The following is a 113,394-nucleotide window of genomic DNA, read 5'->3' on the forward strand; positions in this document are numbered from 1 at the left end:
CTCGAGTTCAAGGGCCGGATCGATGTGATGGCCAACATGTCCGGCTACGACGCCGAGCGCCTGCACCAGCTCGTCGCCGATCATCACCGCTACACGGGCTCGCAGCGGGCCAAGGACATTCTCGAGAACTGGACGGAATACCTGCCCAAATTCGTCAAGGTCATGCCGGTCGAATACCGGCGTGCCCTCCTCGAAATCGAGCGGGCGCAAGCCGGCATGTCGGTCGCGGCCGAGTAACTCAATCAGGCGGATGTGAGACGATGGGCAAGGTAACCGGCTTCCTCGAGATCGACCGTCGCGACCGGAAGTATCTTCCGGCTTCGGACCGGATCAGGAACTACAAGGAATTCGTCATTCCGCTCGGCGCGGAGGCAACCCGCGACCAAGCGGCGCGCTGCATGAATTGCGGCATTCCGTATTGTCACAACGGCTGTCCGGTCAACAACCAGATCCCGGACTGGAACGACCTCGTCTACAACGACAAGTGGCGCGAGGCGCTGGACAACCTGCACTCGACCAACAACTTCCCGGAGTTCACCGGCCGCGTCTGCCCTGCCCCCTGCGAGGCATCCTGCACGCTGAATCTCGAGGACACGCCGGTCACGATCAAATCGATCGAATGTGCGATCGTCGACAAGGGCTGGCAGGAAGGCTGGATCATCCCCCAGCTGCCGCGCGCCAGGACCGGCAGGAAGATCGCCATCATCGGCTCCGGTCCGGCTGGCCTCGCAGCAGCCCAGCAGCTCGCCCGTGTCGGCCACGAGGTGCATCTCTATGAGCGCCAGGCCCGCGCCGGTGGCCTGCTGCGCTACGGCATCCCGGACTTCAAGATGGAGAAGTCCCATGTGGAGCGCCGCGTCCGCCAGATGGAGGCCGAAGGCGTCGTCTTCCACTACAACACCAATGTCGGCGTCAATATCGACCCGGCCGAATTGCTCGCGACTTATGATGCGGTCGGCCTGACCGGTGGTGCCGAGAAGCCGCGCGATCTGCCGATCGAGGGTCGTGAGCTTTCCGGCATCCAGTTCGCCATGGATTTCCTGCCACAGCAGAACCGTCGCGTCGGCGGCGAGGCCGCCAACGGCAATGGTGCCGAGATCCTGGCGACGGGCAAGCATGTCGTGGTGATCGGCGGCGGCGATACCGGTTCCGACTGCATCGGCACTTCGGTGCGCCAGGGTGCGCTCTCGGTGACTCAGATCGAGATCATGCCGCAGCCGCCGGAGAAGGAAAACAAGGCGCTGACCTGGCCGAACTGGCCACTCAAGCTGCGCACCTCCTCCAGTCACGAGGAGGGCGCCGAGCGCGACTTCGCCATCACCACGCTGAAGTTCACTGGCGAGAATGGCCAGGTCCGCAGGCTGAACTGCGCCCGCGTCGACAATGCGCTGAAGCCGATCCCGGGCACCGAGTTCGACCTCAGGGCCGATCTCGTCCTGCTCGCCATGGGCTTCGTCTCGCCGGTCCGTGAAGGCTTGATCGAGAAACTCGGCGTCACGCTCGACAAGCGCGGCAATGTCGAGGCGAACACCCTCGCCTACAAGACTTCGGTCGAGAAGGTGTTTGTCGCCGGCGACATGCGCCGCGGCCAGTCGCTGGTGGTCTGGGCGATCCGCGAGGGCCGCCAGATGGCCCATTCCATCGACAAGCACCTGATGGGCGAGACCATCCTGCCGCGATAGGGAGATCCGTTCTCCCGCTCGGGGGAGGACATGCCGCAGCGGGCGGCGCATGAGGGGAGCAGGTGGCCCGAGTGGCCCCTTGCCCGTCTCGGCGCTGCGGGGCTCCCCTTCTCCCGAAGGGAAGCGGCATATTCGTATCGGTTCCGGTCAGTTCCGGCGCGGCCAGCGGTAGTCGTCGATGCGTCCCGGCTTCGGCTCGCTCGCGACGCCCTCGCCGAACACGCGATCAAGCTGGGTAGCGAGGTCGCCGCGCCCCCGCGCCTCCTGAATCGAGACGAGCAGCGACCGGTCGCCGCTGGGAGATACCCCTGTCAGCGGCATGATCGGCCCTGCCAGCGGCTTTGCCTGCAGCGCTGGGCCAAGCCCGCCGAGTTCGGGCAATCCCTGAACCATGCGATCGATCAGGCGTTCGACCCCGCCCGCCTGCAGTTCCGGATTGCTTGGAGCCCCAGTCTCGGGCGCGACCGGAAGCGCGATCACGCCTTGTTCCGGACGCCCCTCGATCAGGCGGCGGATCACCACATCGATGAAGTGAGCGGCCTTGCGTGCCCCCGCCTTGGTGAAATGGATGCCGTCGGCGGTGCGCAATCGCGTCGTCTGCCCGGAGACATCGGGCCCCATCGCCCTATAGCGGTTCTCTGCATCGACATAACCGCCCCAGAGATCGATGTACTGGCCGCCGGCCCGCTCGACACGCTGCCGATAGACGTCGTTGAGAATGACATAGTCGGCGGTCAGGCGTGAATTCTGGACGGGCGGGAGACCGACCCAGAGCAAGGGAATGCGCTTCGCCGCAAAAGCCCCGGCGATGCCGTCGACCCGATCCCGATAGAGTTCCAGCCAACGCTCGCTCAGCGGCTCATGAAGGGTCTCGCCTTCACGGATCGCTTGCCGATCATTGAGCCCGAGCAGCATCACGGCGACGGTGATCTTCTGGTCGCTGGCCAGCAGATCGGTGACCGCCTTGGGCCAATCGTAGAAATCGGTGCGGACAAGACCGGACTCGAGTTTCGTCTTGCGCATCACCGCGACGTCGGGACGATCATTCAAGGCCTCGACAAGCCCGCCGACCACGAGATCGCCAAGTGAATCCCCCAACACGACGATATGGTAGCTGACATCGACCTTGGGGATGACCGGATCGTCGCGTACGACCACTGGCGACGTCCTGCGTGCCTGGGCTGGCGCCAGGCGCTGGCGCTGTGGCGCGGGCTGGGGCTGCGGCTGAAGTCGGCTGAAGGGAAAAACGAACCCGCGGCCACGCTGCAGCGTGGGATCACGCGTCAGCATCGTGTCGTTCTCGGCAAAGGAGGACGGCCCGCCGGTCAGCAGCAGGAGCAGGGCAGCCCCCAGAACCATCAGAAGTGAACGCAAACGCATGGCGCTCTCGGTCCTACGCCGGCCGACGGAGTTCGCCGGCATCATACCGCGGTCGGAGGCTGGAGTCAGCGCGCCCCACGCATGCGCGCAAGAAGCGCCGGTGTCGGGTAGCCATCGGCGATCTGGCCAGCGCTCAGCTGGTATTGGCGCACCGCCTCGCGTGTGCCGGTGCCGATGCGCCCGTCGGCATCATGATCGTAGAAGCCAAGCACCTTCAGCCGCCGCTGCAGATCCTTGGTTCCTGCCATGTCCAGCCGCGGCGCCGAGATCGGCCAATCGGCCTGGATTGCGGGACGCCCTGCGATCCGGTCGCCGAGATGGCCGACCGCAAGCGCATAGGCGTCAGAGGAGTTGTATTTCTTGATGACGTCGAAATTCGCGGTCAGCAGCATGACGGGGCCGCGATAGCCGGCAGGAAAGAACAGCCGCGCCTCACCCGAGGATGGCAGCGCCCGCCCATCGGCCCGCCGCACCCCTGCCGCGTTGAAGGCAGAGAAACTTGCCTTGTTGATGCGGTGATCGAAATTCTCCGGGAGCCTCACTTCCATGCCCCAAGGCAGGCCCGGCACCCAGCCATAGCCCTTGAGGTAGTTGGCGGTCGAGGCCAGTGCGTCACTGGTCGAAGCCCAGATATCGGCATGCCCGTCTCCGGTGAAGTCGACGGCGTATTTCATGTAGCTCGACGGCATGAACTGGGTGTGCCCCATCGCTCCCGCCCAGGAGCCGCGCAGCTCGCTGCGCTCGACATAGCCCTTCTCGATCAGCTCGAGCGCCGTCAGCAATTCATCGCGGAAGAAGTCGCCGCGATAGCGGATATGGGCGAGCGTCGCGAGCGAGCGGATCGTGTCCTTGTCGCCCTTGAACGAACCGTAATTGGTTTCCATGCCCCAGACGCCGAGCACGACCTCCTTGGGCACGCCATAGCGGGCTTCGACCTGGGCAAGCGTATTTGCATTGTCGGCGGCAGCGTCACGCCCGCGTGCGACGCGCGTGCCACCGACAGCGTTGTTGAGATAGGTCCAGATCGGCGCCGAAAACTCCGATTGCTTCTTCGTCAGCGCGACGATCGAGGCATCCGGCGTCACCCCCCGAAAAGCGAGATCGAAGGTCTTGCGCGAGATGCCACGCGCTTGCGCCTGCGGCCAGAGCCGCTGAAGGAAGGCATCGAAGGACGCCTGGCCCTGCCCGGCGGTCGCTGCGTTCGTGCTGTGCGAGCGCGCCGAAGCGTTGATCGAGCCCGTCGTCTGTGCCAGCGCCGGGACGAGGCTGGCTGTGGCCACGGCGAGGACGAGGGACAGGCGGCGCATGGGCAAAAACCTTGCTAGGACAGGCTGGGCGTAAACGACTTCAGCAACAGCGCCCGAACAAGATTAACCATGGGTTAACGTAGCGCAATCACCGCGCGTTTCGGGTCCGCAGAACCTCTTCCCAGGCCAGGGCTTGCGTCACGATCTGCGTCAGATCGTCATGTTCAGGCTGCCACCCGAGTTCGGCGCGAATGCGGTCGGCCTTAGCAACCAGAGACGCCGGATCCCCGGCCCGGCGTGGCGAAAGCTTGACCGGGAAATCCATCCCGGACACCTGCTTCACCACCTCGACCACCTCCTTCACCGAATAGCCGCGGCCGTAGCCGCAGTTCAGTGTCAGGCTGCCGCCATTATCGCGCAAATGGTCGAGCGCCGCCAGATGCGCCCGTGCCAGATCCGTGACGTGGATATAGTCGCGCACGCAGGTGCCGTCCGGCGTCGGATAGTCCGTGCCGAAGATCTCGAGCCCGGCACGCTGGCCGAGCGCCGCCTGGCTCGCGACCTTGATCAGGTGAGTGGCGTTCGCAGAGGACTGCCCCGACCGGCCACGCGGATCGGCCCCGGCCACGTTGAAATAGCGCAGCGCCACATAGGTCAGGCCATGTGCTCGCGCGACATCGCCGAGCATCCACTCGCTCATCAACTTGGAGCGACCATAGGGGTTGATCGGCGCAAGCCCGATCTCTTCGGGCACCGGGCTGACAGCCGGCTCACCATAGACTGCTGCCGTCGAGGAGAAGATCACGTGCTTGACGCCACCGCGCACCGCGCTCTCGAGCAGGGCGCGCGTCTTCACGGTGTTATTGAGATAGTAACCAAGCGGATCGGAAACCGAATCGGGCACCACGATCTTGGCTGCGAAATGCGCAATCGCGGTGATGCCATGCTCGGCGATGACGCGCTCGACCAGAGCCTGATCGCCCATATCGCCTTGTACGAATGTCGCTTCGGGGGGCACGGCCCACCAGAAGCCGGTCGAGAGATCGTCGAGCACGACGACCTTTTCGCCGCGATCGAGCAGCTCCAGCACCATATGGCTGCCGATATAGCCGGCGCCGCCCGAGACCAGAATCGTCATGTATCGTCTCCGATTGTCATCGCTCTGGCATAGGCCTTAAGCAAAAAGGATTGACGACGCATCAAGCGCCGATTGGTATCAGGAACAGGCTGGCCCGCCTTTCGCCAGAATTGCGCGACAGCCTTGGCAACAGCTGGCATTGATCGGGGCACGCCGGCTTCCTACCCTTTGCCCTTCCGACGCAGGCGCACCACGCTCGGTGCGCGAAATGGGTTTTTCATGACGAAACGCATCCGCAAGGCCGTCCTTCCCGTCGCGGGCCTTGGTACCCGCTTCCTTCCCGCCACCAAGGCGGTCCCCAAGGAAATGCTGACCATCGTCGACCGTCCGGTCGTCCAGCATGTCGTCGACGAGGCCAGGGCGGCCGGCATCGAGCATTTCGTCTTCGTCACCGGCCGCAACAAGGGCGTGATCGAAGACCATTTTGATATCGCCTATGAGCTCGATGACACATTGGCCAAGCGCGGCAAGATGAAGGAACTGGAGGCGCTCAGGGCGGATCTGCCGCCGGCGGGCGCCGCGAGCTTCCTCCGTCAGCAGGCTCCGCTTGGCCTCGGCCACGCCGTCTGGTGCGCACGCGATGTCATCGGTGACGAGCCCTTCGCCTTGCTGCTGCCGGATATGCTCCATCACAGCCTCGGCAAGGGCTGCCTCGCCGAGATGATCGACGCCTTCGAAAAGCACGGCGGCAACCACATCGGGGTGGCGCCGGTGCCGGACGACCAGACCCATCAATACGGGATCGTCGGCGTCGAGGACGTGAAGGCCAAGGTCTCGAAGATCACGAAGATGGTCGAGAAGCCGGCAAAGGGTACAGCCCCCTCGAATCTGCACATCACCGGCCGCTACATCCTGCAGCCGACGATTTTCAATCTGCTGGCGAACCAGGAAACAGGCGCCGGCGGCGAAATCCAGCTCACTGATTCGATGATCGCGCTGTCCCGGCAGGAGCCCTTCTACGCCGTGCGCTTCGATGGGGACATCTACGACACCGGTTCGAAGCTCGGCTTCCTGACCGCCAACATCGCCTATGCGCTCCAGCGCGGCGACCTTGGCCCGCAATTGCGCGCGGAAATCGACCGGCTGCTGCAGGCGTAGTCGTCGCACCATCGTTCCCGGGCCAGCCGGATGCGGGCCCGGGAACCCGAGGTGATGAGAGGGCCGGCTCAGCGCCGGCCATCGTGCCAAACCTGTTTCAGAACTGCAGCCGCAGGCCGACCTGCGCGACGTTGGCCGTGTAATCCGAGTTCGGCGCAGTCGAGTTCAGGCGTTCGTGGGTGAAGCTCGCCCGCACGGCGAAGGTCCGTGTCAGCTTGTATTCGAGCCGGGCACCGATCGCCGTATAGTCTTCGCGCAGCCCCTGCCCCTCATAGGCGGTGCGACCGAAAGTGGTGAAGCCGGTCACAGTCAGATTGCGGCGCAACGCATGAGCCACCTCGAGGGTGGCTCGGCGCGCCCAAGTGCCGCTGCTGCCCGCGATCGTCGTATCACCAAGCTCGGACGTGCCGCGCAGCGTCACCGTCGTCAAAGGGGTCGGCGTCCACAGGATCGCGGCATCGCCAACCATGCCGCGCAGGTTCCTCAGCCGGGGATCCTCATAGGCCCGGTCCTGATAGCCCACGGACACTTCGCCCGTGACCAGCCGGCTGATTTCGAAAGTGGAGCCAACGCTGACGGTGTAGCCGTTCGAAGAACGCTCGAATCCGTTGGAGTCGAAGCGCTGGTCGTACTGGCGTGTGTCGATGTCGCCCTGGATGAAAGGCCTGAGGCCCGGCGTCAGCTCATAGCCGGCCCGTAGCCGCAAGCCATAGTCCGTCTGGTTGCGGTCGGCCTGACTCAGGGTTGCGCCGCTGATCAGCTTCGCGTTCTCGAAGTCCTGGCGGTCGACCGAACCTCGCAGCGTCAGCTGCAGACGGTTGAAATCATGCGTGACGCCGGCCGAGCCGCCATAGAAATAGGTCAGCGGCCGGCCGACGACCGGCGCATTGAGGTCCGGCGAACCGGGGCGCTGCGTATCGAGCCTGAGGCGGCTTTCCAGCAGGATGCGGGTATCGCGGGCCGCATCGAGCCGAAGAGCGAGCGCCCCCTCGCCATCCGGGCGCGAGGCTTCGCCATCGCGAAAATACTCGGAATAGGCGCCGCGCAGCCTGCCGCTCAACTGATGCACGTTCCAGTCCGACTGGATGCCGAGTTCGCCCTCGTAACGAGCAAAGCCTGAGCCCTTGTTGGGGCCGGAGACACGCTGCGGATTGCTGTCATAGCCAACGGAATTCGTCGTTGCCGGAGTCAGAATGACATTGCCAAGCCTGAGGCCCAGCGGCGCGTAGGGGTCTTCCTCGACAAGCGAGCGCCGCCGCAGCGGCGGCGGAGCCGCCGGGCCAGGTTGCGGCAATATCGAAACGGCCGGTTGGGGCGCGCGGAACTGACGCTGCGTGACGCCGCGAAGGCCGGGTGCCAGGACCGGGCGGCTGGCGCGCGGCGGCGCGCGGCTGGAAATCGTCGAAGGCTGGTTCTGGATCAAGGCAGCCGGATCGCGCACCGCTTCGGGAATCGGCGAGGTCGCGCTCTGCGGTGCCTGATCCGGCGTCGCCTGGGCCTGGGCGACATAGGCGGGTACGGTGCTGCGCAGGCTCGGGACCCGCGCCTGCTGCGCCCATGCCGTATCGACCGCAGGCCATGCCGCCGCAAGGCCTGCAGCTGCAGCGCCTGTCAAAAGCACGGTCGTGACGCGACGGGACACGAGGAGAGCGAACTCCGGAACAAGCCAAGCGCGCCCGGATGGCGCGCATGGTTAACGGAGTTAGAACGAAGAGGGTTAACGTGCCGTCAATGCAGCCCTGCTGCGAGGCTTGGCAGTCCCGCTGCAAGGCTTGACGGTGGAATTCCCCGCCCGGACTGTGCTAGACGCCCCAGCCATGACAGCCGATATCCGCGCCTCGGCGCTCCGCACCATCGCGACCGAGCGCACCGGGCTCGATACGCTTCACACCGCGCTCGCCAACGGCCTGGGCGAACCCTTTGCCGCCGCCGTGGAGTTGATCCGTGCTGCCGCCGGCCGTGTCGTCGTCACCGGCATGGGCAAATCGGGCCATGTCGGGCGCAAGCTCGCAGCGACCTTGGCCTCGACCGGGACCCCTGCCCTCTTCGTGCATCCAGCCGAAGCGAGCCATGGCGATCTCGGCATGGTCCAGCCGGAGGATGTCGTCATCGCCCTCTCCTGGTCCGGAGAGGCAGCAGAGCTGTCCGCCATCGTCGCCTATACCCGCCGTTTCCGTGTCGGCCTGATCGCGCTGACGGCCAATGCCGAGAGCGCGCTTGGCCGCGAGGCCGACATTGCCCTCGTGATCCCGAAGGCGGAGGAGGCCTGCCCGAACGGGCTCGCCCCCACCACCTCGACGACCATGCAGATCGCGCTCGGGGATGCGCTCGCGATTGCGCTGCTCGAGGCCCGTGGCTTTTCGCGCCAGGATTTCTTCGTCTACCACCCCGGCGGCAAGCTCGGCGCGCAGCTCAAGACGGTCGAGAGCATCATGCATCGTGGCGAGGGCCTGCCCCGCGTCGGCCTCGACACCGCGCTGCCGGATGTGATCGCGATGATATCGGCCAAGGGTTTTGGCTGCGCGATCGTGACCGATCTCGACGGGCGCCTCGCTGGCATCGTCACCGATGGCGATCTGCGCCGCAAGCTCGGCTCCGGCGGGCCGAGCGCTTTGCGCGCCCGCGATGTGATGACCCCATCCCCACGCCGCATCGCGCCCGACGCGCTGGCCGTCGAGGCACTCGAGATGGTCAACCGGCTGCGCATCACGGCATTGGTCGTCGCAGATGCGGAGGAACGTCCGGTCGGTCTCGTGCATGTGCATGACCTGCTGACGCTCGGGGTCGCCTGAACCGTCAGGCCAGCCGCTCGCGCAATTCCTTCGCTGCGTGCCGGATGAAGGCCCGGACCCGGGCGGCATGGCGCAGATCGGGATGGGTCAAAACCCAGATCTCGGATGCAAGCTCGGGAACCGGGTCGCTCAGGCGAGCCAGTCCGAGCGATGGCTCGTCGCCGAGATAGCTCGGCAGAAGCGCATAGACGCCTGATCGCGCAGCGACAGCCGCCGCGAAGAACGAATCCACGCTTGCACTGATACGATCCGTCGGAACGTGATCCCGCAGCCAGCGCGCTGCCGGCGCATGCGTCAAGGCGAGCGCAAGACCGATCCAGCGCCGTGTCGCCAGAAGCTCAGCGATGTCCCGCACGTCTCCATCACCATTCGCCGAATAGGCTGCGAAGCCGAAACGCCCGGCCCGCTGTCCGACCAGAGCTTCCGGCGGAGCATGCGTCGGCCTGATTGCAACATCGGCCTCGTTGCGCGCCATATCGGCCATCGCGTTGGAGAATTGCAGCTCAACCGACATCTGCGGATGCGCGTCCGCGAAGGAAAGCACGATCGGCGCCACGATGTAGGCAAGCGTATCGGCCGTCGTGACCTTCAGCGTGCCGCGGAGGCGGTTGTCCTGCCCGGCGACCGTGCGGTTCAACTCATCCAGCCGCTGCTCGATATCGCCCGCGCGCTGGATGATCTCCTCCGCGAGTGCCGTTGGGACATAGCCGTCCGGCCCGCGCTCAAAGAGCGGATTTCCAAGGCGACGTTCCAGCGCCTCGAGCCTGCGATAGGCCGTCGCCGGATGGGTCTGGAGCACCTCGGCCACCTGCTTCATCCGGCCCGTGCGGGCGATGGCGAGGATCAGGGCGAGATCATCATGAGTCAGCATCGTCGTCGCATCATTGCGAAATTAATTCGCATATTGAGCATTTAAAATCGCACCATTGCAATCCACCCTTCATGCATTCGCGCTCCCGGATGGGGCGCCTCCGCTACGAGGTTTGCGTCACATGACACGGCTGCTCTTCATCCAGGCTTCCCCGCGCAAGGCCGATTCAGCCTCGCTTTTTAGCGCACGGCACTTCCTTGCCGCCCTCCAGGCAAAGCTGCCCACACTCTCGGTCGAGACGCTCGACCTCTGGGCCGCGGAGCTGCCGGAATTCGAAGGTGCCATGCTGGCGGCGAAATATGCCCGACTCGCCAGGCGCGATCTCAACGCCCCGGAACAGGCGGCCTGGCGGATCATCGAGGGAATGATCGCTCGTCTCGCCGGAGCCGATCTCGTGCTGATCGCGACGCCGATGTGGAATTTCGGCATCCCCTACAAGCTCAAGCACTGGATCGACCTCGTCACCCAGCCGGGGCTGAGCTTCTCCTTCGATCCTGCGACGGGATACACGCCGCTGCTGAGATCGCGCCCGACGCTCGCCATTCTCGCAAGCGCTGGCAATTACAGCGAAGGGCCGAGCCGCGGCCGCCCGGATCTCGCGACGCCCTATCTCAAGGCAGCACTCGGCTTCATTGGCCTGGCCGACGCCATCGTGGTCGGCCAGGGGCCCACAATCGGTCCGGATCAGAAGGTCGCTGAAGGCCGCGCGCATGCGCATGCCCGTCTTGAAGAGATCGCCGCCAGCTTTGCAACTACCGTGGGCGTTGGCGCAGAACGGCTCAGGAGCGCGTCATGACAACCAGCTGGGCCTGGATCGCCCTCGTCGTCTCCGGCATCGTCGATGTCGCCTGGGCGCTCAGCATGAAGAAGGCCGACGGCTTTCGCGACCTGCCCTGGGCGCTCGTCTCGGTGGCGCTTCTGGTCGTATTCGTCGTGCTTCTGATCAAGGCGCTGGACGTGCTGCCGCTCGGCACGGCCTATGCGGTCTGGACGGGCATCGGCGCACTCGGCTCGGTACTCGTCGGCATCCTCGTCTTCGGCGAGCCGGCCACGATCGCCCGCCTGTTCTGGATCGCGCTGGTGCTCGCCGGCATCGTCGGCCTGAAGACGACGGCGTGAGCGGGTTACCCGCTCACTGCCTCTCGTAGAGCAGGCGCGCCCGGATCGTGCCGTCGAGCGCCCTGATCTCGGCCAGGATGGCGTCCGCATCGGCACCGATGCGGTCGGCCTCCATCACGACATAGCCGATCTCGCCATCGGTCTGGTAGTTCTGGGCGGAGATATTGACCTCGCGCCGGGCGAAGATGTCGTTCAGCCGCCGCAGCATGCCGGGCTCGTTGCGCTGGACATGGATGAAGCGCGTCCCGATCGGACGCGGCGCTAGTTGCACCTGCGGGAAGTTCACCGCGCCGACAGTCGAACCGATATCGGAATAATCGACCAGCTTGCGCGCCACCTCGGCACCGATGCGCTCCTGTGCCTCCTCCGTCGAGCCTCCGACATGCGGCGTCAGGATGACATTGGGCAGGCCCTGCAGCGGCGAGACGAAGCGCTCGCTGTTCGAGGCCGGCTCCTTCGGGAACACATCGACGGCGGCCCCCGCAAGATGGCCGCTACCCAGCGCCTCGGCAAGCGAATCGAGATCGACGACCGTGCCGCGCGAATTGTTGATGAGATAGCTGCCCTTGCGCATCGCGGCGATCTCGGCCTTGCCGATCATGCCATGGGTCGCGGGGGTCTCCGGCACATGCAGCGAGACCACGTCGCTGGAGGCGAGCAAGTGCTTCAGGCTGTCGACGGGTTCGGTATTGCCGTGACGCAGCCGGTCGGTGTGGTCGAAATAGAGCACCCGCATGCCCATCGCCTCGGCCAGTGTCGAGAGCTGGCTGCCGATATTGCCGTAGCCGATAATCCCGAGCGTCTTGCCGCGCACCTCGAAGCTGCCATTGGCCGACTTGTCCCAGCCGCCGTCATGCGCCGAACGCGACCGGTCGGGGATGCGCCGCAGCAGCATGACGATCTCGCCAATGGTGAGCTCGGCGACGCTGCGGGTATTCGAGAACGGCGCATTGAAAACGGGGACGCCACGCGCGCGGGCGGCCTGCAGGTCGACCTGATTGGTTCCAACCGAGAAGCAGCCGACGGCAAAGAGGCGGCTTGCGCGCTCGAAAACGTCGGCCGTGAGCTGCGATCGCGAGCGGATGCCGAGCACATGCACCTTCTCGACAGCCTTGAGCAGCTCATCGTGATCGAGTGCCTTGGGCAGGCGGATCATATTGGTATAGCCGGCCTGGACCATCAGATCGGCAGCGGAATCATTGATGCCTTCGAGCAGCAGGACGCGGATCCGGTCCTTTGGCAGCGACAGGCGTTCGGTCTGGTCTGGCATGGTGCGCTTCGCTTGCGGCGGGAGTTCCCTATAGACCCCGCGCATCGATATGGGCAGCCTGATTTCGCATCAGCGAGATGAGCTGGCGGCGCAGCGTTCAGGCTTTCTCGACCACCAGCGTCGCACCATCGACGCGCACCACCCGCACCTCGGAGCCAGCCAGCAGCTCGGGCCCGGTGATTCGCCAGGAGGAGTCGCCGACGCGGATGCGGCCCTCGCCACCGGTCATGGTGGCATCGAGCTTGAAGACCTTGCCGATAAGCTGGCGCCCGCGATCGTTCAGCCCCTGCGCCGCATCCGGTTCGTCCGACTTGCGCCGCGTCAGGGCCCGGCCCGCAAGGACACTGGCGACGGACAAACCCGCGAAGATCAGCGCCGCGCCTTGCCAGCCGACGCCAGTCGCCCCGACTACGAGCCCGGTCAGCAACGCGGCAAGACCGAGCCAGATCAGGAAGACACCAGGCGCCAGCAGCTCGCCACCAATCAGCACCAGGCCGATCACGACCCAGCCCCAGCCACCGATCGATGCAAACCAGTCCAGCATCGTCTTAATCCTCAGGCGCCCGTCCGGCCGGAGGCGGGAACCGAGCCGGTGCGGCGCGCCTCCACCGCATCCTCGCCGAAGACCGCGCGGGTGAGCTGCGCGATGCCGCCGACCGTACCGGCCAGCGCCGCGGCCTCGATCGGCACGATCACCACCTTGCTGTTTTGCGAGCTGGCGATCGCCTTGAGCGCATCGGTATAGCGCTCTGCGATCAGGAAGTTCGCGGCCTGGATATCGCCGCGGCTGATCGCCTCGCTGACCATGGTGGTCGCTGCCGCTTCGGCCTGGGCCAACCGCTCGCGCGCTTCGGCATCGCGCAACGCTGCTTCCTTGCGGCCCTCGGCTGCAAGGATCTGAGATTGCTTCTGGCCTTCCGCCTTGAGGATCTCGGCCTGCCGCAGGCCTTCCGCCTCCAGCACCGCCGCGCGCTTCTCGCGCTCGGCCTTCATCTGCCGGTTCATCGCGCCCGCGATATCCGCAGGCGGCAGGATGTCCCGGATCTCGATGCGGGTGACCTTGACGCCCCAGGGCGAAGCCGCCGCATCCATCACCCGCAGCAGCCGCTCGTTGATTTCGTCGCGATGCGACAGCAACTGGTCGAGATCCATCGAGCCGACGACGGTGCGGATATTGGTCATGGTCAGCACCATCAGCGCCTGATCGAGCGACGAAACCTCATAGCAGGCCTTGGCTGCGTCGAGCACCTGATAAAAGGCGGCAGCATCGATCCGGACACCGGCATTGTCCTTGGTGATCGCCTCCTGGCTCGGAATGTCGAGCACCTGCTCCATGACATTCACCTTGTGGCCGACCCGGTCGATATAGGGCACGATCAGGCCGAGGCCCGCCCCGAGCGTACGGGAATAGCGGCCGAAGCGTTCGATCGTATAATTATAGCCCTGCGGAACAGTGCGAACCCCCAACGCGATCGTCAGGATGACGAGCAGCACCAGAATCACGACAACGATGTCGAAACTGAAGATCTGATTCATATGGCTCCGCCAGTCCGCCGGTCACGCTCTGGAGTTTCATGCTCCAGCGTTCAAAAGGGCCCCGAGGCCCCCGATGCACGCAACCTGACGATTGCGACGACCATGTGCAAGCGAGAGCTGCATCGTTCAGCCTTCCAGTGCCTTTGAGACCCGCCGCATCAATTCGCCGACCATCGCGCATTCCTCGTCGCTGAGCACGAGCATCATCGCCTCGATGCGCTGGACATGGATCGCCATCGCCTGGCGCGTCAGCGCCTCGCCTTCGGGTGTCAGCCAGAGCCGGCGCACGCGGCGGTCGGCCTCGTCGCCACGGCGCTCGATCAGCTCGCGCCGCTCCAGCTCCGGCAGCAGCATGCTCATCGCACTACGGCCTACGAGCAGCTTCTCCGCCAGCGCCTGCTGGGTCAGGCCCGGCACATGGAAGACATTCGCAAGAACGTCATAATGCGCGAGCTGAATGCCGAGCGGCGCAAGTGCCTCGCTGAACACCTTCTTCCAGAGCGCATGCACGCGCGCGACCGCGATCCAATTATGGAAGCGCGGCAATTCCCAGGGCAGCACCTGCCTGTCCTCGGAATGAGCCCTGTCGGTGTCTGCGGAAATCGGCTCTTGCTTTTTGTTCATGGTTGAACATATTTGTTCAGCATTGAACGAACTAGAGGTCGCACCATGGCCGGTTCAGCACTCCGTATCATTCGACCGCTCATCCGCCTCTCCAGCTTCGTTGCACCGAAGACGGCCGGACATCTTGCCTTCAAGGCCTTTTGTACGCCGCCACGGCGGCAACAGGGAACCGCGAAACGAAAGGCGGCGACAAAAGCTGCATCCGAACGGCTGGCCGCCGCAACACGCCACGCCATTCCCTATCCCTGTGGCTCGGTCACCGCCTATCTCTTCGAACCGAAGGGGCAGGAGCCGTCCGGAACCCCAGCGCCGTCCGTGATCCTCCTGCATGGCTGGACCAGTGAGGCGGCCTTCATGACCGCCTTCGTCGCGCCACTGACCGCGGCCGGCTTCCGTGTCGTCGCCTATGATCTACCCGCCCATGGCGACTCGACGGGCAGCGAGCTCAACATCCCGCTCGGTGTCGCCAGCCTCGCCGCCGTCGCGCGCGCCTTCGCACCGGTCCATGCCATCGTGAGCCATTCCTTCGGCGGCGCGATCGCGATGGCCGCGCTCGCTCGCACCGTACCGGGTCAGCCCACCGTCACGGCGAACCGGCTGGCGCTGATCGCCGCCCCCTCCTCGATCACCGAGATCACCCGTCAGTTCGGCACGACGATCGGTCTCGGCCGGCGCGGCCAGGCGGCGCTGGAACGGCGCATCCATGTCGTGGCCGGGAGCCCGGTCGAGGCTTTCGAGGGCCGTGACCAGCTCGCAGCGATCGCCAGGCCGACGCTGGTGATCCATTGCCGCGACGACCGGGAACTGGGTTTTCACCATGCCGAGGCCCTTGGAGCGGCCGGGCCCAGTGTCACGCTGGAGCCCGTGAAGGGGCTCGGCCACCGCCGCATCCTGCAGGCGAAAGCAGTCGTCGAAAGCGTCAGCCGGTTCGTGGCCGGGTAGGCTTCTACGCCATCACTCCGGGCGAGCCGCCCTGGCTGCGGAAGGCACTGCGCGAAGCGCTACATCCAGCCCATCAGCTCGCGGCGCACGACGGCCTCGAGTACCCTGATCCCCTCGTCGGAATCGTTCAGGCACGGCAGATAGGCGAACTGCTTGCCGCCATTGTGCAGGAAGATCTCGCGGTTCTCGACATCGAGCTCTTCCAGGGTTTCCAGGCAGTCCGCCGAGAAGCCCGGCGCAACGATGGCGAGCGATTTCGTGCCTGCTTCGGCCAGCGCCTTCACCGTCTCGTCGGTATAGGGCTGCAGCCACTCGTCGGGCCCGAAGCGTGACTGGAAGGTCAGGCGGAAGCGCTCTTCCGGCAGGCCGAGTTCGTCGCGCAGCAGCCGCCAGGTCTTGACGCACTGGCAATAATAGGGATCGCCCTTGAGCAGATATTCCTTCGGCATGCCGTGGAACGAACAGAGGATCACCTCCGGGTCGAAATCGAGCTTGGCGAGCGAGGCGCGCATCGAGGTAGCGAGCGCTGCGATATAGACGGGATCGTCATGGTAGGGCGGCGCGACCCTGACCGCGGGCTGCCAGCGCATCTGCATCAGCGCCCGGAAAGCCTGATCGCAGGCGGTCGCCGAGGTCGGCGCCGCATATTGCGGATAGAGCGGCACCATCAGGATGCGGTCGCAGCCCTGGTCCTGCAGTGCCTTCAGCCGGCTCTTCACATCGGGAAAGCCGTAGCGCATCGCCCAGTCGAAGACGACGCGTTCGCCGGCATAGGATTTCAGCCGTTCCGCAAGTTGCTCGGTCTGCGAGCGCGTGATCGTCTTCAGCGGCCCCTCATCGCGCTCCTTGTTCCAGATCGAGGCATAGTCCTTGCCCTTCCGGCCCGGGCGCGTCGTCAGGATGATGAGGTTGAGCAGCGGCCACCAGACCCAGCGCGAGGTCTCGATCACCCTCCGGTCGGACAGGAACTCCTTGAGATAGGCCCGCATCGGCCAATAGCTCGTGCCTTCCGGGGTACCGAGATTCATCAGCAGCACGCCGATGCGCGAGCCACGCAACGGCCGATGGTCGGAGGGCAGCTTCACAGGGAGTGGGCCGGCGGCGGGCTTGGTCTGGAGTGTCATCGATCCCGGACTTTCGTTTCCTCGTGATTTAGACGAGTTAGAGCATTCGTCCAGCCACGAAGGCCCGGGGTGCGACATCGGCACCCCTGCATAATCGGCTAACCGTTTCCGCTGGTCAGCGGCACGCGGTTTGCTAATCTGGATTTCTTCTCAACAGGGCCTTGCTCCATGACCAAGCTGACCCGTCGCCGCGCTCTCGGCGTCCTTGCTGCCCCGGCCGCGCTTGCCGCCACCGCGCCGGTTGCCAGGGCGCAAGCTCCGGCCCCTGCCTTCACGCTGCTGCTGCTCAACGACATCTACAAGATGAGCGACGACAAGGGCCGCGGCGGCTTCGCCCGCGCCTCGGGCATAGCCAAGGCCGAACGGGCTCGCGGCGTACCCGTGCTCTTCTGCCACGCGGGCGACTGCTACTCCCCCTCCCTGATGTCGGGCTTCGACCAGGGCGCCCATATCGTCACGATGCAGAACAAGATGGGCATCGACGTCTTCGTGCCCGGCAATCACGAGTTCGACTTCGGCAAGGAGAACTACCTCAAACTCACCGCTGCCCAGACCTACCCGACCTTTGCCGCGAATCTGCGCGACGCTGCCGGCAACGCGCTGCCCGGCCACAAGGACTCGCAGATCTTCGAACTTGGCGGCATCAAGGTCGGCGTCATCGGCACCACCTATGATCCGACGCCGCAGCTCTCCAATCCCGGCGACCTGAAATTCTCCTCGACCACGGAGGCCTTGCGGCGCGAGGCCGGGGCGTTGAAGTCGCAGGGTGCCGATATCCTCGTCGCTGTCGTCCATGCCGACCGCGCCACGGATTTGACGATCGTGCGCTCGCGCGTCGTCGACATCCTGCTCACCGGCCACGACCACGACCTCGCCATCGCCTATGACGGCAAGGTCGTGATGGTGGAGTCGAACGAGGAGGGCAATTACGTCACCGCCATCGATATCGCCGCGAAGGTGACCGGCGAGGGCGCCAATCGCCGTGTCGAGTGGACGCCGACATTTCGCGTCAACGATTCCCGCGCTGCAACGCCCGATCCGGAGGTTGCCGCGATCGTCAAGGGCTACGAGAGCGAGCTGTCGAAGGAACTCGACATCGAAATCGCGACGCTCGCCGCCCCGCTCGATTCCCGCACCAGCGTGATCCGCACGCAGGAAACCGCGATCGGCAACCTGATTGCCGACGCGATCCGCACCGCAACCGGCGCCCAGCTCGCCATCACCAATGCCGGCGGCATCCGGGCCAACAAGCAATACGCCGCTGGCCACAAGGTCACCCGGCGCGATGTGTTGAGCGAGCTGCCCTTCGGCAACGCCACCGTGATGGTCGAGATCACCGGCAAGGACGTGAAGGACGCGATCGAGAACGGACTGAGGGATGCGCCGCAAGGCGCGGGGCGCTTCCCCGTCGTCTCGGGGCTCAGCTTCGAGGCCGATCTCAAGCAGCCGCAAGGCTCGCGCGTCACGGCCGTCACGGTCGACGGCAAGCCGATCGAGACCACCGGCAAGTACACGGTCGCCTCCAACAACTTCATGCTGGAAGGCGGCGATGGCTACACTGCGCTTGGCCGCGGCCGGACACTGCTCGGCCTGACCGACGGCAAGCTCATGGCGAACGAGGTCATGGTCTATCTGCGCCGGCTCGGCACGGTCGACGCAAAGGTCGAAGGGCGGGCCGTCCTGAAGTGAGTGGCTATGCAGCGGCGCTGACGCGCTTTTTGACCAGTCCGGCAAGCAAGGGCTGGCGCGATCTCGCTGTTTTCCGTCCCGGAGGAACGGCAGAGCGAGCGGCTGCTGCGGCCGATGCGGAGCGCGCGGCCGGGCATGTCGTGGCGCCCGCACCTGAGCGGCTATTCGCAGCCCTCGCGGAAACGCCGCTAGAGACGGTGCGCGCGCTCGTTCTCGGCCAGGACCCCTATCCGACACCCGGCCATGCCAACGGCCTTGCCTTTTCCTATGTCGGCCCGCCGCCCCTGCCACGGTCCCTGGTCAATATCTACAAGGAGCGAGCCGAGGATCTCGGCCAGGTCGCACCGGTGAGCGGCGACCTGTCATCCTGGGCCTCGCAGGGTGTGCTCCTGCTCAACACGGCCCTCACGGTCCGCGAAGGCGCGAGCAAGGCGGGCTCGCATCTCTCGCTCGGCTGGGGGGCGGTCACGGACGCGATCATCACCGCTGTCTCGACCTCGCGTCCGCATGTCGTTTTCCTGCTCTGGGGCGCTCCGGCGCAGGCCAAGCGCGGCCTGATCGATGAGCGCCGGCATCACGTGATCGCCAGCGCACATCCATCGCCGCTTTCGGCTCGGCGGGGCTTCTTCGGGTCGAAACCGTTCAGCCGGGCGAATGAATGGTTGGTGGCGAAGGGCGAGGCGCCGATCTCCTGGTAAAGGCCGCAACGCCGTAGGAGCGTTTCAAAGCGCGCCGGTATGCCGCCGGGCTGGCCCTCGAGAGGCGGAGAGCCTCCTACCCCACCGGCCGCTCGTCGGCGATGACCTTGCCGTCATTGGGCAATGCCCCGAGCGGCAGGATCTCCACCGCTCCCTTGAGCTTGGTCACTTGCTGCAAGGTCGAGGACATCGCATCGACGAGTCCGGCCGGCTCGGCATAGATCTCGGCCTTGAGCGTCATCGTGTCGAGTTCGTTGGCGCGGCCGATGACCAACCGGAGCTTGGCGATCTCCGCATGACGCCTGGCGATTTCGGCGACCTGCTCGGGGCGCACGAACATGCCCTTGATCTTGGCGGTCTGGTCGGCGCGCCCCATCCAGCCCTTGATGCGCGTATTGCTCCGGCCGCAGGCGCTCGCGCCCGGCAGCACGGCCGTGAGATCCCCGACGGCCAGCCTGATCTGCGGGTGGTGCGGATCGAGATTGGTGACGACGATCTCGCCAACCTCCCCTTCGGCGACAGGATCACCAGTGCCCGGCCGCACGATCTCGACGATCAGGTTCTCATTCAGCAGCATGCCTTCGCGCGCCGATGTCTCATAGGCGATGACGCCGATATCGGCGGTGGCATAGAGCTGATAGGCATCGATGCCGCGCTCCCTGACCCAGGCCTGCAGGGAGGGCGGGAAGGCAGCACCCGACACCACCGCACGCTTGATGCAGGCGATATCGACTCCCCGCGCCTCGGCGGCCTCGATCAGGATCTTCAGGAAATCCGGCGTGCCGGCATAGGCCTGCGGCCGATAGGCCGAGATCACCTCCATCTGCTGCTCGGTATTGCCCGGACCGGCTGGTATCACCGCGCATCCAAGTGCGCGTGCAGCGGAATCCATGATGAACCCACCCGGCGTCAGGTGGTAGCTGAAGGTATTGATGACGATATCGCCGTGACGGAAACCCGCCGCAAAGAGCCCGCGCGCCGCGCCCCAGGGGTCGGCTCCCGTGCCCTCGGGCTCGAAGATCGGGCCGGGCGAGGTGAACAACCGGCCAAAGGACCCTGGCGATGTCGGCACGAAACCGCCGAAGGGTGGGTTGCCCCTGTGCAGTGCCGGCAGGTCCGCCTTGCGGAGCACCGGCAACCGCGACAACGCGTTGCGGTCGGTGATCGCCGCCGGGTTGAGACCCTTCAGCCGCTCGGCATAGGCGGGCGCCGACAAGGCAGCTGCGAGCACCGGTCTCAACCTGGCGAAGAGATCGGCCTCGCGCGCGTCGGCGGTGCGGATTTCGAGATCGTCGAGATGATCGCTCATCGCTCTTGTCCTTGCGGAGCTTTGGCTCAGCGGATGATGCGCAGGATGCGCAGGAAATTGAGGAGGCCGACGAGAGCGCCGGCCACATAGGTAAAGGCGGCCGCCCTCAGAACGCCACGCGCGGCCGGCAGGTCGCGCCCGTCGAGATAGCCGTCTGCGGACAGGATCGGCAGCGCCTTGCCGAAGCTGGCGTCGAACTCCAGCGGCAGCGTCACGAGATGTACGACGAGGCCGACGCCGAGCATCGCGATCGCGATGCCGGCCTGCATCAACCCGATCGCAGGAACATGGGTGACGGCCATCACAAGGGGCGCGGTGATCAGGATCGCCATCGCGACCTTGTCGAAGACACCAAGGAAGCGTGCCAGCGCCGTACGCCAGGCAAAGAGCGAGCTGCCTTGCGCATGCTGGATGGCATGCCCGACCTCATGCGCCGCCACTGCGACGGCCGTGATCGAGCGCCCGTCATGATTGTCAGGCGAGAGTCTGACCGCGCGCGCATCGGGGTCATAGTGATCACCCGCCGCCGTGGTCTCGACCGCGACGGCCGCAAGCGAGAAGCGGTCGAGCAGGTGCCGGGCGAGTTCGCCTCCGGTTCCCGGCAGATCCGGCCGGGCAGCCGCATGCTTGCGCATCTGGCCGCGCACCCAGGCCTGTGGCCCGAAGATCAGCGCGATCAGCAGCATCGCGAGCACGAGATAGAGCATCCGACTGCGTCCGCCTTGTCCGGATCACGAGAGCCAGCGCTTGCGGCGCTTGTAGCTCTTGACGTCGCGGAACGATTTCTTGTCGCCCTCGGCCACGCCCAGGTAGAACTCTTTCACGTCCTCGTTCTCGCGCAGCATCTGCGCCTCGCCATCCATGACGACGCGGCCCGTCTCCATGATGTAGCCATAGGTTGCGTAGCGCAGCGCCATATTGGTGTTCTGCTCGGCGACAAGGAAGGAAACGCCGTCTTCCGCATTGAGGCGGCGGACGATCTCAAAAATCTCCTCGACGATCTGCGGCGCGAGCCCCATCGACGGCTCATCGAGCAGGATCATCTTGGGTTTCGACATCATGGCACGTCCGACCGCGCACATCTGCTGCTCGCCGCCCGAGGTATAGCCGGCCTGCGAATTGCGCCGCTGCTTCAGGCGCGGGAACAGCTCGTAGATCTTTTCGAGGTCGCGCTTGATCGCTGCATTGCCGTCGCGCCGGGTGAAGGCGCCGGTCAGCAGGTTCTCCTCGATCGAGAGATGGCCGAAGCAATGGCGGCCTTCCATGACCTGGATGCAGCCGCGCCGGACAAGTTCGTTCGGCGACATCCGGTCGACCCGCTCGCCATCGAACACGATCGAACCCTTGGTGACCTCGCCGCGCTCGGCCTTGAGCAGGTTCGAGATCGCCTTCAGCGTGGTCGTCTTGCCCGCGCCATTGGCGCCGAGGATTGCGACGATGCCCTTGCGCGGCACCTGCAGGGAGACGCCCTTGAGCACCAGGATGACGTGATCATAGATCACCTCGATATTGTTCAGCGACAGGATGGTGTCCGTCGCAGCAGCGGGGGCAGGCTTCTCGAGGGTGGCGGTCGACATTGCGTGCTCCTTCCCTCTCCCTGTGGGGAGAAGGTGATCCGGCACAGCCGGATCGGATGAGTGAAGGACGGGCGAGGTCAGGCGCTGCCGCCTCGTCCGTCTGCTTCGCAGGTGCCTCCTCCCCCGGAGGGGAGGAGGCTGATCTCACATCAGGACGACTTCTCGCAGGACTCGGTCCGCTTCGGCCAGCCGGCGTTCTTCTCGGCATAGTCCTTGGCGGCGGCCTCGATCAGCGGACGCACCTCGTCCTTCAGCGGCTCGATCCAGTCCGAACCCTTGGTCCACTTGGTGCCGTCCCATTCGGCGACATACATCTTGCTATGTCCGGAATGGTCGCTGCAGGAGATCGTCGATGGGGTGCCGAAACCCTCCATGCCGATTTCCTTCAGGCGGGCCTCGGTGATATTGAGGCCTTCGAGACCACGGCGCATGTCCTCGGCATTGACGACCTTCTTGCCGGTGAGCTTCTGCGCGTTGCGGATCGCCTCGACCACGAGCATCGAGTTGTAGACGCCGCGGTTATAGAGGTTTTCGCCGACCTTCTCCTTCGGCGCCAGGCTCTTCCCCTTGTCCACGACATGCTTGATGATGTCCTGGATGACCGGGAAATTGGTGCCCGCCGCATTGAAGTTGAGCGACTTGTAGCCCTTTGCCTCGGCCCCGCCGGCCCGCGCATCATCGTCGCCGCCGGCCCACCAGACGCCGACCAGCTTGTTGATCGGGAAGCCGTTCTTGATGGCCTCCTTCACGGCCGTCGGGTTCATCGCGCCCCAGCCCTGGTTGTAGAGGTAGTCCGGGCGGTCACGCCGGATCGAAAGCCAGAGCGAGCCCTGGTTCTGCATGTCGGCTGCAGCGACGGGGTACAGCTTGAGCTCGAAGCCGTATTTCTTGGCGAGGTTCTCGAGGACCGGGATCGGCTCCTTGCCGAAGGGCGCATCGAGATGGATCAGGCCGAGCTTCTTGCCCTTGAGCTTGTCCATGCCGCCTAACTCATTGGCCATGTGCTTGACCATGACCGAGGCGCCATCCCAGTAGGTGAAGGGCGGGATGAAAACCCAGGGGAAGGTCGAGCCCTCGGCCGAAGCAGACAGGCCATAGGCCATCGACAGGATCGGGATCTTGTCGATATGGGCACGCGGGATCGCGGCCAGGGTCGCGCCGGTCGACCATGGGCTGTAGACGATCGTGTTCTTCGACTTCGCCTGCTCGTAGCACTCGATCGACTTCTTGGTGTCGTAGCCAGTCTCGCACTCCTCATAGATGACCTTGACGCCGTTCACGCCGCCGTCGCGTTCGTTGATCATCGCGATATAGTCGCGCATGCCGTCGCCGATCGGGATGCCGGAGCCCGAGAACGGTCCGGTGCGATAGGCGTTGTTGGCGAAATAGACGCTGTCCTGCGCCGCCACCGGAGCGATCGCCGCTCCCGCCGCGAGCAGCGCGCCGAGCGCCGCGCCCTTCATCAAACCAGTCTGCTTCATCTGTTCCCTCCGTGGTTGCATCGGGCGGCCGTTTCACGGCCCGCCCGTTGTCTCCTGCCCTCCGCTTGACGATGGCGGCGGGTCGTATTCTTGGGCCCTCCCGGCCGAGGCACGCGCCTCAATAGGGGAAGGGCCACGTCCGCAACTTCTGCTTCGTGATCTGCCAGAGCCGCGCCAGGCCATGCGGCTCGACGATCAGGAAGATGATGATCAGGGCACCGACCAGCATGAAGGTGACATGCTCGGCAGCCGCGCCCGAGAGCGGCACGCCAAGCGCCGGCAGGCCGAATTTCAGGATGGTCGGCAGGCTGGCGATGAAGGCCGCGCCGAAGAAGGAGCCGATCAGCGAGCCCAGGCCGCCGATGATCACCATGAACAGGATGTTGAAGGAGAGGCGGATGTTGAAGACGTCCGCGGCTTCGCCGCCGCCATACCAAAGGAAGATCATCATCGCGCCGGCGACGCCGGCATAGAAGGACGACACTGCGAAGGCGAGCAGCTTGGCGTTCAGCAGCTTGATACCCATCAGTTCGGCCGCGATATCCATGTCGCGCACCGCCATCCAGGAGCGGCCGAGCCTGCCGTGCACCAGGTTCGAGGCGAACCAGGTCAGGACGACGACAAGACCGAGACAGACGAAATAGCGCGTTTCCGCCGAGGCCGACGCACCCGTGATCGGGATGCCGAACAGGCTGCGCAGCGGCACCTCGATAGCGCCCGACGCATTGTAGTTGAACAGCCAGGGCACGCGCACGAAGGCCCATTGCAGGAAGAACTGCGCGGCAAGAGTCGCGACCGCAAGATAGAAGCCCTTGATGCGCAGCGAGGGCAGCCCGAACAGCACGCCGATCGCGGCCGAGAACAGGCCCGAGATCAGGATCAGGACGATGATGTTCACGCCCGGAAAGAAGGTCGTCAGCTTGTAGCAGGCATAGGCGCCCACCCCCATGAAGGCGGCCGTGCCGAGCGAGATCAGTCCGGTATAGCCCGTGAGGATGTTGAGCCCGATCGCCGCCAGCGAGAAGACCAGGAACGGGATCATCACCGTCGCGATGAAGAAGTCGTTGCCGATCATCGGGATACCGATGAAGGCGATGGCGAGGATCACCGCAATGCCGATCCGGTCCTGCCGAAGCGGGAACACGGCCATATCAGCGGCGTAAGTGGACTTGTATTGGCCGGCTTCGCGATAAAACACGGTTTCCGCCCTTCAGATTCGTTCGATGATCTTGTCGCCGAACAGGCCCTGCGGCCGGAACAGCAGGAAGCCGAGCGCGATGAAATAGGCGAGCCAGCTCTCGATGCCGCCGCCGATCAGCGGGCCCCAGTAGAACTCGCCGAGCTTCTCGCCGATGCCGATGATCAGCCCGCCGACAATGGCGCCCGGGATCGAGGTGAAGCCGCCGAGGATCAGCACCGGCAGCGCCTTCAGTGCCACGATCTCGAGCGCGAAGGACACGTCCGAGCGCGCACCCCACATGATGCCGGTGATCAGCGCGACGATGCCGGCGGTGAACCAGACGATGACCCAGATCTGGTTCAACGAGATGCCGACCGAGAGCGCGGCCTTGTGGCTGTCGGCGACCGCGCGCAGCGCCCGGCCAATCCGGGTGTATTGAAAGAACACGGCCAGCGCCGCGATCATGATCGAGGCGATGATCGCGGCCGCGATGTCGATCTTCTGGAAGGAGACGAAACCGCCGAGGATTTTTGCGTCGATCGCCCCCTTCGGCAGATAGAGCTCGCTCGTGATCATCTGCTTCGGGTTGCCGCCGAAGACGGCCTCGCCGAAGCCGATCAGGAAATAGGTGATGCCGAAGGTCGCCATGAACAGGATGATGTCGGGCTGGTTGACCAGCGGACGCAGCACCACCCGTTCGATGGTCAAGGCGAGCAGGAACATCACCCCGAGCGTCAGGATGACGGCAAGGAACGCCGGTACGCCCTTCTCATGCAGGCCGACCAGCGTCAGCGCCGCAAAGACAACCATGATGCCCTGGGCAAAGTTGAAGACGCCCGACGCCTTGAAGATCAGCACGAAGCCAAGCGCGATCAGCGCATAGAGCACGCCGGAAACCAGCCCTTCCCAGACCGTCTGAACCAGCAGGTCCGGAGCCGAGACCATTTGCTGGAACGGGTCGATCAGGACCTTGTGCAGCGTGCCGGAGGAATCGAGCTGCGCGCCGACGATCGCGGCAAGAACAACGCCGATAAGAATGAGGCCGGTCTTGATCCAGCCGTTGCTGAGCAGGTTGGGCGCAGGCCGCGTAGCGACTTCGCTCATGGCTGGATGTCCTTGGTTGGCGATCGCATCACGGCCATCTCCGGACCCTGGCAAGGCTGGGACGCCCCGCACACATCGCGGCGACGATCGGGGTCGCAAATTGACGCTTCAACGATCCGAGGCTCGGTCCGTGCGGCAGGCATCGATGTCTCCCTCAATGCGCCACGCCGAGATAGGCATCGATCACCTTCTGGTCCTGCTTGACCTCGTCGGGCGTGCCGTCGGCGATCTTGCGGCCGTATTCGAGCACGACGACACGGTCGGACAAATCCATGACCACGCCCATGTCATGCTCGATCAGCGCGATCGTCGTGCCGAACTGATTGTTCACGTCGAGGATGAAGCGGCACATGTCCTCCTTTTCCTCGAGATTCATGCCGGCCATCGGCTCGTCGAGCAGCAGGAGTTCCGGTTCCATCGCCAGCGCGCGGCCCAGCTCGACACGCTTCTGCAGCCCATAGGGCAACTTGCCGACCGGCAGCTTGCGGATGTGCTCGATCTGCAGGAAGTCGATGATGTCCTCGACCACCTTGCGATGCTCGATCTCCTCGGCCATCGCCGGCCCCTGCCGCAGGGCCTGCCAGAAGAAGCCGCGCCGCATCTTCAGCGTGCGCCCGGTCATGATGTTGTCGAGCGTCGACATGCCCTTGAACAGCGCGACGTTCTGGAAGGTCCGCGCAATGCCGGCTGCAGCCGCCTGATGCGGCTTCATCCTGGCGCGACGCACGCCCTTGTAGGTGATCTGGCCTTCCTGCGGATGATAGAAGCCATTGATGCAGTTCAGCATCGAGGTCTTGCCGGCCCCGTTGGGGCCGATAATGGCGCGCACCTCGCCCTTGCGGATGTCGAAGGAGACGCCGGAGATCGCCTTCACGCCGCCGAAGCGCAGCGAGACATTCTCGACCGAGAGCAGGATCTCGCCCTTCTTGGCGGGGATCGGCGTGCCGGTGAGGTTCATGGGTTCCGCATTCATGCTGCCCTCGCCGCGTCAGGCCGCTCGGGTGCCGTTGCCGGGTAGGTCTTGGCGTCACGCACCTTGACCCGTGCGGAAATCACGCCCTTGCGGCCATCCTCGAAGGTGACTTCGGTAGAGATGTCGGCCTCTCTCGAGCCGTCATAGAGCGCGTTCACCAGGGGCGCGTAGCGTTCGGCAATGAAGCCGCGCCGGACCTTCTGGGTGCGTGTCAGCTCGCCGTCGTCCGCATCGAGTTCCTTGTGCAGGATCAGGAAGCGCTTGACCTGGGCCCCGCCCATCGCTGGCTCGGACGCCAGCGACTTGTTCACCTCGTCGATGTGTTTGGCGATCATGTCGTAGACGAGATCGTGGCCGGCCAGCTCCTGATAGGAGGCATAGACGACATTGTTGCGCTCGGCCCAGTTGCCGACGGCCGTCAGGTCGATATTGAGCGCGACGGTCGCATAGTCGCGGCCCTGGCCGAAGGCGACCGCCTCCTTGATGTTCGGATAGAACTTGAGCTTGTTCTCGATATATTTGGGCGGGAACAGCTCGCCGGAATTGAGTTTCCCGACATCCTTGGCCCGGTCGATGATCTTAAGATGGCCGGTCTCGTCGAAGAAGCCGGCATCGCCGGAGCGGACATAGCCATCCGCCGTCATCGTCTCGGCCGTCTTCTCCGGATCCTTGTAATAGCCGCCGAAGATCGAGGGCGAACGGTAGAGGACCTCGCCATTCTCATCGAGCTTGATCTCGACCAGCGGCGCCGGGCGGCCGACCGTGTCGGCCCGGATTTCGCCATTGGGCTGCATGGTGATGTAGACGCCGGCTTCGGTCTGGCCGTAGAGCTGCTTCAGATTGACGCCGATCGAGCGGTAGAACCGGAAGATCTCGGGGCCGATCGCCTCGCCGGCGGTGTAGCCGACCTTGATGCTGGTCAGGCCGAAGCGATTGCGCAACGGCGCGTAGATCAACGCGTCGCCGAGCTTGTAGAGCAACCGCGCTCCGAGCGGGACCGGTTCGCCGTTCAGGATCTTCTCGCCATGCTTCTTCGCCACGCCGAGGAAGAAATGGAACATCTTGCGCATCAGTGGCCCGGCATCCTCCATGCGCACCATGGTGATGGTCAGCATGTTCTCGAAGACCCGCGGTGGCGCGAAGGCATAGGTCGTGCCGACCTCGCGGCGGTCGTCGATCACCGTCTCCGGCCCTTCCGGGCAGTTGACGCAGAAGCCGGCGACGATGGCCTGCGCATAGGAGAAGACATGGTCGCCGACCCAGGCGATCGGCAGATAGGCGATGACCTCGTCTTCCTCATTCAGCCCGTCGAACTGGCAGCCGATCTCGGCCGCCGTGATGACGTTGTAATGGCTGAGCATCACGCCCTTGGGGCGGCCGGTGGTGCCCGAGGTGTAGAGGATGACAGCGAGATCCGAGCCGGTTCCCGCCTCCATCTCGCGGTCGAGTCCGGCCGACGCCGCTGAATTCGCCTTCAGGGCCTTGGCCCCGGCCTCGATCACGCGACCAATGTCGTGCAGCTTGGCATGGTCGTAATCACGCAAGCCGCGCGACTCGTCGTAGAGCATGGTCCTCAGGCGCGGCAGGCGATCGGCGATCGAGAGCACCTTGTCGACCTGCTCCTGGTCCTGGACGCAGGCAAACACCGCCTCGGCATGGTCGAGCACATAGGCCATCTCGTCAGCGACGGAATCGGCATAGACCGGCACCGGAATGGCGCCGAGCCACTGCGCCGCGCACATTGACCAGTAGAGGCGTGGCCGGTTGTAGCCGATGATCGCGACCTTTTCGCCGCGCTTGAGACCGAGTTCCTGCAATCCTCTGGCATAGGCACGAACCTGCTCGGCCATCTCGGCCCAGTTCCAGGACTGCCAGATGCCGAGATCCTTGTGCCGATAGGCCGTGCGGCTGCCGCGCTCACACGCATTGCGCATCAGCAATTTCGGAAAGGTATCCGCCTGGCCGGCGGTTGCGCTTGCCACGGTTGCGTTCTCCCTGTCCGGCTGCCGTACATTGCAGCAGCCTTCTTCCGGGCCGGTTCCGACCTCTTTGTTCATGCAAGCCTTGCAGGCCCGGCACATCTTCGCAAGGAGGCACTTGACAGACAACTTGTTATTTGGTCGCTATTGTCCCGCCGAAGTGTGCGAGAGCGCGATTCCATGCAATTTTGGAGACTTCGGCATGCTTGGGACCTGTCAGATCTAGCCGGCCATCCCTATCCGTGGGAGTTGCGCGAAGTGACTGAGCTGTCTTTTTCGATGTTCTGAGACATAACACTGCCAGGCAGCCAGCAACCAGGTCCCCGTCCATGGATCCTTACGTCATCGGCGGCATTGCGTTTCTGTGCGTGTTCGGCGCTGCCTTGATCGGGATGTTTCTGCGCGCACGCCTGCCGGACCATCACTTGAGTCCGGAGTCCCGGGACGCCATCAAGCTTGCCACGGCAGTCGTCGGAACGCTCTCGGCGCTCGCGCTGGGTCTCTTGATCGCCTCGGCAAAGAGATCGTTCGACGAGGCTGGGACCGGATTGAGAACAACGGCCGCGCGCGTGCTCCTGCTCGACCGTGTCATGGCTCATTACGGACCGGAGGCGACCGAGACCCGTGCAATGCTTCGCAAGCTCCTCGAAACGCGGTTGAGCGACGCGGGCAGCGAGAGGTCGCTCGACGACGGCCTGGATGTCGAGCCTGTCCAGGATGCGCTGCGAAACCTGTCGCCACAGACCGATGCGCAGCGCTGGCTCCAGACACGCGCCCTTCAACTCAGTGGACAGATCGCGGAGGCGCGATGGATGCGCGCCGAAACCGAAGTCGGAGGATTTCCCGGCGCATTCCTGGCCATCCTCGTGTTCTGGCTCGCCTTGCTCTTTGCCTCGTTCGGTCTGTTGGCCCCGGGCAATGGAACGGTCATGGCGACTTTATTCGTCTGCGCCTTGTCGGTGACGGGAGCGCTGGTGCTGATCATCGACATGGACCACCCCTATCTCGGCTTCATCCGCATTTCAGACGCTCCCTTGAAACAGGCCTTCGAGCGCCTCGGCCGAGAGTGATCAAGCACGCTGGATCGTTTGTGCTCCTAACCGTCGTAACGCGCGAGCCGATCCAGATCGAGGATGGTGACCGCGCCGTGGCCGACCTCGAGCAAGCCGAGATCCGCAAGCTTCGCAAGCCCCTGATTGGCCATCTGCCGCGACATGCCGGCGAGCAGGCCGAGCTCTTCCTGAGAAATCGCGAGCGTGAGGCTCTGGCCGGGATAGAGGATCGGATTGAACAGCCAGGCGAGGTTGCGCGCCAGACGGGCGGTCGAATCCAGCATCCGCTCGGTCTCAGCCAGCGCGATGAACTGGCCGAGCCGCTCGTTGAACTGATGGACGAGGAAGCGATTGAACGCCGCACTGTGCTCGAAGAGCCAGAGAAAGCTCGAGCGCCGCATCAGCGCGAGCTGGGTGTCGCGCAAGGCCACCAGATCATAGCGGCGCAGTTCAGCCTTGATCACCGTGCCTTCTCCGAACCAGGCCCCCGCACGCAGGCCGGCCAGCGTCGCGGATTTACCTTCCTTCGAGGTGGTGCTCATCTTCACCAGCCCCTCGGCGACACCGGTCCAGGATTCGAGCCGGTCGCCGACATGACAGATGTAGTTGCCCTTCCCGTAGGATTTCAGGCTGATTCCGCGTCGCGCTTCCTCAAACTCTTCCGGCTTCAGGTCGCGCGACCAGGCAGCGATGCGGCGCAGGTCTTCGGGAGAGATCAAGGCATGTTCACCGCGCGTTAGAGTGGGCATGAGCCCGCAATGCCGAACCAGTATGCGGCGTCATGGGCGGCCAACTCAAGCCCGGCGCGCCAAGCGAGGTTTGGTACCGGCTCTTCGGTTCATTCGGCCCGGATCTCTGCGGGCTGGTGCCGGCGGGTGGCCGCCCAGAACAGCAGCGCCAGCAGGCTGATCGTGGCTCCCAGCACGCAGACGCCGATCCAGCCCGCGCGGGCATAGACCATGGTCGAGGCGATCGAGCCCAGAGCGCTGCCCAGCGAGTAGAACACCATATAGCCGCCGACGAGCCGGCTGCGGGCATCGGGCCGCACCGCGAAGATCATGGTCTGGTTGGTGATATGCACGGCCTGGATCGCGAGATCGAGCAGGATAACGCCGATGATCAGGTTCCAGAGCGATGCACTCATCGAGGCAATCGGGATCCAGGACAGCACCAGCAGGCCCAGCGAAAGACCGGTGACACGCTGACCGAATCCTCGGTCCGCGAGCGATCCGGCGCGGGCGGCCGCAAGTGCCCCCGCCAGCCCGACGAGACCGAACATCCCGATCTCGGTATGGGACAGGGAGAGGGGCGCGGCGCTGAGCGGCAGGACCAGTGACGTCCAGAACACGCTAAAACTGGCAAAGATCAGCAAGGCGAGCATGGCGCGTACCCGCAGGATCGGCTCCCTGACGAACAGGCCAACCACGGACGCGAGTAGCTCCGGATAGGAGATCCTCGTCGCAGCGCGCTCATGCTTCGGCAGCACCCGGAACAGCAGGAAGGCCATCAGCACGGCAAGGACTGCCGATGCCAGATAGACCAGACGCCAGCCCCCGATATCGGCAAGCACTCCCGAAACGAACCGCGCCAGCAGAATGCCGATCACGATCCCGCTCGTGATCCTGCCAACGGTCCGCCCGCGCTCCTCGTCTGCCGCCATGCTGGCCGCAAAGGCAACGAGCACCTGCACGACGACTGCGAGCAGGCCAACCGCCACCATCCCCGCCAGCAGGACGGCTGCGCTCGGCGCCAAGCCGACGACAAGCAGTGCCAGGCTTGAGAGCAGCGCTTGTGTGCCGATCAACCGCCGCCGATCGAGCAGATCGCCAAGCGGTACGATGAAGATCAGTCCGAGCGCGTAGCCGATTTGCGTCATTGTCACCACGCCGCCGATCGCGGCCGGACTGATCGCGAGATCGCGGGCCATCACATCGAGCAGCGGCTGGGCAAAATAGATGTTCGCGACGCTGAGGCCGCAGGCGACGGCGAAGAGTAGCGTTACCGCGTGCGAGAGGCCTTGGTGCGCGTCGGCTCCGTCTTCCTGTCCCGGCGCACCGCGGCCGATGGGAGGCTCGACCCGGGAGATGGCGGGGGTGGCTGAGTTCAGAGGCTTCATCGAGTCATTCCTGCAATATGGTTCTATAATAGGACCGCGTTGCATGTAGCCGAATCCAGTCCTATTTTGGAACCAGACATCACGGGGAAGTGAGACGGAAATCGATGGTCAAGCGCACCAGCCTCAAGGATGCGGATTGCCCCGTCGCCCGCGCCCTGGACGCGATCGGCGATTGGTGGTCCCTGCTGATCATTCGCGATGCATTCAGCGACGTGCGGCGTTTCGGTGAATTCCAGAGGAGCCTCGGCGTCGCCAAGGGCATCCTCGCCACGCGGCTGCGCAATCTGGTCGAACGCGGCGTCCTTGAGATCGCGCCAGCCTCGGATGGCAGCGCCTATCAGGAATATGTGCTGACGCAGAAGGGCCGCGGCCTGTTCGTCGTCGTTGCGGGATTGCGGCAATGGGGGGAAGACCAGTGCTACGAGCCGGGCGAGCCCCATTCCGCACTCATCGACAACGAGACCGGACAACCTGTCGGGCGCCTCGAACTGCGTTCCGCCGACGGGCGGGTCCTTGGCCCGCTCAACACGACCGTGCGTTTGGCCGCACCACCGTCCGCAAGGCCCCATGGCAGGGCCTGAACCTGGAGCCGACCGGCAGCATCACCTACGGGCGGACCTCACCGCACCAGCGCAAATGCGACCGACGCAATCAGCAGGCCGGCGAAGACGATATTGATGGCCCGGTTCAGCCGCGGCCCACGAAAACAGTGGGTCAGCGCCGCTCCCGCGGCGAGCCAGAGCAGATTGACCGCGGCGATGATCGCCATCAGCAGCGCCGCCTTCGCCAGCGCATCGGCGGCTCGCGCAAAAGGACGAAACCGGAGAAGAGCGCCGCCATCGCCGCATAGCCCTTCGGGTTGACGAGCGACAGTAGGGCACCTGCAGCGAAGGACGGTTGCTCATCGCGTTCGCTCGCCTCGCTCAGGGGCGGCGCAGTAGCGATGCGATAGGCCAGATAGAGAAAATACCCAGCCGCAGCGACCGTCACCACCGGCGCGACGCCGGGCAGTGCCATCAGCACCCCGACCATGCCGCTGGCGGTGATCGCGATGACGAAGGCCATGCCGCTGGTAATGCCGGCAGCATAGACGAGTCCCCCGCGGGCCCCGAAGGCAGCACCGGTTGCAGCCAGGCTCAAGGTGGCAGGTCCAGGACTGCCCGCGAGTGCGAGCCCGGCGAGAACGAAACCGAACAACCCCTCCATGCCGCGCCTCCACTGGTGGTTGAGCAGCATAGTGTCAGGCCTGGGCGGCCGAATGTCTTGAACGATCGTGCGGACCAGACCAGACGGCGGGGGTCATCCTGCTGGGACGACCCCGGCCAGATCCGCCTACTCGGCCGCTCTCGGCATGGCCAATGCCGCAGCGGAGCCGTCACGCAGCCGGGCCAGGAGATCGGTCTCCTCGGCCTTGGCCTGCTTGAGGTGGCGTTCCTTGACATGGCCGAAACCCCGGATCTTTTCCGGGATCGCCGCCAGCGCCACGCAGAGCGCATGGTTCTCCGGCGTCAGCCGGTTCACCAGTTCGCCGATCAGCGCGTCGTATTCAGCGATCAGCCGGCGCTCCGTCCTGCGTTCCTCGGTGCGGCCGAAGATGTCGAAGGCCGTGCCACGCAGGCCCTTCAGTTTCGCCAGCAGGCCGAAGGCCTTCATCATCCAAGGGCCGAAGCTCATCTTGCGCGGCAGGCCGGTATGGGGATCGACCTTGGCGAGCAGCGGCGGCGCGAGATGGAACTCGTAGCGCAGCCTCTCACCCGAAGCGCTGTCCTTCTCGAAGGTCGCCGCCACCTGCTTCTGGAACGAGCCATCGGCATAAAGCCGCGCGACCTCGTACTCGTCCTTGTAGGCCATCAGCTTGAACAGATAGCGCGCCACGCTTTCGGCGAGCGCGCTCTGCCCCGGCATGACCTGCACTTCCTTGACCTGGATGCGCGCGACAAGATGGCGATAGCGCGCCGCATAGGCCGCATTCTGGTAGGCAGTGAGATAAGCGACGCGACGTGCGATGATCTCTTCCAGAGTCTCGGAGAGATGCCGCGCCTGTGTCGGCGCCTTGGCCTCCGCAAGGGCAGAGGTCAGGGCATCCGGATCATTCGCCGCACGCCGGCCGAGCTCGAAGGCCTGCTTGTTCATGGCGACCGCTTCGCCGTTGAGCTCGATCGCCCGGAGCAGCGAGGCGCGCGACAGTGGCACGCCGCCGAACTGCCACGCATAACCGAGCATGAACATGTTGGCGGCAATGGCGTTGCCGAGGAAAGCGTTCGCAGCCGCCGTCGCATCGACGAGATGCGTCCGCTCACGCCCTGATGCAGAGATGATCGCCCGTTTCAGCCGTTCGATCGGCAGTGAAAAATCGGCATTGCGGGTGAAATCTCCCGGCATGCTCTCGGCCGTATTGACCACGACGATGGCCCGGTCAGGCCGGATTGCGCCAAGGACCTTCTTCGAGCCAGTGACAGTGAGATCGCAACCTAGCACCAGATCCGCCTGACCGGCGGCGACGCGAATGGCGTGAATGTCTTCGGGCCGCGGCGCGAGTTTGACATGGCTGAAGACCGCCCCGCCCTTCTGGGCAAGGCCGGCCATGTCGATCATACCGCAGCCCTTGCCTTCGAGATGCGCCGCCATTCCAAGAATGGCGCCGATCGTCACCACGCCGGTGCCGCCGACACCGGTGACGACGACCGCGAAACTGCGATCGAGTGCCGGGACCTGCGGCTCTGGAAGCTCGCCTGCGCTGAGCGCTCCGGCATCGAGCCGGCGCGGCGCCGCCTTCTTCGGCCGGGCGCCATGCACGGTGACGAAGGAGGGGCAGAAGCCCTTCACGCAAGAAAAGTCCTTGTTGCAGTTCGACTGGTCGATCTGGCGCTTGCGGCCGAACTCGGTCTCCAGCGGCTGCACCGAGACGCAGTTCGACTGCACGCCGCAATCGCCGCAGCCTTCGCAGACGAGTTCGTTGACGATCACCCGCTTGTCGGGATCGGGATAGGCGCCACGCTTGCGCCGGCGGCGCTTCTCGGTGGCGCAGGTCTGGTCGTAAAGCAGCAACGACACGCCCGGAACCTGCGCAAGCTCGCGCTGCACGGCATCGAGATCGTCGCGATGATGGATCGTCGTGCCGGCGGGCCATTGCGTACCCGGCGGGTATTTGTCCGGTTCGTCGCTGACCACTGCGACGCGATGCACGCCTTCGGCTGCAATCTGGCGAGCCATCTGGTCGGGGGTCAGATGCCCTTCCGCCTGCTGGCCGCCGGTCATGGCGACCGCATCGTTATAGAGCAGCTTGTAGGTGACGTTGACGCCAGCAGCGACCGCCCAGCGGATCGCGAGCGAGCCGGAATGGGTATAGGTGCCGTCCCCGAGATTCTGGAAAACGTGCTGGCGCGTCGAGAACGGCGCTTCGCCGATCCAGTTCGCGCCTTCTCCGCCCATCTGGGTGAAGCCTGCAGTGCTCCGATCCATCCACTGCACCATGTAATGGCAGCCGATGCCGGCATAGGCGCGCGAGCCTTCGGGTACCACCGTGGAACTGTTATGCGGGCAGCCCGAGCAGTAATACGGCGTTCGCTTGGCGATATCCTGCGCCTCGGCGAGGCGCCCCTGCGCCTGGGCGATCTCCTCAAGCCGGCCCCGTAGCACCGGATCGTCCTTGTATTGCAGCAGCCGCGCGCCAAGCGCGATCGCGACGTCGTTGGGATCGAGCGCTCCATGGACCGGGAAGAGCCATTCGCCCTTCTCGTCCTTCTTGCCGATCACCATCGGCTGGTGCTTGGAGCCATAGAGCTCCTCGCGGACCTGCACCTCGATCAGCGAGCGCTTTTCCTCGACCACCATGACGAGATCGAGCTTTGAGGCAAAATCCTTCAACTCGCTCGGATCGATCGGCCAGGGGCAGGCGACCTTGAACAGGCGGATGCCGAGATCATTGGCGCGAACCTCGTCGATGCCGAGATCCTCCATCGCCTGGCGGACATCGAGATAGGATTTGCCGACCGTGATGATGCCGATACGCGGCTTCTTGCCCCCGGAGGTGATGGTCTGGTTGAGCTTGTTGGCGCGCAGATAGGCGAGCATCGCGGCGCGCTTGTGGATATGCAGCCGCTTCTCCTGATCGACGAAATCCAGCTCGCGGCGAATGCTCAACCCGCCCGGCGGCATAACGAAATCCTTCGGCGAGACGATCTTGACCCGGTCGACCGAGCCATCGACGGACGCCGTCGACTCGATATTGTCCTTCACGCATTTGATGCCGACCCAGACCGAGGCAAAACGCGAGAGCGCGATGCCGTGCAGGGCATAATCCATGATCTCCTGAACGCCGGCCGGGTTCAGGATCGGCATCATCCGGTCGACGAAGACAAACTCGGTCTGATGCGCATTCGTGGACGATTCAGCGGTGTGGTCGTCGCCCATCAGGCAGATGACGCCGCCATGGGGCGAGGTGCCCGCCATGTTGCCGTGGCGGAAGACGTCGCCGCTGCGGTCCACGCCCGGGCCCTTGCCGTACCAAAGCGCGAAGACGCCGTCATGCTTGCCCTCGCCTTGCAGCTCGGCCTGCTGAGTGCCCCAGACCGCGGTCGCGGCCAGATCCTCGTTCAGTCCCGGCTGGAAGACGACATCGGAGGCCTTGAGCTGTTTGCCTGCCCGAAGCAATTGCTGGTCGAGCCCGCCCAGCGGCGAGCCGCGATAGCCCGAAACGAAGCCCGCCGTGTTCAGGCCAGCGCGGCGGTCGCGCTCGCGCTGGACCATCAGCATGCGGGCGATCGCCTGCGTCCCGGTCAGGAATATCTGCTGTTTCGAGAGGTCGTATTTGTCGTCCAGCGCGACCTCGCGCAACGGGCCGGCCTCAGCCTGCTCTATGGCGCCGGACTTCTGTTCCATCTCGGCCATGGCCGACCTCCCCGATCGTCCCGTTACGGCAGAATGGGGCCAGTTGGTCCGGCCTCCAACTTGATATTATGTCAGCAATGCTGACATATCGTCTCGTTACGGTCAATCACCCTGGGATCGTTCCAGAATGCGCCGCGATTTGGCCCCCTTTGCGAGGGATGGGTGGACTTGGAACCGTCCTTGGCTGTTGGCCGTCGTTTACGGTTGGTTAACCATGTCGGGCCAGCTTCGCCGCTGAAATCGAGGGATTCCCTGTCGTGACCCGATGCCGCCGCGGCCTTCTCATTCTCGCCGGACTTATGGCCTGGTTCGGGTTCGCCGGTCTCGCCGTCGCGCATCCGCATGTCTTCGTCAGTGCGCGCACCGAGATCATCTATGCCCCCGACGGCAGCGTGAAGGCGCTGAAGCATATCTGGAGTTTCGACGAGGCCTATTCCGCCTTCATCACGCAGGGGCTCGACAAGAATGGCGACGGCAAGCTGACGCCTGACGAGCTGGCGGAGCTCGCCAAGGTCAACATGGAATCCCTGCCTGATGTCGGCTTCTTCACCATCGCCAAGGCGAACGGCAAGGTGCAGGCCTTCGGCGAGCCCAGCGAGGCTGCGCTCGCCTTCGAGAACAAGATCCTGACCTTGACCTATGTCCTACCCCTCAAGCAGCCAGCCGCCGCCAATCGATCCTTCGGCATCGAGATCGGCGATCCCACCTATTTCGTCGCCTTCGACATCGCCGAAGCCGCAGACGCCGTGATCGCGCGCGATGCACCCAAGGGCTGCGTCGTCCGGATTGCCCGCCCGCCCAAGCTCGACGCCGCCGTCCAGCAGAAGCTCGCGCAGGAGGACATCACGGCGCAGCCCGACATGAGCGGATATCAGGTCACGACGCGCGCACTGGTCGCATGTCCCTGAGCGCGCCCCATTCGTCGTCGCTACGCCTGCCGATCGTCTCGCGCAGACTCGCCCTGATGGCTCTCTCGCTTCTGGCAGTTGCCGGCGCCCTTGCCGTGCTGGCCTATGTGATTGCGAGCGTGAGCACGCCGCCGCCTCCGCCGCCGCGCAACCCCTTCGGGACCGCCCTGCCCCGCGAGGCCCTGCCTTCGACGACGGGCATCGGCGCCTTGCTCCTGTCCTGGCAATCAGCCTTCTACCGCGAACTCACCGCGACACTGAAGGCGATCCACGCCAGCAGCGCGGCCCTGCCCGGCCTGCTTGCCCTGGCCTTCGGCTACGGCGTCTTTCACGCAGCCGGCCCCGGCCACGGCAAGGCGGTGATCTCGGGCTACATCGTCGCCGATAATCGCAGCCTCAGGCGCGGCCTCGCCTTGAGCTTTGCCGCCGCGATCCTTCAGGCACTGGTCGCCATCGCGCTGGTCCTGACCCTGACGATTGCCCTGAGGACGACCGCTGCGACCATGAGCGCGACGACGACACTCATCGAGCAGGCGAGTTTCGCGCTCGTTGGCCTGGTCGGACTATGGGTGCTCTGGCGCAAGACTGGCACGCTGCTCGCCCTGTCGGGCGATGCCGCCGCCCATGATCCGGCCTGCGACCATATTCACATGCCCGGTCCCGACGAGATCGCCAGATTGCGCGGCTGGCGTGAAATGGCCGGCGTGGTTTTCGCGGCGGGCCTGCGTCCTTGCGCCGGCGCTCTCATTATTCTCGTCTTCGCGTTCTCGCAGGGGCTGCTCTGGGCCGGCATCGCCGCGACCTTTGCCATGGCGCTCGGCACAGCCCTGACCACGGGAGCGCTTGCTGCGCTCGCGGTCTTCTTCAAGTTCGCAGCCTTGAGACTGGCCGGAGGCGGCAGCTTGCGCGGCGCCAGAGTGATCGCAGGGCTCGAACTGCTCGCTGCCGCCTTCGTCGCCGTGCTCGGCGCGGCACTGTTCCTTGGCCTCTGGGCGGCACAGGGGAGCTGAACCACCCGCACCGCCGAGACCCACGTTCAATCTACTTGGCCACCGCCTCGTAGATGAAGAGCACCGACTTGTCGTCATCCGGGATGAAATGCGCGCGCACGCCGTCAGGCGTCGGTTCGGCCCAGAACGGGTTCTGCGTCATCGGCAGCCCGGACGGCGACCAGAGCTCGACCGGCACCTGATAGACTGGCCGGTTATCCCTGAGGTCGACGATCTCGAATCCGCCGAGGCGAAAGATCGGCCCGTCCTTCGTGGCGCGATAGGCGTTGAGGCCCGAGCAGAGCATCCGGCTCATGCCGATATAGTGGCAGTCCTGATAGTCGATATAGAGCGCGGGATTGATCACCCGCAGTTGTTCAGGAGCCGCGCCCGCATTGGTCACCCGGCCTTCGCCATCCAGGGTCCATTTGTAGAAGCGGCGCGAACCCCAGCTCACCCCGTGCAGTGATTTGTCGTCGGTATTGTGGACGATGCCGCCGATATGGTCCTTGAAGCGCAGCACCTCGGTCGCCTTCAGCGTCTCCGGATCGACCTTGTAGACGATCGACTGACTGTTGGGCCGATACTCGGCAACCGTCACCCAGATATGCTTGCCGTCGAAATCGATCCCGCCCGGATGGTACATCGAGCCTTCGCCGAGCGTGGCGCTGGCCAGCAGCTTCCCCTCGGCATCGACCTTGAAGAGATGGCCGATGCCCTCGCCGGTATCGCGATCATAGCCATCCCTGGGCTCGGAGAAGCGGGTCGTCGGCTTCGTGATCTCGACCGAGGAGACGAAGAAGGCGTCGCCGATCTTCAGCATTCCTTGCGGGTGATGAGTCGGGAATTGCAGCGGAACGGCAGCCTTCTGCGTCCATTGCGTGTTGCGGGTGAGCTTTTCGATACGCCCATTGAGTGCCGGGTCGGCCGCATGGGCAGGTGCGGTCAGCAACAAACCGGCAAAGCCGACCAGGCAAGTCATCGTCTTGATCATCAGGGCCTCCCCAACGGCATGTTTCTCCGAAAGTGGAGTCGATGCCGATCGCGATGTCGTCCCTTATCCAGCGCCCGACAAACTCATGTGACAAGTCCACGCCGCAGTGATGCCGGAGCGATGCGCTCGCCCTCAGCTCACGCGTTGCGGATCGTTCTCCAACAGGATCGGCCTGCCATGCGGCGTCGCCTCGGCCGCGCGCTCCCAGGACGCCGCCAGCGCGTCGACGCCCTCATGCGAGGCCAGCCCCTTGGCGATCAGGAGATGCTCCAGCGCCTCGCACCAACGTTCGTAATAGTCCGAGCCATCCCGGCAGCCACCGGCCGCGACCGCTTCCCGGATCTCGGCGCCGAGCGCCTCCGCCCATTCCTGCGCGGTAAGGACGCCTTTGTTCTGCAGCGCCACGACCAGCGCAAAGGCCTGCGCCTGCCAGGGCTCCGCAAAGACCGGCCCATCCGCGTCGCGCGGGATCGGCGTGCCTGCTGCGAGCGCATCGGCAAGGGCTGCGTCAGGCCGGCTCAAGATAGCTCTCCCACGCCTCGACGCTGACGCTGGACGTTGGGTCCGCATCGCGTCCCCAGAGCTCGGGGCCACTGAAGACCACGGTGTAGAGCCATTGCGCCGCCTCCGGCGCGCCATGCGCTCCAGTATCGGGGAAGACGTGATTGCCGCGCACAGCCTCGATCCGGCCGAGCCTGCCGCGGGCATAGCGCGGCAAGCGCGTATGGCCGGCCGGATGCATCACGATCGTGCGCACCGCATCCCCGACCGCAAACCGTGCCGGCGCCGAAGCTTCGCGCTCATAGGGAAAGCCACGCCGCAAGACGGCTGGGACATCCGCCCCCTTCAGCACCCGTTTGGGTGTCGTCCCCGACCCTGCCGACGCGCCGCTGTCCATTTCTGCAGGCGTCGCAAAGCCGTGCCGCTGCAGCACCGTCCGCAGCCCTTCGTACCAGATCTCATAATAGGAGAACGAGAGGTAATCCGCCGGCGGAATGCTCTCGCGTGCATGCCGGATCTCATCGATCGTCCAATGCCCCATGGCGCCAGCTGCAACGTTCAGCGCGAGCATGCGGCTCTCCCATCCGCCATGGAAGACCGGCTCGTTCGGCTCCGGCATAACGGGCCCGAAGCCCATCTGGCCGCCGAGATCCTGCCCGCCATTCATGTTGCCGCTCCCACCTCGGGCAACCCCACGCCGATCATCGAATCCCGCGTGACGATGCCGGCAAGCCGTTCCTCGTCCCAGCCCTCGGTACCGGCAGGGCGTTGCGGGATGACGAGGAAGCGCGTCTCGGCCGTCGAATCCCAGACCCGGATGCGCTGATCGGCGGGCAGCGTCACGCCGAAATCCGCCAGCACGCCGCGGGGATCGAAGACGGCGCGCGAGCGATAGGGCGGCGACTTGTACCAGACCGGCGGCAGGCCGAGCACGGGCCACGGATAGCAGGAACACAGCGTGCAAACGATCAGGTTATGCTCGTCCGGAGTGTTGAACACCGCGACGATATGCTCGCCGCCGCGGCCGCCATAGCCAAGCTCGGCAACGGCCGCGGTGCCGTCCTGCCTGAGCCGTTCTGCGAAGGCAGGGTCCGTCCAGGCTTTCGCCACGACCAGTGCGCCGTTGCGCGGGCCCACCTTCGTCTCGTAAGTCTCGACGATGGCGTCGAGCGCCGCCGGATCGACATAGCCCTTGGCGACGAGGAGCGTTTCCAGCGCCTTCACCCTCGCCTCGATCGGCGTGAAGTGATTATCATGGTCGTGATGATGGTGGTGGTGATCGTGCCCGCTCATGGCAGCCTCCTCACGCAATCCTGATCCGTGCCGCCCGCTCGAACTTGACGGCGAAATGCACGAGCGACCTGTCCGAGCCCTTCGGCCCGATCAGCGACAAGCCGAGCGGCGCCTCCTCACGCTGGGCCGCCGGAATCGTCACCTGCGGAAAGCCGGAAAGGCCGGACAGGCAGAGTAGCCGCAGTGCCCGGTTCCGGAAATCCTCCAGCTCGCCTTCGGTCGCGCTGACCAGCGGCGCGATATCCGGCACCGTCGGCAGGATCAATACGCCATCCGAGCCCAGCAGCCGCGCAAGCTTGGTCCGGAAGGCTTTGCGCAGGCTTTCGCCCTTGGCGTAGTCCTCGTCGCTCACTGATTTCGAGAAGGCGAAGCGTTCGGCGACGCCCGGTCCGAGCGGTGGCTGGAACCGCTCGATCATCTCACCGTCGGCGTTCCAGGCGTCGCGCCCCTGCACCCAGCGGAACGCCCAGTAGAGCGCATCGATATCACGCGCGACCTTGACGGTCTCGGGCTGCCCCAGCAGCGGCAGCGCGCGCTGCACGACATTGCGCAGCACATTCTCGGCATCCGGTGTTGCTTGCGCAAACATGTCCTGTGCCAGCAGCAGGCGCGGGATCTCCGGCAGGTCCGATCGATCCTTGCCGAGGACGACATCGGCAACGCGGGCAAAGGTCTTGCCGTCGCGCGCGAACCAGCCTGGTGTATCCAGGCTCTCGGCCAGCGGCCAGGTCCGCTTCAGTGAAAGGCGGCCATGCGTCGGCCTGATGCCGAAGAGCCCGCCATAGCTCGCCGGCGCGCGGACAGAGCCGCCGGTGTCGGAGCCAAGCGCGATATCGGCGAGCTTGCCGGCAACCGCCGCCATCGAGCCCGAGGACGAGCCGCCGGTGATGCGATCAGGCGCAGCCGGATTGATCGGCGCGCCGAAATGCGCGTTCTTGCCGTTCATCGAGAAGGCGAGTTCGTCGGTGATCGTCTTGCCGACGAAGCGGGCGCCGGCGTCCAGCAGCACCTTCACGATCGGTGCCGTCTTGGCTTTGATTCCCGACTGCGCCAGCACCGTCGGCGAGCCTGCGCCCGTAGGGTAGCCCTTGACGTCGAACAGATCCTTGACCGCGAGCGTCAGTCCGGCAAGCGGGCCATCCGGCGCGTGCTTAACCGGCGCGTCCGGATAGGGCATGAAACAGCGGAAGGGATCGTCCTTGACCATCAAGTTCAAACTCCCCTCGCGTCGCCGTCGGAGCGCGGATCATGCGTCGCTTCGACATGACCCTTCTGATGTTTCACCAGCATGCCGGCATGGCCGAAGCTGTCGGAATAGGCTTCGCTGTACTCCTCGACCGGGTGGCCAGCAGCCGTGAGCCTTGCCAGCAGCATCGGGTCGAACCGGCTTTCCAGCTTGAGCGAAAGCGAACCCGCCCCCCAGGTCTTGCCGAAGAGCCAGCGTGGCGCGTCGACGGCGGTCGCAGGATTCTGGCCGAACCGATAGCGCGTCAGGATCTGCGCCTGGAACTGCGGCTGACCGTCGCCGCCCATCGCTCCATAGGAGACCACGCGCCCGTCATCGAAGCGGGCGAGCGGCGGATTCAACGTGTGGAAGGGCTTGCGGCCCGGCGCCAGCGGATTCAGCGCGGTCTTGTCGAGCGAGAAGGAGACACCGCGATTCTGCCAATGGATACCGGTCTTGGGCAGAACGCATCCCGAGCCATATTCCCAGTAGATCGACTGGATATAGGAGACGGCGACCCCATTGCCGTCGATCGCGCCCATCCAGACCGTGTCGCCCTCGCGAGGCGCGAAGGGCCAGCTCGCAGCCCGCTTGCGATCGATCGCCGCCGCCTCACGGGCGAGGACCGCCTCCGTGAGGAAGCTCGCAGGATCCGCCTTCATATGGGCCGGGTCGGTGATCTGCCGATCGCGGATGGCAAAGGCTCGCTTGGTCGCTTCGACCAGCCCGTGATGATGGTCAAAACCCTCCGCCCGCGTTACGCCGAGCTTCTCGAAGATGCCAAGGATCAGCAGCGAGGCAAGCCCCTGGGTCGGAGGCGGGAAATTATAGACGGTCAGGCCCGGCAGCTTCAGCGACAGCGCCTGCACCATGCGCGCCTTGAATCCGGCGAGATCCGCCCGTGTGACCGGCGCGCCCATCGCATCGAGATCGGCGCCGATCTCCCGGCCGATATCGCCGCGGTAGAAATCATCGAGCCCGGCATCGGCCAGCTGTTTAAAGGTCCCGCCGAGCGCGTCCGGCTTCCGGCGCGCACCGGCCGTCGGCCGTTCGCCCCCCGGCCAGAAGAAGTCGCTGAAACCCGGGGCCAGCTTTGTCGCCTCTGCCTCTTGCGGCCAGGTGCGCAGCTCCGAATCCGAGATGTCATATCCGGCGTCGCAATGGCTGATCGCATCCGCGAGCAGATCGCGCACCGGCATCTTCCCGCCGAACGCCTTTGCCAGTTCCAGCGCGGCCTGCCAGCCGCCGATCGCACCGGCGACCGTCACCGCCGCATCGGGGCCGCGCGAGGGGATGCTGTCATGCCCCTTCTCGCGATAGCGCTCGATCGTCGCCAGTGCGCCCGCCGGGCCGCAGGCCTCGATCGCATGCACCTTGCCGCCAGGCGCGTGCACCATCCAGAACCCGTCGCCGCCGATGGCATTCATATGCGGATAGACCACGGCAATGGTCGCCGCCATCGCCACCATGGCCTCGATCGCATTGCCACCCTCGGCGAGAACCGCGCGCCCGGCTTCCGAGGCAAGGCGATGCGGCGCCGCCGCGGCACCGGTGGAGAAAACAGGCGTATCGATCATCAGAGGGTTTTCAATCCAGCCGGGAGCAACCATTTGCCGAGTGGCGCGATTTTGTTGCATGCCGGCAGCGCGTCGGCTAGGCCGTAGCGCGTATGAATTATCAAGGAACGAACATGGCTGAAGAGAGTGGCACCTGGCGTACCATGATCATGGTGATCTCGCTCGGCATCCTGATCGCCGTCGAGCTCTTCGGCGTCGCGCTGGCGTCGGGCTGGGCCCTCGCTGGCCTTTTCGAGCTCGGTCATATCGTCGGTTATATCCTGATGGCGCTGTTCTCGGGCTTCGCGGCCTACGGGATGCTCGTCTTCATGCGTCGCGTGTTCAAGTTCGAGCATATCGGCGAGCGCCACTGAACTCAGCCACACGGCCGGAGAACCACCGGATCGGCCGCCTCGGGCAGATAGCTGCCCATCGGCCGACACACGGCTCCGATGCAGACCGTCCAGTCCGCCGTTGCGCCCGAACGCCGCATCACGACCTCGGGAAGCGCCGGCAAGGCCGGCGTCCAGCGCCAGAACCCGTCGCGCAATGTCGCACCATCGGGCGGGTCCATGCCCGCCCCCGATCCTTCGACCCGCGCTTCGACCAGCCGCAAACCGCCCGGCGTCTCCCGCCAGACCTCTTCCCATAGCGTCTTCTGCACCGAGTGCCGCCAGCCGAGCGTGATCTCATCGGCGCCCAGCGCAATGACGAGGGCACTGGCCGCGAGGCACAGGCTCACGCTGTGCTGCTCGCCTGCAGGCGGCGCGTCTCCCACCAGTGACGCCCGACCAACGCGGCTGTGAGCAGATAGCCGAGCGCGTCGCTATAGGGGAACTCTCCGAACAGGAACACCGCTGCGACGAAGGCGAGGATGCGTTCCGTCACGTTGAGTCGATCGAACAGATAGCCGATGGCCACGATCCCGAAGAGACCGATGGCAACGCTCGCCTTGAAGACGGCATAGATCACCGAAGGCCAGAAGCCGATGAGGGCCGACATCGGGTCGCCCTGCTGCAGCATCAGTGCCGGCGAATAGACCGCGATGAATGGGATGACATAGCCCGCCAGCGCGACCCGCATCGCTTCCCAGCCGATCTTGTCCGGGTTCTCCTTCGCGATCGGCGCCGCCGCGAGTGCCGCGAGGGCCACGGGCGGCGAGAGGTCGGCCATGATTCCGTAGTAGAATGCGAACATGTGGCTTACGATCAGCGGTACTCCAAGCTGTTCCAGCGCCGGAGCCGCCAAGGCCGCCACGATGATGTAGGTCGGGATCGTCGGGATCCCGGTGCCGAGCAGGATCGACAGGATCATCGTCAGGACCAATGCCAGGAACAGGCTGGTCTTGCCGAGGCCGATGACCCAGGCGCCGAAGGTCGTACCGATGCCCGTCTGCGTCATCAGGCCGATGATGGTTCCGACGATCGCGCACGCAATGCCGACCGGCAGCGCGGTCTTGGCGGCATCGGCCAGCGCATTGCGGCAGATCACCAGCGTCGCGCGACCGCCGATGGTGAGCGCGTTCAGGCCGATCAAACCGGCGATCAGCCCAGCGACAACCCTGACATCCATCCCGTTGCGCAGAAGCGCACCCGCGATCAAGCCGAGGCCCACCCAGAAGATCACACGCAGCGTCATCGTCTTGAACCCGAGCGCGACACCGGTGCCCAGCAGCAGGCCGACGGTCAGCGCCAGCCCGATTGTGCCGGCGAAGAGCGGGGTGAAGCCGTGGAACAGCATGAACACCAGCACGGCGAGCGGCAGCGCCAGGAACCAGCGTTCGCGCAGAGCCTTGAGCGGGCTGGGCAGCAAACGCCGCTCGATACCCTTGAGACCGTGTTTGCCCGCCTCGAGATGCACCATCCAGAAAGCCGAGGCGAAATAGAGGACCGCCGGGATCGCTGCGGCCTTGACGATCTCCGAGTAATCCACGCCCAGCGTCTCGGCCATGATGAAGGCGGCCGCGCCCATCACCGGCGGCATGATCTGCCCACCCATCGAGGCCGTGGCTTCGACACCGGCGGCGAAGGCGCGCCGATAGCCGAACTTGATCATGAGCGGGATCGTGAACTGCCCGACCGTGACGACATTCGCGACGCCCGAGCCCGAGATCATGCCCATCAGGCCGGAGGAGAACACCGCGACTTTGGCGGGCCCCCCACGCGCGCTGCCGAAGAGGCCAAGCGAAACGTCATTGAAGAGATGGATCATCCCGGCCTTCTCCAGGAAGGAGCCGAAGACGATGAAGAGGAAGATATAGGTCGCCGACACATAGGTCGGCACGCCGTAAAAGCCCTCCGTGCCGAAGGACAGATGGCCGATGATCTGATCGAAACCGTAGCCGCGATGGTTGAATGGCGACGGCAGATACTGGCCGAAGAACCAGTAAAGCAGGCACACACCGCACATGATCGGCAAGGCATTGCCCATCAGCCGCCGCGCGGCCTCGAAGATGAGAACGATCAGCAGGGTCCCGACCACGAGATCGGCCGTCGAGGGATCGCCGTCGCGCAGGATCAGATCGGCGTAGAAGACGAGCTGATAGAGGCCAACACCGAAGCCGATGACGCCCAGCGCCCAGCCGGCCCAGCGCCCTGCAGTGGTCTTCGCCTTGAAATTGGCGACGAGGCCGAAGCTGAGCAGCAGAAGGAAGCCGACATGGACGCCGCGCACCGCCTGGCTCGGCAGCACGTGCCAGGCCGAGATCGCGATCTGGAAACAGGCGAATGCGAGCGCGACGGCATACGCCACAAGGCCCCAGTGGCCGGGTCCGAAGCCCGGCGGAAAGCCGTGCTCGAAATTGTCGAGCGCCGCATTCTCGACTGGCGTCTCGCTCGCTCCCGAAAGCGCGTGCAGTTGGTCCGTCTGACTCGTCATCGCGTCGCATATCCCCAATGGCGTGCGCATGCGCCGGCGCCGCCCCCGAAGGCCAGCGCCGGGAGAGTTAAATGCGAGAGGTGATCAGGACCCGACCTTGAGGCCCTTCTCCCTGAGATAGCGCGCCGCCCCCGGATGCAGCGGTACCGGCATGCCCTCGAGCGCGCTCTCGAGCTTGATCGCCTTGCCGGCCGAATGCGCTGCGCCAAGTTCCCCGAGATTATCGAAGATGTTCTTCGTCATCTGGTAGACGAGCTCCTCCTTCACCCCCTCATGGGTGACAAGGTAGTTCACCACTGCCGCCGTGTTCACCGCTGCCGCCTGGCCACCATAGGTGTTGGCGGGAATGGTCGCGCTGACGAAGGGCGCTCCGGCCTTGTCGATGACCGCCTTCGGCACCTCGACGACGACGATCTCGACCGAGGATGCGAGATCGCGGATGGAGGCCACGCCGAGGCCCGCCGACTGAAGCGTCGCATCAAGCTGGCGGTTCTTCATCAGCTCGACCGATTCGGCGAAGGGCAGATACTCGATCTTGCCAAGGTCCTTGTAGGCTAGGCCTGCCGCCGCGAGGATCGCGCGCGCATTCAGCTCGGTGCCGGATTTCGGGGCGCCCACCGAAAGCCGCTTGCCCTTGAGATCGGCGAGCGTCTTGATGCCGCTTTCCTTTGAGGCGACGATCTGCACGAAATTCGGATAGATCGCAGTGATACCGCGCAATTTCTTCAGCGGGCTCTTGAACCCGGCATCCTCATCGCCCTTCCAGGCCGCATCGAGCGAATCGCCGAGCGTGAAGGCGAGTTCGCCACGTCCCTGCTGCAGGAGCACGAGATTCTCGACCGATGCCTTGGTCGCCTGCACCGTCGGGCGGGTGCCGGGAATCTTCTCGCCATAGATCTTCGAGAGGGCAACGCCCATCGGATAATAGACGCCGGAGGTGCCTCCGGTCAGCACATTGACGAACTCTTGCGCGCGAGCACCCGCAGGAGCAGCAGCGATCAGCAAGGCGGTAGCGATACCGGCCAGAGACCGGCCGCGAAACAGCGTCTTCATGGATCCTCCCAGAACCTTATTTCCCAGCACGAGCGGCCGGGCTTTGACCCTTGTAGAACGGCCCGTTGAGACAAGGAAAGCCCAGGAAATGCATTGCCGGGGCAGCTCCGCCGCGCGTCCGTGACGCTTTCGCCATTTTTTCGGTGCATCGGGCAGGCTCCCGCGTCTGGTTGCCCTTGCCCATTGGACAGGTTAGCCCGGACAATACTCCCCCAGAAGCCTCCGAGATCCGTCTGACAATGCACGCCCGCACGAAATCGCCCTCCCTGGATCGCCGCACGCTGCTCGCCGGCGCAAGCGCCACGGCGGCGCTCGCCGCGCTCGGCTTTGCCCCGGCGGCCCTCGCGCAACAGGGCCTGAAGCTCGGAGAGGCAGAGGCGTTCAGCTTCGAAGGGCTGAAGGCGCGTGCCCGCGACCTGGCGAGCAAGCCCTATGCGCCGCCGCCACCGCCGCGCGCCGATATTCTGGAGCGGATCGACTACGACGCCCATGGCAAGATCAAGTTCAAGCCGGAGATGGCCTTGTGGGCGAACGGCCCCTCCCCCTGGCCGGTGACCTTTTTCCATCTCGGCCGGTATTTCCAGAAGCCGGTGCGCATGCATGTCCTCGACGGCGGCAAGGCGCGCGAGATCGTTTATGAGGAGAGCTATTTCGAGATGCCGGCGGATTCACCGGCGCGCCAGTTGCCGGCGGGCGCGGGTTTTGCGGGTTTCCGCTTCCAAGAGAGCCGCTCCGGACATCCCGGCCGCAAGGGCGAGAAGCTCGACTGGCAGAAGAATGACTGGGTCGCCTTCCTCGGCGCCTCCTATTTCCGCGCCATCGGCGAACTCTATCAATACGGCCTGTCCGCCCGCGGCCTCGCCATCGATCCGGCTGTCGGCGGAAAGGCCGAGGAATTTCCGGATTTCACTCATATCTGGCTGGAGACGCCGCAGGCCTCGGCCGAGTATGTCGTTGTCTATGCCCTGCTCTCCGGCCCCAGCGTTGCTGGCGCCTATCGTTTCCGCATGCATCGCGGCAAGGGCGTCGACATGGAGATCGAAAAGGCGATCTTCCTGCGCAATGACGTCACCCGGCTCGGCATCGCGCCCCTGACCTCGATGTACTGGTACTCGGAGACGGCGAAATCGACCGCCGTCGACTGGCGCCCCGAGGTGCATGATTCCGATGGCCTCGCACTCTGGACCGGCTCCGGAGAGCGCGCCTGGCGGCCCCTCAACAACCCCAGCCGCACCACTGCCTCGTCCTTCGTCGACAACAATCCGCGCGGTTTCGGCCTGATGCAGCGCGACCGCGAGATCGGTCATTATCTTGATGGCGTCTTTTACGAGCGCCGCCCCAGCCTCTGGATCGAGATGATCGGCCAATGGGGCAAAGGCGCCGTTCAGCTCATCGAGATCCCGACCGACGACGAGATCCACGACAATATCGTCGCGATGTGGGTGCCCGAGGGCCCGGCCAAGGCCGGAGCCGCCTACGAATTCCACTACAAGCTGCATTGGCTCGCTGACGAGCCCTTCCCCTCGCCGCTCGGCCGCGTCGTCGCGACACGGCTCGGCAATGGCGGCCAGCCCGGCACCACCCGGCCAAGGGGCGTGCGCAAATTCGTGGTCGAATTCAAGGGCCCGGTGCTCGAGAACATTCCCTTCGGCGTGAAGCCCGAGGTCGTGCTCTCGGCCTCGCGCGGCTCGTTTTCCTATGTCTTCGCCGAAGCCGTGCCGAACGACGTGCCCGGCCATTGGCGCGCGCAATTCGACCTGACCGTCGAGGGCACGGATCCGGTCGAGATGCGCTGCTTCCTGCGTGGCGGAGACACGGTACTGACCGAGACCTGGCTGTACCAGTATCTGCCGTTCTGAGCGGGGACCGTTTCAGCCTTCCATCTGGCGTTTCCGGACCCGATCCACCGACACGAACAGTGTATTGGCTGCGCCGGGCTCGACGCTGAACACGTCGAAGCTCGGCGCCTCCGGATGGTCGGCCGGCATGTGAAGCGCCGCGGCGCCCTTGCGGCCGGCAAAGGCCATGATGCGGAAACTCAGCCCGCCAGGCAGACCGATCTCGATCGCATCGGCCGGAATCTCCGTGACGACGCCGTCCCGGACGGCTCTGAAGGTCACTCGGTCACCACTCACGCGCGCGCTCCGGTTCTGCTGGCATTGACCATGGTGGATAACGCCACGGCCGGAAGCCAACAACAATCGCGATCTCGCTTGCCCCGGAGATCGCGTAACATTATATCATTCACCCATGAGCCATTCGCACCACCACCCTGCGGCCACTGCCCTCTCGGAAGATCCGGGCTGGTCTCTGCTGCGGCTTTCGGCGGCGGGGCGGCTCGGGCTCGCGCTCGGCATCATCGCCGTGCTCTGGCTAGCCACATTTGCAGTCATCTCCTGACGAAAGCAGCCTTCGTGCCCGCCATTCGCCTCGATGATCTCACGCTCGGGTATGACCGCCACCCGGCGGTTCATCACCTCTCGGGCGAAATCGCCGCCGGAAGCCTGACCGCGATCGTCGGACCGAACGGCGCCGGAAAATCGACGCTGCTGAAGGCTATTGCCGGCGCCTTGACCCCGCTCGACGGTCGCCTGACCCTCGCCCGCGGCAAGCGCCTCGCCTATCTCCCGCAATCGGCGGAACTCGATCGTTCCTTCCCGATCCATGTCTACGATCTCGTCGCCATGGGGCTGTGGGGCAAGGCCGGCATCTTCGGCCGCATTGGCATGGGAGTTCGGACCAGGATCGAGGACGCCATCACGGCCGTCGGCCTGACCGGCTTCGAGCGCCGCCCCATCGGCAATCTCTCCGGCGGCCAGATGCAGCGCGCGCTCTTCGCGCGCCTTCTGCTGCAGGACGCCGACATCATCCTGCTCGACGAACCCTTCACCGCCATCGATGCCCGCACCACGGCTGATCTGCTCGCCTTGGTTCAGCGCTGGCATGGTGAGGCGCGCACCGTGGTTGCCGTCCTTCATGATATCGAGACGGTGAAACGGGCCTTTCCCGAGACACTGCTTATGGCACGCGAGGCTGTCGCCTGGGGCGCGACCAATGACGTCCTGACGCCTGAAAACCAGCTCAAGGCCCGGCGCATGGTCGAGGCCTTCGACAGCCATGCCCCCGCCTGCGACCGCGACGCGGCCTGAATCCTCCCCAAATCTGGCACGCCGATGCTCCACGATATTTTCATCGGCCCCTTCGCCGAATTCGACTTCATGCGCCGGGCTCTCGTCGGCGTCTTCGCGCTCGCTGTCTCCGGCGCGCCGATCGGCGTCTTCCTGATGCTGCGACGGATGAGCCTGACCGGCGACGCCATGGCGCATGCGATCCTGCCCGGCGCGGCCATCGGCTATCTCGTTGCCGGGTTCTCGCTGCCGGCCATGACGATTGGCGGTCTTGTTGCCGGCTTTGCCGTGGCGCTCGCGGCCGGCGCGGTCGCTCGGCTGACCGTGATGAAGGAAGACGCCTCGCTCGCCGCCTTCTACCTGATCTCACTGGCGCTCGGTGTCACCATCGTCTCGCTGCGCGGCTCGGCGGTCGACCTTTTCCATGTCCTGTTCGGCAATGTGCTGGCGCTCGACAACGATGTCCTGCTGCTGCTCTCGAGTGTCGCGACACTGACCCTGGTCATGCTGGCGCTGGTCTATCGTCCTCTCGTGCTCGAATGCGTCGATCCGGGCTTCCTGCGCTCTGTCAGCCGCTCCGGCGGTGTCGTGCATCTCACCTTCCTTGGCCTCGTCGTGCTCAATCTGGTTGCCGGCTTCCACGCGCTCGGCACCCTGCTTGCGGTCGGGTTGATGATGTTGCCTGCCGCCGCAGCGCGCTTCTGGACAGCCGACATCACGCGGCTGATCCTGCTCGCCTCCGGCTTCGGCATCCTGTCCGGCTATGCCGGGCTGGTTCTGTCCTACTCGGCCGGCAGCAATCTTCCCGCCGGGCCAGCCGTCATTCTCTCCGCCGGTGCGCTCTATCTCGGCTCGCTCCTGTTCGGTACGCAAGGCGGGCTCGCACGACGGCTCTTGCCTCGTTCCCATCTCCAGCGCTAGTAATGTTATAGTGTTTCATTATCTGCTGGAGAGCCGCATGTTGAATCGTCGTCATCTCATCGCCGGGCTCACCGCGGGATTGGCCCTTTCGGCCGTGCCGCCGATCGCGCGCGCGCAGGAAAAACTGCCGGTCGTTGCGAGCTTCTCGATCCTTGGCGACTTCGCCAGGGAGATCGGCGGCGAACGCGTCGCAGTGACGATTCTGGTCGGGCCCGATGGCGATGCCCATGTCTATTCGCCGACGCCGGCCGATGCGAAGAGCATGACCACAGCAAAGCTGGTGCTGGTCAACGGGCTCAAATTCGAAGGTTGGTTGTCCCGGCTGATCAAGTCCTCCGGAACGAGCGCAACCGTCGCGACGGCGACGCAGGGGATCTCTCCCCTGAAGCTGAAGGACGACGATCATGACCACGGCAAGTCGGGTGGCCATGATCATGCGGGCGGGGACGATCCTCACGCCTGGCAGAGCGTCGTCTACGCCAGGCTCTATGTCGCGAATATCCGCGATGCGCTGAGTGCAGCCGACCCTGCGGGAAAAGCGACCTACGAGGCCAATGCAGCGGCCTATCTCGGCAAGCTCGATGCACTTGAAGGCGAGATCCAGGCAGCGGTGGCTCGCATCCCGGTCGACCGGCGCAAGGCCATCACGTCGCACGATGCCTTCGGCTATTTCGTCAAGGCCTATGGCATTGAATTCGTTGCGCCACAGGGGGTTTCGACCGAGGCCGAAGCCTCTGCCAAGGACGTGGCGCGCATCATTCGCCAGGTGAAGGCACAGAAAATCCCGGCGGTTTTCCTCGAGAATATCACCAATCCGCGGTTGATCGAGCAGATCGCGCGCGAGACCGGAGCCAAGATCGGCGGCCGGCTCTACTCTGACGCACTCTCGACCGCATCCGGCCCTGCCGGGACTTACATCGAGATGATGCGACACAATATAAGGCAAATCGAAAAGGCGCTCGGCACAGGCGCAGCGTAAGCTGCGCTCGCGAGCGGCACTCGGCAGCAATCAGGTCGTCCCATGTCTGAAAAGATCCCCGTTACCGTGCTCACCGGCTATCTCGGCGCCGGCAAGACCACGCTCCTCAACCGCATCCTCACCGAAGACCACGGCAAGAAATTCGCCGTGATCGTCAACGAGTTCGGCGAGGCCGGCATCGATGGCGACCTGGTTGTCGGCGCCGACGAGGAAATCTTCGAGATGAACAACGGTTGCATCTGCTGCACCGTTCGCGGCGATCTGATCCGCATCCTCGACGGGCTGATGAAGCGCAAGGGCAAGTTCGACGCGATCATCGTCGAGACCACCGGCCTCGCCGACCCGGCGCCCGTCGCCCAGACCTTTTTCGTCGACCAGGATGTCGGCGATGCGACTAAACTCGACGCCGTCGTCACCGTGACCGACGCCAAATGGCTGAAGGACCGCCTGAAGGATGCTCCCGAGGCGAAGAACCAGATCGCCTTTGCCGACGTCATCATTCTCAACAAGACCGATCTGGTCACGGCCGAGGAACTGGCCGGGGTCGAGGCCGCGATCCGCGCCATCAACCCCTATGCCAAGCTGCACAAGACGACACGCTGTGACGTCGCGATCGACAAGCTGCTCGATCGCAATGCCTTCGATCTCGACCGGATTCTCGACATCGAGCCCGACTTCCTCGAGTCCGGCCATCACCATCACCATTCCGATGACGTCCGCTCGATGTCGTTCACGATCCCCGGCGATGTCGACCCCGACAAGTTCATGCCCTGGATCAACGACATCTCGCAGGCACAGGGCCCGAACATCCTGCGCTCCAAGGGCATCCTGTCCTTCAAGGACGAGCCGCGCCGCTTCGTTTTCCAGGGCGTTCACATGATTCTCGACGGCGATCTGCAGCGCGACTGGAAGGCGGACGAGAAGCGTGAATCGCGTCTCGTCTTCATTGGCCGCGATCTCGACGAGAACGAGTTGCGCAAGGGGTTTATGGCCTGCGCGGCGTGAGCTAAAGCCACGCCATGGACACGCAGACAAAACCCGTTTCGCTCCGCGAGCATGTCGTCCCGGTCACGGCCGGCGAGCATGTTGTCTCCGCCTCATGGCTCAAGCAGACGCTGGCGTTCGCACTCGCCGATGGGCGCGTACTGCGCTGGCGCGACGGTGAGACCGAGAGCATTGACGCCCATGCGGGCGGTATCCTCTCAGCCTGCTCCGATGGTGAGCGCCTGATCAGCGGCGGCGATGACGGACGTGTCGTCGCCACGGCGGCCGAGGGGGAGCCGATCGAGATCTATCGCGACGCAAAGCGCCGCTGGATCGATGCCGTGACGTTCTCAGGCTCGGGCGCCATCGCCTGGAACACCGGAAAGACCGTCCATGCCCGCGACGACAAGGGCAAGCTCCGGTCCTTCGACTTCGCCTCGACGCCGCAGGGCCTGGTCTTTGCGCCGAAGGGGTACAGGCTCGCGGTCGCGCAGATGAACGGCGTCTCGCTCTGGTATCCGAACACCGAAGCGAAACCCGAGTTCCTGGAATGGAAGGGGTCGCATCTCGACGTGACCTGGTCGGCCGATGGCCGCTTCGTCGTCTCCTCGATGCAAGAAAACGCCCTGCATGGCTGGCGTCTCGGGGACAAGCCGACGCATATGCGCATGACGGGCTATCCGGCAAAGCCGCGCTCGCTGTCCTGGTCGCATGACGGGCTCTGGCTCGCCTCCAGCGGCGCGGATGCGGCGATCATCTGGCCCTTCCAGGGCGAAGGCCCGACCGGCAAGGCGCCGCGCGAGTGCGGCGCGCGCCATGCCAAGGTTACCCGCGTCGCCTTCCATCCCAAGGCACTGGTCCTGGCCGTCGGCTATGACGATGGCTGCATCCTGCTGGTCCGGCTGACTGACGCCTCCGAGCTGCTGGTGCGCCCGCCGCTCAAGGCCAGCGGCATCACCGCCTTCGCCTGGGACAAGCTCGGCAAGCGCCTCGCTTTCGGCGCCGAGGATGGCGCTGCCGGCATCCTGACCTTGCCGACCTGAGCAATGCGCTTCGGCCTCTTCGGCAAGGACAATGCGGGCAAGGGCAAGGCCGACAAGGCCGTCGCGTCGGAAGCCGCCACCCGTATCAAGGCCGAAACGCGGGACCTTCTCGGCCTGCCGGAGCAGGCCGCGATCGCCGTCAACGAGATCCTCTGTGCGGACCCCGCCTGCCCCGGTACCGAAACGGTGATCCTGGTGATGAACCCCGGTGAGAAGACCAGGGCCTACAAGGCGCAGACACCAATGGCGGAGCTGACGCGGGAGGCCTTGATCGTGACGTTGGAATTGGCCGCGGATCGCTAGCTGCGGCGACGCGGCCGCGAACCGCCCGTCACGCCCCCAAGAGATCGATCAGGTGCGGGATCAACGGCTCGTCGGCCGGCGGCATGGCGAGGTCCCGCAGCTTGCCCGGCCGGACCCATTTCAACGCTTGACCCTCTGCGGAGACGACCGCTCCTTCCCAGCGCCGGCAGATATAGAGCGGCATCAGCAGGTGGAATTCCGGATAGGCGTAGCTCGCGAAGGTCAGGGGCGCCAGGCAGTCCTCTTTCACGCTGATGCCGAGTTCCTCGGACAGCTCGCGGATCAGCGCCGGCTCCGGTCGCTCGTTCGCTTCGAGCTTGCCGCCGGGGAATTCCCACAGCCCGGCTAGCGACTTGCCCTCCGGACGCTGGGTGACGAGGACGCGATTGTCGGAATCGATCAGTGCACAGGCGACGACGAGAAGCAGTTTCACGAAGGCTCAGGTCCCGGAAAGGTGGCGAGGATGGGCTCACGCTCCTTACCGATAACCGCGGCCATGTCATAGGCCGAACCGTCTGCACGGGAGAGCGCATCCGCCTCGCGCCGGATCGTCGGGCCATGACACTCAGGCCCCGAGTATCAGGGCAAGAGCCGGCACTGGATGCGCCTCACGCCGTCTTTCCCCGTCGTGCTGTCGAGACCAGAAACACCCCGGCAAGGATGATGCAGCCCCCGACGAGCTGTCGCAATTCCAGCGTTTCCCCAAGGACGATCACGCCCATGACGGTGGCGACGGTGGGAACGAGATAGCCGGTCATGGCCGCCCGCGTCGGCCCTGCGGCACGGATCAGTTTCATGAAGATCGCCATCGGGACGGCCGTCGAGGCGACACCGAGCGCGAGCATGACAGGCAGGTGATTCTGGATCGGAAGCAATCCAGCGGGCCCGATGAAGACGAGTGTCAGCCCAAGCGCGACGAGCCCGGAGACGACCTGCTGTCCGAGCGCGAGGCGCGCAGGATTTCCGGCGGGAGCGGGCACGGCACGGACGTAGAGATTGCCGGCAGCATAGGCCAGCATCACACCGACCATGGCGGAGACGCCATAGGCTGTCGCGCCACCTGCGACCAGGCGCGGGCCGATCAGGATCGCGACGCCGACCATCCCAAGCAGCACGCCAAGCACCCGACGGCCGGAGAGCCGTTCCTCCGCGAAGAGAAAATGCGCGAAGATCGCAGTCACCAGCGGGCCGGCGGCCTGGATCATCGCGGCAGGCCCGCTGGCAAGCTGCGTCAGGGCATAGGCGACGAGCACGTTCGGCACCCAGCCATTGGTGGTGCCGAGCACGAGCCAGTGCCGCAGTTCATGTCGCCGTGGCAACGGGCTCTGTCCGAGGAAGCTCACCCAGAGGGCGAGCGCCGTCGCCCCGAGCAGACCGCGCCCCGCCGCGACGGCGAGCGGAGGCACCTCGCCGCTCATCAGCTTGATGAACAGGAAGCTGCAGCCCCAGAAGAAGGAGCAGAGGAAGAGATTGCCGACGATGAAGCTCCGGCTGGGTTCAACCGGAGCGGTCGCCTCAGGAGCGATAATCGCCATTGATTTCGACATAGGCCTTGGTGAGATCGCAGGTCCAGACGGTGGACTTGCCCCGGCCCAGCCCGAGATCGGCCGTAATGACGATGTCGTCGCCCTTCATGTAATCGGAGACGGCTGTCTCGTCATAGGACGGCGCGCGAGCACCCTGCTTCGCGACAGTGATGTCGCCGAAGGAGATGTCGAGCCTGTCGCGATCGGCCGGCTCGCCGGCCTTGCCGACGGCCATGACGATGCGGCCCCAATTGGCGTCCTCGCCGGCGATCGCGGTCTTGACCAGCGGCGAATTCGCAATCGAGAGCGCGACGCGCTTGGCAGAGCGTGCCGAGGTCGCGCCGGTGACCCGCACCTCGACGAATTTCCGCGCACCTTCGCCGTCCTTGCAGACGAGATGGGACAGCTCGAGCAGCAAGGCATTGAGTGCACGCTTGAAGCCGGAGAGGCGCGCATCATTGATTTCGGTGATCGCCGGCACGCCGCGCGCCGCCGCCTTGCCCGTCGCGAACAGCATCAGCGTGTCGGAGGTCGAGGTGTCGCTGTCGACTGTGACGGCATTGAACGAGCCCTTGACGCCCTTGGAGAGCAGCGCCTGCAAGACCGGCGCAGAAATCGGCGCATCGGTGAAGACGAAGGAAAGCATCGTCGCCATGTCGGGCGCGATCATGCCGGCACCCTTGGCAATACCGGCGATGACCACCTCATGCCCGTCGATCTTCGCCTTGCGCGAGAGCGCCTTCGGGAAGGTGTCGGTGGTCATGATCGCCTTGGCCGCATCAATCCACGGGCCGTCAGCCGCACGGGACGCGCAGTCCTTCAGTACGCCCTCGAATTTGGTCGCGTCCAACGGCTCGCCGATCACGCCCGTCGAGGCGATGAAAACCTCCTGCGGCTTGCAGCCCGCCGCCTTGGCGGCGATCTCGGCTGTCAGCTTGACGGAATCGCGGCCTTTGAGCCCGGTAAAGGCATTGGCATTGCCGGAATTGACGACGATCGCACGCGCCTTGCCTTGAGCAAGGTTCTCGCGGCACCAGTCGACCGGCGCGGAGGGGCATTTCGAGCGGGTGAAGACTCCGGCAGCCTGCGTGCCCTCGTCGAGCAGCATGAAGACCACATCGGTCCGCCCCTTGTAGCGAATGCCCGCTTCGGCGGTGGCAAAGCGCACGCCCGGCACGGCCGGAACCTTTGGCTGGCGCTTCGGCGCGAGCGGGGAAACGGGAACATCCTTGCCAGCCATCGAAGCGTCTCCTGAAACGAGGCGTCCGATGTGCCGCAGCCGCGGGCGGAAGACAAGGGTTGGAAATGCAGACCCCAAACGCGTGATGCCCGGGCGCGGCCCGGGCATCACGTAACAATTCTGTCTGAATCTCCCGGACCAGACCGGGAACGCAGCAGATCAGCCGCTCAGGGCTTCTTCGGCTCGGCGGGCTTGTCCGCTGGCTTCTCGGCCGGCTTGTCCAGCCGCTCGACCTTGGCCTTCTCCCGCAGCGCCAGCACGACGTCCTGCTGGGCCTTGCGCTCGAGATACTGGTCGATCTGCGGCTTGACCTCCTCGAACTTGGGCAGCGGCTTGGAGCGCTTGTCCTCGACCTTGATGACGTGCCAGCCGAACTGGCTCTGCACCGGATCCGAGATCTGCCCCTTCTCGAGCTTGAAGGCGGCTTCAGAGAACTGCGGCACCATGCGTTCCTTGGTGAACCAGCCGAGGTCGCCGCCTTCCTTGCCCGAACCCGGATCCTTGGAGAGCTCGGCCGCGACCTTGGCGAAATCCTCGCCCTTCTTCACCCGGGCCGCGGCGTCCTTGGCCTTGGCTTCATCCTCGACCAGGATGTGGCGCGCATGCACCTCTTCCTCGGGCGCCATGGCCTTGACGGTGTCTTCGAAGAGCTTCTTTGCCGCTTCCGGCGTCGCAGCCTTCTTGGCCTCCCGCGTCAGATATTCGTCGAGCAGCACCTTCTCGCGGTAATAGGCGAGGCGCGACGCGAAATCCGGCCCCTCGGCGATCTTGGCAGCAACGGCAGCCTTGGCGCCCAGCTTGAGGTCGACGAGGTAGTTGATCACCTCGTCGCGCTTGCGGTCCTCGGGAAGCTGCGCGAGGCGCTCAGCCAGATCCTCGCTGGCGAGCGTCATGTCGCGTTCGGTGATCGCGATTCCGTCGACCTTGGCCACGACCTTGTCCGCCTGAGCGAAGGCCGGCAGGGCAAGCATCGGTGCGCCGGCCAATGCGAGCCCAAGCGGCAGCATGGCGAAACGGGACAATTTCATCGGGACGGCCTTTCGCTGATGTCCAGAATAATGCTGGCGCTCCACTGCCAGTTGAACACGGCGAAGGCAAGGCGATTGAGCCACTTAGAGGTTGCCTGAACGTTGCTTTTCGGTAATCCGCACGAGCTTTTTACATCCCTGCCACCGATGCCCTTGGCACCTGCGGTGCAAAACCCCACATCCCGGCGAGCGATGCCTCACGATCAGCGCGCCGGCTCCGGCAAAAGCGACGCTGGACCCCGCACCCGCACGCGTCTAAACACGCGGTCGAATTGAGATAATCCGGCTTCCGTCGGCGCAGGATGATGACCATGCGCCGCCGCGAGCCAGGCACCGAAAGAAGGCCAGACATGCTTGGCGCGCTCGCAAAGAAACTCTTCGGCTCGTCGAACGACCGGCGCGTCAAGGGCTATGCCCCTCGCGTCGCCGCGATCAATGCGCTCGAAAAGGAAGTCGCCGCCCTCAGCGATGAGGCGCTGCAGGCCCGCACACAGGAGTTCCGCCAGCAATTGGCGAACGGCGCCAAGCTCGACGATCTCCTCGTCCCCGCCTTCGCAACCGTGCGCGAGGCTGCCAAGCGCGTGCTCGGCCAGCGACCTTACGATGTCCAGCTGATCGGTGGTATCGTGCTGCACGAAGGCGCGATCTCGGAAATGAAGACCGGCGAAGGCAAGACGCTGGTCGCGACGCTGCCGACCTATCTCAATGCGCTCGAAGGCAAGGGTGTCCATGTCGTCACGGTCAACGACTACCTCGCCCGCCGCGACGCGGAATGGATGGGCAAGCTCTATAACTTCCTCGGCCTGACCACCGGCATCATCGTCCACGGCATCGACGACGACGAGCGGCAACGCGCCTATGCCAGCGACATCACCTACGGCACCAACAACGAATTCGGCTTCGACTATCTGCGCGACAACATGAAGTACGACGTCGCGCAGATGTCACAGCGCGGCCACCATTTCGCGATCGTCGACGAAGTCGATTCGATCCTGGTCGACGAAGCGCGTACGCCGTTGATCATTTCCGGCCCGCTCGACGACAAGTCCGATCTCTATGTCATGATCGACAAGCTCATCCCCTCGCTGGTCAAGACCGATTTCGAGGTCGATGAGAAGCAGCGCGCCGTCTCACTGACCGAGGCCGGCAACGAGCATATCGAGGAGCTGCTGCGCCAGGCCGACCTGCTCAAGGAAGGCGATCTCTACGACGCTGCCAACGTCACGCTGGTCCACCACGTCAACCAGGCCCTGCGCGCCCACTCGCTGTTCACCCGCGACAAGGACTATATCGTCCGCAACGACGAGGTCGTGATCATCGATGAGTTCACCGGCCGCATGATGCCCGGCCGGCGCTACTCCGAGGGGCTACACCAGGCCCTGGAGGCCAAGGAGCACGTCACCGTCCAGCCCGAGAACGCGACGCTCGCATCGATCACCTTCCAGAATTATTTCCGGCTCTATTCCAAGCTCGCCGGCATGACCGGCACGGCCTCGACCGAGGCCGACGAGTTCTTCCAGATCTACAAGCTGGAAGTGATCGAGATCCCGACCAATGTCCCGGTCGCGCGTCTCGACGAGGACGACGAGGTCTATCGCACCTTCGAGGAAAAGGTCCGCGGCGTTATCCGCGAGATCAAGGCCTCGCAGGACAACGGCCAGCCCATGCTGGTCGGCACGACCTCGATCGAGCGCTCCGAACTGGTCGCCGAAATGCTGAGCAAGGAAGGCTTCAAGCAGATCGACTTCAGCGCGCCCAACGCATTGGAGCCGATTTATGCGGCAGCCCGCCTGGGCAAGCCATCCAAGTATTTCGCCGTGCTGAACGCCCGCTTCCACGAGCAGGAAGCCTATATCGTCGCTCAGGCTGGCGCCCCGGGGGCGATCACCATCGCCACCAACATGGCCGGCCGCGGCACCGACATCCAGCTCGGCGGCAATGCCGAGATGCGGATCCAGCACGATCTGCGCGACATTCCCGAAGGGCCCGAGCGTGACGAGAAGGCCAAGGCGATCCGCGCCGAGGTCGCTGACTTCAAGCAGCGCGTGCTCAAGGCCGGCGGCCTCTATATCGTCGGGACCGAGCGCCATGAGAGCCGGCGCATCGACAACCAGCTCCGCGGCCGTGCCGGCCGCCAGGGCGACCCCGGCCGCTCAAAATTCTTCCTGTCACTGCAGGACGATCTGATGCGCATCTTCGGCTCCGACCGCATGGACGGAATGCTGCAGAAGCTCGGCCTCAAGGAGGACGAGGCCATCGTCCATCCCTGGATCAACAAGGCCGTCGAGAAGGCGCAGGGCAAGGTCGAGGCCCGCAACTTCGACATCCGCAAGAACATCCTGAAATACGACGACGTCATGAACGACCAGCGCAAGGTCGTCTTCGAGCAGCGTCGCGATTTCATGCGCCAGGCGAGCGTGCGTGAGACCATCGACGATATGCGCCACGGCGTCGTCGAGGACGTCGTGACTCGCCGCATCCCCGAAGAGGCCTATGCCGAGCAGTGGGATGCTGCCGGCCTGCGGGAGGATGTCCATAACTTTCTCAATCTCGATTTGCCGATCGAGGACTGGGCCAAGGAGGAAGGCATCGCCGACGCGGAACTCCGCGAACGCATCCGTACCCAGGCCGATCAGGCCTATGCCGAACGTATCGCTCGCAACACCGAAGAGGTCATGACCTATGTCGAGAAGCAGGTGCTGCTGCAGACTCTCGACCATCTCTGGCGCGAGCATCTCGTCACGCTCGACCATCTCCGCCAGGTCGTCGGCTGGCGCGGCTATGCCCAGCGCGACCCGCTGAACGAGTACAAGCAGGAAGCCTTCGAGCTCTTCGACGGGTTGATCGGCCATCTGCGCGAGCAGGTCACCGGCAACCTGATGCGCATCGAGGTGCGCTTCGATCAGCCCGAGGATGGCATCCTGCCCCCCCAGGATACCCTGCCTGCTCCGGCCTTCGGCGATTACGGCGACGGCGGCCTGCAATATGCCGCCATCGAAGAAGGCGATGTCGCGGTAGCCGACCGCGACCCGACCGACCCATCGAGCTGGGGCAAGGTCGGCCGCAACGAACCCTGCCCGTGTGGCTCCGGCAAGAAGTTCAAGCATTGCCACGGGCAGTTCGCCTGACCCCGCCGGCCGCTTCAGGCATCGGAATAGGAAAGAGGGCCGCTCTCCCGAGCGGCCCTCTTCGTTTGTCGAGCAGGAGCGCAGTGTCACTTCGGCGCGAAGATCCCGACGCTGCTCGCAGTGATATCGAAGGAGAGCGTCCCCACCACGGTCGGGTTGCACCAGTTTGAGCTGTAGCCGCCTCCCGCGTTGCCGCGGGTGATCCCACGCGGATCGGACGTCAGCAGGAAGCAGTTGGCTTTGGACAGGTTGGTGTCGTGATAGCGCAGATCGGCGGTCAGGTTCTTGTAGGTGTAGGACAGGCCGGCATTCCAGTAATTGTAGTCGGGCAGCCGGATCGGCGTCGGGAACGCGATGTTGGTGCTGGTGGTGCCGAGCCAGTAGCGGCCGAACTCGCCAGAGACCGAGAGACCTTCGAGGAAAGGCAGATTGTACTTGGCTGTCAGCGAAGCGTAGGTGCCTGTTGCGCCCGTGCCGAGCCAGTCCCAGGCATAGAAGACATTGGCGCCGAGCGTGGCCTTGTCCTCCCAGTTATAGGAAACCTTGCCAGCGAGTTCAGTGAAGTCGGTATTGCGCGGCGTCCAGATCACACCGAGCCCGTCGATGAAGCGCTTCTCATTCGGATAGTAATATTGGATCACGCCCAGGTCGAAGGTGACCGGGCCGAATTTCGGACGGATACCGCCATAGAAGTCGATCTCGGCCGGCGGGCTGGTCGCGAGATCGACATTGGCACCGAAGACGCCGAGATAGAACAGGTTGTCATAGAACTGCAGCTCCACCGAGCCTTGAGCGCCGGGCTTGCGGTCCGTCTGCGAGATGCCGCGGAAAACGTAGTCGGTCACGCCCTTGATGCTGACCGCAGCATCGATCCAGGTGATGCTCGGCGGGACCGGCGCCGGCGGCGGACCCTTCTTGCTTGGCAGGTCGGATGCCTGGGCCGCACCAGCAAACATGGCGAGCGACAGCGCCGCGCCAGTCGCCGGAAGACGTATCAGATCGAGAACCATCAGTCGCTCCGTCAAAGGACAGAAACCGCGCGCGAATTGCCGCGTTTCTGCCCCAATCAGGCCGATGGAACCGGATTTTCAGCAAGACGAGCTTTTTGGCATCCTGCATAAGAAAATCGCAGACGCCGCCTGCTGGGCAGCATCTGCGCTGTGAAAATGAGCTTCTGCGAGGAAGCCAGGATCTGGTGATATTTTTGCCACGCCGAACACGCGTGGCAAAGGGGACTCAGCGGGTCGCGGACTGACTGGAATAGGCCGCGTTTGACTGGTCGAGCTGCGTCGTGCGCAGCGTGTCTGCGCGACGCGGCGGCAGCGGCGTGCGCATGTTGGTCGGCTTTGCCGGGACCACGGAAGCGACCGGCGCAGCCACTGGCGCTTCCACGGGCTGGGCTGAGCCACCGATCAAGGGCACGAAGCTCAGCGCACGCTGATAGAAGGGCCGATTGTCAGCGACAGCGCTCGCGGCGGGAGCGGCCGGCACCGCGCTGGCGACGACGGGCGCCTGCTGGGCGGCACCCGGCAGGACCTTGGCCATCTGAGTCGTGGCAGAGACAGCGGCCGGCGCAGCGGCGGGCTTGGCTGCCACCGCGGGAGCAGCAACCGGCGTCGCCACTTCGGCCGGCGCGGAGGCAACTGCCGCAAGGACGGCCTCATTATCGGCCGAAACCGCACGCACGGTCGCCTTGGTCCGTCCCTTGTCGTCCAGCACGACGACGCGCGGGCCAATCGTCAGCGCGTCGGGGCGGCTGATGCCGACATCGCGTGAAGCCCAGGACGCCGACCTGTTCAGCGAATCGGAACCACCCGCGACGAGCGTCTGCTTGAAGGAGCTGTGCTGGTCGCCGTCATCATAGATCAGCTTCACCGCCGGCGTGCCCTTGGCCACCAGCGCCGCAACCTGGACTTCGTCCTGCTGGCGCTTCTGCGCCACGGCCTCGCCGAGATTGCCGCCGTTGAAGACGTAGCGGCCGCCGCTGACACCGACGCTCGGCTCATCCTTGGCGACGTCGAAATAGTCCGAGCCTTCCTTCAGATTCTTCCAGAAGGCGATATTGGGGTCGAGCCGGTGCTTGGCGAGATTTTCCGGCGTCATCCGGAAGGGGAAAGCCTGCATCTGCACGGCCTTCTGGCCGGCGCCCTGTGCCTCGCGCACCAGCGCATAGATCTCGCCGATTTGATCGTCGGTCATCGAATAGCAGCCGGCCGAGGAGCAGGCGCCATGGACCATCAAATGCGCGCCCGTGCGCCCGTGCGACCGGTCATAGGCATTGGGGTAGCCCATGTTGAACGAGACATAATAGGACGAATTCGGGTTCATCTGCCCCGGGGAAATGGCATAGAAGCCCTCCGGCGCCATGCGATCGCCCTCGCGGACCTTCGGACCGAGCTGGCCGGACCAGCGGCACATCGGGAAGGTCTTCAGCAACGCGTAGCGGCCATCGCCCTTACGCTTCCAGACCTCGAGCTCCGACTCCTTCTTATAGGAGCGGATCAGGATCGGCTGATCCTTGCTCATGCCCTTCTCGGACATCAGCGCATAGGTCGCCGATGGGATCGGAATGTTATGGCGCGCAGAGCCGCGATACCGCTCCTCTTCGCAGGCGCCCAAGGTCAAAGCAACGAGCGCCACGAGGGCGAAGTGTCTTGCTGCCACGTCGTCGATCCCATTGATCAAGCGGTCGTCGCCGACCTTGTATGCTCAAGACGGCAAAATCGTGCCGCTCATCATGGTTGTGAAGCGTTAGGCTTGACCGTTCCTTACCACAAGGGGGTCACATCTGGCCATACGGTAAAGGAAGCGTAAACAGCGGGATAGCGAAGCTCAAAGGCTGCGGCCGATCGCGAGGAATTTCTCCTCGCGCTGCGTGACGATCTGCTCGGCCGTGAGTCCCGCGAGATCGGACAGAGCGGCTGCGATCGCATCGCCAGCGCGCGAAATCGCCATCTCGGGATCGCGATGCGCCCCTCCGGTCGGCTCGCTGACGATCCGGTCGATGATGCCGAACCTCAGCAGATCCTGCGCCGTGATCTTCATGCCGGTCGCTGCATCCTGGGCGCGAGCCGTATCGCGCCAGAGAATCGAGGCCGCTCCCTCCGGCGAGATCACCGAATAGATCGCATGTTCCATCATCATCACGCGGCTTGCGGCCGCGATCGCGATGGCGCCGCCTGATCCACCCTCGCCGATCACCAGCGCGACGCTCGGGCTGCGCAGACCGAGCCAGGCTTCAGTCGAGCGCGCAATCGCTTCCGCCTGCCCCCGCTCCTCGGCCTCGATCCCCGGATAGGCACCGGCGGTGTCGACGAAGCTCAGAACCGGCAGGCCGAAACGGTCGGCAAGTTCGGCCAGGCGGACGGCCTTGCGATAGCCTTCAGGCTTCGGCATGCCGAAATTGTGCCGGATGCGGGTCTCGGTGCTGTTGCCCTTCTCCTGCCCCATTACGCAGACCGGCTGGCCGCGGAAGCGCCCGAAACCGCCGACGATCGCCTCGTCCTCACCGAAGGCGCGGTCGCCCGCGAGCGGCGTGAATTCGGTGATCAGCGCCGCGCAGTAATCGATGAAGTGCGGTCGCTGCGGATGCCGGGCGACCAATGTCTTCTGCCAGGGCGTCAGGGCGCCATAGAGCTCCTTGAGCGCCTGGCTCGCCTTGGCATCGAGCTTCCCGATCTCCTCGGACAGAGAATAACCGTCCCCCTTTGCATCCAGGGCACGCAACTCATCCGCCTTCGCCTCAAGCTCGGCGACCGGTTTCTCGAAATCAAGATAGCTACGCATTGTGATCCAGTTCTGGGGCGGGGCCGTCGATCCGCAGGGGGAGACGGAAGACCGGGGCCCGAAAAGCGGCGGACCTTGGCCGTGCCACGCTGCGATTGTCAACCCGCCGGGCGCTTGTCCGGCGCTTCGCCCAATCGCGGCGTGGGGGTGGGCTGAGGCAGCAGGACAGGACGAAAGGCAAAACTACGCCGCGTCGCACGCAGCGGCGCCCGGCGATAGAACTGCTTGGTCGCATCGATGACATGGACGCCGGCGAAGGGCAGCGACAGCCCCGAGCCAACCCGCTCCCAGGCCGGGGCAGAGCGCATGAACAACTTGCGTTTGAGCGGAGGCACATAGAGCGCCTCGGCCCAGTTCTCAGGAGCGAAGGTCGCGCCGCGCATCAGCGATTCGAGCTGCGAACGGCTGAACGGGCGGCCGTGACCGAAGGGGGTCCCGTCCATCCGGGCCCAAAGACCACGACGATTGGGCGCGACGACGAGCATGCGGCCACCGGGGCTGAGCACGCGCGCCACCTCATCGAGCAGGTCATCGGGGCTCTCGGTCTCCTCAAGAGCATGAACCAGCACGACCCTGTCGACCGAGGCTGTCGGCAAGGGCAGCAGAGTCGGCTCGACCAGTGCCGAGGCAGAGAGACCTTCCGATGGCCAGTTCACCACGCCTTGTGCCGCCGGCATGAAGGCGAGCACGCGCTCGGCATTGGCGCCAAGCACCGTCAGGTAGGGCGTGCAGAAACCCAGGCCGAGCAGGCGCTGGCGCCCGCAATCCGGCCAGAAACGCAGCATCGCCCGGCCGATGAAGCGCCGGGCGACATGTCCGAGGGGACTGGCATAGAATGCGCGAAGGTCGACGACGTCGAGAGCCATGAGCATGAGATGGACCGGCGGTGACGCCGACGCAAGGGCACAGGGTTCTGCTTGAGCAGCACGCGGCCATGCTTGATCGCGAGCCGGTCATGCCCCAATTCATGATGCGCTGATCGCCTCCCGGCGGTTATCCTTCGCTTCCCGCGCCAGGAGCCTTCCATGTCCCTCGACATCCATGTCTTCCGCACGCTGAGCGACAATGCCGGCGCCTTGATTCGCGATCCTGCGACCCATGCCTGCGCAGCGGTCGACGTCCCCGACGCAAAGGAGGTGCTGGCCGCAGCCGAGGAGAAGGGCTGGGTCATCTCCGACATCTTCATCACCCATTCCCATTTCGACCATGTCCAGGGCGTCGCCGAACTCAAGCAAGCGACGGGCGCGACAGTCTACGGCCCTGCGGACGCCCGGGATGCGGCCCCCGTCGACACCGTCGTCGGCGAAGGCGACCGCGTTCCGCTCGGAGGCTTCGTCTTCGACGTCTGGCACACACCGGGCCACGCCGATGGGCATCTGACCTTTGTCGGCGAACAGACCCGGCTCGCACTCGTCGGCGATGTCGTCTTCGTCATGGGCTGCGGACGCGTTCAGCCGGGGCAACTGCCCGCCATGTGGACGTCGCTGTCGCGGATCATGACCCTGCCCGACGACACCCAGCTGATCACGGGGCACGACTATACCCTCGCCAATGCCCGTTTTGCGATGTCGGTGGATCCCGCCAATGCCGTGCTGAAAACCAGATTCGCCGAGGCCGAGACCGCCAAGGCGGCTGGGCGGTTCTGGGCACTGACCACGATCGGCGAGGAGAAGGCTACCAATCCGTTCTTCCGCGCTGGGCAAGCCGCGCTTGCAACCTCTGCCGGCCTTGCCGGGGGTGAGCCCGGCACGGTCTTCGCGGCACTTCGTGAAGCCAAGAACAGGTTCTGAGTGATGTCGATGAACCGGCTCGACGGATTGAGCGCGGCAGAAATCATTCGCCTGCTCGAGCTCAAGCCGCATCCGGAAGGCGGCCATTATCGCGAGACCTTTCGCGACGAGGTCGGGCCGGAGGGGCGCGGCTTTTCGACGGCGATCTATTATCTGCTCGACACCGGCGAGACGTCGGAATGGCACCGCGTCGATGCCGCCGAGATCTGGCACCATTATGCCGGTGCACCGCTGGTGATCAGCGTGTCGCCAAACGGCCATGACGCCTCGGCGCATCATCTCGGCCGCGACCTCGTCGCCGGACAGCGCCCGCAATTCGTGGTGCCGACCGGCTGGTGGCAAAGCGCGACCTCGCTCGGCGCCTGGACGCTGGTTGGCTGCACGGTCGCGCCCGGTTTCGACTTCTCCGGCTTCGAGATGGCGCCACCAGGCTGGCGGCCCCAACCCCGCGCGGCACGAGGCGCCTGATGATCGATGATGTTCCGCACGACCCGGCAAGCATCGTCGAATGCGAAAGGCGCATCGTCAACGCCTGGCCGGCTCCCTCGACCCTGCTGATCGGCGACTGGGTGGTGCGCTTCGCCAACGGCTATTCCGGCCGGGCGAATTCGGCCTCGCCCTTGAAGCTGGAGGCCGAGCTCGATGATGCCACCCTCGAACTGATCGAGGATTTCTACAGGGCGGACGGTCTCCCGCCCTGTGTCAGGCTGACCCCGCTGATCTCCGCAGCGACGCGCGCGCGCATCCTCGCCCGCGGCTACCGGCTGAAGGATGCATCCTTTGGGCTGATCGCCGATCTCGACGGCAAGCCGCTGGAGGTCGAGCCCGCGCTTCAGATCGAGGCGCGCCCGAGCCGAGACTGGATCGCGGGCGTGACGTCGCATCAGACCGGATCGAGACGCAGCGAAACCAAGCTGGCGGCGATCGTCGAGAAGGTGCGCCTGCCAGCGGCTTTCGCCACGCTGGTCCATGGCGGCGAGCCGGTGGCCTACGGCATGGCCGTCGCCGAGCGCGGCATGGCCGAGATCGGCTCGATCGTCGTCGATGCCGGTCATCGCGGACAGGGCCTCGGTCGGCGCATGGTCTCCGGCCTGATGAGCTGGTCGCGACGGCTTGATTGCGATCGCGCCTATCTCCAGGTCGACCAGACGAATGCGGTCGCGATCGGCCTTTATGCCAGCCTCGGCTTTCGCCGGCTCTACGCCTACGAGACGCGCATCCGGGAATGATGCCGTGCCTTGGCCGCCTTCACCGGCGACCGAAGAGTGGCCCCTGATCCAGGCCTGGATATCGACAGTCTAAAGCATCGGCCCGAAAAGTGGATTGCGGTTTTCGGAAAAGCAGATGCACACACATAAGCCTAGATCGTCGGACCGGATACGATATCCGGTCCGACGATCCAGTATCCAAGGGCGACGCAGTCTCGGCGCGTCCCTGTTATGCCGCGTTACACCGTCACTTGTGTCCCGACCTCGACCACGCGACCAGTCGGGATCTGGAAGAAGCTGGTCGCGTCCGTCGCGCTCTTGGTCAGGGTGATATAGAGCTTGTCCTGCCAGATCGGCATGCCCGATTGCGGCGAGGCCTTGATCGAACGCCGCGACAGGAAGAATGAGGTCGACATGATGTCGAACTTGAAGCCCTGCTTGCGCAGCATGGCCAGCCCCTTTGGCACGTTCGGGCTCTCCATGTAGCCATAGACCAGTTCGACGCGCCAGAAATCGTCGGTGATGCGCGAGAGGCGAACGCGCTCTTCGTCGGCGACGCGTGGCGTATCGGCCGATCGCACGGTCAGGATGACGTTGCGATCATGCAACACCTTGTTGTGCTTCAGGTTGTGCAGCAGCGACGCCGGCGCGGTCTGCGGGTCGCTGGTCAGGAACACCGCCATGCCCTTGACCCGGACGGGCGGGCTCTTGGAGAGCATCGCGACCAACTCGAGCAGCGGGACATCGGTCTTGCGGGTCTTGTCGAACAGGATCCGGGTGCCCCGCACCCAGGTCGCCATCAGGACAACCAGCGCGATGGCCAGCAGCACCGGCATGTAGCCGCCACTGAAGAGCTTCAGCAGGTTCGCGGTAAAGAACGCGACGTCGATCACCAGAAACGGCAGGATCAAGGCGGCTGCAGCCGGGCGGCTCCAGCCCCAGCTTTTCTCGATGACGATGAAGGCGAGCAGCGAGCTGACGACCATCGTGCCGAAAACCGCGATGCCGTAGGCATGCGATAGGCTCGACGACGTCTTGAAGCTCCAGACCAGCAGCAGCACCACGAGCAGCAGCAGCATGTTAATGCGCGGAATATAGATCTGTCCGGAAGTGTGCTCGGAAGTATGACGGATTTCCAGGCGCGGCATCAGGCCGAGCTGGATCGCCTGACGTGTCAGCGAGAACGCCCCGGTGATCACGGCCTGGCTGGCAATGATCGTCGCAACCGTCGCCATGATCACGAGCGGCAGGATGAAGCCGTCCGGCGCCAGCTTGTAGAACGGGTTGTCGATCGCGGTTGGGTCGGACAGGATCAACGCGCCCTGGCCGAGATAGTTCAGCACCAGAGCGGGGAAGACGAGGTAGATCCAGGCGCTGCGGATCGGTCCTCGGCCGAAATGGCCCATATCGGCATAGAGGGCTTCGGCGCCGGTCACCGCCAGGCAGACCGAACCGAGCACGGCCAGCGACACGTTCGGATGGTCGACGAAGAAGCGCAGGCCATAATAGGGATTGATCGCTGCGAGCACACCGACATCGTCCGCGATGTGGAGGATGCCGAGCCCAGCCAGCGTCGCGAACCAGAGCAGCATGATCGGCCCGAAGAAGGTCGCCACCTTGGCGGTGCCGTGGCTTTGCACCATGAACAGGCCGACGAGGATCACGGACGCGATTGTGACGACGTAGTCGTCGAGCGCCGGCGTCACCAGCTTGATGCCCTCCACCGCCGAGAGCACGGAGATCGCAGGCGTGATCACCGCATCGCCATAGAACAGCGCAGCGCCTGCCATGCCGAGGAAGAGCACCACGCCTCCCCGCATGCGCCCAAGCGCACGCTGCGCCAGCGCCACCAATGTCAGGATGCCGCCCTCGCCATTATTGTCCGCCCTCATCAGCAGCACGACATATTTCAGCGTGACGACAATGACGAGAGACCACAGAATTAGCGAAAGCACGCCAATGACGATGTCACGTGGCACGGCCACGACTTCAGTTCCGCCACCGCCATGCACGGCCGCCGCCGTAACGATGGTCTCGCGCAACGCGTAGAGCGGACTGGTCCCGATATCGCCATAGACGACGCCAAGCGCCCCGAGTGCCAGAGCCGTATAGCTTGCCGTCGAATGCCCGCTGCTCGCAGAAGAGCCGTGCCCGTCTTCAAGGCCGAAACGTGTCTCGCCAACCTGTCCGGTCGGCGGAGTCGGCTGCTCATGCCCCATCAGGGTTCTCCGCGGGTGCTGCAATGCAGCGAAAGGCCGGGGCCTCTAACATAACGCCGCCACCACGCAAAGGCGCGCGGCCGAACCGCGCACAAGGAGAGCCGGCTCACTCCGCCGCATCGGCGCGCATTCCATAGCGGCGCTCGATATAGGCGTTGACCATGTCCTTGAATTCGGTGGCGATTCCGGCGCCACGCAATGTCGCGACCTTCTTGCCGTCGACGAAGACCGGAGCGGTCGGCACCTCGCCCGTTCCCGGCAGGGAGATGCCGATATCAGCATGTTTGGATTCGCCCGGGCCGTTCACGATGCAGCCCATCACAGCGACGTTCAGCATCTCGACGCCGGGATAGCGCGTCTTCCAGTCCGGCATCGAGGAGGAAATCCAGTTCTGGATATCCCGCGCCAGTTCCTGGAATACCGTCGATGTCGTGCGGCCGCAGCCGGGGCAGGCCGCGACCAGCGGCACGAAGGCGCGGAACCCCATGGTCTGCAGCAATTCCTGCGACGCCTTGACCTCGAGCGTCCGATCGCCGCCGGGCTCCGGGGTCAGCGAGAAGCGGATCGTGTCGCCGATGCCTTCCTGCAGAAGGATACCCAGCGCAGCCGAGGACGCGACCAGGCCCTTTGAGCCCATGCCCGCTTCGGTCAGGCCAAGATGGATGGCATAGTCGCCGCGCTCCGCAAGCGTCCGGTAGACCGCGATCAGATCCTGCACGCCCGAGACCTTGGCCGAAAGGATGATGCGGTCCTTGGCCAGACCGATCTCTTCGGCCCGTTGGGCCGAGAGCAGGGCCGACTGCACCATGGCCTCGCGCATCACTGCCCGCGCATCGAGCGGCTGCGGAGAGGAGGCATTCTCGTCCATCAGCGCGGTCAGCAACTCCTGATCCAACGAGCCCCAGTTGGCGCCGATGCGGACTGCCTTGCCATGCTTGATCGCAAGCTCGACGATCTGGCCGAACTGCCGGTCCTTCTTGTCCTTGAAGCCGACATTGCCGGGATTGATCCGGTATTTTGCCAGCGCCTCCGCGCAGGCCGGGTGATCCGTCAGGAGCTTGTGGCCGATATAGTGGAAATCGCCGACCAGCGGCACGTCGATGCCGAGGATATCGAGGCGCTCGCGGATATGCGGCACGGCGGCCGCTGCCTCGTCACGATCGACGGTGATGCGAACGAGCTCGGACCCCGCACGCGCCAGCGCGGCGACTTGCCCGACCGTCGCCGCGATATCGGCGGTGTCGGTATTCGTCATCGACTGCACGACGATCGGCGCGCCGCCACCAACTTCGACGGTTCCGACCTTCACCGGAACGGTGTAGCGGCGCGGCCGCGGCCCGGCGACATCGGCAAGCGCAGCCGTAAGAACCGTTTCATTCATGGGGATGTGCGCTCCGGCAATGGTCGCAGCGACCGACGATCTCGACGACCTGATGCGAGGGCACGAATTGCCGCCCTTGTACGATCGCTGCCACCGCCTGACGCATGGCCGGCGAGGAATCCTCGTCGACTCCGCCACAGGTCTCACAGATCAGGAAGGCGACAACGTCACTGGCGCCGTGACCGTGCAGGCAGGCGACATAGGCATTGCGTGAACTCAGGCGGTGCACGAACCCCTGCTCGACCAGGAAATCCAGGGCGCGATAGACCGAGATCGGCGCGAGACGCCGGCCACCGGGCGGCGAGATGCGATCGGCCAGATCATAGGCGCCGACCGGGCGGTGGTCGGCATGCAGGGCCTCGAGGGCCTTGCGGCGGATCGGCGTCAATCTCAGGCCGCGCTCGCGGCAAAGCTTCTCGGCTCGCGCCAGCGCTTCCGCGGCATGACGCTGGTGATCCTGGGCATGGCGACAGGCCGCATGGTCATGGCCGTCATGCGCGTGGGCGTGTGGCTGCATTTTCATCATGTTGCGTTGCAATACTACATCGGGCAACGTGCCGCGACCGCCTTTGCGGGGACGGAAAGACTGCCCGTTCAAATATGCAACGTAAGCATTTTCTCAGCCCGTGTCAGGAGCCTAGACGCTCATGTTCCTCAAAGATCGCACCGCCCTCGTCACCGGATCGACCTCCGGCATCGGCCTCGCCTATGCGCGCGCACTCGCAAGGGAAGGCGCCCATCTCGTCATCAACGGCATTATGCCCGCAGCCGATGCGGAGGCCCTGCGCAGCGGACTCGAGAAGGAGTTCGGCATCAAGGCTCAGTTCTCGCCGGCCGACATGACCAAGCCGGCCGAGATCGCCGCCATGGTTGCAGACGCGGAGAAGGCATTCAGCGCCATCGACATCCTGGTGAACAATGCAGGGATCCAGCATGTCGCGCCGGTCGACGAGTTCCCGATCGAGAAATGGGACCAGATCATCGCGATCAACCTGTCCTCGGCCTTCCACACCACCCGCGCCGCCTTGCCCAAGATGAAGGGCAAGGGCTGGGGCCGCATCATCAACACGGCGTCGGCCCATGCCTTTGTCGCCTCGCCATTCAAATCGGCCTATGTCTCGGCCAAGCATGGCATTGCCGGCTTCACCAAGACGGTCGCGCTTGAAGTCGCGACCAAGGGCATCACCGTCAACGCCATTGCTCCCGGCTACGTCTGGACGCCGCTGGTCGAGAAGCAGATCCCCGACACGATGAAGGCGCGCGGGCTGACCAAGGAGCAGGTCATCAATGACGTGCTGCTCGAGGCCCAGCCCACCAAGGAATTCGTGACGGTCGAGCAGGTCGCAGCGCTTGCGGTCTTCCTTTGCACCGATGCGGCGAAATCCATCACCGGTGCCACCTTGCCGATGGATGGCGGCTGGACCGCAGCGTGACCGGCCGGCGCAGGACCGGCGCGCGCCAGGTCGAGGGCCTCGCCGGCCCCAAGGCCGAGAAGAGCGTTTCGCTCGCTCTCCAGGGTGGTGGCGCCCATGGCGCCTTCACCTGGGGCGTGCTCGATGCGATCCTCGAGGACGGACGCCTCGCCATCGAAGCGCTGTCGGGCACCAGCGCTGGTGCAATGAACGCCGTCGTGCTCAGCGAGGGCTGGATCGACGGCGGCATCGATGGCGCCCGCACACAGCTCGAGAATTTCTGGCGGCGCATCAGCGTCGACGGCAAATATGGCGGCTCCGAGCGTTCGCTGATCGACACCATGCTCGGCGCCTGGGGCAAGAACGGCGCCCAGCCTAGCCTGCTCTGGTTCGAGCTCTTTTCCAAGGTCGCGAGCCCCTATGACGTCAACCCGCTGAACATCAACCCGCTGCGCGGCGTGATCGCCGACCTGATCGACTTCGACAAGGTTCAGGCATGCCGGGCGGTCAAGCTTTTCATTGCCGCAACCAATGTCCGCACCGGCAAGATCAAGGTCTTCAATGGCGACGAACTGACGGCCGACCACCTGATGGCCTCGGCCTGTCTGCCGATGCTGTTCCAGGCGGTCGAGATCAAGGGCGAGGCCTATTGGGACGGCGGCTATATGGGTAACCCGGCCCTGTTTCCGCTGTTCTATGAGGCGGCCGGCGACGACATCCTGCTGGTGCAGATCAACCCGCTGCAGCGCAAGGAACTGCCGACCAATGCCCGCGCCATCCAGGACCGGCTGAACGAGATCACCTTCAACGCCTCGCTGCTGCGCGAGCTGCGCGCTATCGATTTCGTCAATCGCCTGGTCGATGCCGGCAAGCTGCCCAAGGACGAGTACAAGCGCGTACTGATGCACCGCATCGATGGCGGGCCGCCTCTGGCCGAGCTGACCAGTTCCACGCGCATGAACGCGGAATGGGATTTTCTGCTGCGCCTGCGCGACATGGGCCGGACCGCCGCGAAGCGCTGGCTGAAACGCAATTACGACGCCATCGGCGTCCAGGGCACGCTCGACCTCAAGGAGGCGATCTCCTAGGCATCGGCCCGAAAGGGGACTTGTGACTTTCGAGAAAGCCGAGGCAACAGCAGAAGTCGATCATGGGGCCGGATATCCCGCCCCATGATCGAGGCCATCGGGTCAGGCGATCCGCAGCCGCCAGACCGTGCTCTTCTTGATCTCGGCATCTTCCAGCGAGCGCGTCACGGGGACTTCATAGGTTGCCAGTGCCTGCAGGCGCTGCCTCGGCAGATAGCTGCGGCCGGGATCGCCGATCAGCACCTCGGCGCCGCGGGCAACCAGCCCGGAGAGCCAGCCGACCACGCTCTCGGCCATCGCCCGCTCGTAGCAGACATCGCCGGCGCAGATCAGCTCCCAGCCGTCGTCGCGCCCGATCAAGTCTTCAAGCGTCGCAGAAACCGAAACGCCGTTCGCTTCCGCGTTCAGTACGATCGCCTCGGCAGCGAACGCATCGATGTCGCAAGCCTGAACCTGTGCCGCCCCTGCCCTTGCCGCCGCGATCGCGACGAGACCCGAGCCGCTGGCAAAATCGAGTACGCGCTTGCCTCGCACCATCTCGGGATGATCGAGCAAATGCCGCGCCAGCGCCTGTCCTCCAGCCCAGGCGAAGGCCCAGAACGGCGGCGGCAGCCCGATGATCGCAAGCTCGTCCTCGGTCTTCTGCCAGAGTTCGGTCGCCTCTTCCGCGACATGGAGGCTGATCTCGGACGCATGGGGCACCGGCATCAGCCGCGTATGCGCGAGGATGAAACCGCGCCGGTCAAGCGTGGCGAGAGGCGCGCTCACGCTGCGACATCCGTCTGGGGCCGGGCCAGCAGACCACGATAGAGCGCCTTCACCGCATCCATGACATCGCGTTCGGTGTGGCCATCGAGCAGGCGGTTGCGCGCGCTCGCGCCCATCCGCTCGACCAGCCCCGGCGCACCTGCGAGCACGATCAGCACCTTGGCGAGCGCAGCCGCATCATCCGGCGGCACCACCATGCCGTCCTGTCCATCGCGCACAAAGCTGCGGCAGCCCGGCACATCGGTGGTCAGGATGGCACGCCCGCAGGCCGCCGCCTCGAGGATCGTTCGCGGCAGTCCTTCGCCGCCGCGTGATGGCAGGCAGCAGAGATGATGCGTCCGCCAGACCCCCTCGATATCGCGCGTCGGACCGGCCCAGTGGATGCCGGGACGCGCAGCCCATTCCTTGAGGGTCATCTCCGGGATCGCCTTCGGATTGGACGAGTCAGGCGCACCATGGATGGTGAGTTCGACGCGCGCGCCCTGCGCCCTGGCGAGCTTCACCGCCTCGACGGCGATGTCGACGCCCTTCGACCAGAGCATGCGCGCGACCAGCGCGACCTTGAGCGGCGGCGCCGGCGGCATCGGTTCCGGCATCAGCATGAGCGGATCGACCCCCGCGCCGCCGACGATCGCGACCTTGCCCTTGTCCTGCGGATCGAACCCCAGCACCACCGGATCATCGGGATTCTCGAACAGGAAGCGGACGCCCGGTCCGTCGATCGCTTCGCGCAACCAGGTCCGGGCGGCCAACCGCGCCAGGGCGGCGAGTTGCCCCTGTCTTGCCCCGAGGAAACCGAGCCCGGTCAGCGCATAGACGCGCCGCTCGATCCCGGCGAGCCTGCCGGCGAGCCCGGCCAACGCGATCGGCTTCAGCGCGATGCAGTGCAGGATATCCGGCCGCTCGGCTGTGATCAGACGCTTCAGCGTCTGGACCTGACGCAGCAGCGCCAGCGGCGAGAGACTGCCCCGTTCCGCTTCGAGCGCAATCAGCCGGGCACCCGTCGCCTCGATGACGCGGCGATGCTGGCGCTCACGCGCAATCACGACGACATCCAGATCCAACTCGCGCGCAGCCCGCGCCATCGGCAGGAAATGCGAGGCGAAGAACCAGTCTTCCGTGACGACGAAGAGGAGTTTGGGGCGGCGCATGGTGGCCGGACATGAGGCTGAAGCGAGCGAGAAGGTCAAGCGGTCAGCCTGTCAGGCGCCGTACCACAGACCTGTCCGGCCACGAGCCATACAGGGCCGCCCCCTCCATCGCTCAGCTATGCCGCGTTTCCTTCAAAGTTGGCAGGAACCAGGCCAGCAGGCCTATCGCCGGCAGGAACGAGCAGATCCGATAGATCGTCTCGATGCCGAGTTGGTCGGCAAACTCCCCGAGCAGAGCCGCCGCAATGCCGCCGAGTCCGAAGGAGAGCCCGTAGAAGAAGCCCCCGACCAACCCGATGCGGCCCGGCAGCAATTCCATCGCATAGATCAGGATGGCGGCGAAGGCGCTCGACATGATCAGGTTGATGATGACGGTCAGGACGCCCGTCCAGAAGAGGTCGGCATAAGGCAGGACGAGCGTGAAGGGCAACGCCCCCAGGATCGAGAACCAGATGATCTTGTTCCGCCCGATCCTGTCGCCGAGCATGCCGCCGAACAGAGCGCCGGCCGCCGAGGATCCCAGGAACAGGAACAACATAACCTGGGAGGTCTGGACGGAAACGCCGAATTTCCCGATCAGGTAGAAGGTGTAGAACGAGCTGAAGCTCGCGCTGTATGCGTTCTTCGAGAACAGCAGGATAATCAGGATCGCGACGGCCGGAGCAACGCTCCCCAGGCGCGGTGCTGCGCTCGCTACCGGCTCGGCTGCGGCCGCGACCTTACCGCGCACCTGCCGCGTACCGACCAGTGCGGACTGTCCTGCGGTCCAGATCATCAGCGCCATGGCGATCAGTGCCGCCGCCGAGAACCATGCCAGGCTGCCCTGGCCGTTCGGCACGATAATGAAGGCTGCCAGCAAGGGCCCGAGGGCGCCGCCGGTCTGACCGCCGACCTGGAAGATCCCCTGTGCCAAGCCATGCTGCCCGCCGGACGCATTGCGCGCCATTCGCGTCGCCTCGGGATGAAAGATCGAAGAACCAATGCCGACGCAGGCTGCCGCCAGCAAGAGCAGCGGATAGCTGCCGGCAAGGGCCAGGCCGACGAGGCCGAACAGAGAAAACCCCATGCCGACGACCATCGAATACGGCATCGGCTTCTTGTCCGTGTAGAGACCGACCAGCGGCTGCAGCAGGGAGGCCGAGACCTGAAATGTCAGGGTGATCAGCCCGATCTGTCCGAAGTCGAGCGCATAGGCGGTTTTGATGATCGGATAGATCGCCGGAATCAGCGACTGAATCATGTCGTTGAGCAGGTGCGTGACGCTGAGCGCGATCAGCACGGGCATTGTTGCGCGACGGGCGATCCCGACCGGCGTAGTCACGTTCATGAGCTATGACTTATGTTTCGGCTAATCAGTTATTCGCTCACTAAAGCAAGCCGAGAGGCCGGACAATTTCATTGCCATGCTCTGCAAGCGATACTGCGCGTCGCCCAGCGCGGATACTTCACCGCTGGACCAGTTGGGGGCGGCATATCAGATTGGATCGCATCGGCGGCGCCACAAGCGTGCCTAAGCTCTCCAAGCGCACCGCATGGCCGCTCGTTGGCGCTGCAGGTTGGCCCGGGCCAGTTTCCCTGCACGGCATCGACAGCATGGGAATTGGCTGTGTGCGCCAGCGCCAAAGGACGTATGGTCGGCCCGCGTGCAAGCCTTCCGTGGCGACGCCTTCGCAATCCCTTGCCTGCTTGAAGTCGAACGATGACGAGCCGCCGATACGATCGGCGGCGCCAATGTTCATATGACGCGAACGCTGGCACCCATGGCTACCGATGGAGACGAGCTATGAAGCATCTGCTCATTGCCGTTGGCCTCTTTGGCGGACTGACTGTTTTCACCGCGACCGAAGCAAGCGCTGTCGTTTGCGCCCGCGGCGTGGTTCGCGCCGGTTGTGTCTCCGCTGGTGGTGCGGCTGTGGTCCGGCGCCCTGTCGCGGCTCCGAGGGCTGTTGTTGCGCCGCATCGAACCGTCGTGCGGCGAACAACTGTAATCCGATAAGCCTGGACTTCGAACATCCCAGGCCATGCGCCCGGTCCGGCCATTCCTTGCTGTCCGCAACCTGGCACTGGGTGAGTGGCCCGCATCCTCCGACGACTACTCTGCTCTCCAACCGGCATCCGGCCCTCCGGACACCCCGGAGAGCCGGATTGTGGGGAGCGGCGCGCAGGCTTAGTAGAGGCTGCAGACCCGGCGATGACCGACGACGTCACCGAAGCGGTTGATGCGCTCGACCAGCTCGCAGCGGCGCACGGGAGCGTCCTCCTCATAGACCGGCTCGGCATAGGCACGATCAGCTGAGGCGGCGAGCAGTCCGCCGACGGCCAGCGCTCCGACGATGCCGGCACCGACACCCCAATACGGGCCGCGGTAGCGCGGGCGGGCTTCGGCGCCACCTGCGCTGGCGAGGAGCGCGGTGCCAAGCGTGAAGGCGGCGAGAGTGGCGGCCATGCTCTTCCGGAAGGTGGTCATCGTCCTGTCTCCTGCGGCTTGATCGGGAGCGAACCATTCGCCCTCCATGACCATTGGTCGCGGCGGACGCGCAGAAGGTTCAAAGCCGCGCTGGATTTTTTCAGGGGCGAGCCGTCGACACCGGCAGGGCGCGCGCCAGAGCTGCCGGTCCATCGACCCGGCCCGCTCCGAAGACAGGGTCCTTGCCCCTGCCGCCGAGATCGACGGCGCTTTCGATCAGCAGCCTGCGCATATCATCGAGGCCGAGCTCCGGACGCTTCTCGAGCAGCAGTGCCACGAGTCCCGAGACATGGGCCGCGGCGATCGAGGTGCCTGACGAGAAGGCGTAGCGCCCCTGTGGTTCGGCCGCCAGCACATCGACCCCCGGCGCCGCGACAGCGATGTAATCACCGCGATTGGCGCCGGAGAAGGGCTTGTCGTCCGCGTCGGTGGCGGTGACTGCAATGACATTGGGATCGGCGCCGGGATAGAGCGGCGCTGCCTTGGCCCCGCCATTGCCCGCGGCCGCGACCGCGATCATGCCCTTGGTCTTGGCCCCTGCGAGCGAGCGTGACAGCAGCCGGTCCTGCGGGCCGGCAAAGCTCAGATTGAGAACGCGTGCGCCCTCGCCTGCCGCCCAGTCGAGCGCCGCCAGGATGTGGAAGGTCGTGCCATTGGCGGGGCCCGCTGTCGCCGATCCCGAGAAGGCGCGCGCCGCCAGAAGCCTCGCGCCCGGAGCGACCCCCTGCAATTGCGCCTGCGCCAGGATCGCCCCCGCCATCGCGGTACCATGCGCATCGGGTTGAACGTCACCGCCGAGCGCATCGAATGAACCGGCAAGGACACCCTGCAACTCCGGATGGGTCGTATCGGTGCCGGAATCGATCACGGCCACACGGATCGCCGCACCGCGCGCGATCTTGTGCAGATCGTCGAGATGCAGCTTCTCGACCACATATTGCGGCTGCAGCCCGCGCTTCGGCGCAATCGAGACAAGTGGCGGGATTGGAGGAAGATCCGGGATGATGATCGGTTTCTCGGCATCGTCAGCCGTGTTGGCTGTCGGTGCCGGCACAACATCCGCGCTCGCCGGTTGGGTCGCGCCCTTCGGCTCATCCTGCTGCAACGCATAGAGATAGTTCGGCTGGGCACTGGCGACGCGTGGATCGCCCGCCATCTGGGCCAGCACGCTCCTGGCGCTGCGGCCGCCCTCGAGACGCGCACGGATGATGGAGACGCCGGCAAGCTCGAAGCGCCGGCTGGCAATCTGCGTCGCGCGATAGCGGCGAAGCACCACCTCGGCCTGCGCATTCGGTGCAAGCTCGAACAGAATCTCCTCATTGACCAAGCGCCGCTCGGTGGCCGGCGGTACGATGACATTCGGCTGGCGCGGGGCCGGCCGAGCGGTTCGGATCGGCGGCGGTGCGACGGGAGGAGCGACACGCCGCGTCCGGGGCGGCACGACCTCTCGAACCGGCGGCTGGCGCCGCGGCCTGCGCAACTCCGGCTCCTCATCATAATCCTCGATGATGACAGGCCGGCGGCTCGCCTGATCCAGGATCAGCCCGCTGATGATGCCGGCGCCGACGCCGACGGCCGCAGGCCCCCAGCCACCCCCGCCCGGATAGCGTCCGGGATAGCGGGAGGGCCGACCGGGGACGCCACCGGGACGCTGGTCGGGATAGGGCCGGGTCGTCGGGACGCGATCGATTTCCGGCTGCGGCCTCTGGCTCAGGCCCTGGCCGAAGCGCTGACCGCCGGTCCTGAAATCCTGAGCGGAAGCTGGGAAGATCAGCCCGATGAGCAGGACCAAAGCAGCGCAACCGGCCATCGGCGCCCGATGTCGATGCGACCCGCTGGTTTGACGGGGCACGGCGCACACTCCCCATTTCGCCCCCAAGGTTAGCATGGCGAGCCCCTTGTCGCGACCGCTACGGGGCCGGCGCCACGAAACTGATGATCGCAGCTTCGGCCTTCATCCGCGCCGCGATGGAGTCGACCTGCGCCGGCGTCAGCTTCGCGTCGCCGACGCGCACCTTGAAGAAGCCGTTGGCGCGCGGACCGTCGACCACCGACGCCTCGTAGCGCTTGAAGAAAGCGGCGATGTCGGCAGCCCTTGCATCCGGTACGAAGCTGAGCAGGACATAGCGCTCCGAGGACGAGGTCCCCGGTGCCGACGCGGTACGGAACCCAGCCCCGCCACCGTGCAGGGCAAGGCCTGTCAACGCTACGCCCTGAATTGCGATCAGGGCCAGAGCCGCGGCGCTGGCATAGGCGAGCTTTCGCGGTGGCAGCGCCGCCAGCCATTGGCCGAGCCAGCTCAGGAAGCCGCCGCGGGCCCGTGCCAGAAGCGGCGCCTGCTGCGGCTCGGCCTCGATGCCGGCCATCAGGCGGTCGAGGGCGCGTGGCGAAGGGGCGCCCAGGCTCTCATTGAGCAGGATCGTCTCCGCCATGTCCTCGCGGATGATCTCGAGCCGCGCGGCGAGTTCCGGATCGGTCGCCAGCGCCGTCTCGACGCGCGCCTTGTCTTCTGCCGAGATGCGGTCGTTGGCGTAGAAGGGCAGCAGCTCTTCGAGTTCGCCGCGCCTCGGATCGGTCGCGATGCTGTCAGTCATGGCGCACCTCCCGATTGGGCGGACCGAGCAGGCATATGAGAACGGTCATGGCCAGCCCCGATCGATGCCTGCGGCCTTGAGCAGGTCGCCCAGCTTCTTGCGAGCATGGAAGAGCCGCGTCTTGACGGTGTTCTCGGGGATGCCGACGATCCGTGCCACTTCCTCCACCGAAGTCTCATGATAATAGACGAGATCGATGACCTCGCGGTGTTCGAGACTGAGTTTCCCGAGGCAGGCCCTGATGGCGAGACCCTTGTCCTGCTTCTGCAGCACGATCTCAGGATCGTCGGCCTCGTCCTCGATGGTTTCGGCGAAATCGTCGTCGAGGCCGGCCTCGCGCCGCTTGCGCAGCAGCGAATAGGCCTTGTTGCGGGTGATGGCGAGGAGCCAGGTCGTGACGCTGGCCCGCGCCTCGAACCGGTCCGCCTGCCGCCAGAGATCCATGAAGACGTCACTGATCACATCCTCCGCAACCGTCTCATCGCGCACGAGCCGCAGCGCGAAACGATAGACATGCACCTGATGCCGCGAGAACAGCACCTTCATGGCGAGCCGGTCGCCGGAGGCGATCCGCTTGACGAGGTCTTCGTCGGACTCGGTATGCATCGCGCAGGGCCCTGCATGCCGGCTCGCAGGTTTGTCGCTGCGAATGCGGCGGAGGTTCAATCCGTTCCGAGATTAATGCCTCGCACGCATTGCGCCAGCCATTTGCTGCGACATCCTCAACCTGAGGTCGCGACCCCGACCGCCGCAGCCGGGCCGCCCCCGAGCCGACCGCAGGGCGGGCCTGCTTTGCCAGCCTTCCGCCACATCACGGAATCGTGGAAGCATGGCTGAACCGAACAAGGGGGAGTTGGATACATGGCCGTGGCCAAGAGCGCGCGTGAAAAAGTCTACCGGACGCAGAACTGGAACCTGACCAAGCCCTCGGCGCGCGGAAAGAACGGCATCGTCGTCTCGCAGAACCGCGAGGCCGCCGAAGCCGGCGCGGCCATCCTGGACGCCGGCGGCAATGCCGCAGACGCTGCCGTCGCGGCCTGCTTCGCGCTCGCCGCGGTCGAACCCTGGAACAGCGGTCTCGGCGGTATCGGCTTCGCGGTCGTGCTGAAGGCCGGTGAATCGCGAGCCCAGGTCGTCGATTTCGGCCCCGTCGCGCCGCGCCGTGCCGATCCGAAGGACTACCCGCTGACCGGCGCGATGAAGAAGGACCTCTTCACCTGGCCGGAGGTGGTCGACGACCGCAATATCCACGGACCGCTCTCCTTCTGCATCCCTTCGTCGGTTGCCGGCTACGCCGCGCTGAAACAGCATTTCGGCACCGGGCTGCCGGTCTCCGAACTCCTTGCGCCTGCGATCGCGCTCGCCAGGCGCGGGCTGGCGCAGGACTGGTACACGACGCTGAAGATCGCCTCCTCGGCCTCGGTCTTGCGGCTCTATGAGGAAAGCGCCCGCATCTATCTGCCCGGTGGCCTGCCGCCGGTACCGCCCTATCAAGGTGTTCCGGGCTTCATGAGGCTCGGCAATCTTGCAGCGACGCTGGAGCGCCTGGCCCAGGCGGGCTTGCGCGATTTCTACGAAGGCGAAACTGCACGACGACTCGCAGCCGACATCGCGGCCGTGGGCGGTGTCATCGATGCGACTGATCTTGCAGGCTGCGAGGCGACCATCCGGCAGGCTCCGGTGATCGACTGGCGCGGCACGCATGTGCTGCACACCGCCGGCGGGCTGACCGCCGCCCCGACGCTCGCTGCGGTGGTCGAAGGCATGGCCGCAGTGGCTCCGTCGACGGGTGGCCCGAACGCCGCCTGGTTCGCAAAGCTCTCGACGGTGATGCGCGAGGCCTATGCCGAGCGCCTCTCCGGTCTCGGCGCCGCGCAAGCTGCACCGGAGCCGGCCGACACCTGCACCACGCATCTGACCGTTGTCGATGGCGAGGGCAACCTCGTCGCCGTCACCACCACCCTGCTCTCCTCGATGGGCAGCCGCGTCGTTCTGCCCGAGACCGGCGTGCTGATGAACAACGGCATGATGTGGTTCGATCCGCGCCCCGGCAGCGCCAATGCGATCACGCCCGGCGCACGGCCCCTCTGCAACATGTGCCCGGTCGTGGTGACGCCGAAGGACGGCAGCTGGCCCCGGTTTGCCATGGGCGCCTCGGGCGGCCGGCGCATTCTCGCCAGCGTCTACCAGAGCCTGGCCTGGACGCTCGATTTCGACATGGACGTCGACCAGGCCGCCCATGCACCACGCATCGATGTCTCCGGGCCGGATTCGACCAGTGCCGATTGCCGCCTGCCCGACGATGTCCTCGATGCGCTGGAAGCGGCCGGGCCGGTCTCGGTCGTCGAGCACGGCGTGTTGCCGATCAACTTCGCCTGCCCGAACCTGATCCGCGTCGACAGAGACGGCGCGGAAGGTTGCAGCGATCTCGTATCACCCTGGTCGGCGGCGGTCGCAGCAGGCCCTGCCGCCTGATGCGACCCCGTGCTGCGCCGGTCAGGCCCGGCGCAGGCCCCAGGGGTAGGGTGCAGAGCCCGGCAGCATGCCGGTCAGGCTCTTGCGATAGGCCGTGCGGATGACGAACTGGCCGAGCGGAATGGTCGCGACCTCTTCCAGCGACAGCCGCGCGAGGGCGACGGCAGCCTTCTTCTGGCCCGCCGCATCGGCGGCGTAGAGCCACTCCTCGGCCAGTTTCTCGGCGGTCTCGTTCTCCCACCAGCCGAACCAGCCCTTGGCGCCCTGACCACGGACGAGCAGCGACAGGGCCGGGTTGCTCCAGCCCACCGCCGGGCCGGTGGTGTGAAAGATGCTCCAGCCGCCCTTCTCGACGCTTTCGCGATTGCCTCGACGCTGCACAACCGTGCCCCAGTCGCTGTCCGCCATCTGCACATTCATGCCGAGGCGTTGCAGCAGCTCGCCGGTGACCTGCCCGAGCGGGCCGATATCGGGGAAGTCGGTCGGGCTGATGATGACGACCTTCTCGCCGGCGTAACCGGACGTCGCCAGGGCTGCCTTCGCCTTGTCCAGGCTTTGCGGCATCAGGTCTTCTTGCTCCCCGGTATAATAGGGCGTGCCGCGCGGCCAGAGGCTGCGGCAGGTTTGCCAGAGCGTGGTGTCGTCGCCCTGCGTCGCCTGCATGTAGTCTTCCTGGTTCACAGCCATGCGAACCGCCTGGCGCACCTTGGGATTGTTGAAGGGCGGATGCAGGTGGTTCAGCCGCATGATCGCCATCCGGCCGGAGGTATCCGTTGCCTCCCGCCTGATCTCGGGATTGCTCGCAAGCAGCGGCTGGAGATCGGTCAGCGGACGTTCCCACCAGTCGACCTCGCCCTTCATCAGGGCCGAAGCCGCCGTCGCGGGATCGGGCAGGACCTGCCATTCGATGCGCTCGAAATGGCCTGTCTTGCCACCGGCATTGCGGCTCGCCGGCTCGGAGCGCGGTTTGTAGCCGGCGAATTTCTCGTAGACCACCCGGCTGCCGGAGACATACTCGCCCGGGACGAAACGGTAGGGGCCCGACCCCACCATTTCCGTCACCTGCTTGCTGGCATCGGTCACGGCCAGCCGTTCGGGCATGATGAAGGGTGGCGTGTCGACCTTGGCCAGCGCCTCGAGCATGGTTGGGAAGGCACGCGTCAGCTTGATCTCGAAGATCCGGTCGTCGACGACCTGCCAGCTTTCGACCACCTTGGCCAGCAACTGCCCGTACGGGTCGCGCTGGCACCAACGCTTCAGGCTGGCGACGCAATCGGCAGCCTTGACCGGCGCGCCGTCATGGAAGACCAGACCGTCACGAAGCGCGATGCGCCAGGTCTTGCCATCGTTCAGCACCTCGTGCCCTTCGGCCATTTGTGGCTGCGGCTTGAAGTCCATATCGGCGCCGAAGAGCGTGTCGAAGACATAGTAGCCGTGATTATTGGTCACGGTTGCCGTGGTCCAGATCGGGTCGAGCGCGCTCAGATTGGCCTGCGGCACGAATTTCATCAGGGTGGAGCGCCCGGCCTGGGCCCGGGCGAGAGACGTCAACGAGGGACTGCCGAGGCCGGCTGCGACGGCCCCCTTCAAGAATGTACGGCGCTTCAACGGAAATCCCCTCTTGTTGTTGTGTGTCGGCTATGGCGCGTCAGTCGAACCCCAGGAACCCAGGGCTGTCGCTCAGGCGCTGAGCCTTCGCCAGCGCGGCGATGTCCGGCACCGGTCGCGCCGTTCGTGGATCGCCGGCCAGCACCCGCTCCAGGGCCGCCGCAACGGCAAGCACCTTGGCGTCGCCGCCGCGCGGACCGACGATCTGCAAACCAAACGGCATGCCGTTGCGATCGAGCCCCACCGGCAGCGAGATCGCGGGGTGACCGACCACGGTGACGGCATAGGCCAATGCCAGCCAGTGGAAATAGGTTCGCGTCGCCTTGCCGTCGATTTCGGCCGGATAGAGCTCGCTCCAGGGCCGCGGGCTCAACGTCACCGCCGGCGACAGGATGACGTCGAAGCGCGAGAAGAAGCTCTGCCAGTTCTTGTAGAGCACGGTCTGCTGTTTCAGCGCCTGGGTGACGTCGAGCGCGTTGTAGCGCAGCCCCTCCTCGACATTCGCGCGAACGTTGGGGCCGACAAGCTCGGGCGTATCCCGCACCCGCTCATGCATCGAGGCCAGGAAGGAGAGCGAGCGCAAGACCTCGAAGGTTTCGTCCGTGCCGCTGCAGTTGGGCGTCGCCTCGTCCGCCACGGCAAAAAGGTGATTGAACAGACCGGTCTTCTCGGCAAAGACCTCTCGGATATGCCGTTCGGTCGGCGCGAAGCCGAAATCGGGCGTCAGCGCGACCTTGAACGATGCGAGGTCGATCTCGGCCGGCCGCGCGAAATCCTCCGGTTTGCGCACGGTCTGGCCAAAGATCGTCGTCGCCAGCGGATCGCAGGCGTCGTCCGAAACCATGGTCGAGAGCAAGAGGCAGAGGTCGGGCACGGTCCTGGCCATCGGGCCCAGCACACTCAGCGGGTTCCAGCCGAAGGGTCGCTTGTCGCTCGGGACCAGCCCCGGCGTCGGCCGGAAGCCGACGACGCCATTGAAGGCGGCAGGATTGCGCAGCGAGCCGCCCGTATCCGAGCCGGTCGCGATCGGCACCATATTGGTTGCCAGCACGACGCCGGATCCGCCGGAGGAACCGGCCGCCGATTTCGAGGGATCGAAGGGATTGCCGGTCACGCCATAGACGGCATTGCGCGTGTTGGCGCCGGCGCCCCATTCCGGCGTGTTTGTCTTTCCTGCGATGATGGCGCCGGCCTTGCGGACCGAGGCGACGATCAGCTGGTCCTCGGGCGGCACGAAGTCGCGAAACAGCGGGCTGCCATAGGTCGTCCGCAGGCCCGCGACATTCTCGAGATCCTTGATGCCGACCGGCAGGCCATGCAAGGCGCCGAGCGCATCACCGCGCATCGTCGCCTCATCGGCCCTTAGCGCCGCCGCCCGCGCCCGCTCGTCATCGCGCGCAACCATCGCATTGACGGCGGGGTCGACGGCATCGATGCGGCGGATGCAGCTTTCCAGCAACTCGCCGGCGGAGAGGGACTTCGCCCCGATCAGGGCGCGCGCCTCGACGGCACTGAGATCGCAAGGTTCGCTCAAGGCAGGCCCCTCCATTGGCATGACGCGGCGCAAGGGCCGCGTCTCGTCAGCCAGATTGACAGGAGGCCAAGCTGGCACCGCGGGGACAGGCCTCGCAATGCACAGGATTGCATCGGCCGGATGCGCCGGCCGGCGGTCGGTCCGCTGGGCTGGCTAGGCTGCGCGCTTCAGCGCTTCGCCGAGCAGCGACACCATGTCGTCGATCTGCCCGGGCTCGACGATCAGCGGTGGCGACAGAGCGATAATGTCGCCGGTGACACGGATCAGCAGCCCCTTCTCGAAGCAGTCGACGAAGATGTCATAGGCCCGCGCCCCGATCGCTCCAGCGCGCGATTCGAGCTCGATGCCGACGACGAGACCGATGGTGCGGATATCGATGACATGGGGAGCGCCCCTGAGGCTGTGCATCGCCTCCTGCCATTTCGCCGCGAGCTCCGCGGCACGCGTCAGGAGCCCCTCTTCGGCATAGATGTCGAGCGTCGCGAGACCAGCGGCGCAGGCGATCGGGTGGCCGGAATAAGTATAGCCATGGAACAGCTCGATTGCTGCCTCCGGACCGGTCATCAGCGCATCATGCACCTTGCGGCTGGCGAAGACGGCCCCCATCGGCACCGCACCATTGGTCAGGCCCTTGGCCGTCGTCATGATATCCGGCACCACGCCGAAATAGTCGGCCGCAAAGGGCATACCGAGACGGCCGAACCCCGTGATGACCTCGTCGAAGATCAGCAGGATGCCGTGACGCGTTGCAATCTCGCGCAGGCGCTGCAGATAGCCCTTCGGCGGCAACAGAACGCCGGTCGAGCCTGCGACGGGCTCCACGATCACCGCCGCGATCGTTTCCGCGCCATGCAGCGCGACCAGGCGCTCCAGATCATCGGCAAGTTCGGCGCCGTGCTCCGGGAGCCCCTTCGTATAGGCATTGCGGGCAAGATCATGCGTATGGCGCAAATGATCGCTGCCCGGAAGCTGCGGGAAGACGCGCCGGTTATTGACCAGCCCGCCGACGGAAATGCCGCCGAAGCCGACGCCGTGATAGCCACGCTCGCGGCCGATCAGGCGGGTGCGCGTCCCCTGCCCGATCGCGCGCTGATAGGCGATGGCGATCTTAAGAGCCGTGTCGACCGATTCCGAACCCGAGCCGGTGAAGAAGACGCGGTCGAGCTTGGCGTCTCCCGCCCCGGGCGCCAGGGCTGCGAGTCGCTCGGCGAAGTCGAAGGCGATCGTGTGCCCCATCTGGAAGGACGGCGCATAATCGAGCGTCGAAAGCTGGCGCTCGACCGCTTCCGTGATCTGGCGACGGCCATGTCCGGCATTGACGCACCAGAGCCCGGCCGTGCCGTCGACCACCTTGCGACCATCATCGGTGGTGTAGTGCATGCCCTGAGCCGAGGCCAGCAGCCGCGGCGCGGCCTTGAACTGCCGGTTGGCGGTAAAGGGCATCCAGTAGCTGTCGAGCGAACGGGCGTTCTGCAATGAGGCTGGCGGAGTGTTTGCGGTCATGGCGTGCTCCCTTGTCTATCGACCACAAGCCACGTTCCGTGATTGCCAACAAGTCTGTTTCAGGCGAACCATAAGGAGCTGATTTATAATGGTGCATTGATATTGTGATGCGGATATTGAACAGGAGGAACAGCGATTGGCGGACGCCAAGAGTGGAGCGCAACTGCGCCATGTCCGTGCGCTCTGAGATGAAGATCGGCTTTTTCAGGCCGGTTGGCGCCCCCGTTGACTGAAAACTTGTGCCCTTCGCCTCGGACTGAGGGGACGTATTCCTCTGGGCAAACACGCGCGATGAAGACCTATCGAGGATCGCCTTGGACGAAGCGGAGCTTAGCGACATCGAGGAGGAAAGCGCAGTGACCGTGGACGTAGGCGCTCGCCTTCGTTTTATCCGACAGAAATACAATTTATCGCAGCGCACGCTCGCAAGACGTGTCGGCATAGCCAATTCTTCAATATCACTGATCGAATCGAACTCCATTAGCCCATCCGTTGGAGTTCTGAAGCGAATTCTCGATGGAATCCCCATTGGTCTCAGCGAATTCTTCTCAATGGAGCCTGATAGGCCGCAACAAATCTTCTATCAAGCCAGTGAACTGGTCGAGATCGGCAAGGGCGGGATTTCGTTCCGGCAAGTCGGCGAGAGCCTGTTCGGTCGAGCGCTTCAAATCCTGAAAGAACGCTACGAACCAGGGACCGATACAGGCCGTGTACTGCTCGCCCATGATGGGGAAGAGGGCGGAATTGTCCTCGTTGGCCGGCTGGAGGTCACCGTCGAAGACGAGCGCCGAATACTGGGGCCGGGCGATGCGTATTATTTCGACAGCAGAAGGCCGCATCGGTTCAGATGCGTGGGACCGGTTGCTTGCGAAGTTGTGAGCGCCTGCACACCGCCATCGTTTTAACCGAGCGACGCGATGCTCGCGTTTGACTGCGCCGTCACAAGCGCGGGCACAGCATCTGGCTTGCGCTCCAATCGTCGCATCAGGGCCTTGCGCTCGCTCCCCAGATGCGATCGAGGAATCGGTCGGCATAGGGCTGCCAGAGTGCACGGCCCTCCGGCGTCGGGAACAGCCTGTGCCCGTCTTCTCCGAACGCATCCAGGAGATGATACTCGGCATCGCCGCCGGCGGAGCGATAGGCGCCTGCCATGTGGGCGGTCAGGGCGCTGTCGAAGAAGCGATCGTTCCGGGTGTAGATCCACAGGGTCGGGATCTTCGATGAACGGCCGAAGGTTGCCGCTGCGTCGACAAGGCTGTCCGGCGCGCAATTCTGGTTCGGCCGGCCGCCGGCATAGCCACCGCGACCACCGGCGAAATTGATGACGGCGCGCACGCTCGCCGGGCTGCGGCTCGCCGCGGCCAGCGAGCCCCAGCCCCCGGCCGATTGGCCCACGAGCAGGATGCGGTCGGCCCGGATCGTGGGGAGGGTCGCGAAATAGCGGGCGACATTCTCGATATCATCCGCAGTCGCCAGCCCGCCGCGAACGTAGTCCGGCTGGCTGCACGGACCGTAGGCCTCGGCCCATTCGCCTCCGCGCGGGCCATATCCGCGGCGCAGCGGCAGCACGACCATGAAGCCACGCGAGACCAGCCAGTCCGCACCTGCCCGGTATTCGGGCGGCGCCATCGTCTTGCGCGCAGCCGCATTCGCCGGTGAGCCATGGCTCACAACCGCGAGCGGGAACGGGCCTGGCCCGGCCGGACTGAACACACGCGCCGGCAGCAGGATCTCGGCACCCTGCGCATCCCGGCCCACCGGGACGAACCAGGACTGCTCGCCGGGGTGCTCTCGATCGACGGGCAATCGGCCCGGCCGGGGATGCTCGACCGCCTGCCAGGGGTTTGACGGTTGCGCCTGAGCCGGAGGGGCGAGGCCCAGCGCCAGGGTCGACGCGGCAACGGCGTATTTCAACGGCAGCATCCAATCCCCAGCAGAGGCGACGCTCGATGCAAGCAGAGACATATTCGCGGTCCATCCCTAGATAATTTTCCAAATTGAAGTATATTGCAGTATGATAGTCAAGTGAGCTCGTCTATATTCGGATTCATCGAGTACTTATCGCAATGTATTCGAAAATGTATTGAGTTTATGCAATTAACTCATAACTGTTATCTTGATACCATCCGTCTTTTCAAACATCCTGCTCTCAAGAATATCGTGATCGAGGCGGCCCTTCCGCTGATGTCGATCCGCATGGGGAGCGTTCGCTATGTTACGCAGATTGACCCGAGCCGCTCTCGCGGGCTCGTTCCTGCTCGGCCTTGCCGTGGCACCGGGACAGGCCGCGACGCCCAAGGACGTATTCGTCATGGCGAGCGACCTCACCACCTTCATCACGTTCGATCCGGCTGCAGCCAACGAGTCGTTTCCCAACGAATTGTTGCGGCAGATGTGCACGCCGCTGCTCTCGCTGGATCACAAGGATCCTTCGAAAGTCGTCGCCGGCATCGCCGAGACATGGTCGAGCTCCCCGGACGGGAAGACCTGGACGTTCTCGCTGCGGCGCGGCATGGTTTTCCCGTCTGGCAATCCCGTCACCTCGTCGAGCATCGCCTGGGCCATGCGCCGGTCGATCAAGCTCAACCTGGTCAGCGCGAGCCTGATGCGCGACTGGGGGCTCACCTCGCAGGACCAGATCGCAACGCCGGACGACCATACGCTCGTCATCACCCTGGCCAAGGATCTGGCGCCCTCGGTGACGCCCTTTGCCTTCACCAACCACCGCATGGGGTCGGCCCTCGACCGCGACACGATCATGGCGCGCGAGAAGGACGGCGATCTCGGCGCCGGCTGGCTGAACACGAATGTCGCCTGCTATGGCCCCTACCGCCTGAACACGCTGCGAGCCCAGGAGGTCGCGATCCTGGAAGCCAACCCGACCTATTGGAAGGGCGCGCCAGCGATGAAGCGGATCATCGTGCGGCATGTGCCGGAACCCGGCGCGCAGAGGCTCCTGCTCGAGAAGAACGACATCGACTACGCCAAGTCGGTCGAAGCCTCGTCGCTGGCGGCCATGGTGGCCAATCCGGAACTGCGCTTTCAGTTTCAGCCGCGCCTCGACAGCGTCTATCTCGCGCTGAACCAGAAGGACCCGATCCTCAGCAACCCGAAGGTCATCGAGGCCTTTCGCCACCTGATCGACTATCAGGGACTGAGGGAGACCGTGCAGAAGGGGCGCGCCGAAATCCGCCAGAGCTTCGTGCCGGCCGGCGTGTTCGGGGCTCTGCCGAAGGGCGAGGACCCCTATCGGCTGGATATCGCCAAGGCAAAGGCCCTCCTCACCGAGGCAGGCTATGGCGACGGCTTCAAGAAGACCGTCCTGACGATGACGAACTACCCGTTTCCGGATCTTGCGCAGAACTTCCAGCAGAATGCCGCGAAGGTCGGCGTCACGCTGGATATTCGCACCATGGCGACGGCGCAGCTCTACACGCTGATGCGCAGCCGCGACTTCCAGATGCTGATGGCGGTCTATGATTACGATTATCCCGATGCCAACGATATGGCGCTGCGGATGGCGTATAACCCCGACAACAGCGATGCCGCCAAGGCGACCAATTTCCTCGCCTGGCGCGCCGCATGGGCGCCCGACGCCTGGTTCAAGCAGCAGGTCGAAGCCGCGCAGCTCGAGCGCGACCCCGCCAAGCGCACGGCGCTCTATGCCGAACTGCAGCGCCGCCACATGCGCGAGTCGCCGATCATCGGCATCTTCCAGCGGCTCGGCGCGATGGCCCTGCACAAGCGGGTCAAGCGCTTCGAATATAACGGCGCGGAGCTGTTCTACGACACGATCGAGAAGGAGTGAGGCGTGAGCTCCCTCACCGATCTCGCGCCCCGGCGAAACACCCGCCTGCGCCTGCCCCGCTGGGCAGCGCCGGCCCTGCGCGGCGGGCTCTCCGTCGCGCTCACCCTGCTGGGCCTGCTGGCCCTGACCTTCTTCATCGGGCGCGTGCTGCCGTTCGACCCGATCGCCGCCGTCGTCGGCGAGAAGGCCGATGCCAGCGTCTACGAGAACGTTCGCACAAAGCTCGGGCTCGACCAGCCGCTCTACATCCAGTTCGTCATGTTCCTGCGCGACATGCTGAGCGGCAATTTCGGGCGGGCGATCTTCACCGGCAATCCTGTCGCCGACGATCTCAGGCATGTCATTCCCGCGACGGTCGAGCTTGCTACCGTCGCCATCGTGATCGGCAGCGGGCTCGGCATCCCCTTCGGCGTCGCCGCTGCAGTCTATCGGGGAAAACCGATCGACCACGCCGTGCGGCTGCTGTCGCTGATCGGCCATTCCGTCCCGATCTTCTGGCTCGGCCTGATGGGGCTGATCGTCTTCTATGCCTGGCTCGGCTGGGTCGGCGGCTCCGGTCGGGTCGACATCTTCTATCTCGACGCCGTGCCGAAGCGGACGGGGCTGCTGCTCGTCGATTCGGCGCTGGCGGGCGACTGGGACGTGTTCGTCAGCGCCGCGCGGCACATCATCCTGCCGGCTCTCCTGCTCGGCTATTCCTCGATGGCCTATATCAGCCGCATGACCCGGAGCTTCATGCTCGATCAGCTGAGCCAGGAATACGTCACCACGGCGCGGGTCAAAGGGCTCTCGCGGCGGCGCGTGGTCTGGGGTCATGCTTTCCGCAACGTGCTGGTCCAGCTCGCCACGGTCATTGCGATTTCCTATGGCGGGCTGCTCGAAGGGGCAGTGCTCACCGAAACGGTCTTCGCCTGGCCCGGCTTCGGTCAGTACCTGACGACCGCCCTGATGATCGGCGACATGAACGCCGTTCTCGCCTGCACATTGATCGTGGGGCTGGTCTTCATCTGCCTGAACCTGATCACCGATCTCCTTTACCGCTTCCTGGATCCGCGCACCCGATGACGGCTCATTCCTTCGAGCGCAACGCTTCGTTGCGATCCTGGCTTCTCGTCGAGGCGCCGCAATCGGGCTTCCAGGCCTGGATGCAGAGCTTCTACCTCGCCTGGCTGCGCCTGGCCGCGAATCCCCTCGCCGTCATCGGCGTGGTCGTCCTGCTGGGGATCGGGCTGGTCGCGCTGATGGCGCCGTGGATCGCCACCCATTCGCCCTTCGACCAGGTCCTGGCCGACCGGCTTCAGCGCCCGAGCGCCGCGCATTGGCTCGGAACGGACGAGCTCGGCCGGGACGTCTTCAGCCGCATCGTCTATGGCGCCCGCACCACGCTCTACATCGTCGGCCTCGTTGCCGTGATCGTCGGGCCGATCGGCCTGTGCATCGGGGCGACGGCCGGTTATCTCGGAGGCTGGGTCGAGGCGGTGCTGATGCGGATCACCGACATCTTCCTGTCCTTCCCGAGCCTGATCCTGGCGCTGGCCTTCGTCTCCGCTCTGGGCCCGAGCCTGGACAATGCGATCATCGCCATCGCGCTCTCTTCCTGGCCGGGGATCGCCCGTCTCGCCAGGGCGGAAACCCTGACGATCCGCTCCAGCGACTATGTCGATGCCGTCCGCGTCATGGGAGCGTCGACACCGCGGATCATCTTCAAGCACGTCATGCCGATGTGCCTGCCCTCGGTCGTCGTGCGGGTGACGCTGAGCATGGCCAGCGTCGCGTTGACCGCGGCCGGCCTCGGCTTCCTCGGCCTGGGCGCCCAGCCCCCCACGCCGGAATGGGGCGCCATGCTCTCGACGGCGAGACAATACCTGCTCGAGCACTGGTATCTCGCCGCCATGCCCGGCCTGGCCATCCTGACCGTCAGCCTCGCCTTCAACCTGTTCGGAGACGGGTTGCGCGACATGCTGAACCCGCGCTCGTGAGGGAGAGGACGATGTCCGGGACCACAAAGAGCCCCATCCTCACGGTCGAGGACCTGCGCGTCGGCTTTCCCGGCCCGCGCGGCCTGGTGGAGGCCGTGCGCGGCATCAGCTTCGAGGTCGGCCGGAACAAGGTCGGCATCGTCGGCGAGTCCGGTTCCGGCAAGTCGATGACCGGGCGGGCGATCCTCAACCTGTTGCCGTCGGGAGCGACCTCCACCGTCAAGTCCATGAGACTGGGCGAGACCGAGCTCGCAGGCCTGAACGAAAACGAGATGCTCGGCATCCGCGGCAAGCGCGTCTCGATGATCCTGCAGGATCCGAAATACTCGCTCAATCCGGTCATGCGGGTGGGGCATCAGATCGCCGAAGCCTTTCGCGTGCATCATCGCGCCTCCCGCGCCGAGGCGAACGAGCGGGCGCTCGAGATGCTGGCGGCGGTCCGCATCCGCGATCCCAAGCGCGTCTTCGCGCTCTACCCGCACGAGGTCTCGGGCGGGATGGGCCAGCGCATCATGATCGCGATGATGCTCATTCCCGAGCCCGAGCTGATCATCGCGGATGAGCCGACCTCGGCGCTCGACGTCACCGTCCGGCTCCAGGTCCTGGCCATTCTCGACGAGCTCGTCACCACCCGCGGCATCGGCCTGATGTTCATCAGCCATGACCTCAACCTGGTCTCGACCTTCTGCGACGAGGTCCTGATCATGTATGCCGGGCGCATCGTGGAGCGATGCCCCGCCGCGGACCTTCACCAGGCGAAACATCCCTATACGCGGGGGCTGCTGGCCTCACTGCCCCGGCTCGAGGACGGCCATAAGCGCCTGCGGGTGCTGGAGCGCGACCCGTCCTGGCGCAACGAACCCATTCCGGCGGAAGCATGATCGAAGTCAGCCATTTGCGCGTCGCCTTCGGCGCGGGTGAAAACCAGTCCGTCGCCGTCGACGACGTCTCCTTCTCGATTCCCGAAGCGACCGTCTATGGGCTCGTGGGCGAGTCCGGCTGCGGCAAGACGACGATCCTGCGGTGCCTCGCCGGCCTCAACCGGCAATGGTCGGGTACCATCAGAATCGCCGGCAAGACCGTGGGACCGGTGCGCGATCTCGCGTTCTACCGGATGGCCCAGATGGTGTTCCAGGATCCCTACGGCTCCCTGCACCCACGGCACACCGTCAACACCATTCTCTCGGAGCCGCTGGTGGTGCACGGCATCGCCGGCATCGGCCCGCGCGTCTCCCGCGTGCTTGCCCAGGTCGGTCTTGGCGAGAGCTACCGCTACCGCTACCCGCACCAGCTCTCGGGCGGCCAGCGCCAACGCGTGGCGATCGCGCGGGCTCTCATCCTCGAGCCCCGCATCCTGTTTCTCGACGAACCGACCTCGGCCCTCGACGTCTCCGTCCAGGCCGAGGTTCTCAACCTGCTCCGCGACATCCAGGTCGAACAGGGGCTCACCTGCGTCCTCGTCAGCCACGACCTGCCCGTGGTCGCCAATCTGTGCAACCGGCTCGCCGTGATGAACCAGGGCAAGCTGATCGAGGAGCTCGGCGTTGCCGACCTGATGTCGGCGCGCGCCCATAGCGGCTACACGCAGAGGCTCATCGCAGCCAGTGCCGGCTACGATCGCGCGCTGGTCGGCCTCGATGTGGACTAGCCCGGCCTTGCGGCGGAGGGAGGCGGCTGTCGACGCGGCATCGCCCCGGACGCGGCCGAGCGCTGCGACCCTATTGCGCTAGGGAGGACGCCATGGAGGTCAAATGGTTGGAGGATTTCCTCAGCCTTGCGAGCACGGCAAGCTTCTCCCGTTCCGCGGCCGAACGCCATGTCACCCAGTCGGCCTTCAGCCGCCGCATCAGGCAGCTCGAGGACTGGGTCGGCTTGCCCCTGATCGATCGGGCCTCCTATCCGGTCCGGCTGACCTCGGCCGGCGAGAATTTCCGCGGGACCGCACAGGAGCTGTTGCAGGATCTGTATCGCGCCAGGGATAAGCTGCGGGAGAAGCAGGGTCTGCGTGCAAACACCCTGTCCTTCGCGGCGCTCCACACGCTGTCGCTGACCTTTTTCCCGCAATGGCTGCGGCGCATCGAGCCCCGCTTCGGCGGGCTCCGCACGAGAGTGAGCGCCGACAATAACGGGATCGATTCCCTAGTGACCTCGCTACGGGAAGGCGGCAGCGATTTTCTGCTGATCTATTCGCATAGCGCGGTGCCGGTTTTCATCGGCGATAGCGACATCATCCATATGCGATTGGGCGACGAGCACGTCATCCCGGTTTCGGCCCCCGACGCCAACGGTCGCCCGCTTCACCGGATCGAGCCGGGAGCAACCCCGGCGCGGCACCTCGCTTACGGCGCCGGATCGTTCTTCCATCACGTGCTGGCGGATCTGTTCGCGCGAAGAGCGCTCGAACGCATCACGATCCACGAGAACACGATGTCCGAAGGCCTGAAAGCGATGGCTTTGGCCGGCTGGGGACTGGCCTGGATACCGGAGAGCATCGTGCGGCTCGATCTTGCCAGCGGCCAACTCGTGCGCGCCGCCGATTCCAGCTGGGACCTGAAGGTCGATATCCGGCTCTACCGATCCCTGTCGAATTCCCGTCCGGTCGTGGAGCAATTCTGGCGCATCGTCAGCGAGGAGGAGCAGGACCCGGTCAGTGCGAAGCCGCAACTGGTCCGCTGCTGACCGGCGTGGGCAAGCCGCCTGCCCGGCCTTCGACGCCGTAGGGACGCATCCCGTTCCGCGCGAAGACGCATGAACACGGTGAGCAACCCGGCCATCCGTCTGCACAGGACATCGCAGACCCCTTCGACCAAGAAGGGCTCCGAGCGCGAGCAGATCGTTTCTGGCTGCGATTGGGGTCAGGTAGAATCTGGCCCAACGCTGCCCCTTGAGGCGAGGAACCATCTGCTTCGGCGCAATCAGCGATCAGGAAATCCGGCCCCTCACCCGGCACTGATACATCATAGGTTTGAACGACGGGACGACCGCTTCCCGCGCGAGGTTCGCGCACGTCTGCTCGATGATGAGCAACCGCCGCGAGTCCAACCCTGCCGTCATTCTCGTTGAAAGAAGAGCGCTTTCACGTTGGGCGTGCGAAGCAGCCCCTCCCCGATCAGACGGACCAGGATCTCAATCTGCTGATCGAGCTGCCGGCGCGGGACAGCCACGAGCTTGTCTTCCAGGCCGATGGCCACCACACCATGCACGGCCGAGAACAATGTCCGGGTCAGCAGATTGCGCTCCGCCGCGTCCGGAAGCAGAATCTCCAGCGGCCCGGTGATATGCCGGAACATCTGCAACTGCTCTGCGACGGCCCATTCGGGGACCTCGCCCCCGCCCGTCATGCGATGCTCGAACAGCGTCCGCCAGAGATTGAGGTTGTCCCGCGCGAAGCTGCTATAGGCCAGCGCAACGGCAACCAGTGTACTGATGGCACTATCCGTTCCAGCCGGTGAGCGAGCTGCCGCCTCGCTGAGAGCGTCATCCAGGCGGGACAGTGTCCGGGAGCCCACCCGGAGCACGAGCTCGTCGAGATCCTGGACAAGATTGTAGATCGCACCCAGCGAGCACCCAATCTCATGGGCGAGCTCCCGCGCTTTCAGCCCGGCGAGCCCCTTGTCGGCAATGGCCCGCTCTGCCGCCTCGATCAGCAGCGCGCGCAGTCTCTCTCGTCGGGCCTCAGTCGGGGTCATCGGCACCTCGGAATGTCCCGTGAACGGCGTTCAAAATAATACTTGAACACTGTTCATGGCAGCGTTACAACAGAACTGTGAACAATGTTCATAGCAGGAGATCGACGATGTTCAAAGCGTTTGTGACCCTATTGCGCGGTCAGGCCGCGGCATCCACCGAGCAATTCACCGCACGCAACGCGCTCCTCATTCTCGATCAACAGATCCGGGATGGCGTCGCCGCGCTTGAACGGGTCAAGCGGTCGCTTGCCGTGGCGATCGCGCAGGAGAAGCAGGAAACAGAGAGGTCTACGGTAACCGGAAAGCAGATTGCAGACCTCGAAAGCCGGGTGGCAGAGGCCCTGAAGTCCGGAGACAATGGCATGGCCCACGAAGGCGCTGACGCAATCGCAGCACTGGAAGCTGATCGTGGGGCGTCCAGCGCAGCCTTGGCTCTGTTCTCGACTGAGATCAGCGCCCGGCGCCGCCGCGTCCAGAAGGATCAGGTGCGCCTTGCAGAACTCCAGCGCGGGCGTCGCCTCGCCCAAGTGTCCGACGCGACAAGCCTCCTGCGCCGCGGGCGCCTCGAACCGTCAGCGCCCTTCGAGGCAAGCATCGGCGATGCGGAGAAAACCCTGAAAGGTCTCCGCGAGCGGCAGGTCGCCGCAGTCGAGGCCGATGCGGCTCTCGACCAGATCGATCATTCCACCGCCTCGATCACCGAAAGGCTCGCCGCCAAGGGCTTCGGCCCCCGCTTGAATCCGACCGCCAACGATGTGCTGGCGCGGCTCCAGGCGAAGCTGAGGCCGGAAGGCTGATCGACACCCGATCATACGATCGAAGCAGTGGGAGATTTCGATGAACCAGACTTCACAGCCCCATAGCGGCGCCTGGGTTACCTTCACTTACGCATCGTTCGTCGCCGCGGCCACCATGGTCGGTGTCGGCATCATGTTTCTGCCGCTCGACTGGTGGCCAGGGGCTACCTTGCCATGGGTGTGCTCATGCTGGTCCAGACCAGCATCACCATGACCAAGACCGTTCGCGACATGCACGAGGCCGCAAAACTCGTAAATCGGATCGAAGATGCTCGGACCGAACGCCTGCTGATGGACACCAGCGGAAAGGCTTCATGACGTCCAGGATCCCAAGCATCCCGTTTCGGAGAACCCAGTTTTAACCGAGATTCATGGCGCGACCGATTGAAAACGAATCGTTCTCCAGCAGTCGTGCAATGTGACCTCCCCGTTCCAGAGTGTTCGCTATGACCGAGTCATTGTTGCTAAAGAGGCGCTTTGCGCCTTTGTTCTGGGCACAGTTCTTCTCAGCCTTCAACGACAACTTCCTGAAGAACGCACTCGTATTCATCATCCTATACAAGCTGCAGGGCTCGCATGGCGAGGCTCTGGTGACTCTGGCCGGGGGCCTGTTCATCGCGCCGTTCTTTTTCCTCTCCGGACTTGGCGGTCAAATTGCGGATCGTTTCGACAAGGCACTGATCGCTCAACGCCTGAAGCTCGCTGAAATTGGGGCGGCAGGCGTTGCGGTCCTCGGGTTTACGCTCCACTCGGTGCCCGTGCTGTTTGCAGCGCTGTTTCTGTTCGGCGTCATTGCTGCGCTTTTCGGACCGATCAAATACGGCATTCTGCCCGACCACCTGAAGCGCGAGGAGCTGCCGGCAGGCAACGCGCTGATCGAGGGCGCCACATTCATCGCCATCCTGCTTGGAACCATCGCCGGGGGGCTTACGGCGCGCGAAGGAGGCGACGCAGCCTCTCTCTCCGCACTGATCCTGGTCTTCGCCGGACTGTGCTGGGCGGCGACGCTGTTCATCCCCAGGACAGGGGCAGGGGCACCTGATCTGGTCGTGGATCGAAATATCCTGCGCTCGACGCGCGACCTTCTCATCGACCTGTGGGGAGATCCCCGTCTGTGGCGCACCGGCGTCATGGTCTCGATCTTCTGGCTCGTCGGCGCGGTGACGATGTCGCTGCTGCCTTCCCTGGTGAAGAATGGTCTGGGCGGGACGGAACTCGTCGTCAGCATCTATCTCGGCATGTTTGCGATCGCGATCGCGGTCGGCTCCGGTATCGGGTCGTTCCTGTCCAGCGGGCGCATCGTTCTGCTCCCTGTTCCCGTCGCTTGCGTTGTCATGGGGTTGTTCGCGCTCGATCTCGGTTGGGCGGTCTCGGGCGCGGTGCCTCATCAGCCTCCGCTGAATGCGGCTGCCTTCTTCGCAAACTCGATCGGTTGGCGGGTCGGCATTGATCTCACTGGCCTCGCCATCGCAGGCGGCGTCTTCATCGTGCCCGCTTTCGCTGCAACGCAGAGCTGGTCGCCGGCAGAAAAGCGAGCGCGCGTCATCGCTGCCGTCAACGTTCTGAACGCCGCTTTCATGGTGACAGGCGCCGTCATTGTGGCGCTGCTCCAGGCCGCTGGGATGACCTTGTCGCAGCTGTTCCTGATCTTCGGGCTCGCAACGATTGCCGCGGCAGTCTGGATCTTCAAGGTTCTGCCGACCAATCCGCTGCGTGACGTCCTGTCGATCCTGCTGCGCGCCTTCTATCGCCTCGAGGTCGTCGGCCAGGAGAACGTCGCCAAGGCTGGCCCGAACGCCATCATCGCACTGAACCATGTCAGCTTCCTGGATGCGGCGCTGGCGCTGTCCATCCTCGACAAGGATCCGGTCTTCGCGATCGACCACGGCATTGCCCAGCGTTGGTGGGTAAAGCCGTTCCTGCTGCTGACCCGCGCAATGCCGCTCGATCCGACGCGCCCATTGGCAACGCGTTCGCTGATCAATGCGGTGAAGAGCGGCGAGAGCCTGATCATCTTCCCCGAAGGTCGGCTCACAGTCACGGGAAGCCTGATGAAGGTTTACGACGGCGCAGCGATGATCGCCGAAAAGTCAGGGGCGATGGTTGTCCCCGTGCGCATCGACGGGCTGGAGGCGACCGTGTTCTCGCGGCTCTCGCGCGACCAGGTTCGCCGGCGCTGGTTCCCGAAGGTTCGCGTGACCATCCTGGAGCCGGTATCGCTGACCGTTCAACCAGAGCTGAAGGGCAAGGCTCGCCGTCAGGCAGCCGGTGCAGCGCTCTATCAGATCATGTCGGAGCTGATCTTCCGCACCAGCCGCATCGATCGCAGTGTCTTCGACGCCGTCGTCGAGGCCGCAAGAACCCATGGCAAGGGGCGCGTTGCGGTCGAAGATCCGTTGACTGGAGGCCTTACCTACAAGCGCTTGCTCGTTGGAGCCAATGTCATCGGTCGCAAGCTCGCACCTCTAGCGAACAAGGGTGACGCTGTCGGCGTCATGCTGCCCAACGCCAACGGCGCCGCAGTCACGCTGCTCGGGCTGATGTCGGCTGGCCGTGTTCCGGCGATGATCAATTTCACGGCGGGAGCCACCAACATCGCGGCGGCCTGCAAAGCCGCCGAAATCAAGGCGATCGTGACGTCTCGGGCCTTCGTCGAGAAGGGGTGGATGGGTGGCCTGATCGAGGCTCTCCAGGCCGACGTCAGGATCCTCTATCTCGAGGACGTTCGCACGACCGTGAGCCTGGCCGACAAGTTCAAGGGCCTGTGGTCGCATGAAAGCGCAATCACGCCGACGACGGGACAGGACCGGGCCGCGATCCTCTTCACCTCGGGCTCGGAAGGAACTCCGAAGGGAGTCGTGCTCTCAAACGCCAATATGCTTGCCAATGCCGCCCAGGCGGCGGCGCGCATCGATTTCGGCCGCCGCGACAAGGTCTTCAACATCTTGCCGGTGTTCCATTCCTTCGGCCTCACAGTCGGGCTCGTCCTGCCGTTGGTCTCGGGAGTGCCGGTCTATCTCTATCCGTCGCCGCTCCACTACAGACTGGTGCCCGAGCTCGTCTACGGCTCGAATGCGACGATCCTGTTCGGCACCGATACCTTCCTGACCGGATATGCACGAGCAGCGCATCCCTACGACCTGCGCTCGTTGCGCTATGTCCTCGCCGGCGCCGAGCCGGTGAAGGAATCGACGCGGCGGACATATATGGAGAAGTTCGGGCTGCGCATCCTTGAAGGCTACGGCGTCACCGAGACCGCACCGGTGCTGGCGATCAACACGCCGATGTTCAATCGCTTCGGGACGGTTGGCCGCATCATGCCGGGCATGGAAGCCCGCCTTGAACCGGTACCTGGGGTCGACGAAGGCGGGCGCCTTCATGTTCGCGGTCCCAATATCATGCTGGGTTATCTGCGCGCCGAGAACCCAGGCGTGCTGGAGCCTCCGGCCGGAGGCTGGCATGACACGGGAGACATCGTCACGATCGACAGCGATGGCTTTGTCACGATCAAGGGGCGCGCCAAGCGTTTCGCCAAGATCGCCGGCGAGATGGTGTCGCTTGCGGCAATCGAAACCATGGCCGCGGAGCTCTGGCCTGACGCACTCTCTGCCGTGGCCAGCCTCCCCGATGCCCGAAAGGGAGAACGGCTGGTCCTTGTGACCCAAAGGCAAGGCGCGACCAGGGGTGAGTTCCAGGTCTTCGCGAAGTCGAAGGGTGCTTCCGAGCTCATGGTTCCTGCTGAAGTGATGGTCGTGTCCGCGGTGCCCGTGCTCGGATCCGGCAAGCTCGACTTCGCTGGCATAACGCGCCTCGTGAAGGAACGGGCTGCCATAACGGCGGCCGCATGATCGGCTTCTGGCTGGAAGCTCTGACGCGCCCGACCCTTGACCTCACGCTCGCGACCCATGCCGGTTTGGTGACACGGATCGTCGAACGGCCGGGTGCGGTGCTGAATGACGCGGATCTTGCTGCCCTCGTCGTACAGCTTCGATCGGTCGCCGGTTAAGCGCCCGAGCCCAGAGGCTCGAAAGCCGCTCGACATCGACCTCCCGCCATTGCGGCGGCGGGGCCGGCTGACGGTCAAAGCGCCCTGAACTATTGTTGTATTGCTGTATCAGCGCGGTATCAGCCGATGATCGGTCAGGACCGGAGGGTGGAATGAGCGATCCACGCGAGCATCAGCTGATCGATGCCGTATACGAGGCAGCCCTTGTGCCAAGCCTCTGGCCTTCCGTGCTCGCCAAATTCGCCGATATCTGCAGCGCGAAGGATGCGGTGCTTTGCACTGTGCGGGGCGACGAGATGCGCTTCATCAACTCCTCGCCCGCCTTTGAACAGCTCTGGCTCGATTTCCTCAGCCTTTATTCCGGAGCGTCCAATGAGCGGACCAAACGTCTGTTAGCGCTGCAGCATCCCGGTTTTGCGACCGATGCCGACGTCTTCACGATGCAGGAAATGGCGCAGGACCCGATCTATCGCGACTTCTTCATCCCGCGCGGCTATGGCTTCGGCGTCGCGACCGCCATCGAGGTTCCAAGCGGCGACACCATCATCGTCCATGCCGAACGCGACTATGCATCGGGGCCCGTCGGGCGCGATCTCGTCGCGCAGGTCGATCGCACACGGTCCCATTTTGCTCGCGCCGGCATCCTGGCAGCGCGGCTCGACATGGAGCGTGCCCGCACCGTTGCGCACGCGCTCGAGATGATCGGCCTTCCTGCGGCCGTGCTCGGATGGCGCGGAAAGGCCCTCGCTGCGAATTCGCTCCTCGTCAGGCTGATGCCGGATGTCGCGCAGGACCGCCCATCCCGGCTCGGGCTCGCCAATCCTTCTGCGGACCGCTTGCTTCTCCAGGCCTTCGCAGCCCTGGGCAAGGAGCCGCACGATGCCGCCGTCCGCTCGATCCCGATTGCCGCCGAAGGCGATAATCCGCCCTTCATCGCACATCTCGTGCCTGTGACCGGCGCCGGTCACGATGTGCTTTCGCAAGCCCATGCCATTCTGGTCGTAACCCCGGTCGTTCCCGGAGAGGTCCCGACCGCTTCGGTCATCCAGGGCCTGTTCGACCTGACGCCGGCGGAGGCGAAGCTGGCTGCCTTGATCGCCGCCGGAAGCCGCCCCCGCGATGCTGCACTCACGCTCGGCATCGGGGAAGAAACCGTTCGGACGACGCTGAAGCGGGTCTTCGCGAAAACCGGCCTCGACCGCCAGGCCGATCTGGTCGGGCTGTTGCAGGGCGCCAGCCTCGGCGGGCGAGGTCTCCGCACCCAGCCGTAATCTCTGAATGTCCCCTCGATACACCTGATCTGAACGGCAGGCGGCTCAAGACACCGGCTCTGGCGCAGGCCCCTTCTGGCGGCTGTTTACTCGCGCGCCGAACCGGCCATGATCTGGCTGTGAAGGGCATAGGAAAAGGCCTCGCTCCGCCTCAGCTCGGCATCGAGAGCCTGCCCCTCCTCGGTCAGGCTATATTCGACATGACGGACATTCTCGCTCAAGTCGCGGCGAATGACCAAGCCCTTGCTCTCAAGTGACTTGAGCCGGGCCGAAAGGACGCGCGCGGAAATCGATCCAGGCAGAACGCGACGAAGCTCCGCAAAGCGCAACGCATTATTTTGACCGAGAATCCAGATGATATGGCTCATCCATTCCTGAGCCAGGAACTTGAGCAAAGGTTCCACACGGCATTTGCTGTCGCTGACTTCTATTCGTTCGATCTTGTTCATGGCAAACTTGCGGTATCCAAAAGGTTACTACTGGTCGAGATTGCACCGCAGCGCTAGCGTGCCGCCGCGTTCACTGTCGCGATGGAGGTTGGTTCATGGCTCGCGCAACTCCGGTTCCAGGTAAACTGCTGCTCTCTCCCCAGGATCACACCCTGATCCTGATCGACTTTCAATCGCAAATGTCCTTCGCAACGAAGTCGATCGATGCCGTGGCGCTGCGCAACAACGCCGCCCTGATTTCCCATGCCGCCGCCGGCTTCGGCGTCTCAGCCATCCTGACCACCGTCGCCGAGAAAAGCTTCTCCGGGCCGATGTTCGAGGAGATCACGACCGCCTTCAACGGCCAGAAGCTGCTCGATCGCACCTCCATGAACACCTGGGAGGATGCCGCAGTGATCGCGCGCGTCAACGAGATCGGCAAGAGCCGCATCGTGCTTGCCGGCCTCTGGACCTCGGTTTGCATCGTCGGCCCCGCGCTCTCGGCCATCGACCAGGGTTTTGAAGTCTACATCATCACCGACGCCTGCGGAGACGTCTCCGACGAGGCGCATGAGCGGGCCGTCGAGCGGATGGTACAGGCCGGCGCCCGCCCGATGACCGCGTTGCAATACCTGCTCGAGCTGCAGCGCGACTGGGCGCGGACGGACACCTACGATCTCACCACCGGCATCGCCAGGAAGTTCGGCGGGGCCTACGGTCTCGGCATCATCTACGCCAAGACGATGTTCGGCGCACAAGAGGGACATTGATCATGCCCAAGGTCAGCACGAAGGACGGTCTCGAAATCTTCTTCAAGGACTGGGGTCCGAAAGACGCCCAGCCCATCGTCTTCCACCATGGTTGGCCGCTCAGTTCGGACGACTGGGACGCGCAGATGCTGTTCTTCCTCGCGAAGGGCTACCGCGTCGTCGCCCATGACCGGCGCGGCCATGGCCGTTCGACCCAGACCGGAGACGGTCATGACATGGACCATTACGCGGCCGATGCCGCGGCGGTGGTCGAGCATCTCGACCTGCGAAACACCGTTCATGTCGGCCATTCGACCGGCGGTGGCGAGGCGCTGCACTACACGGTCCGCCATGGCAAGGGCCGCGTCGCCAAGCTGGTGCTGATCGGCGCGGTGCCCCCGCTTATGCTGAAGACCGCGGCCAATCCGGGCGGGCTGCCGATCGAGGTCTTCGACGGCTTCCGGCAGGCGCTCGCCGCCAATCGCGCGCAATTCTTCCTCGATGTGCCGAGTGGGCCCTTCTACGGCTATAATCGCCCGGGCGCGAACCCGTCGCAGGGCATCATCCGGAATTGGTGGCGCCAGGGCATGATGGGGGGCGCCAAGGCGCATTACGACGGCATCAAGGCCTTCTCGGAGACCGATTTCACCGAGGATTTGAAGGCGGTCGAGGTGCCGACACTGGTGATCCATGGCGATGACGACCAGATCGTGCCGATCGCCGACGCGGCCCTGCTCTCGATCAAGCTGCTGAAGCACGGCACGCTCAAGGTCTACGAGAAGCTCCCGCACGGGCTCTGCACGACCCATCCGGAGCTGGTCAACGCCGATCTGCTCGCTTTCGTGAAAGGCTGATTGTCGGGCGGCCAGAGCCCAAGGGAGGTCGATATGAAGCCCTATCTGCTGGCCCTGGGGGCCGGTCTGCTGGTCGGCATCATCTACAGCCTGCTCAATGTCCGCTCGCCAGCGCCGCCGGTCGTGGCGCTGATCGGTCTCCTCGGCATCCTGGCCGGGGAGCAGATCGTGCCGATTGCCAAGCGCGTCCTCGCGGGCGAGCGGCTCAGCATCGGCTGGCTCAGGAGCGAATGCGGCGAGCACCTTTTCGGCGCCCTACCCGCGCGCTCCGCCGAAAGGCAGGCCGAACGCAACGATGCCGGCAGCAAGCCTTCATGAACCCGACCCGCAGGCAGACCACGCTCGGCGGCGCGGCCGGCGCGCTTTCCACGCTGCTCGGCGGCCGGGCTGCCGCCCAGACATCCACGACAGGACAAGCCGCCATGATTGCCGACCTCCTTCTCGTGAACGGACGCTTCAGCACTTTGGACCGCAGCAACCCCGATCCGCGGGCGGTTGCCATCTCCGATGGCCGTTTCATCGGTGTCGGAGCGGAACAGGACATGCGCGCTCTAGCCGGCCCGACGACTGCGATCGTCGACCTGGGTGGCCGGCGTGTCATTCCGGGGCTGATCGACAGCCATATGCACATCATCCGCGGCGGGCTGAACTACAATATGGAGCTGCGCTGGGACGGCGTACGTTCGCTTGCCCAGGCGATGGAGATGCTGAAGCGCCAGGTCGCGGCGACCCCGCCGCCGCAATGGGTGCGGGTGATCGGCGGCTTCACCGAACATCAGTTCGCCGAGAAGCGCTTGCCGACGCTCGACGCGATCAACGCGATCGCCCCCGAGACGCCGGTCTTCATCCTGCATCTCTATGACCGCGCCCTGCTCAACGCCGCGGCCCTCCGCGCCGTTGGTTACGGCAAGGAGACGCCCGATCCACCGGGCGGCGAGATCCAGCGCGATGCAAACGGCAACCCGACCGGACTGCTGATTGCCAAGCCCAACGCCAACATCCTCTATGCCACCTTGGCGAAGGGCCCCAAGCTCCCGCCCGAGTATCAACTCAACTCGACGCGCCATTTCATGCGCGAAATGAACCGGCTCGGCGTGACCAGCATCATCGATGCAGGCGGCGGCTTCCAGAACTACCCGGATGACTACGCAATCATCGAGAAACTGCATGTCGCAGGCGAGTTGACCTTGCGGCTCGCCTATAATCTCTTCACGCAGAAGCCGAAGGAGGAGCTCGCCGATTTCGCGGGCTGGGCCAACCAGGTGAAACCCGGCCAGGGCGATGATCTCTATCGCCATAATGGCGCTGGCGAGATGCTGGTCTATTCGGCTGCGGATTTCGAAGATTTCAGGGTCGAGCGGCCGGATATGCCGTCCACGATGGAGGGCGATCTCGAACCCGTGGTGCGGCTGCTCGCAGAGAACCGCTGGCCCTGGCGCCTGCATGCCACCTACGATGAGACCATCACCCGCGCGCTGGACGTCTTCGAGAAGGTCAACCGCGACACGCCCTTGCAGGGGCTGCACTGGTTCTTCGACCATTGCGAGACAATCAGCGATCGCAATATCGACCGCATCGCAGCGCTCGGCGGCGGCATCGCCGTGCAGCACCGGATGATGTTCCAGGGCGAGGATTTCGTCGAACGTTATGGCGCCAAGGCGGCCGAACGCACACCGCCGATCGCGCGCATGCTCGAGGCCGGCGTCCCCGTCGGCGCCGGCACCGACGCGACCCGCGTTGCGAGCTACAACCCCTGGGTCTCGCTCGCCTGGCTCGTGACCGGCAAGACACTGGGGGGCCTCAGGCTCTATCCCCAACGCAACCTGCTCGATCGCGAAAGCGCGCTTCGGCTCTGGACACAGGCCAATACCTGGTTCTCGACCGAGGAAGGCAAGAAGGGCCAGATCAAGACCGGCCAGCTTGCCGATCTCGTCGTGCTCGACCGCGACTACATGACCGTGCCGGAGGACGAGATCCAGGACATCGAGAGCGTCCTGACGCTGCTCGGCGGCAAGCCGGTTCACGGCACCGGCGACTATGCCGGGCTTGCCCCGCCACTGCCGCCGGCCATGCCGGACTGGTCACCGGTCAGGACCTTCGGCGGCTACCAGAAGCGTGCGAGCATGGATGAGCGCAAATATGCCTTTGCGGTTGCCTGTGGCTGCGCCAGCGCTTGCGGCGTCCACGGCCATGCACACGCCTCGGCCTTGGCCGCAACCGTGCCGGTGCGCGACGAAGGTTCGTTCTGGGGAGCACTGGGCTGCTCCTGCTGGGCCTTCTGAGCGCACGAAGGGATCGATCATGTCCGGTTCGCCATTTTCCTCCGCTCAGCACGCCGTCGAACGGCTCCTTGGCCAGTCATGGCTGGTTGTTCTCGCCCGCATCGCTGTGGCGCTGCCCTTCATGCTCAGCGGCATCGCCAAGCTGTTCGATTTCGCGGGAGCGATCGCCGAGGTCCGCGGTCTGACCGGGCTCGAGCCTGCCGCACTCTTTGCCACGCTCGTCATCCTGACACAGCTCGGCGGCTCCGCATTGCTGATCGCCGGCGGCCGCCATGCCTGGATTGGCGCGGCGGCGCTGGGCGGCTTCACGATCCTCGCGACGCTCTATGCCCATGCCTTCTGGATGAAGCCCGCGGGCGAACGCTTCCTGCATCAGAACATCTTCTTAGAACATGTCTCGATTGTCGGCGGGCTTGCACTACTGGCGGTGCTTTCCGCCCGCTCGAGCCGGGGAGCGCGAGCCTGATGGCCCAAGTGCCGCACGATACCGCGCCCAGACCGGCGTCGTCGGCCTTCGCGCCGCTGCGGCACTCCGTCTTCGCCGTACTCTGGGCAGCGACGGTCCTTGGCAATGTCGGCTCCTTCATGCGCGATGTCGCAAGCGGCTGGCTGGTTACCGATCTCTCCGGCTCGCCCGCGGCTGTCGCCATGATCCAGGTCGCCGGTACCTTGCCGATCTTCCTGCTCGCGATCCCCGCCGGCGTGCTCTCCGACATCGTCGACCGCAGGAAATTGCTGATCGGCGTCCAGCTGATGCTGGGCTTCACCAGCGCTGTCCTGATGACGCTGGCGCTGACCAACCGGCTGACGATCGAACTTCTGGTCGGGCTCACCTTCATCGGCGGTGTCGGTGCGGCCTTGATGGGACCGACCTGGCAATCGATCGTGCCCGAGCTCGTGCCGAAGACCGAGTTGCGCAATGCCGTCGCGCTGAACTCGCTCGGCATCAACATTGCCCGCGCGATCGGCCCTGCCGCCGGCGGTGCGCTCCTGGCGGCCTTTGGTGCGGCCTTGACCTACGGCGCCGACGTCCTGAGCTATGTCTTCGTCATCGCGGCACTGCTCTGGTGGCAGCGCCCTGCCGGCGCCGATGACGAGCTCCGCGAGCATTTCGGCGGCGCTTTCAGGGCGGGGCTGCGTTACGCCCGCGCCAGTCGAGAGCTTCACCGGGTTCTTCTGCGGGCCGTCCTGTTCTTCGCCGGCGCCAGCGCCATTTGGGCGCTGTTGCCCCTGGTTGCCCGGCAGCTGCTCGGCGGCGGTGCCGGCTTCTATGGCCTCCTTCTCGGAGCTGTAGGAGCGGGCGCGATCGCCGGGGCGATCGTGCTGCCGCGGATCCGGGCCCATCTCGATGCCGACGGCATCATGCTCGGCGCCGCGCTCGTCACCGCCGCTGTGACGGCGGCACTGGCGGCGGTGCCACCGCACTGGCTTGCCATTCTCATGCTGCTCGTCCTGGGCGGCGCCTGGATCGCTGCGCTGACGACGCTGAACGGCACGGTGCAGGCGATCCTGCCAAACTGGGTGCGCGGGCGCGGCCTGGCGATCTACCTCACGATCTTCAACGGCGCCTCGGCGGCCGGAAGCCTGCTCTGGGGGCTTGTGGCCGAAGCCATCGGGCTGCATGCCACCTTGCTCGTCGCAGCACTCGCGCTCGCGCTGGTCGCCGTTGCGGTCCTGCGCCTGCGGCTACCAGCGGGCGAGGCCGACCTCACCCCCTCGAGCCATTGGCCGGAGCCGGCGATCGCGGATCCGGTCGAACACGACCGCGGCCCCGTCACCATCACGGTCGAGTACCGCGTCGCCCGCGAAAACCGGGCGGCCTTCCTCGAGGCGGTGGCCCGACTCGCTCCGGAGCGGCGCCGGGACGGCGCCTTCGCCTGGGGCGTCAGCGAGGATGCCGCCGACCCCGACTGCATCCTTGAATGGTTCATGGTCGAGTCCTGGGCCGAGCACCTGCGTCAGCACAGGCGTGTCTCTCAGGCCGATGCCGATATCCAGGCGGAGGTCACGAAACTCCATACAGGCCAGGACAAGCCGATCATCCGGCATTTCCTGGGATTGCAGGCACGCCCCAACTCCGTTCCGGGCCAATAACCACTGCCGCGCCTGGGCTGTTCAGGCGCGTTCAACACCGCGCCGGCAAGGTCATTGATCTCGCGGCCGAAGATACATCGATGCTTGCGCAAGTGATGGCTTGAATTCTGTCGGCGGCTTCGTCCATGATGACCTGTGTCCGAAGATGCTGGAGTGTAAAGTGGTACCGCAACACGACAGAGGCCAAGCCACTTTCCCGGCAATTCTGCACCATTCAGGCGCAACCCCCGCCAGACCAATTTCTCTTCGATCTGGCATGCTGACCCGCCTCGCAGCAGCAGCGTTCACACTGGCCGCAGCAGGCTGCGCCGGAACCAGTGAGGATGCAGGCAGCCCGTCCGCCGGTCACGCAGCCGGACCGAGCAGCATCCCGCGCGAGCGCCTGATCGGGAAATGGGGCATTGCCTCCTTCCACGCCGACAAGGACCGCAAGCGGACCGAGGCCCAGGCCAGGGCTCAGTGCAACATGCCCTACTCGATCACCAAGGGACCGACCGACGGCGTCATGATGCATGTCGCCGACGATCCCAAACTCTATGAGCTCAAGCTCAAGGGCGGACCGGGCGGCAGAAACTTCCTCGGCTTCGAGGCTCCCGCCGGCGACCCGCAGGACCGCGAGATCCTGTCCGCGACCGACAGGGAGCTGGTCATGCGCTTCGTCGATCCCGACGCGCATCGCCGCTACGGAACCTTCATCTTCGTGCGCTGCGGAGCCTGAGCGCACCTTTCAATTCGGGAGTGAGCAGTATGCGGGTAAGCGGACGGAAGCGGAGAATCGCTGGAACCTGCCTCGGCCTTGCGGCTCTGGCTTTGGGTGCTGTCGCGACACTGCCCGGCAGCGCATTCGCGGCCCCCAAGGCCGGCGAGGCGGAGACCCTCGACATCGGTGATGAGCCGGGGCGCATCTCGGGTGAGGAGACCGTTGTCGCCGACGGCCCCTACGCGCGCCAAGCCGTGCTGTTCCGCTCCAGCGAGCCGCCGGGAACCGTGGTGATCCATACCTCGGAACGCTTCCTCTATGTCGTCCAGGGCAATAACCGCGCTCTGCGCTACGGCATCGGTGTCGGCCGCGAAGGCTTCCAGTGGTCGGGCCTGGTCAAGATCAGCCGCAAGGCCGAATGGCCGGACTGGCGCCCACCGCCGGAAATGATCGCACGCCAGCCCTATCTGCCGCGCTTCATGGCCGGCGGTCCGGGGAACCCGATGGGAGCGCGAGCGCTCTATCTCGGCTCGACGGTTTTCCGGGTCCACGGCACCAACCAGCCCGAGACCATCGGCCAATCGATTTCGTCCGGCTGCTTCCGCCTCGCCAATGGCGACATCATCGATCTGTACGAGCGCGTCCCGCTCAACACCAAGGTCGTCGTCCGGCACGGTGCAAGTCTCTGACTTGCACCGGCCCCCTGCCAATTCCCCAATCTGTCCCCACCGGAGACCGATGGTCATGCTGAACGCGGCCAAGACCTACCTTCGCAGCACGCTTGCCTGTTTCGCGGCCGTCACGCTCTGGGGAGCGGCGCAGCCCGCCGCAGCGGGAACGCTCGACACCGTCAGGCAGCGCGGCAGCCTGCAATGCGGCGTCAGCGAAGGCCTGATCGGCTTCTCCGAGAAGGATGCGCAAGGCGCGTGGTCGGGATTCGATGTCGATTTCTGCCGGGCCGTCGCGGCCGCGATCTTCGATGATCCGGCCAAGGTCAGCTTCGTGCCGCTTTCGGCAAGCCAGCGCTTCGAGGCGCTGCGTGCCGGGCAGGTCGACCTGCTCTCGCGAAACTCCAGCTGGACCCTGGGGCGCGAGGCCGAGCTCGGCCTGTCCTTCGCCGGCGTGACCTATCACGACGGCCAGGGCTTCATGATCATGAAGTCGCTGACGGCGACCTCGGCGCTCGAACTCGACCGCACCAAGATT

Annotated in this window: 106 protein-coding genes and 1 pseudogene (2 of these 107 only partly in view); 50 read left to right on the plus strand and 57 right to left on the minus strand. The window is 65.0% G+C overall.

Features of this window, described 5'->3' with window-relative positions; genetic code table 11:
- Together gltB and AB4099_RS06025 are read left to right on the plus strand one after the other, a co-directional pair.
- Positions 1-237 carry the final stretch of a glutamate synthase large subunit gene (gltB, locus tag AB4099_RS06020; RefSeq protein ID WP_441477679.1) on the plus strand. Its footprint begins 4,437 nt before the window's first position, so only the last 237 of its 4,674 coding nucleotides appear in the window; its start codon lies off the left edge, out of view; the stop codon is at positions 235-237.
- Between the two features lie 23 nt (positions 238-260).
- Positions 261-1,682 (plus strand): glutamate synthase subunit beta, encoded by a 1,422-nt coding sequence (locus tag AB4099_RS06025; RefSeq protein ID WP_113511060.1) that lies wholly within the window; start codon positions 261-263, stop codon positions 1,680-1,682.
- Positions 1,683-1,829: 147 nt separating this feature from the next.
- Here AB4099_RS06025 and AB4099_RS06030 read toward each other — a convergent pair whose 3' ends face one another.
- The 3 genes from AB4099_RS06030 to galE form a co-directional block, all read right to left on the minus strand.
- Positions 1,830-3,062, minus strand: a complete 1,233-nt coding sequence (locus AB4099_RS06030; RefSeq protein WP_441477382.1) for an SGNH/GDSL hydrolase family protein — start codon at positions 3,060-3,062, stop codon at positions 1,830-1,832.
- A 65-nt stretch (positions 3,063-3,127) separates the two neighbouring features.
- Complete coding sequence (locus tag AB4099_RS06035; protein ID WP_441477383.1) at positions 3,128-4,369, minus strand: lytic murein transglycosylase; 1,242 nt, start codon at positions 4,367-4,369, stop codon at positions 3,128-3,130.
- 88 nt (positions 4,370-4,457) lie between these two features.
- Positions 4,458-5,447, minus strand: coding sequence for a UDP-glucose 4-epimerase GalE (gene galE / locus AB4099_RS06040; RefSeq protein WP_441477384.1), 990 nt, complete (start codon positions 5,445-5,447; stop codon positions 4,458-4,460).
- A 219-nt stretch (positions 5,448-5,666) separates the two neighbouring features.
- On the opposite strand from galE, the gene galU reads away from it, so the two are divergent.
- Positions 5,667-6,545, plus strand: a complete 879-nt coding sequence (gene galU / locus AB4099_RS06045; protein WP_113511056.1) for a UTP--glucose-1-phosphate uridylyltransferase GalU — start codon at positions 5,667-5,669, stop codon at positions 6,543-6,545.
- A 97-nt stretch (positions 6,546-6,642) separates the two neighbouring features.
- Here the strand turns inward: galU and AB4099_RS06050 are convergent, their stop codons facing one another.
- A complete protein-coding gene (locus tag AB4099_RS06050; RefSeq protein WP_113511055.1) occupies positions 6,643-8,187 on the minus strand; it encodes an outer membrane beta-barrel protein in 1,545 nt (514 codons plus the stop codon).
- A gap of 175 nt (positions 8,188-8,362) precedes the next feature.
- On the opposite strand from AB4099_RS06050, the gene AB4099_RS06055 reads away from it, so the two are divergent.
- Positions 8,363-9,337, plus strand: coding sequence for a KpsF/GutQ family sugar-phosphate isomerase (locus AB4099_RS06055; protein WP_113511054.1), 975 nt, complete (start codon positions 8,363-8,365; stop codon positions 9,335-9,337).
- Positions 9,338-9,341: 4 nt separating this feature from the next.
- Here the strand turns inward: AB4099_RS06055 and AB4099_RS06060 are convergent, their stop codons facing one another.
- On the minus strand, positions 9,342-10,208 hold the full coding sequence (locus tag AB4099_RS06060) for a LysR family transcriptional regulator (protein WP_113511053.1): 867 nt from the start codon (positions 10,206-10,208) through the stop codon (positions 9,342-9,344).
- 121 nt (positions 10,209-10,329) lie between these two features.
- Here AB4099_RS06060 and AB4099_RS06065 point away from each other — a divergent pair, with 121 nt between their 5' ends.
- Positions 10,330-11,004 (plus strand): FMN-dependent NADH-azoreductase, encoded by a 675-nt coding sequence (locus AB4099_RS06065; RefSeq protein WP_113511052.1) that lies wholly within the window; start codon positions 10,330-10,332, stop codon positions 11,002-11,004.
- Positions 11,001-11,327: a DMT family transporter gene (locus AB4099_RS06070; RefSeq protein WP_113511051.1), complete on the plus strand. Its 327-nt coding sequence runs from the start codon at positions 11,001-11,003 to the stop codon at positions 11,325-11,327. Before AB4099_RS06065 ends, AB4099_RS06070 begins: the two co-directional genes overlap by 4 nt.
- 13 nt (positions 11,328-11,340) lie before the next feature.
- On the opposite strand, the gene serA is transcribed toward AB4099_RS06070, so the two are convergent.
- From serA to AB4099_RS06090, 4 genes are all read right to left on the minus strand, one after another.
- A complete protein-coding gene (serA, locus tag AB4099_RS06075; protein WP_113511100.1) occupies positions 11,341-12,597 on the minus strand; it encodes a phosphoglycerate dehydrogenase in 1,257 nt (418 codons plus the stop codon).
- 97 nt (positions 12,598-12,694) lie between these two features.
- Complete coding sequence (locus AB4099_RS06080; protein WP_113511050.1) at positions 12,695-13,141, minus strand: NfeD family protein; 447 nt, start codon at positions 13,139-13,141, stop codon at positions 12,695-12,697.
- Positions 13,142-13,152: 11 nt separating this feature from the next.
- Positions 13,153-14,133, minus strand: coding sequence for an SPFH domain-containing protein (locus AB4099_RS06085; protein ID WP_113511049.1), 981 nt, complete (start codon positions 14,131-14,133; stop codon positions 13,153-13,155).
- A gap of 126 nt (positions 14,134-14,259) precedes the next feature.
- Positions 14,260-14,757 (minus strand): MarR family winged helix-turn-helix transcriptional regulator, encoded by a 498-nt coding sequence (locus tag AB4099_RS06090; protein ID WP_113511048.1) that lies wholly within the window; start codon positions 14,755-14,757, stop codon positions 14,260-14,262.
- A gap of 45 nt (positions 14,758-14,802) precedes the next feature.
- Between AB4099_RS06090 and AB4099_RS06095 the strand changes: the two genes are divergently transcribed.
- On the plus strand, positions 14,803-15,699 hold the full coding sequence (locus AB4099_RS06095) for an alpha/beta fold hydrolase (protein ID WP_113511047.1): 897 nt from the start codon (positions 14,803-14,805) through the stop codon (positions 15,697-15,699).
- A gap of 59 nt (positions 15,700-15,758) precedes the next feature.
- On the opposite strand, the gene hemH is transcribed toward AB4099_RS06095, so the two are convergent.
- Positions 15,759-16,823, minus strand: coding sequence for a ferrochelatase (gene hemH / locus AB4099_RS06100; protein WP_113511046.1), 1,065 nt, complete (start codon positions 16,821-16,823; stop codon positions 15,759-15,761).
- A 168-nt stretch (positions 16,824-16,991) separates the two neighbouring features.
- On the opposite strand from hemH, the gene AB4099_RS06105 reads away from it, so the two are divergent.
- Entirely contained in the window at positions 16,992-18,512 is a 1,521-nt protein-coding gene (locus AB4099_RS06105) for a bifunctional metallophosphatase/5'-nucleotidase (RefSeq protein WP_113511045.1), read from the plus strand.
- A complete protein-coding gene (gene ung, locus AB4099_RS06110) occupies positions 18,509-19,210 on the plus strand; it encodes a uracil-DNA glycosylase (protein WP_113511044.1) in 702 nt (233 codons plus the stop codon). Before AB4099_RS06105 ends, ung begins: the two co-directional genes overlap by 4 nt.
- Before the next feature lie 76 nt (positions 19,211-19,286).
- On the opposite strand, the gene AB4099_RS06115 is transcribed toward ung, so the two are convergent.
- The 8 genes from AB4099_RS06115 to AB4099_RS06150 form a co-directional block, all read right to left on the minus strand.
- Positions 19,287-20,519, minus strand: a complete 1,233-nt coding sequence (locus AB4099_RS06115) for a phenylacetate--CoA ligase family protein (RefSeq protein ID WP_113511043.1) — start codon at positions 20,517-20,519, stop codon at positions 19,287-19,289.
- 26 nt (positions 20,520-20,545) lie between these two features.
- Positions 20,546-21,226, minus strand: a complete 681-nt coding sequence (locus AB4099_RS06120; protein ID WP_113511042.1) for a zinc metallopeptidase — start codon at positions 21,224-21,226, stop codon at positions 20,546-20,548.
- A 24-nt stretch (positions 21,227-21,250) separates the two neighbouring features.
- Positions 21,251-22,096, minus strand: coding sequence for an ABC transporter ATP-binding protein (locus AB4099_RS06125; protein WP_069879081.1), 846 nt, complete (start codon positions 22,094-22,096; stop codon positions 21,251-21,253).
- Between the two features lie 149 nt (positions 22,097-22,245).
- Entirely contained in the window at positions 22,246-23,577 is a 1,332-nt protein-coding gene (locus AB4099_RS06130) for an ABC transporter substrate-binding protein (RefSeq protein ID WP_113511041.1), read from the minus strand.
- 118 nt (positions 23,578-23,695) lie between these two features.
- Positions 23,696-24,775: a branched-chain amino acid ABC transporter permease gene (locus AB4099_RS06135; protein ID WP_113511040.1), complete on the minus strand. Its 1,080-nt coding sequence runs from the start codon at positions 24,773-24,775 to the stop codon at positions 23,696-23,698.
- A 12-nt stretch (positions 24,776-24,787) separates the two neighbouring features.
- A complete protein-coding gene (locus tag AB4099_RS06140) occupies positions 24,788-25,702 on the minus strand; it encodes a branched-chain amino acid ABC transporter permease (RefSeq protein ID WP_113511099.1) in 915 nt (304 codons plus the stop codon).
- A 313-nt stretch (positions 25,703-26,015) separates the two neighbouring features.
- On the minus strand, positions 26,016-26,834 hold the full coding sequence (locus tag AB4099_RS06145; RefSeq protein ID WP_113511039.1) for an ABC transporter ATP-binding protein: 819 nt from the start codon (positions 26,832-26,834) through the stop codon (positions 26,016-26,018).
- A complete protein-coding gene (locus tag AB4099_RS06150; RefSeq protein ID WP_441477680.1) occupies positions 26,831-28,768 on the minus strand; it encodes an AMP-dependent synthetase/ligase in 1,938 nt (645 codons plus the stop codon). The genes AB4099_RS06145 and AB4099_RS06150 overlap by 4 nt, the downstream gene beginning before the upstream one ends.
- 374 nt (positions 28,769-29,142) lie before the next feature.
- Between AB4099_RS06150 and AB4099_RS06155 the strand changes: the two genes are divergently transcribed.
- Positions 29,143-29,883: a bestrophin-like domain gene (locus AB4099_RS06155; protein WP_113511037.1), complete on the plus strand. Its 741-nt coding sequence runs from the start codon at positions 29,143-29,145 to the stop codon at positions 29,881-29,883.
- A gap of 26 nt (positions 29,884-29,909) precedes the next feature.
- Here the strand turns inward: AB4099_RS06155 and AB4099_RS06160 are convergent, their stop codons facing one another.
- Both AB4099_RS06160 and AB4099_RS06165 read right to left on the minus strand, forming a co-directional pair.
- A complete protein-coding gene (locus AB4099_RS06160) occupies positions 29,910-30,584 on the minus strand; it encodes a Crp/Fnr family transcriptional regulator (protein ID WP_441477385.1) in 675 nt (224 codons plus the stop codon).
- A 119-nt stretch (positions 30,585-30,703) separates the two neighbouring features.
- Positions 30,704-31,981 (minus strand): MFS transporter, encoded by a 1,278-nt coding sequence (locus AB4099_RS06165; protein WP_441477386.1) that lies wholly within the window; start codon positions 31,979-31,981, stop codon positions 30,704-30,706.
- A 104-nt stretch (positions 31,982-32,085) separates the two neighbouring features.
- On the opposite strand from AB4099_RS06165, the gene AB4099_RS06170 reads away from it, so the two are divergent.
- Positions 32,086-32,562 carry a winged helix-turn-helix transcriptional regulator gene (locus AB4099_RS06170; protein WP_441477387.1) on the plus strand — a complete coding sequence of 159 codons (477 nt, stop codon included), beginning with the start codon at positions 32,086-32,088 and terminating at the stop codon, positions 32,560-32,562.
- A 38-nt stretch (positions 32,563-32,600) separates the two neighbouring features.
- Here the strand turns inward: AB4099_RS06170 and AB4099_RS06175 are convergent, their stop codons facing one another.
- The 3 genes from AB4099_RS06175 to AB4099_RS06185 all read right to left on the minus strand — a co-directional run bounded on the left by AB4099_RS06175 (position 32,601) and on the right by AB4099_RS06185 (position 36,871).
- Positions 32,601-32,750 (minus strand): hypothetical protein, encoded by a 150-nt coding sequence (locus tag AB4099_RS06175; protein WP_441477388.1) that lies wholly within the window; start codon positions 32,748-32,750, stop codon positions 32,601-32,603.
- A complete protein-coding gene (locus AB4099_RS06180; RefSeq protein WP_441477389.1) occupies positions 32,750-33,187 on the minus strand; it encodes a LysE family translocator in 438 nt (145 codons plus the stop codon). The genes AB4099_RS06175 and AB4099_RS06180 overlap by 1 nt, the downstream gene beginning before the upstream one ends.
- Positions 33,188-33,313: 126 nt before the next feature.
- Positions 33,314-36,871: an indolepyruvate ferredoxin oxidoreductase family protein gene (locus AB4099_RS06185; protein WP_441477390.1), complete on the minus strand. Its 3,558-nt coding sequence runs from the start codon at positions 36,869-36,871 to the stop codon at positions 33,314-33,316.
- 257 nt (positions 36,872-37,128) lie between these two features.
- Here AB4099_RS06185 and AB4099_RS06190 point away from each other — a divergent pair, with 257 nt between their 5' ends.
- Positions 37,129-37,779: a DUF1007 family protein gene (locus tag AB4099_RS06190; RefSeq protein WP_162767930.1), complete on the plus strand. Its 651-nt coding sequence runs from the start codon at positions 37,129-37,131 to the stop codon at positions 37,777-37,779.
- Positions 37,770-38,789 carry a nickel/cobalt transporter gene (locus tag AB4099_RS06195; RefSeq protein ID WP_441477391.1) on the plus strand — a complete coding sequence of 340 codons (1,020 nt, stop codon included), beginning with the start codon at positions 37,770-37,772 and terminating at the stop codon, positions 38,787-38,789. Before AB4099_RS06190 ends, AB4099_RS06195 begins: the two co-directional genes overlap by 10 nt.
- Positions 38,790-38,820: 31 nt before the next feature.
- Here AB4099_RS06195 and AB4099_RS06200 read toward each other — a convergent pair whose 3' ends face one another.
- The 6 genes from AB4099_RS06200 to AB4099_RS06225 all read right to left on the minus strand — a co-directional run bounded on the left by AB4099_RS06200 (position 38,821) and on the right by AB4099_RS06225 (position 44,358).
- Entirely contained in the window at positions 38,821-39,762 is a 942-nt protein-coding gene (locus AB4099_RS06200; RefSeq protein ID WP_441477392.1) for a DUF6454 family protein, read from the minus strand.
- A 132-nt stretch (positions 39,763-39,894) separates the two neighbouring features.
- Positions 39,895-40,284: a nitrile hydratase accessory protein gene (locus AB4099_RS06205; RefSeq protein WP_441477393.1), complete on the minus strand. Its 390-nt coding sequence runs from the start codon at positions 40,282-40,284 to the stop codon at positions 39,895-39,897.
- On the minus strand, positions 40,271-40,930 hold the full coding sequence (gene nthB, locus AB4099_RS06210; protein WP_441477394.1) for a nitrile hydratase subunit beta: 660 nt from the start codon (positions 40,928-40,930) through the stop codon (positions 40,271-40,273). The genes AB4099_RS06205 and nthB overlap by 14 nt, the downstream gene beginning before the upstream one ends.
- Positions 40,927-41,556 carry a nitrile hydratase subunit alpha gene (gene nthA / locus AB4099_RS06215; protein WP_441477395.1) on the minus strand — a complete coding sequence of 210 codons (630 nt, stop codon included), beginning with the start codon at positions 41,554-41,556 and terminating at the stop codon, positions 40,927-40,929. The genes nthB and nthA overlap by 4 nt, the downstream gene beginning before the upstream one ends.
- A gap of 10 nt (positions 41,557-41,566) precedes the next feature.
- Complete coding sequence (locus tag AB4099_RS06220; RefSeq protein WP_441477396.1) at positions 41,567-42,763, minus strand: amidase; 1,197 nt, start codon at positions 42,761-42,763, stop codon at positions 41,567-41,569.
- A 5-nt stretch (positions 42,764-42,768) separates the two neighbouring features.
- A complete protein-coding gene (locus tag AB4099_RS06225) occupies positions 42,769-44,358 on the minus strand; it encodes a gamma-glutamyltransferase family protein (RefSeq protein ID WP_441477397.1) in 1,590 nt (529 codons plus the stop codon).
- Between the two features lie 113 nt (positions 44,359-44,471).
- On the opposite strand from AB4099_RS06225, the gene AB4099_RS06230 reads away from it, so the two are divergent.
- Positions 44,472-44,711: a hypothetical protein gene (locus AB4099_RS06230; RefSeq protein ID WP_113511096.1), complete on the plus strand. Its 240-nt coding sequence runs from the start codon at positions 44,472-44,474 to the stop codon at positions 44,709-44,711.
- Between the two features lie 2 nt (positions 44,712-44,713).
- Here AB4099_RS06230 and AB4099_RS06235 read toward each other — a convergent pair whose 3' ends face one another.
- From AB4099_RS06235 to AB4099_RS06245, 3 genes are all read right to left on the minus strand, one after another.
- On the minus strand, positions 44,714-45,079 hold the full coding sequence (locus tag AB4099_RS06235) for a DUF1850 domain-containing protein (RefSeq protein WP_113511025.1): 366 nt from the start codon (positions 45,077-45,079) through the stop codon (positions 44,714-44,716).
- Positions 45,076-47,214 carry a TRAP transporter permease gene (locus tag AB4099_RS06240; RefSeq protein ID WP_441477398.1) on the minus strand — a complete coding sequence of 713 codons (2,139 nt, stop codon included), beginning with the start codon at positions 47,212-47,214 and terminating at the stop codon, positions 45,076-45,078. The genes AB4099_RS06235 and AB4099_RS06240 overlap by 4 nt, the downstream gene beginning before the upstream one ends.
- A gap of 84 nt (positions 47,215-47,298) precedes the next feature.
- On the minus strand, positions 47,299-48,267 hold the full coding sequence (locus AB4099_RS06245; protein ID WP_441477399.1) for a TAXI family TRAP transporter solute-binding subunit: 969 nt from the start codon (positions 48,265-48,267) through the stop codon (positions 47,299-47,301).
- A 239-nt stretch (positions 48,268-48,506) separates the two neighbouring features.
- Between AB4099_RS06245 and AB4099_RS06250 the strand changes: the two genes are divergently transcribed.
- Entirely contained in the window at positions 48,507-50,126 is a 1,620-nt protein-coding gene (locus AB4099_RS06250) for an OpgD/OpgG family glucan biosynthesis protein (protein ID WP_441477400.1), read from the plus strand.
- A gap of 12 nt (positions 50,127-50,138) precedes the next feature.
- Here the strand turns inward: AB4099_RS06250 and AB4099_RS06255 are convergent, their stop codons facing one another.
- Positions 50,139-50,402, minus strand: coding sequence for a hypothetical protein (locus AB4099_RS06255; RefSeq protein WP_441477401.1), 264 nt, complete (start codon positions 50,400-50,402; stop codon positions 50,139-50,141).
- 115 nt (positions 50,403-50,517) lie between these two features.
- Here AB4099_RS06255 and AB4099_RS06260 point away from each other — a divergent pair, with 115 nt between their 5' ends.
- The 7 genes from AB4099_RS06260 to AB4099_RS06290 are packed head-to-tail and all read left to right on the plus strand — an operon-like array spanning position 50,518 to position 55,625.
- Positions 50,518-50,667, plus strand: coding sequence for a hypothetical protein (locus tag AB4099_RS06260; protein WP_441477402.1), 150 nt, complete (start codon positions 50,518-50,520; stop codon positions 50,665-50,667).
- 14 nt (positions 50,668-50,681) lie between these two features.
- On the plus strand, positions 50,682-51,416 hold the full coding sequence (aztA, locus tag AB4099_RS06265) for a zinc ABC transporter ATP-binding protein AztA (protein WP_441477403.1): 735 nt from the start codon (positions 50,682-50,684) through the stop codon (positions 51,414-51,416).
- Positions 51,417-51,440: 24 nt separating this feature from the next.
- Positions 51,441-52,316 (plus strand): metal ABC transporter permease, encoded by an 876-nt coding sequence (locus tag AB4099_RS06270; RefSeq protein WP_441477404.1) that lies wholly within the window; start codon positions 51,441-51,443, stop codon positions 52,314-52,316.
- Positions 52,317-52,353: 37 nt separating this feature from the next.
- Entirely contained in the window at positions 52,354-53,295 is a 942-nt protein-coding gene (locus tag AB4099_RS06275) for a metal ABC transporter substrate-binding protein (protein WP_441477405.1), read from the plus strand.
- A 42-nt stretch (positions 53,296-53,337) separates the two neighbouring features.
- On the plus strand, positions 53,338-54,300 hold the full coding sequence (locus AB4099_RS06280) for a CobW family GTP-binding protein (RefSeq protein ID WP_113511017.1): 963 nt from the start codon (positions 53,338-53,340) through the stop codon (positions 54,298-54,300).
- A 14-nt stretch (positions 54,301-54,314) separates the two neighbouring features.
- Positions 54,315-55,322 carry a WD40 repeat domain-containing protein gene (locus tag AB4099_RS06285; protein WP_441477406.1) on the plus strand — a complete coding sequence of 336 codons (1,008 nt, stop codon included), beginning with the start codon at positions 54,315-54,317 and terminating at the stop codon, positions 55,320-55,322.
- 3 nt (positions 55,323-55,325) lie between these two features.
- Entirely contained in the window at positions 55,326-55,625 is a 300-nt protein-coding gene (locus tag AB4099_RS06290; protein ID WP_441477407.1) for a hypothetical protein, read from the plus strand.
- Positions 55,626-55,653: 28 nt separating this feature from the next.
- Here the strand turns inward: AB4099_RS06290 and AB4099_RS06295 are convergent, their stop codons facing one another.
- The 4 genes from AB4099_RS06295 to AB4099_RS06310 form a co-directional block, all read right to left on the minus strand.
- A complete protein-coding gene (locus AB4099_RS06295; protein WP_113511015.1) occupies positions 55,654-56,058 on the minus strand; it encodes a (deoxy)nucleoside triphosphate pyrophosphohydrolase in 405 nt (134 codons plus the stop codon).
- A gap of 175 nt (positions 56,059-56,233) precedes the next feature.
- Positions 56,234-57,160: a DMT family transporter gene (locus AB4099_RS06300; protein ID WP_441477408.1), complete on the minus strand. Its 927-nt coding sequence runs from the start codon at positions 57,158-57,160 to the stop codon at positions 56,234-56,236.
- Positions 57,141-58,391: a bifunctional glutamate N-acetyltransferase/amino-acid acetyltransferase ArgJ gene (argJ, locus tag AB4099_RS06305; RefSeq protein WP_441477409.1), complete on the minus strand. Its 1,251-nt coding sequence runs from the start codon at positions 58,389-58,391 to the stop codon at positions 57,141-57,143. The genes AB4099_RS06300 and argJ overlap by 20 nt, the downstream gene beginning before the upstream one ends.
- Positions 58,392-58,558: 167 nt before the next feature.
- Positions 58,559-59,419: a peptidylprolyl isomerase gene (locus AB4099_RS06310; protein WP_113511012.1), complete on the minus strand. Its 861-nt coding sequence runs from the start codon at positions 59,417-59,419 to the stop codon at positions 58,559-58,561.
- A 350-nt stretch (positions 59,420-59,769) separates the two neighbouring features.
- On the opposite strand from AB4099_RS06310, the gene secA reads away from it, so the two are divergent.
- A complete protein-coding gene (gene secA, locus AB4099_RS06315; RefSeq protein WP_113511094.1) occupies positions 59,770-62,547 on the plus strand; it encodes a preprotein translocase subunit SecA in 2,778 nt (925 codons plus the stop codon).
- A gap of 86 nt (positions 62,548-62,633) precedes the next feature.
- On the opposite strand, the gene AB4099_RS06320 is transcribed toward secA, so the two are convergent.
- The 4 genes from AB4099_RS06320 to AB4099_RS06335 form a co-directional block, all read right to left on the minus strand.
- Positions 62,634-63,557, minus strand: a complete 924-nt coding sequence (locus AB4099_RS06320; RefSeq protein ID WP_441477410.1) for a TorF family putative porin — start codon at positions 63,555-63,557, stop codon at positions 62,634-62,636.
- A gap of 226 nt (positions 63,558-63,783) precedes the next feature.
- Positions 63,784-65,211: a L,D-transpeptidase family protein gene (locus AB4099_RS06325; protein WP_441477411.1), complete on the minus strand. Its 1,428-nt coding sequence runs from the start codon at positions 65,209-65,211 to the stop codon at positions 63,784-63,786.
- Positions 65,212-65,379: 168 nt separating this feature from the next.
- Positions 65,380-66,333, minus strand: a complete 954-nt coding sequence (locus AB4099_RS06330; RefSeq protein WP_441477412.1) for an acetyl-CoA carboxylase carboxyltransferase subunit alpha — start codon at positions 66,331-66,333, stop codon at positions 65,380-65,382.
- A gap of 98 nt (positions 66,334-66,431) precedes the next feature.
- A complete protein-coding gene (locus AB4099_RS06335; protein ID WP_113511008.1) occupies positions 66,432-67,199 on the minus strand; it encodes a class I SAM-dependent methyltransferase in 768 nt (255 codons plus the stop codon).
- A 159-nt stretch (positions 67,200-67,358) separates the two neighbouring features.
- Here AB4099_RS06335 and gloB point away from each other — a divergent pair, with 159 nt between their 5' ends.
- Genes gloB through AB4099_RS06350 form a run of 3 tightly spaced genes read left to right on the plus strand, consistent with a single transcriptional unit; the run spans position 67,359 to position 69,352 of the window.
- Positions 67,359-68,123, plus strand: a complete 765-nt coding sequence (gene gloB, locus AB4099_RS06340) for a hydroxyacylglutathione hydrolase (protein ID WP_113511007.1) — start codon at positions 67,359-67,361, stop codon at positions 68,121-68,123.
- A 9-nt stretch (positions 68,124-68,132) separates the two neighbouring features.
- Positions 68,133-68,591 (plus strand): cupin domain-containing protein, encoded by a 459-nt coding sequence (locus AB4099_RS06345; RefSeq protein WP_441477413.1) that lies wholly within the window; start codon positions 68,133-68,135, stop codon positions 68,589-68,591.
- Entirely contained in the window at positions 68,591-69,352 is a 762-nt protein-coding gene (locus tag AB4099_RS06350; RefSeq protein ID WP_441477414.1) for a GNAT family N-acetyltransferase, read from the plus strand. The genes AB4099_RS06345 and AB4099_RS06350 overlap by 1 nt, the downstream gene beginning before the upstream one ends.
- Positions 69,353-69,570: 218 nt before the next feature.
- Here the strand turns inward: AB4099_RS06350 and AB4099_RS06355 are convergent, their stop codons facing one another.
- The 3 genes from AB4099_RS06355 to AB4099_RS06365 form a co-directional block, all read right to left on the minus strand.
- Positions 69,571-71,550, minus strand: a complete 1,980-nt coding sequence (locus AB4099_RS06355; protein WP_113511005.1) for a potassium transporter Kup — start codon at positions 71,548-71,550, stop codon at positions 69,571-69,573.
- A gap of 106 nt (positions 71,551-71,656) precedes the next feature.
- Complete coding sequence (gene ispG, locus AB4099_RS06360) at positions 71,657-72,931, minus strand: flavodoxin-dependent (E)-4-hydroxy-3-methylbut-2-enyl-diphosphate synthase (RefSeq protein ID WP_113511004.1); 1,275 nt, start codon at positions 72,929-72,931, stop codon at positions 71,657-71,659.
- Positions 72,924-73,448, minus strand: coding sequence for a transcriptional repressor (locus tag AB4099_RS06365; protein WP_069882439.1), 525 nt, complete (start codon positions 73,446-73,448; stop codon positions 72,924-72,926). Before AB4099_RS06365 ends, ispG begins: the two co-directional genes overlap by 8 nt.
- 130 nt (positions 73,449-73,578) lie before the next feature.
- On the opposite strand from AB4099_RS06365, the gene AB4099_RS06370 reads away from it, so the two are divergent.
- Both AB4099_RS06370 and AB4099_RS06375 read left to right on the plus strand, forming a co-directional pair.
- Positions 73,579-74,364, plus strand: coding sequence for a 3-hydroxybutyrate dehydrogenase (locus tag AB4099_RS06370; RefSeq protein ID WP_441477415.1), 786 nt, complete (start codon positions 73,579-73,581; stop codon positions 74,362-74,364).
- Complete coding sequence (locus tag AB4099_RS06375) at positions 74,361-75,431, plus strand: patatin-like phospholipase family protein (RefSeq protein ID WP_441477416.1); 1,071 nt, start codon at positions 74,361-74,363, stop codon at positions 75,429-75,431. Before AB4099_RS06370 ends, AB4099_RS06375 begins: the two co-directional genes overlap by 4 nt.
- 102 nt (positions 75,432-75,533) lie before the next feature.
- Here the strand turns inward: AB4099_RS06375 and AB4099_RS06380 are convergent, their stop codons facing one another.
- The 7 genes from AB4099_RS06380 to AB4099_RS06410 form a co-directional block, all read right to left on the minus strand.
- Complete coding sequence (locus AB4099_RS06380; RefSeq protein WP_113511092.1) at positions 75,534-76,139, minus strand: class I SAM-dependent methyltransferase; 606 nt, start codon at positions 76,137-76,139, stop codon at positions 75,534-75,536.
- 56 nt (positions 76,140-76,195) lie between these two features.
- A complete protein-coding gene (locus AB4099_RS06385; RefSeq protein WP_441477417.1) occupies positions 76,196-77,350 on the minus strand; it encodes a glycosyltransferase family 4 protein in 1,155 nt (384 codons plus the stop codon).
- Positions 77,351-77,462: 112 nt separating this feature from the next.
- The gene (locus AB4099_RS06390) at positions 77,463-78,677 is read right to left on the minus strand and encodes an MFS transporter (protein WP_441477418.1); all 1,215 of its coding nucleotides are present in this window, start codon (positions 78,675-78,677) and stop codon (positions 77,463-77,465) included.
- Between the two features lie 840 nt (positions 78,678-79,517).
- Positions 79,518-79,817, minus strand: coding sequence for a hypothetical protein (locus AB4099_RS06395; protein WP_441477419.1), 300 nt, complete (start codon positions 79,815-79,817; stop codon positions 79,518-79,520).
- Positions 79,818-79,917: 100 nt separating this feature from the next.
- The gene (locus AB4099_RS06400; protein WP_441477420.1) at positions 79,918-81,627 is read right to left on the minus strand and encodes a S8 family serine peptidase; all 1,710 of its coding nucleotides are present in this window, start codon (positions 81,625-81,627) and stop codon (positions 79,918-79,920) included.
- A 100-nt stretch (positions 81,628-81,727) separates the two neighbouring features.
- Positions 81,728-82,411, minus strand: a complete 684-nt coding sequence (locus AB4099_RS06405; RefSeq protein ID WP_441477421.1) for a hypothetical protein — start codon at positions 82,409-82,411, stop codon at positions 81,728-81,730.
- Between the two features lie 45 nt (positions 82,412-82,456).
- Positions 82,457-83,017, minus strand: coding sequence for a sigma-70 family RNA polymerase sigma factor (locus AB4099_RS06410; RefSeq protein ID WP_441477422.1), 561 nt, complete (start codon positions 83,015-83,017; stop codon positions 82,457-82,459).
- 255 nt (positions 83,018-83,272) lie between these two features.
- Between AB4099_RS06410 and AB4099_RS06415 the strand changes: the two genes are divergently transcribed.
- Positions 83,273-84,886 (plus strand): gamma-glutamyltransferase, encoded by a 1,614-nt coding sequence (locus AB4099_RS06415; protein ID WP_113510995.1) that lies wholly within the window; start codon positions 83,273-83,275, stop codon positions 84,884-84,886.
- Positions 84,887-84,907: 21 nt separating this feature from the next.
- Here AB4099_RS06415 and AB4099_RS06420 read toward each other — a convergent pair whose 3' ends face one another.
- The 3 genes from AB4099_RS06420 to aptA all read right to left on the minus strand — a co-directional run bounded on the left by AB4099_RS06420 (position 84,908) and on the right by aptA (position 89,531).
- Entirely contained in the window at positions 84,908-86,494 is a 1,587-nt protein-coding gene (locus AB4099_RS06420; protein WP_441477423.1) for an ABC transporter substrate-binding protein, read from the minus strand.
- Between the two features lie 40 nt (positions 86,495-86,534).
- Positions 86,535-88,028, minus strand: coding sequence for an amidase (locus AB4099_RS06425; protein WP_441477424.1), 1,494 nt, complete (start codon positions 88,026-88,028; stop codon positions 86,535-86,537).
- A gap of 153 nt (positions 88,029-88,181) precedes the next feature.
- Entirely contained in the window at positions 88,182-89,531 is a 1,350-nt protein-coding gene (gene aptA / locus AB4099_RS06430; protein ID WP_441477425.1) for an omega-aminotransferase AptA, read from the minus strand.
- A gap of 356 nt (positions 89,532-89,887) precedes the next feature.
- Here aptA and AB4099_RS06435 point away from each other — a divergent pair, with 356 nt between their 5' ends.
- On the plus strand, positions 89,888-90,436 hold the full coding sequence (locus AB4099_RS06435) for a cupin domain-containing protein (RefSeq protein ID WP_441477681.1): 549 nt from the start codon (positions 89,888-89,890) through the stop codon (positions 90,434-90,436).
- A gap of 79 nt (positions 90,437-90,515) precedes the next feature.
- On the opposite strand, the gene AB4099_RS06440 is transcribed toward AB4099_RS06435, so the two are convergent.
- Positions 90,516-91,496: an alpha/beta hydrolase family protein gene (locus AB4099_RS06440; RefSeq protein ID WP_441477426.1), complete on the minus strand. Its 981-nt coding sequence runs from the start codon at positions 91,494-91,496 to the stop codon at positions 90,516-90,518.
- A 247-nt stretch (positions 91,497-91,743) separates the two neighbouring features.
- On the opposite strand from AB4099_RS06440, the gene AB4099_RS06445 reads away from it, so the two are divergent.
- The 6 genes from AB4099_RS06445 to AB4099_RS06470 all read left to right on the plus strand — a co-directional run bounded on the left by AB4099_RS06445 (position 91,744) and on the right by AB4099_RS06470 (position 97,997).
- Complete coding sequence (locus tag AB4099_RS06445) at positions 91,744-93,339, plus strand: ABC transporter substrate-binding protein (protein ID WP_441477427.1); 1,596 nt, start codon at positions 91,744-91,746, stop codon at positions 93,337-93,339.
- A gap of 45 nt (positions 93,340-93,384) precedes the next feature.
- Positions 93,385-94,404, plus strand: a complete 1,020-nt coding sequence (locus AB4099_RS06450) for an ABC transporter permease (RefSeq protein ID WP_441477682.1) — start codon at positions 93,385-93,387, stop codon at positions 94,402-94,404.
- Positions 94,401-95,318, plus strand: a complete 918-nt coding sequence (nikC, locus tag AB4099_RS06455; protein ID WP_113510978.1) for a nickel transporter permease — start codon at positions 94,401-94,403, stop codon at positions 95,316-95,318. Before AB4099_RS06450 ends, nikC begins: the two co-directional genes overlap by 4 nt.
- Before the next feature lie 11 nt (positions 95,319-95,329).
- Positions 95,330-96,199 carry an ABC transporter ATP-binding protein gene (locus AB4099_RS06460; protein WP_113510977.1) on the plus strand — a complete coding sequence of 290 codons (870 nt, stop codon included), beginning with the start codon at positions 95,330-95,332 and terminating at the stop codon, positions 96,197-96,199.
- Positions 96,196-96,966, plus strand: a complete 771-nt coding sequence (locus AB4099_RS06465) for an ABC transporter ATP-binding protein (RefSeq protein WP_441477428.1) — start codon at positions 96,196-96,198, stop codon at positions 96,964-96,966. The genes AB4099_RS06460 and AB4099_RS06465 overlap by 4 nt, the downstream gene beginning before the upstream one ends.
- Before the next feature lie 92 nt (positions 96,967-97,058).
- Complete coding sequence (locus AB4099_RS06470; RefSeq protein ID WP_441477429.1) at positions 97,059-97,997, plus strand: LysR substrate-binding domain-containing protein; 939 nt, start codon at positions 97,059-97,061, stop codon at positions 97,995-97,997.
- Positions 97,998-98,368: 371 nt separating this feature from the next.
- On the opposite strand, the gene AB4099_RS06475 is transcribed toward AB4099_RS06470, so the two are convergent.
- A complete protein-coding gene (locus AB4099_RS06475; protein ID WP_441477430.1) occupies positions 98,369-99,007 on the minus strand; it encodes a TetR/AcrR family transcriptional regulator in 639 nt (212 codons plus the stop codon).
- 107 nt (positions 99,008-99,114) lie between these two features.
- Between AB4099_RS06475 and AB4099_RS06480 the strand changes: the two genes are divergently transcribed.
- The 5 genes and pseudogenes from AB4099_RS06480 (at position 99,115) to AB4099_RS06500 (ending at position 105,081) form a co-directional block, all read left to right on the plus strand.
- A complete protein-coding gene (locus tag AB4099_RS06480; RefSeq protein WP_441477431.1) occupies positions 99,115-99,804 on the plus strand; it encodes a PspA/IM30 family protein in 690 nt (229 codons plus the stop codon).
- Between the two features lie 40 nt (positions 99,805-99,844).
- A pseudogene (locus tag AB4099_RS06485) lies at positions 99,845-100,122 on the plus strand (YiaA/YiaB family inner membrane protein).
- A gap of 128 nt (positions 100,123-100,250) precedes the next feature.
- On the plus strand, positions 100,251-103,652 hold the full coding sequence (locus tag AB4099_RS06490) for an acyl-[ACP]--phospholipid O-acyltransferase (protein ID WP_441477432.1): 3,402 nt from the start codon (positions 100,251-100,253) through the stop codon (positions 103,650-103,652).
- Positions 103,649-103,810: a hypothetical protein gene (locus tag AB4099_RS06495; RefSeq protein WP_162767925.1), complete on the plus strand. Its 162-nt coding sequence runs from the start codon at positions 103,649-103,651 to the stop codon at positions 103,808-103,810. Before AB4099_RS06490 ends, AB4099_RS06495 begins: the two co-directional genes overlap by 4 nt.
- Before the next feature lie 152 nt (positions 103,811-103,962).
- Positions 103,963-105,081 carry a helix-turn-helix transcriptional regulator gene (locus AB4099_RS06500; protein ID WP_113510971.1) on the plus strand — a complete coding sequence of 373 codons (1,119 nt, stop codon included), beginning with the start codon at positions 103,963-103,965 and terminating at the stop codon, positions 105,079-105,081.
- An 86-nt stretch (positions 105,082-105,167) separates the two neighbouring features.
- Here the strand turns inward: AB4099_RS06500 and AB4099_RS06505 are convergent, their stop codons facing one another.
- Positions 105,168-105,485: a winged helix-turn-helix transcriptional regulator gene (locus tag AB4099_RS06505; RefSeq protein WP_441477433.1), complete on the minus strand. Its 318-nt coding sequence runs from the start codon at positions 105,483-105,485 to the stop codon at positions 105,168-105,170.
- 140 nt (positions 105,486-105,625) lie between these two features.
- Between AB4099_RS06505 and AB4099_RS06510 the strand changes: the two genes are divergently transcribed.
- The 9 genes from AB4099_RS06510 to AB4099_RS06550 all read left to right on the plus strand — a co-directional run.
- Entirely contained in the window at positions 105,626-106,279 is a 654-nt protein-coding gene (locus AB4099_RS06510; RefSeq protein WP_441477434.1) for a hydrolase, read from the plus strand.
- A gap of 2 nt (positions 106,280-106,281) precedes the next feature.
- On the plus strand, positions 106,282-107,112 hold the full coding sequence (locus AB4099_RS06515) for an alpha/beta fold hydrolase (protein WP_441477435.1): 831 nt from the start codon (positions 106,282-106,284) through the stop codon (positions 107,110-107,112).
- 33 nt (positions 107,113-107,145) lie between these two features.
- Positions 107,146-107,430, plus strand: coding sequence for a XapX domain-containing protein (locus AB4099_RS06520; protein WP_113511090.1), 285 nt, complete (start codon positions 107,146-107,148; stop codon positions 107,428-107,430).
- Positions 107,427-109,394, plus strand: coding sequence for an amidohydrolase (locus tag AB4099_RS06525; RefSeq protein ID WP_441477436.1), 1,968 nt, complete (start codon positions 107,427-107,429; stop codon positions 109,392-109,394). The genes AB4099_RS06520 and AB4099_RS06525 overlap by 4 nt, the downstream gene beginning before the upstream one ends.
- 19 nt (positions 109,395-109,413) lie before the next feature.
- The gene (locus AB4099_RS06530; protein ID WP_441477437.1) at positions 109,414-109,860 is read left to right on the plus strand and encodes a DoxX family protein; all 447 of its coding nucleotides are present in this window, start codon (positions 109,414-109,416) and stop codon (positions 109,858-109,860) included.
- The gene (locus AB4099_RS06535) at positions 109,860-111,488 is read left to right on the plus strand and encodes an MFS transporter (RefSeq protein ID WP_441477438.1); all 1,629 of its coding nucleotides are present in this window, start codon (positions 109,860-109,862) and stop codon (positions 111,486-111,488) included. The genes AB4099_RS06530 and AB4099_RS06535 overlap by 1 nt, the downstream gene beginning before the upstream one ends.
- A 256-nt stretch (positions 111,489-111,744) precedes the next feature.
- Positions 111,745-112,206, plus strand: a complete 462-nt coding sequence (locus tag AB4099_RS06540) for a hypothetical protein (RefSeq protein ID WP_113510965.1) — start codon at positions 111,745-111,747, stop codon at positions 112,204-112,206.
- 29 nt (positions 112,207-112,235) lie between these two features.
- Positions 112,236-112,877: a L,D-transpeptidase gene (locus AB4099_RS06545; RefSeq protein WP_441477439.1), complete on the plus strand. Its 642-nt coding sequence runs from the start codon at positions 112,236-112,238 to the stop codon at positions 112,875-112,877.
- A gap of 55 nt (positions 112,878-112,932) precedes the next feature.
- Positions 112,933-113,394: the start of an amino acid ABC transporter substrate-binding protein gene (locus AB4099_RS06550; RefSeq protein ID WP_441477440.1), read on the plus strand. It continues 576 nt past the right edge of the window; only the first 462 of its 1,038 coding nucleotides appear in the window; its start codon is at positions 112,933-112,935; its stop codon lies off the right edge, out of view.

The organism is Allobosea sp. 2KB_26 (assembly GCF_052115715.1).
Classification (GTDB): Bacteria; Pseudomonadota; Alphaproteobacteria; order Rhizobiales; family Beijerinckiaceae; genus Allobosea.

Bases quoted from the DNA above. Each gene is read 5' to 3' on its own strand.
- AB4099_RS06025 (WP_113511060.1), top strand. From the start codon at position 261: ATGGGCAAGGTAACCGGCTTCCTCGAGATCGACCGTCGCGACCGGAAG.
- AB4099_RS06030 (WP_441477382.1), bottom strand. From the start codon at position 3,062: ATGCGTTTGCGTTCACTTCTGATGGTTCTGGGGGCTGCCCTGCTCCTG.
- AB4099_RS06035 (WP_441477383.1), bottom strand. From the start codon at position 4,369: ATGCGCCGCCTGTCCCTCGTCCTCGCCGTGGCCACAGCCAGCCTCGTC.
- galE (WP_441477384.1), bottom strand. From the start codon at position 5,447: ATGACGATTCTGGTCTCGGGCGGCGCCGGCTATATCGGCAGCCATATG.
- galU (WP_113511056.1), top strand. From the start codon at position 5,667: ATGACGAAACGCATCCGCAAGGCCGTCCTTCCCGTCGCGGGCCTTGGT.
- AB4099_RS06055 (WP_113511054.1), top strand. From the start codon at position 8,363: ATGACAGCCGATATCCGCGCCTCGGCGCTCCGCACCATCGCGACCGAG.
- AB4099_RS06060 (WP_113511053.1), bottom strand. From the start codon at position 10,208: ATGCTGACTCATGATGATCTCGCCCTGATCCTCGCCATCGCCCGCACG.
- AB4099_RS06065 (WP_113511052.1), top strand. From the start codon at position 10,330: ATGACACGGCTGCTCTTCATCCAGGCTTCCCCGCGCAAGGCCGATTCA.
- AB4099_RS06070 (WP_113511051.1), top strand. From the start codon at position 11,001: ATGACAACCAGCTGGGCCTGGATCGCCCTCGTCGTCTCCGGCATCGTC.
- serA (WP_113511100.1), bottom strand. From the start codon at position 12,597: ATGCCAGACCAGACCGAACGCCTGTCGCTGCCAAAGGACCGGATCCGC.
- AB4099_RS06080 (WP_113511050.1), bottom strand. From the start codon at position 13,141: ATGCTGGACTGGTTTGCATCGATCGGTGGCTGGGGCTGGGTCGTGATC.
- AB4099_RS06085 (WP_113511049.1), bottom strand. From the start codon at position 14,133: ATGAATCAGATCTTCAGTTTCGACATCGTTGTCGTGATTCTGGTGCTG.
- AB4099_RS06090 (WP_113511048.1), bottom strand. From the start codon at position 14,757: ATGAACAAAAAGCAAGAGCCGATTTCCGCAGACACCGACAGGGCTCAT.
- AB4099_RS06095 (WP_113511047.1), top strand. From the start codon at position 14,803: ATGGCCGGTTCAGCACTCCGTATCATTCGACCGCTCATCCGCCTCTCC.
- hemH (WP_113511046.1), bottom strand. From the start codon at position 16,823: ATGACACTCCAGACCAAGCCCGCCGCCGGCCCACTCCCTGTGAAGCTG.
- AB4099_RS06105 (WP_113511045.1), top strand. From the start codon at position 16,992: ATGACCAAGCTGACCCGTCGCCGCGCTCTCGGCGTCCTTGCTGCCCCG.
- AB4099_RS06115 (WP_113511043.1), bottom strand. From the start codon at position 20,519: ATGAGCGATCATCTCGACGATCTCGAAATCCGCACCGCCGACGCGCGC.
- AB4099_RS06120 (WP_113511042.1), bottom strand. From the start codon at position 21,226: ATGCTCTATCTCGTGCTCGCGATGCTGCTGATCGCGCTGATCTTCGGG.
- AB4099_RS06125 (WP_069879081.1), bottom strand. From the start codon at position 22,096: ATGTCGACCGCCACCCTCGAGAAGCCTGCCCCCGCTGCTGCGACGGAC.
- AB4099_RS06130 (WP_113511041.1), bottom strand. From the start codon at position 23,577: ATGAAGCAGACTGGTTTGATGAAGGGCGCGGCGCTCGGCGCGCTGCTC.
- AB4099_RS06140 (WP_113511099.1), bottom strand. From the start codon at position 25,702: ATGGTCTCGGCTCCGGACCTGCTGGTTCAGACGGTCTGGGAAGGGCTG.
- AB4099_RS06145 (WP_113511039.1), bottom strand. From the start codon at position 26,834: ATGAATGCGGAACCCATGAACCTCACCGGCACGCCGATCCCCGCCAAG.
- AB4099_RS06150 (WP_441477680.1), bottom strand. From the start codon at position 28,768: ATGCGCAATGCGTGTGAGCGCGGCAGCCGCACGGCCTATCGGCACAAG.
- AB4099_RS06155 (WP_113511037.1), top strand. From the start codon at position 29,143: ATGGATCCTTACGTCATCGGCGGCATTGCGTTTCTGTGCGTGTTCGGC.
- AB4099_RS06165 (WP_441477386.1), bottom strand. From the start codon at position 31,981: ATGAAGCCTCTGAACTCAGCCACCCCCGCCATCTCCCGGGTCGAGCCT.
- AB4099_RS06170 (WP_441477387.1), top strand. From the start codon at position 32,086: ATGGTCAAGCGCACCAGCCTCAAGGATGCGGATTGCCCCGTCGCCCGC.
- AB4099_RS06175 (WP_441477388.1), bottom strand. From the start codon at position 32,750: ATGGCGATCATCGCCGCGGTCAATCTGCTCTGGCTCGCCGCGGGAGCG.
- AB4099_RS06180 (WP_441477389.1), bottom strand. From the start codon at position 33,187: ATGGAGGGGTTGTTCGGTTTCGTTCTCGCCGGGCTCGCACTCGCGGGC.
- AB4099_RS06185 (WP_441477390.1), bottom strand. From the start codon at position 36,871: ATGGCCGAGATGGAACAGAAGTCCGGCGCCATAGAGCAGGCTGAGGCC.
- AB4099_RS06195 (WP_441477391.1), top strand. From the start codon at position 37,770: ATGTCCCTGAGCGCGCCCCATTCGTCGTCGCTACGCCTGCCGATCGTC.
- AB4099_RS06200 (WP_441477392.1), bottom strand. From the start codon at position 39,762: ATGATCAAGACGATGACTTGCCTGGTCGGCTTTGCCGGTTTGTTGCTG.
- nthB (WP_441477394.1), bottom strand. From the start codon at position 40,930: ATGAATGGCGGGCAGGATCTCGGCGGCCAGATGGGCTTCGGGCCCGTT.
- nthA (WP_441477395.1), bottom strand. From the start codon at position 41,556: ATGAGCGGGCACGATCACCACCACCATCATCACGACCATGATAATCAC.
- AB4099_RS06220 (WP_441477396.1), bottom strand. From the start codon at position 42,763: ATGGTCAAGGACGATCCCTTCCGCTGTTTCATGCCCTATCCGGACGCG.
- AB4099_RS06225 (WP_441477397.1), bottom strand. From the start codon at position 44,358: ATGATCGATACGCCTGTTTTCTCCACCGGTGCCGCGGCGGCGCCGCAT.
- AB4099_RS06230 (WP_113511096.1), top strand. From the start codon at position 44,472: ATGGCTGAAGAGAGTGGCACCTGGCGTACCATGATCATGGTGATCTCG.
- AB4099_RS06240 (WP_441477398.1), bottom strand. From the start codon at position 47,214: ATGACGAGTCAGACGGACCAACTGCACGCGCTTTCGGGAGCGAGCGAG.
- AB4099_RS06245 (WP_441477399.1), bottom strand. From the start codon at position 48,267: ATGAAGACGCTGTTTCGCGGCCGGTCTCTGGCCGGTATCGCTACCGCC.
- AB4099_RS06250 (WP_441477400.1), top strand. From the start codon at position 48,507: ATGCACGCCCGCACGAAATCGCCCTCCCTGGATCGCCGCACGCTGCTC.
- AB4099_RS06260 (WP_441477402.1), top strand. From the start codon at position 50,518: ATGAGCCATTCGCACCACCACCCTGCGGCCACTGCCCTCTCGGAAGAT.
- AB4099_RS06270 (WP_441477404.1), top strand. From the start codon at position 51,441: ATGCTCCACGATATTTTCATCGGCCCCTTCGCCGAATTCGACTTCATG.
- AB4099_RS06275 (WP_441477405.1), top strand. From the start codon at position 52,354: ATGTTGAATCGTCGTCATCTCATCGCCGGGCTCACCGCGGGATTGGCC.
- AB4099_RS06280 (WP_113511017.1), top strand. From the start codon at position 53,338: ATGTCTGAAAAGATCCCCGTTACCGTGCTCACCGGCTATCTCGGCGCC.
- AB4099_RS06285 (WP_441477406.1), top strand. From the start codon at position 54,315: ATGGACACGCAGACAAAACCCGTTTCGCTCCGCGAGCATGTCGTCCCG.
- AB4099_RS06290 (WP_441477407.1), top strand. From the start codon at position 55,326: ATGCGCTTCGGCCTCTTCGGCAAGGACAATGCGGGCAAGGGCAAGGCC.
- AB4099_RS06300 (WP_441477408.1), bottom strand. From the start codon at position 57,160: ATGGCGATTATCGCTCCTGAGGCGACCGCTCCGGTTGAACCCAGCCGG.
- argJ (WP_441477409.1), bottom strand. From the start codon at position 58,391: ATGGCTGGCAAGGATGTTCCCGTTTCCCCGCTCGCGCCGAAGCGCCAG.
- AB4099_RS06310 (WP_113511012.1), bottom strand. From the start codon at position 59,419: ATGAAATTGTCCCGTTTCGCCATGCTGCCGCTTGGGCTCGCATTGGCC.
- secA (WP_113511094.1), top strand. From the start codon at position 59,770: ATGCTTGGCGCGCTCGCAAAGAAACTCTTCGGCTCGTCGAACGACCGG.
- AB4099_RS06320 (WP_441477410.1), bottom strand. From the start codon at position 63,557: ATGGTTCTCGATCTGATACGTCTTCCGGCGACTGGCGCGGCGCTGTCG.
- AB4099_RS06330 (WP_441477412.1), bottom strand. From the start codon at position 66,333: ATGCGTAGCTATCTTGATTTCGAGAAACCGGTCGCCGAGCTTGAGGCG.
- AB4099_RS06335 (WP_113511008.1), bottom strand. From the start codon at position 67,199: ATGGCTCTCGACGTCGTCGACCTTCGCGCATTCTATGCCAGTCCCCTC.
- gloB (WP_113511007.1), top strand. From the start codon at position 67,359: ATGTCCCTCGACATCCATGTCTTCCGCACGCTGAGCGACAATGCCGGC.
- AB4099_RS06345 (WP_441477413.1), top strand. From the start codon at position 68,133: ATGAACCGGCTCGACGGATTGAGCGCGGCAGAAATCATTCGCCTGCTC.
- AB4099_RS06350 (WP_441477414.1), top strand. From the start codon at position 68,591: ATGATCGATGATGTTCCGCACGACCCGGCAAGCATCGTCGAATGCGAA.
- AB4099_RS06355 (WP_113511005.1), bottom strand. From the start codon at position 71,550: ATGGGGCATGAGCAGCCGACTCCGCCGACCGGACAGGTTGGCGAGACA.
- ispG (WP_113511004.1), bottom strand. From the start codon at position 72,931: ATGAATGAAACGGTTCTTACGGCTGCGCTTGCCGATGTCGCCGGGCCG.
- AB4099_RS06365 (WP_069882439.1), bottom strand. From the start codon at position 73,448: ATGCAGCCACACGCCCACGCGCATGACGGCCATGACCATGCGGCCTGT.
- AB4099_RS06370 (WP_441477415.1), top strand. From the start codon at position 73,579: ATGTTCCTCAAAGATCGCACCGCCCTCGTCACCGGATCGACCTCCGGC.
- AB4099_RS06380 (WP_113511092.1), bottom strand. From the start codon at position 76,139: ATGCCGGTGCCCCATGCGTCCGAGATCAGCCTCCATGTCGCGGAAGAG.
- AB4099_RS06385 (WP_441477417.1), bottom strand. From the start codon at position 77,350: ATGCGCCGCCCCAAACTCCTCTTCGTCGTCACGGAAGACTGGTTCTTC.
- AB4099_RS06390 (WP_441477418.1), bottom strand. From the start codon at position 78,677: ATGAACGTGACTACGCCGGTCGGGATCGCCCGTCGCGCAACAATGCCC.
- AB4099_RS06395 (WP_441477419.1), bottom strand. From the start codon at position 79,817: ATGACCACCTTCCGGAAGAGCATGGCCGCCACTCTCGCCGCCTTCACG.
- AB4099_RS06400 (WP_441477420.1), bottom strand. From the start codon at position 81,627: ATGGCCGGTTGCGCTGCTTTGGTCCTGCTCATCGGGCTGATCTTCCCA.
- AB4099_RS06405 (WP_441477421.1), bottom strand. From the start codon at position 82,411: ATGACTGACAGCATCGCGACCGATCCGAGGCGCGGCGAACTCGAAGAG.
- AB4099_RS06410 (WP_441477422.1), bottom strand. From the start codon at position 83,017: ATGCATACCGAGTCCGACGAAGACCTCGTCAAGCGGATCGCCTCCGGC.
- AB4099_RS06415 (WP_113510995.1), top strand. From the start codon at position 83,273: ATGGCCGTGGCCAAGAGCGCGCGTGAAAAAGTCTACCGGACGCAGAAC.
- aptA (WP_441477425.1), bottom strand. From the start codon at position 89,531: ATGACCGCAAACACTCCGCCAGCCTCATTGCAGAACGCCCGTTCGCTC.
- AB4099_RS06440 (WP_441477426.1), bottom strand. From the start codon at position 91,496: ATGTCTCTGCTTGCATCGAGCGTCGCCTCTGCTGGGGATTGGATGCTG.
- AB4099_RS06445 (WP_441477427.1), top strand. From the start codon at position 91,744: ATGTTACGCAGATTGACCCGAGCCGCTCTCGCGGGCTCGTTCCTGCTC.
- nikC (WP_113510978.1), top strand. From the start codon at position 94,401: ATGACGGCTCATTCCTTCGAGCGCAACGCTTCGTTGCGATCCTGGCTT.
- AB4099_RS06460 (WP_113510977.1), top strand. From the start codon at position 95,330: ATGTCCGGGACCACAAAGAGCCCCATCCTCACGGTCGAGGACCTGCGC.
- AB4099_RS06465 (WP_441477428.1), top strand. From the start codon at position 96,196: ATGATCGAAGTCAGCCATTTGCGCGTCGCCTTCGGCGCGGGTGAAAAC.
- AB4099_RS06470 (WP_441477429.1), top strand. From the start codon at position 97,059: ATGGAGGTCAAATGGTTGGAGGATTTCCTCAGCCTTGCGAGCACGGCA.
- AB4099_RS06475 (WP_441477430.1), bottom strand. From the start codon at position 99,007: ATGACCCCGACTGAGGCCCGACGAGAGAGACTGCGCGCGCTGCTGATC.
- AB4099_RS06480 (WP_441477431.1), top strand. From the start codon at position 99,115: ATGTTCAAAGCGTTTGTGACCCTATTGCGCGGTCAGGCCGCGGCATCC.
- AB4099_RS06490 (WP_441477432.1), top strand. From the start codon at position 100,251: ATGACCGAGTCATTGTTGCTAAAGAGGCGCTTTGCGCCTTTGTTCTGG.
- AB4099_RS06495 (WP_162767925.1), top strand. From the start codon at position 103,649: ATGATCGGCTTCTGGCTGGAAGCTCTGACGCGCCCGACCCTTGACCTC.
- AB4099_RS06500 (WP_113510971.1), top strand. From the start codon at position 103,963: ATGAGCGATCCACGCGAGCATCAGCTGATCGATGCCGTATACGAGGCA.
- AB4099_RS06510 (WP_441477434.1), top strand. From the start codon at position 105,626: ATGGCTCGCGCAACTCCGGTTCCAGGTAAACTGCTGCTCTCTCCCCAG.
- AB4099_RS06515 (WP_441477435.1), top strand. From the start codon at position 106,282: ATGCCCAAGGTCAGCACGAAGGACGGTCTCGAAATCTTCTTCAAGGAC.
- AB4099_RS06520 (WP_113511090.1), top strand. From the start codon at position 107,146: ATGAAGCCCTATCTGCTGGCCCTGGGGGCCGGTCTGCTGGTCGGCATC.
- AB4099_RS06525 (WP_441477436.1), top strand. From the start codon at position 107,427: ATGAACCCGACCCGCAGGCAGACCACGCTCGGCGGCGCGGCCGGCGCG.
- AB4099_RS06530 (WP_441477437.1), top strand. From the start codon at position 109,414: ATGTCCGGTTCGCCATTTTCCTCCGCTCAGCACGCCGTCGAACGGCTC.
- AB4099_RS06535 (WP_441477438.1), top strand. From the start codon at position 109,860: ATGGCCCAAGTGCCGCACGATACCGCGCCCAGACCGGCGTCGTCGGCC.
- AB4099_RS06540 (WP_113510965.1), top strand. From the start codon at position 111,745: ATGCTGACCCGCCTCGCAGCAGCAGCGTTCACACTGGCCGCAGCAGGC.
- AB4099_RS06545 (WP_441477439.1), top strand. From the start codon at position 112,236: ATGCGGGTAAGCGGACGGAAGCGGAGAATCGCTGGAACCTGCCTCGGC.